Origin of the sequence: Nocardia vulneris, from assembly GCF_001613425.1 — a bacterium.
GTDB lineage: Bacteria > Actinomycetota > Actinomycetes > Mycobacteriales > Mycobacteriaceae > Nocardia > Nocardia vulneris.
The window spans coordinates 115,344-209,755 of record NZ_BDCI01000013.1 but is presented as its reverse complement, the minus strand read 5'-3'; the positions used below and the strand labels follow the sequence as shown (position 1 = coordinate 209,755).

At 66.9% G+C, this 94,412-nt stretch carries 73 protein-coding genes and 2 tRNA genes (1 of these 75 only partly in view); 26 read left to right on the top strand and 49 right to left on the bottom strand.

The genetic code is table 11. The annotated features are described in order from the left end of the window. Nucleotides 1-140 precede the first annotated feature (140 nt). The 4 genes from NVU01S_RS16170 to NVU01S_RS16155 all read right to left on the bottom strand — a co-directional run bounded on the left by NVU01S_RS16170 (nt 141) and on the right by NVU01S_RS16155 (nt 2,831). A tRNA-Glu gene (locus tag NVU01S_RS16170) sits at nt 141-213 on the bottom strand. A 149-nt stretch (nt 214-362) separates the two neighbouring features. Beyond that, a tRNA-Gln gene (locus NVU01S_RS16165) sits at nt 363-434 on the bottom strand. A 125-nt stretch (nt 435-559) separates the two neighbouring features. Continuing rightward, entirely contained in the window at nt 560-2,041 is a 1,482-nt protein-coding gene (gene gltX, locus NVU01S_RS16160; protein ID WP_043679580.1) for a glutamate--tRNA ligase, read from the bottom strand. Between the two features lie 16 nt (nt 2,042-2,057). Next, entirely contained in the window at nt 2,058-2,831 is a 774-nt protein-coding gene (locus NVU01S_RS16155; protein ID WP_043679583.1) for a fumarylacetoacetate hydrolase family protein, read from the bottom strand. A 235-nt stretch (nt 2,832-3,066) separates the two neighbouring features. Here NVU01S_RS16155 and NVU01S_RS16150 point away from each other — a divergent pair, with 235 nt between their 5' ends. Further along, entirely contained in the window at nt 3,067-4,254 is a 1,188-nt protein-coding gene (locus NVU01S_RS16150; RefSeq protein WP_043679587.1) for an MFS transporter, read from the top strand. A gap of 130 nt (nt 4,255-4,384) precedes the next feature. Continuing rightward, entirely contained in the window at nt 4,385-4,993 is a 609-nt protein-coding gene (locus NVU01S_RS16145) for a TetR/AcrR family transcriptional regulator (protein ID WP_043679590.1), read from the top strand. Nucleotides 4,994-5,082: 89 nt separating this feature from the next. On the opposite strand, the gene NVU01S_RS16140 is transcribed toward NVU01S_RS16145, so the two are convergent. The 4 genes from NVU01S_RS16140 to NVU01S_RS16125 form a co-directional block, all read right to left on the bottom strand. Further along, entirely contained in the window at nt 5,083-5,676 is a 594-nt protein-coding gene (locus tag NVU01S_RS16140) for a Uma2 family endonuclease (protein ID WP_043679593.1), read from the bottom strand. 174 nt (nt 5,677-5,850) lie between these two features. Beyond that, nucleotides 5,851-6,858, bottom strand: a complete 1,008-nt coding sequence (locus NVU01S_RS16135) for a 3-isopropylmalate dehydrogenase (protein WP_043679596.1) — start codon at nt 6,856-6,858, stop codon at nt 5,851-5,853. Nucleotides 6,859-6,882: 24 nt separating this feature from the next. Further along, nucleotides 6,883-8,481 carry a phosphoglycerate dehydrogenase gene (gene serA / locus NVU01S_RS16130; RefSeq protein ID WP_043679599.1) on the bottom strand — a complete coding sequence of 533 codons (1,599 nt, stop codon included), beginning with the start codon at nt 8,479-8,481 and terminating at the stop codon, nt 6,883-6,885. Between the two features lie 774 nt (nt 8,482-9,255). Then, nucleotides 9,256-10,143, bottom strand: a complete 888-nt coding sequence (locus NVU01S_RS16125; protein ID WP_043679602.1) for a LysR family transcriptional regulator — start codon at nt 10,141-10,143, stop codon at nt 9,256-9,258. Nucleotides 10,144-10,235: 92 nt separating this feature from the next. On the opposite strand from NVU01S_RS16125, the gene NVU01S_RS16120 reads away from it, so the two are divergent. Together NVU01S_RS16120 and NVU01S_RS16115 are read left to right on the top strand one after the other, a co-directional pair. Beyond that, nucleotides 10,236-11,447: an MFS transporter gene (locus tag NVU01S_RS16120; RefSeq protein ID WP_043679605.1), complete on the top strand. Its 1,212-nt coding sequence runs from the start codon at nt 10,236-10,238 to the stop codon at nt 11,445-11,447. Between the two features lie 47 nt (nt 11,448-11,494). Continuing rightward, on the top strand, nt 11,495-12,298 hold the full coding sequence (locus tag NVU01S_RS16115) for a nucleotidyltransferase domain-containing protein (protein ID WP_175068898.1): 804 nt from the start codon (nt 11,495-11,497) through the stop codon (nt 12,296-12,298). A gap of 4 nt (nt 12,299-12,302) precedes the next feature. Here NVU01S_RS16115 and NVU01S_RS42470 read toward each other — a convergent pair whose 3' ends face one another. From NVU01S_RS42470 to NVU01S_RS16060, 11 genes are all read right to left on the bottom strand, one after another. After that, nucleotides 12,303-12,533: a hypothetical protein gene (locus tag NVU01S_RS42470; RefSeq protein ID WP_209444880.1), complete on the bottom strand. Its 231-nt coding sequence runs from the start codon at nt 12,531-12,533 to the stop codon at nt 12,303-12,305. 98 nt (nt 12,534-12,631) lie between these two features. Continuing rightward, on the bottom strand, nt 12,632-12,835 hold the full coding sequence (locus NVU01S_RS16105; protein ID WP_014987157.1) for a cold-shock protein: 204 nt from the start codon (nt 12,833-12,835) through the stop codon (nt 12,632-12,634). Nucleotides 12,836-12,977: 142 nt separating this feature from the next. Further along, nucleotides 12,978-13,406 (bottom strand): putative immunity protein, encoded by a 429-nt coding sequence (locus NVU01S_RS16100; protein ID WP_042254222.1) that lies wholly within the window; start codon nt 13,404-13,406, stop codon nt 12,978-12,980. Nucleotides 13,407-13,577: 171 nt separating this feature from the next. Further along, nucleotides 13,578-15,419 carry a 3D-(3,5/4)-trihydroxycyclohexane-1,2-dione acylhydrolase (decyclizing) gene (iolD, locus tag NVU01S_RS16095; RefSeq protein WP_043679622.1) on the bottom strand — a complete coding sequence of 614 codons (1,842 nt, stop codon included), beginning with the start codon at nt 15,417-15,419 and terminating at the stop codon, nt 13,578-13,580. Further along, the gene (gene iolB / locus NVU01S_RS16090; protein WP_043679624.1) at nt 15,416-16,303 is read right to left on the bottom strand and encodes a 5-deoxy-glucuronate isomerase; all 888 of its coding nucleotides are present in this window, start codon (nt 16,301-16,303) and stop codon (nt 15,416-15,418) included. The genes iolD and iolB overlap by 4 nt, the downstream gene beginning before the upstream one ends. Then, nucleotides 16,300-17,193 carry a Cgl0159 family (beta/alpha)8-fold protein gene (locus NVU01S_RS16085; protein ID WP_043679628.1) on the bottom strand — a complete coding sequence of 298 codons (894 nt, stop codon included), beginning with the start codon at nt 17,191-17,193 and terminating at the stop codon, nt 16,300-16,302. The genes iolB and NVU01S_RS16085 overlap by 4 nt, the downstream gene beginning before the upstream one ends. A 34-nt stretch (nt 17,194-17,227) precedes the next feature. Continuing rightward, nucleotides 17,228-18,166 carry a 5-dehydro-2-deoxygluconokinase gene (gene iolC, locus NVU01S_RS16080; protein ID WP_043679631.1) on the bottom strand — a complete coding sequence of 313 codons (939 nt, stop codon included), beginning with the start codon at nt 18,164-18,166 and terminating at the stop codon, nt 17,228-17,230. Next, nucleotides 18,163-18,972 carry an ATP-binding cassette domain-containing protein gene (locus NVU01S_RS16075; protein ID WP_043679635.1) on the bottom strand — a complete coding sequence of 270 codons (810 nt, stop codon included), beginning with the start codon at nt 18,970-18,972 and terminating at the stop codon, nt 18,163-18,165. Before NVU01S_RS16075 ends, iolC begins: the two co-directional genes overlap by 4 nt. Continuing rightward, nucleotides 18,969-20,018 (bottom strand): ABC transporter permease, encoded by a 1,050-nt coding sequence (locus tag NVU01S_RS16070; protein WP_043679670.1) that lies wholly within the window; start codon nt 20,016-20,018, stop codon nt 18,969-18,971. Before NVU01S_RS16070 ends, NVU01S_RS16075 begins: the two co-directional genes overlap by 4 nt. 18 nt (nt 20,019-20,036) lie before the next feature. Further along, nucleotides 20,037-21,041, bottom strand: coding sequence for a sugar ABC transporter substrate-binding protein (locus tag NVU01S_RS16065; protein WP_244467495.1), 1,005 nt, complete (start codon nt 21,039-21,041; stop codon nt 20,037-20,039). A gap of 7 nt (nt 21,042-21,048) precedes the next feature. Next, a complete protein-coding gene (locus NVU01S_RS16060) occupies nt 21,049-21,948 on the bottom strand; it encodes a TIM barrel protein (RefSeq protein ID WP_043679640.1) in 900 nt (299 codons plus the stop codon). Nucleotides 21,949-22,211: 263 nt separating this feature from the next. On the opposite strand from NVU01S_RS16060, the gene NVU01S_RS16055 reads away from it, so the two are divergent. The 7 genes from NVU01S_RS16055 (at nt 22,212) to NVU01S_RS16025 (ending at nt 38,317) form a co-directional block, all read left to right on the top strand. Then, nucleotides 22,212-23,216, top strand: coding sequence for a LacI family DNA-binding transcriptional regulator (locus NVU01S_RS16055; protein WP_043679643.1), 1,005 nt, complete (start codon nt 22,212-22,214; stop codon nt 23,214-23,216). Between the two features lie 49 nt (nt 23,217-23,265). Further along, nucleotides 23,266-24,285 (top strand): Gfo/Idh/MocA family protein, encoded by a 1,020-nt coding sequence (locus NVU01S_RS16050; protein ID WP_043679646.1) that lies wholly within the window; start codon nt 23,266-23,268, stop codon nt 24,283-24,285. 494 nt (nt 24,286-24,779) lie between these two features. Continuing rightward, nucleotides 24,780-29,396: a DEAD/DEAH box helicase gene (locus tag NVU01S_RS16045; RefSeq protein ID WP_167829451.1), complete on the top strand. Its 4,617-nt coding sequence runs from the start codon at nt 24,780-24,782 to the stop codon at nt 29,394-29,396. Further along, entirely contained in the window at nt 29,386-31,191 is a 1,806-nt protein-coding gene (locus NVU01S_RS16040; protein WP_043679652.1) for a UvrD-helicase domain-containing protein, read from the top strand. The genes NVU01S_RS16045 and NVU01S_RS16040 overlap by 11 nt, the downstream gene beginning before the upstream one ends. Further along, nucleotides 31,188-34,403, top strand: a complete 3,216-nt coding sequence (locus NVU01S_RS16035; protein ID WP_244467496.1) for a helicase-related protein — start codon at nt 31,188-31,190, stop codon at nt 34,401-34,403. Before NVU01S_RS16040 ends, NVU01S_RS16035 begins: the two co-directional genes overlap by 4 nt. After that, nucleotides 34,400-36,121, top strand: coding sequence for an MrfA Zn-binding domain-containing protein (gene drmB, locus NVU01S_RS16030; RefSeq protein ID WP_043679655.1), 1,722 nt, complete (start codon nt 34,400-34,402; stop codon nt 36,119-36,121). Before NVU01S_RS16035 ends, drmB begins: the two co-directional genes overlap by 4 nt. A 6-nt stretch (nt 36,122-36,127) precedes the next feature. After that, the gene (locus NVU01S_RS16025) at nt 36,128-38,317 is read left to right on the top strand and encodes a UvrD-helicase domain-containing protein (RefSeq protein WP_043679658.1); all 2,190 of its coding nucleotides are present in this window, start codon (nt 36,128-36,130) and stop codon (nt 38,315-38,317) included. 42 nt (nt 38,318-38,359) lie between these two features. Here NVU01S_RS16025 and NVU01S_RS16020 read toward each other — a convergent pair whose 3' ends face one another. From NVU01S_RS16020 to NVU01S_RS16000, 5 genes are all read right to left on the bottom strand, one after another. After that, entirely contained in the window at nt 38,360-39,460 is a 1,101-nt protein-coding gene (locus NVU01S_RS16020; RefSeq protein ID WP_043679678.1) for a DNA cytosine methyltransferase, read from the bottom strand. A gap of 147 nt (nt 39,461-39,607) precedes the next feature. Then, nucleotides 39,608-42,559, bottom strand: a complete 2,952-nt coding sequence (locus NVU01S_RS16015; RefSeq protein WP_043679661.1) for a Z1 domain-containing protein — start codon at nt 42,557-42,559, stop codon at nt 39,608-39,610. Beyond that, nucleotides 42,556-44,112, bottom strand: coding sequence for an ATP-binding protein (locus NVU01S_RS16010; protein WP_244467497.1), 1,557 nt, complete (start codon nt 44,110-44,112; stop codon nt 42,556-42,558). The genes NVU01S_RS16015 and NVU01S_RS16010 overlap by 4 nt, the downstream gene beginning before the upstream one ends. 78 nt (nt 44,113-44,190) lie before the next feature. Then, nucleotides 44,191-45,612, bottom strand: a complete 1,422-nt coding sequence (locus NVU01S_RS16005) for a vWA domain-containing protein (protein ID WP_082032384.1) — start codon at nt 45,610-45,612, stop codon at nt 44,191-44,193. Nucleotides 45,613-46,143: 531 nt separating this feature from the next. After that, entirely contained in the window at nt 46,144-47,025 is an 882-nt protein-coding gene (locus NVU01S_RS16000; protein ID WP_043680540.1) for an AAA family ATPase, read from the bottom strand. 71 nt (nt 47,026-47,096) lie between these two features. Here NVU01S_RS16000 and NVU01S_RS15995 point away from each other — a divergent pair, with 71 nt between their 5' ends. The 3 genes from NVU01S_RS15995 (at nt 47,097) to NVU01S_RS15985 (ending at nt 49,497) form a co-directional block, all read left to right on the top strand. Continuing rightward, nucleotides 47,097-47,516: a PPOX class F420-dependent oxidoreductase gene (locus tag NVU01S_RS15995; RefSeq protein ID WP_043680537.1), complete on the top strand. Its 420-nt coding sequence runs from the start codon at nt 47,097-47,099 to the stop codon at nt 47,514-47,516. 153 nt (nt 47,517-47,669) lie between these two features. After that, a complete protein-coding gene (locus NVU01S_RS15990) occupies nt 47,670-48,890 on the top strand; it encodes a cation:proton antiporter (protein WP_043680534.1) in 1,221 nt (406 codons plus the stop codon). Between the two features lie 310 nt (nt 48,891-49,200). Continuing rightward, nucleotides 49,201-49,497 (top strand): hypothetical protein, encoded by a 297-nt coding sequence (locus NVU01S_RS15985; protein WP_043680531.1) that lies wholly within the window; start codon nt 49,201-49,203, stop codon nt 49,495-49,497. A 60-nt stretch (nt 49,498-49,557) separates the two neighbouring features. Here the strand turns inward: NVU01S_RS15985 and ilvC are convergent, their stop codons facing one another. Genes ilvC through NVU01S_RS15970 form a run of 3 tightly spaced genes read right to left on the bottom strand, consistent with a single transcriptional unit; the run spans nt 49,558 to nt 53,047 of the window. After that, entirely contained in the window at nt 49,558-50,571 is a 1,014-nt protein-coding gene (ilvC, locus tag NVU01S_RS15980; protein WP_014987181.1) for a ketol-acid reductoisomerase, read from the bottom strand. Nucleotides 50,572-50,621: 50 nt separating this feature from the next. Beyond that, complete coding sequence (ilvN, locus tag NVU01S_RS15975) at nt 50,622-51,125, bottom strand: acetolactate synthase small subunit (RefSeq protein ID WP_014987182.1); 504 nt, start codon at nt 51,123-51,125, stop codon at nt 50,622-50,624. Beyond that, nucleotides 51,122-53,047, bottom strand: a complete 1,926-nt coding sequence (locus NVU01S_RS15970) for an acetolactate synthase large subunit (protein ID WP_042254052.1) — start codon at nt 53,045-53,047, stop codon at nt 51,122-51,124. The genes ilvN and NVU01S_RS15970 overlap by 4 nt, the downstream gene beginning before the upstream one ends. Before the next feature lie 450 nt (nt 53,048-53,497). Here NVU01S_RS15970 and NVU01S_RS15965 point away from each other — a divergent pair, with 450 nt between their 5' ends. Further along, entirely contained in the window at nt 53,498-53,965 is a 468-nt protein-coding gene (locus tag NVU01S_RS15965) for a PH domain-containing protein (RefSeq protein ID WP_244467509.1), read from the top strand. A 316-nt stretch (nt 53,966-54,281) separates the two neighbouring features. Next, nucleotides 54,282-56,123: a dihydroxy-acid dehydratase gene (gene ilvD, locus NVU01S_RS15960; RefSeq protein ID WP_043680528.1), complete on the top strand. Its 1,842-nt coding sequence runs from the start codon at nt 54,282-54,284 to the stop codon at nt 56,121-56,123. A 60-nt stretch (nt 56,124-56,183) separates the two neighbouring features. Here ilvD and NVU01S_RS15955 read toward each other — a convergent pair whose 3' ends face one another. After that, nucleotides 56,184-57,044 (bottom strand): DoxX family protein, encoded by an 861-nt coding sequence (locus NVU01S_RS15955; protein ID WP_043680577.1) that lies wholly within the window; start codon nt 57,042-57,044, stop codon nt 56,184-56,186. A 178-nt stretch (nt 57,045-57,222) separates the two neighbouring features. Between NVU01S_RS15955 and NVU01S_RS15950 the strand changes: the two genes are divergently transcribed. Beyond that, nucleotides 57,223-58,326 carry a PQQ-dependent sugar dehydrogenase gene (locus NVU01S_RS15950; protein ID WP_043680525.1) on the top strand — a complete coding sequence of 368 codons (1,104 nt, stop codon included), beginning with the start codon at nt 57,223-57,225 and terminating at the stop codon, nt 58,324-58,326. A gap of 58 nt (nt 58,327-58,384) precedes the next feature. On the opposite strand, the gene gatB is transcribed toward NVU01S_RS15950, so the two are convergent. From gatB to NVU01S_RS15895, 11 genes are all read right to left on the bottom strand, one after another. Beyond that, on the bottom strand, nt 58,385-59,890 hold the full coding sequence (gatB, locus tag NVU01S_RS15945) for an Asp-tRNA(Asn)/Glu-tRNA(Gln) amidotransferase subunit GatB (protein WP_042254046.1): 1,506 nt from the start codon (nt 59,888-59,890) through the stop codon (nt 58,385-58,387). Between the two features lie 133 nt (nt 59,891-60,023). Continuing rightward, nucleotides 60,024-61,406, bottom strand: a complete 1,383-nt coding sequence (locus NVU01S_RS15940; protein WP_043680522.1) for an alpha/beta hydrolase family protein — start codon at nt 61,404-61,406, stop codon at nt 60,024-60,026. Between the two features lie 54 nt (nt 61,407-61,460). Continuing rightward, the gene (locus NVU01S_RS15935; protein WP_156161929.1) at nt 61,461-62,708 is read right to left on the bottom strand and encodes an MAB_1171c family putative transporter; all 1,248 of its coding nucleotides are present in this window, start codon (nt 62,706-62,708) and stop codon (nt 61,461-61,463) included. A 13-nt stretch (nt 62,709-62,721) separates the two neighbouring features. After that, entirely contained in the window at nt 62,722-63,861 is a 1,140-nt protein-coding gene (locus NVU01S_RS15930) for an MAB_1171c family putative transporter (RefSeq protein ID WP_043680515.1), read from the bottom strand. Between the two features lie 48 nt (nt 63,862-63,909). Then, the gene (locus NVU01S_RS15925; RefSeq protein WP_043680511.1) at nt 63,910-64,353 is read right to left on the bottom strand and encodes a hypothetical protein; all 444 of its coding nucleotides are present in this window, start codon (nt 64,351-64,353) and stop codon (nt 63,910-63,912) included. Nucleotides 64,354-64,434: 81 nt separating this feature from the next. Beyond that, complete coding sequence (locus NVU01S_RS15920) at nt 64,435-65,469, bottom strand: ATP-dependent 6-phosphofructokinase (protein WP_042254218.1); 1,035 nt, start codon at nt 65,467-65,469, stop codon at nt 64,435-64,437. A gap of 101 nt (nt 65,470-65,570) precedes the next feature. Beyond that, nucleotides 65,571-67,223, bottom strand: coding sequence for a serine/threonine-protein kinase (locus tag NVU01S_RS15915; RefSeq protein WP_043680574.1), 1,653 nt, complete (start codon nt 67,221-67,223; stop codon nt 65,571-65,573). A 117-nt stretch (nt 67,224-67,340) separates the two neighbouring features. Continuing rightward, the gene (locus tag NVU01S_RS15910) at nt 67,341-68,201 is read right to left on the bottom strand and encodes a serine hydrolase (RefSeq protein WP_043680508.1); all 861 of its coding nucleotides are present in this window, start codon (nt 68,199-68,201) and stop codon (nt 67,341-67,343) included. Nucleotides 68,202-68,220: 19 nt separating this feature from the next. Beyond that, nucleotides 68,221-70,803 carry a serine/threonine-protein kinase gene (locus tag NVU01S_RS45455; RefSeq protein WP_052281300.1) on the bottom strand — a complete coding sequence of 861 codons (2,583 nt, stop codon included), beginning with the start codon at nt 70,801-70,803 and terminating at the stop codon, nt 68,221-68,223. Between the two features lie 136 nt (nt 70,804-70,939). Beyond that, entirely contained in the window at nt 70,940-71,635 is a 696-nt protein-coding gene (locus tag NVU01S_RS15900; protein ID WP_029898430.1) for a response regulator, read from the bottom strand. After that, nucleotides 71,632-72,957, bottom strand: a complete 1,326-nt coding sequence (locus NVU01S_RS15895; RefSeq protein WP_043680505.1) for a sensor histidine kinase — start codon at nt 72,955-72,957, stop codon at nt 71,632-71,634. Before NVU01S_RS15895 ends, NVU01S_RS15900 begins: the two co-directional genes overlap by 4 nt. Before the next feature lie 244 nt (nt 72,958-73,201). Here NVU01S_RS15895 and NVU01S_RS15890 point away from each other — a divergent pair, with 244 nt between their 5' ends. After that, nucleotides 73,202-73,909, top strand: coding sequence for an ABC transporter ATP-binding protein (locus NVU01S_RS15890; RefSeq protein ID WP_052281299.1), 708 nt, complete (start codon nt 73,202-73,204; stop codon nt 73,907-73,909). Beyond that, complete coding sequence (locus NVU01S_RS15885; RefSeq protein WP_043680503.1) at nt 73,906-76,398, top strand: FtsX-like permease family protein; 2,493 nt, start codon at nt 73,906-73,908, stop codon at nt 76,396-76,398. The genes NVU01S_RS15890 and NVU01S_RS15885 overlap by 4 nt, the downstream gene beginning before the upstream one ends. 9 nt (nt 76,399-76,407) lie before the next feature. On the opposite strand, the gene NVU01S_RS15880 is transcribed toward NVU01S_RS15885, so the two are convergent. Then, the gene (locus tag NVU01S_RS15880) at nt 76,408-78,369 is read right to left on the bottom strand and encodes a serine/threonine-protein kinase (protein ID WP_043680499.1); all 1,962 of its coding nucleotides are present in this window, start codon (nt 78,367-78,369) and stop codon (nt 76,408-76,410) included. Between the two features lie 240 nt (nt 78,370-78,609). Between NVU01S_RS15880 and NVU01S_RS15875 the strand changes: the two genes are divergently transcribed. After that, on the top strand, nt 78,610-79,512 hold the full coding sequence (locus NVU01S_RS15875; protein ID WP_082032398.1) for a serine hydrolase: 903 nt from the start codon (nt 78,610-78,612) through the stop codon (nt 79,510-79,512). 9 nt (nt 79,513-79,521) lie between these two features. Here NVU01S_RS15875 and NVU01S_RS15870 read toward each other — a convergent pair whose 3' ends face one another. Beyond that, nucleotides 79,522-80,187, bottom strand: a complete 666-nt coding sequence (locus NVU01S_RS15870; protein WP_042254031.1) for a response regulator — start codon at nt 80,185-80,187, stop codon at nt 79,522-79,524. A 42-nt stretch (nt 80,188-80,229) separates the two neighbouring features. Beyond that, nucleotides 80,230-81,447 carry a sensor histidine kinase gene (locus NVU01S_RS15865; RefSeq protein WP_373864203.1) on the bottom strand — a complete coding sequence of 406 codons (1,218 nt, stop codon included), beginning with the start codon at nt 81,445-81,447 and terminating at the stop codon, nt 80,230-80,232. Nucleotides 81,448-81,614: 167 nt separating this feature from the next. Here NVU01S_RS15865 and NVU01S_RS15860 point away from each other — a divergent pair, with 167 nt between their 5' ends. The 4 genes from NVU01S_RS15860 to NVU01S_RS15845 all read left to right on the top strand — a co-directional run bounded on the left by NVU01S_RS15860 (nt 81,615) and on the right by NVU01S_RS15845 (nt 86,646). Then, nucleotides 81,615-82,349 (top strand): hypothetical protein, encoded by a 735-nt coding sequence (locus tag NVU01S_RS15860; RefSeq protein WP_082032396.1) that lies wholly within the window; start codon nt 81,615-81,617, stop codon nt 82,347-82,349. Between the two features lie 809 nt (nt 82,350-83,158). Beyond that, on the top strand, nt 83,159-84,508 hold the full coding sequence (locus NVU01S_RS15855; RefSeq protein WP_052281302.1) for an alpha/beta-hydrolase family protein: 1,350 nt from the start codon (nt 83,159-83,161) through the stop codon (nt 84,506-84,508). A 647-nt stretch (nt 84,509-85,155) separates the two neighbouring features. After that, the gene (locus NVU01S_RS15850) at nt 85,156-85,599 is read left to right on the top strand and encodes an SRPBCC domain-containing protein (RefSeq protein ID WP_043680494.1); all 444 of its coding nucleotides are present in this window, start codon (nt 85,156-85,158) and stop codon (nt 85,597-85,599) included. Between the two features lie 204 nt (nt 85,600-85,803). After that, the gene (locus NVU01S_RS15845) at nt 85,804-86,646 is read left to right on the top strand and encodes an SDR family NAD(P)-dependent oxidoreductase (protein WP_063048133.1); all 843 of its coding nucleotides are present in this window, start codon (nt 85,804-85,806) and stop codon (nt 86,644-86,646) included. 618 nt (nt 86,647-87,264) lie between these two features. Here NVU01S_RS15845 and gatA read toward each other — a convergent pair. Continuing rightward, a complete protein-coding gene (gatA, locus tag NVU01S_RS15840; protein WP_043673817.1) occupies nt 87,265-88,737 on the bottom strand; it encodes an Asp-tRNA(Asn)/Glu-tRNA(Gln) amidotransferase subunit GatA in 1,473 nt (490 codons plus the stop codon). After that, the gene (gatC, locus tag NVU01S_RS15835; RefSeq protein WP_014987211.1) at nt 88,734-89,033 is read right to left on the bottom strand and encodes an Asp-tRNA(Asn)/Glu-tRNA(Gln) amidotransferase subunit GatC; all 300 of its coding nucleotides are present in this window, start codon (nt 89,031-89,033) and stop codon (nt 88,734-88,736) included. Before gatC ends, gatA begins: the two co-directional genes overlap by 4 nt. A 396-nt stretch (nt 89,034-89,429) precedes the next feature. Between gatC and NVU01S_RS15830 the strand changes: the two genes are divergently transcribed. Then, nucleotides 89,430-90,080, top strand: coding sequence for an ACT domain-containing protein (locus NVU01S_RS15830; protein WP_014987212.1), 651 nt, complete (start codon nt 89,430-89,432; stop codon nt 90,078-90,080). A 73-nt stretch (nt 90,081-90,153) separates the two neighbouring features. Here NVU01S_RS15830 and NVU01S_RS15825 read toward each other — a convergent pair whose 3' ends face one another. From NVU01S_RS15825 to NVU01S_RS15815, 3 genes are read right to left on the bottom strand one after another with little or no spacing between them, the layout of a single operon-like run. Then, the gene (locus NVU01S_RS15825; RefSeq protein WP_052280810.1) at nt 90,154-90,681 is read right to left on the bottom strand and encodes a GNAT family N-acetyltransferase; all 528 of its coding nucleotides are present in this window, start codon (nt 90,679-90,681) and stop codon (nt 90,154-90,156) included. A 53-nt stretch (nt 90,682-90,734) separates the two neighbouring features. Further along, a complete protein-coding gene (locus NVU01S_RS15820) occupies nt 90,735-91,079 on the bottom strand; it encodes a hypothetical protein (RefSeq protein WP_043673820.1) in 345 nt (114 codons plus the stop codon). A 37-nt stretch (nt 91,080-91,116) separates the two neighbouring features. Further along, nucleotides 91,117-92,361, bottom strand: coding sequence for an AAA family ATPase (locus NVU01S_RS15815; RefSeq protein ID WP_043673823.1), 1,245 nt, complete (start codon nt 92,359-92,361; stop codon nt 91,117-91,119). 248 nt (nt 92,362-92,609) lie between these two features. Between NVU01S_RS15815 and NVU01S_RS15810 the strand changes: the two genes are divergently transcribed. Next, the gene (locus NVU01S_RS15810; protein ID WP_043673826.1) at nt 92,610-92,957 is read left to right on the top strand and encodes a hypothetical protein; all 348 of its coding nucleotides are present in this window, start codon (nt 92,610-92,612) and stop codon (nt 92,955-92,957) included. On the opposite strand, the gene NVU01S_RS15805 is transcribed toward NVU01S_RS15810, so the two are convergent. Beyond that, nucleotides 92,944-94,005, bottom strand: coding sequence for an S-adenosylmethionine:tRNA ribosyltransferase-isomerase (locus tag NVU01S_RS15805; protein ID WP_052280811.1), 1,062 nt, complete (start codon nt 94,003-94,005; stop codon nt 92,944-92,946). The two genes, NVU01S_RS15810 and NVU01S_RS15805, sit on opposite strands and share 14 nt — an antisense overlap. After that, on the bottom strand, nt 94,002-94,412 hold the 3' portion of the coding sequence (locus NVU01S_RS15800) for an SDR family NAD(P)-dependent oxidoreductase (protein WP_043673828.1). The gene runs 285 nt beyond the window's last position; 411 of the gene's 696 nt are visible here — the last part of the coding sequence; the start codon falls outside the window, past its right edge — the gene reads right to left on this strand; the stop codon is at nt 94,002-94,004. The genes NVU01S_RS15805 and NVU01S_RS15800 overlap by 4 nt, the downstream gene beginning before the upstream one ends.

Genomic DNA, 94,412 nt, shown 5'->3' with positions numbered 1-94,412 from the left:
GCGAGCAGCGAAGCGTCCTCGCCAGGGGGGTCCGGGGGCGCCAGCCCGCCGGGTGGGGCGTGGGGGCTTCGCCCCCACAAAATACGCGGAAACCAGAAAAGGCCCACGCTCTGTGTGAGCATGAGCCTTCGATCTGGTTGTAGCCCCGACGGGATTCGAACCCGCGCTACCGCCTTGAGAGGGCGGCGTCCTAGGCCGCTAGACGACGGGGCCTTGGACTGCTTCTCGTTGGTACGAGGAGCACCTTTGTGATCTTTCGATCTGGAGGCTCGGTTAGCTTAGCTTCCCGAGGCCTGGCGACCAAATCGCCAGGTGCTGTTCGATTTTCGGTCGCGTACCGTTGTCGACAGCTGCTCTCTCCGCTGGGGTACCAGGACTCGAACCTAGAATGGCTGAACCAGAATCAGCTGTGTTGCCAATTACACCATACCCCAATGACCTGGTAATTCGGCCTCGCAGTCTGGCTGACTGGGAGGCCGTGTTCCGGCCGAGAAGAAGAGTACCAAACGGCTACCCGTTTACTACAAATCGGCTGGTAGAGGCCATGTTTTCGGCTGTTTCAGGGGCGTCGGGCCGTCGCGGACCACTCTTGTGCGGAGCGGAGGCGTTCGAGGCTGACGTCGCGGCCGAGCAGTTCGAGGGACTCGTAGAGCGGCGGGCTGATGTGCGAGCCGGTGACGGCGACGCGGACCGGTGCGAATGCTTTGCGTGGTTTGAGCCCCAGTTCGTCGATCAGGGCGGTTTTCAACGCTGCTTCGATTGCGGGGGTGGTCCACTCAGCCAGTGGCTCCAGCGCAGTAATAGCGGCTTGCAATACCGGGGTGGCTTCGGTGCCGAGATTCTTGGTCCCGGCTGCCGGGTCGATCGCAAATTGTTCGGCGGGCGCCAACAGAAAACGCAACAGTTCCCAAGCGTCGGACAACACAACGATGCGGGTCTGTACGAGTTCGGCCGCGGCGGCGAACAGCTTCTCATCGATTTCGGCGCCGATATGCGAGTGATCGGTCAGATACTCGCGCAGCCGATGGGTGAAATCTCCGGTCTCCAGCAATCGGATGTGCTCGGCGTTGAGCGCGTCCGCCTTCTTCTGATCGAAGCGGGCCGGATTCGAATTCACTTTCGATATGTCGAAGGCGGCAACCATCTCCGTCATGGTGAACACATCGTGGTCGTCGGCGATGCTCCAACCGAGTAATGCCAGGTAATTCAGCAAACCCTCGGGGATGAAGCCGCGGTCGCGGTGCACGAAGAGATTCGACTCGGGGTCGCGCTTGGACAACTTCTTGTTGCCCTGACCCATCACGAACGGCAGGTGACCGAACTCCGGGGTGAAGTCGGCGACACCGATGCGGCGCAGGGCGGCGTAGAGCGCGATCTGGCGCGGGGTCGAGGAGAGCAGGTCTTCGCCGCGCAGCACGTGGGTGATCTTCATCAGCGCGTCGTCGACCGGGTTGACCAGCGTGTACAGCGGCTCGCCGGTGCCGCGGGTGAGGGCGAAGTCCGGTACGACACCGGCTTTGAACGTGGTTTCGCCGCGCACCAGGTCGTGCCAGGTGATGTCTTCGTCGGGCATCCGGAGCCGAATCACCGCGGGGCGCCCGGCATCTCGGTAGGCCTCGAGCTGCTGCGCGGTGAGATCGCGGTCGTAGTTGTCGTACCCGAGTTTCGGGTCGCGTCCGGCGGCGCGGTGGCGGGCTTCGACTTCCTCAGGCGTGGAGAAGGATTCGTAGGCCTCGCCGGCGGCCAGCAACCGCTGGACCACGTCGAGATGCTGGTCCTTGCGCAGGGATTGGCGGTACGGCTCGTAGGGGCCGCCGACCTCCGGGCCCTCGTCCCAGGTGAGGCCGAGCCAGCGCAGCGCGTCCAGCAGCGCGCGATACGATTCCTCGGAATCCCGTGCCGCATCGGTGTCTTCGATCCGGAACACGAACTTTCCACCGTGGTGCCTGGCGTAGGCCCAGTTGAACAGCGCCGTCCGGATCAGGCCGACGTGCGGCGTGCCGGTCGGTGACGGGCAGAAACGGACCCGTACTTCAGTCATGGCTCTCTTTCGATGATCAGCGTTTGGCGGCAACGGGATTGATGAGCGTGCCGATCCCTTCGACGGTCACGGACACTTGCTGTCCGGCCTGCACGGGTCCGACACCTTCGGGTGTTCCGGTGAGGATGACATCGCCGGGCAGCAGCGTCATCACGGTGGTGATCCACTCGATGAGCTTCGGGATGTCGTGCAGCAGCAGGGAAGTACGACTGCGCTGGCGGACCTCGCCGTCGAGTTCGGTGACGATCTCCAGATCCGATGGATCCAGGGCGGTTTCGATCCAGGGGCCGAGCGGGCAGAAGGTGTCGTAGCCCTTGCCCCTGGTCCACTGCCCGTCGTGGCGCTGTTGATCTCGCGCGGTCACGTCGTTGGCGACGGTGTAGCCGAGCACCACGTCCAGCGCGCGGGCGGCGGACACGTCCTTGCACGGCCTGCCGATGACGACGGCGAGTTCGCCCTCGTAATCGACCTGAGAGGAGCTGGGCGGCAGGATGATCGGCACGTTCGGCCCGATGATCGAGGTGTTCGGCTTCATGAAGATCACCGGATCTTCCGGTGCGGGGCCGCCCATTTCGGCCGCGTGCGCGGCGTAGTTCTTGCCGATACAGATCACTTTGCTCGCCAGGATCGGTGCGAGCAGCCGCACGTCGGCCAGCGGCCAGCTCCGGCCGGTGAACGTCGGCGTACCGAACGGATGTTCCGCGATCTCCTTCGCGATGCTGTCGCTTCCTTCTCCTTCGATGCTGACGAACGCGACCCCATCGGGACTGGCAACTCGACCTAGACGCATGTCCGGCAGTCTATCGACCGGCTTCCACCTGCCCGAACGCACCCGACCGAGCGCTCACCCGCGGTCCGCGGTCCCGCTGTGAGCAGTCCGACAGCCGAGCGCGGTTCGCACGCCCGCGGCGCGGTGTGAGAGATCGCTCACCCGCGAAATCCGCTTGCCCCCAAGGTGTAGCGTGGGCGACGAGTTCATTCAGTGGGAATCAAGTCCCAAATAATGAGATTACGAGGTGAGGCCGATGACCACCGTGACGGCGTTGACGGACATCCGACGGTGGTCCATGCTCGGTCTCGGCGTCTTCGCACAGGCGGCCAGCGCCGTGTTCGTGCAGGGCGTGCCGTTTCTGCTGCCCGCGCTGACCGATCATGGGATGCACCTGGCCACCGCCGGGCTGCTGGTGGCGATGCCCACCGTCGGGCTGGTCTGCACCTTGATCGCGTGGGGCTACGTGGTGGACCGGATCGGCGAGCGCAAGGTGCTGGTCGGCGGCCCGCTGCTGATGGCGGCCGCCGGCGTGGCCGCCGCGGGCACCACGAACGACGTCGCCCTGGGCGCGCTGCTGTTCCTCGGCGGCATCGGGGCGGCGAGCACCAACGGCGCCAGCGGCCGGGTCATCGTCGGCTGGTTCCCACCGCAGCGCCGCGGCCTGGCGATGGGCATCCGGCAGGGCGCACAGCCGCTCGGCGTCGCCGTCGGCGCACTGGCCGTGCCGGCGGTCGCGGCGACATACGGTGTGCCCGCGGCGATTCTGGTGCCTGCGACGTTGGCGGGCCTGGCCGCGGTGGGCTGCCTGATCGGCATCATCGATCCCCCGCGCCCCGCGGGGACCGAAACCGACGCGGCGTTGCGTGCCAACCCCTATCGGGGTGACACGACACTGTGGCGTATCCACGCGGTATCGCTGTTGCTGGTGATTCCCCAAGGCACGGTATGGACTTTCGCGCTGCTGTGGCTGCACCGGGACGTCGGCTGGTCACTGGCCGCGGCGGGAGTTCTGGTCACCGGCACCCAAATCCTGGGCGCCGCAGGCCGAATCGGCGCGGGCGCGTGGTCCGACCGGGTCGGTAGCCGGATGGGACCGCTGCGGATCGTCGCGATCGCGGCGGTGCTGTCGATGGCGGCCCTGGCACTGGCGGCCTGGACCCATATGTGGTGGGCGGCAATACCGTTGCTGGTCGCCGCCTCGGTGATCACGGTCACCGACAACGGCCTCGCCTTCACCGCGGTGGCGGAGATCGCGGGCCCGTACTGGAGCGGCCGCGGCCTCGGCCTGCAGAACACCGGCCAGAATCTGGCGATGGCCGCCGTCCCGCCGGTGTTCGGCGCGCTCATCACCGCGAGCGGTTTCGCGGCCGCCTATCTCGCGGCCGCCGCACTGGCAGTGGTCGCGATCCCCCTGGTACCGGCCGACCGTCCCGCTCAATAGTCGTGCCGCACTGACGGATTGGTCCACTTCGTGCCGATTCTCCCACTTCCGCGCGATGTCGGGTTTAGCGACATGGTGTTGCCAAGTGTAGGATGGACACCCTTCCGTCGCCGTCGTGACCAGGAGTGCAATGCCGAGGATCGACGCACCAACCGTCGCCGAACACCGGGCGAACCAAGAGCGGGCGCTACTCGACGCCGCGCGCGTTGTGTTGTTACAGAAAGGGCCCCAGGCGGTTACGCCTGCGGCAGTCGGCGCGGCTGCGGGCCTGGCGCGCAGCAGCGTCTACAAATACTTCCGCTCCGGCGACGAGATCTTGGCCAAGATCGTCTCGGATGCGTTGGCCGAGTGGGGCGAACGCGTCCGGGACACCGTCGAACGGGCCGAGACGCCGGCGGGCCAGCTGGACGCGTACGTCCGAACGACCCTGGCGCTGGCGGCATCCGGCGCGCATCGCATCGCGGTGCTCGGCGGCACCCTGCCCCGGGACGAGGCCGCGCGGCGCGATCTCGCGCACGCGCATCACGATCTGGCGGCACCGTTGCGCGCGGCGCTCGACGAGATGGGCAACCCCGACCCCGACCTGACCGCGGACCTGATCGACGGCGCGCTCGGCCGCGCCATCGAACGGATCGATTCGGGCCGGCTGCACGACGAGATCGCGCCGGAGACAGTCGCGTTCGTCCGTCGCGCCGTCGGCATCAGCCACCGCCCGCCGCGCACCCGCAGTAAGAGCTGAGCGCACCATCGACTATCGCGGCACTGCCGCACAACGCTTTTCGATCATGCACCGGCCTCGCACCAACCGACCAGTATGCACAATCGAGGTCAAACAGCAAGCAGCGCAGCGGGATCGAAGGTGACCCGGAAAGGCTGATCGGCCTCCACCACCGCGTCGAACACCGCGCCCGGCCCGACCACCGGGTCGGCGCCATAGGCGCCGTCGGACAACACCATTCGATGCACCTGCACGTCGGGCTGGTGCTCGACGATCCAGTACTGGGAAATGCCGGCCGCCGCGTACTCGTGCACCTTGCGCACCCGATCGGTGCGCTCTGTTCCGCTGCCCGGGGCGATGACCTCCACCGCGAGCCGAACCTCGGTGCCCGGAATGAGTTTGGGCACTTCGGCGACCACCGCGGCCCGCGCGACTTCTCGGGGCACCACGATGATGTCGGGTTTGCGAACTCCACTGCGCGTGCTGATCTCCCAGCCACTGCCGACGCACAGATGAACGGCCGCGCCCACCGCGCCGGCATCGATGAATCTGCCCAAGCGCTGCGCCACGTGGTTGTGCCTGGCGCCGGAGACCACCTCGACCAGCCAGCCGTCCTCCAACTCGTAACCCTTACCGCCGCCGGGCAATCCACGCAGGTCCGTGGCCGTGTACGGGCCGAGACGGGACCTTCGCTGTCCGCTCACCCGCGCCTCCGTTCGCCAGCCGAGCCGGGTCGCCGGCGAACAACCGGCGCCACCACGGCATGAGTACCACGCTGCACCCGATTCACACCCGACCCCTGGGATGCACCGGCCACGAAGAATAACGGCCCCGCACCGACCGATTCGGTGCAGGGTCGCTGTTCCGGCGATTCGTGCTCAGACGACGGCCGCGATGCGGTCCCCGACCTCGACCGTCGACGCGCTGCCCGACCGCGCGGCGAGGTCCTTCGCGACGGCGGACTCGATGCGCGCCGCGCCTTCGGCGTTGCCGAGATGGTTGAGCAGCAGCGAGACCGACAGGATCGCGGCGGTCGGGTCGGCCTTGGACTGACCCGCGATATCCGGCGCACTGCCGTGCACCGGCTCGAACATGCTCGGGTTGGTGCCCGAGGCATCGATGTTGCCGCTGGCCGCCAGACCGATGCCACCGCTGACGGCGGCCGCGAGGTCGGTGATGATGTCGCCGAACAGATTGTCGGTGACGATCACGTCGAAGCGGCCGGGATCGTTCACCAGGTGGATCGTCGCGGCATCGATGTGCTGGTAAGCCGTTGCGACATCCGGGAATTCGGCGCCGACCTCGTCGACGGTGCGCTGCCAGAGCGATCCGGCGAAGGTGAGCACGTTGGTCTTGTGCACCAGCGTGAGGTGCTTGCGCCGGGCCTGCGCCTTCGCGAAGGCGTAGCGCACCACGCGCTCGATGCCGAACCGGGTGTTGGTGCTGACCTCGGTCGCCACCTCGTGCGGGGTCTCGACGCGAATCGCGCCACCGGTCCCGGTGTACGGGCCCTCGGTGCCCTCGCGGACCACCACGAAATCGATATCGGGGGTGCCCGCGAGCGGGCTGGTCACGCCGGGGAACAGCTTGGACGGCCGCAGGTTCACGTGGTGATCCAGCGCGAACCGGGTACGCAGCAGCAGCCCGCGCTCGAGCACACCGCTGGGCACCGACGGATCGCCGATCGCGCCGAGCAGGATCGCGTCATGCTGCCGCAGTTCCGGCAGCACGGAGTCCGGCAGGATCTCACCGGTCGCGTGATACCGCTTGGCGCCGAGGTCGTACTCGGTCTTCTCGACGCCGGGCACCACCACGTCGAGCACCTTGAGCGCTTCGGCGATGACCTCGGGCCCGATCCCGTCGCCCGGGATGACAGCAAGCTTCATGACAACAACGCTCCGTTCGGTCGATCAGAACAGGTCGACGACGACGACCTTGGCGGCACCGACGGATTCGCCGATCGCGGCCTCGACCTCGGCGGGCACCTCACGGTTGACGCGCAGGATCACCGTCGCGCCTTCCTTGTCCACGTCCTGGCTCAGCTGGGCCGCGAGGATGTCGATGCCGGCCTCGCCGAGCTTGGTGCCGATCTTGCCGAGCGCGCCCGGCTTGTCCTCGTAGTTGAGGACGGCGACGTTGATGCCTTCGGCGCGCATGTCGTAGTTGCGGCCGTTGATGTTGACGATCTTCTGCACCTGCGACGGTTCGGTGAGCGTGCCCGCCACATTGAGGGTGCGGCCGTCGCCGAACACCGCGCGCAGGTCGACCAGGCTGCGGTGGCTCGGGCTCTCCGAGATCGTGTTCACGGTCGCGGTGATACCGCGATCCTTGGCCAGCGCGGGCGCGTTGACGAAGGTGACCTGGTCCTCGACGAGCGCAGAGAAGATGCCGCGCAGCGCCGAAAGCTCCAGCACCGCAACGTCTTGCGCGGCGAGTTCGCCACGCACCTGGACCTCGACGCTCACCGGGAGCTCGTTGGACAGGGCACCGAGCAGCGCGCCCTGCTTGCGCACGATGTCCAGCCACGGCGCGACATCCTCGCCGACGCTGCCGCCGGTGACGTTCACCGCGCCCGGCACGAATTCACCGGCGAGCGCGAGCAGCACGGACTTGGCGACGTCGGTACCCGCCCGGTCCTGCGCCTCGGCCGTCGACGCGCCGAGGTGCGGGGTCACCACGACCTGCGGCAGCTCGAACAGCGGGCTGTCGGTGCACGGCTCGGTCTCGAACACGTCGAGGCCGGCGGCGCGCACGTGGCCGGACTTGATGGCGTCGGCGAGCGCCTGCTCGTCGACCAGACCACCGCGCGCGGCGTTGACGATGATCACGCCCGGCTTGGTCTTGGCGATGGCTTCCTTGCCGATGATGCCCTTGGTCTCGGGCGTCTTGGGCAGGTGCACGGAGATCAGGTCGGCGCGCTCGAGCAGCTCGTCCAGGCTCAGCAGCTCGATGCCGAGCTGGGCGGCGCGGGCCGGCGACACGTAGGGGTCGTACGCGACGATCTTGGTCTCGAATGCCGCAAGGCGGGCGGCGAACAGCTGGCCGATGCGGCCGAGGCCGACCACGCCGACGGTCTTGTCGAAGATCTCGACACCGTTGAACTTGCTGCGCTGCCAGGTGTGTTCACGCAGCGTGGCGTCGGCGGCCGGGATCTGGCGCGCGGCGGCGAGCAGCAGCGTGACGGCGTGCTCGGCGGCGGTGTGGATGTTCGAGGTCGGCGCGTTGACGACCATGACGCCGCGCTCGGTGGCCGCGGGCACATCGACATTGTCGAGGCCGACGCCGGCCCGGGCGACGATCTTCAGGTTCTTGCCGGCCTCCAGGACCTCGGCGTCGACCGTGGTCGCCGAGCGCACGAGTAGCGCGTCGGCTTCAGGCACCGCGGCGAGCAGAGCCGGACGGTCGGGGCCGTCGACCCACCGAACCTCGACTCCGTCACCGAGCGCGTCGACGGTCGACTGGGCAAGCTTGTCGGCGATCAGGACAACAGGACGGCCTGCTTGGCTCACTGTGGAGTACTCCTGGGGAAAGGGGTCGGCAATTACCGCGGATCAGCTTAGTGTGCGCTGTTTCGCCGCTTGCTACCCCACTGGTAGGCGGCCGTCGTCAGTAGGACCGGCGCGGTTGCCCGCAGACGAGGAGGGCCCCGCACCGCTCGGGTGCAGGGCCCTCTCCGGAAACGCGCCCGAATGGCGCGAGACCCGGCCGATCAAACGACCGTTACGTTGATTCAGCGACCGCCGAAGGATCCCGTCCACAGGGTGTTGACGATTCCGTGCAGAGCGGCACCGAAGGTGTCCAGGAAACCGCCGAGGGCAGCGCTACCGGTGTCGATGATAACGGGGATCATTGAAATACCTCTTCGTTGGAAGACAATCCAGTTGTACTGGCTGACACAGGACACATCGGGCCTCGAACAAATGCGGTTACGGAATTCGGCCGTTTAGTGACATAGGTAACATTCACATCACGGAGATCACCAGGTCAGGCGTCCAATCCAACTGAATGCCCTGATCATCAGGGTCTTGACCACCACAGGCGACCGCCGCGACACACGTCCCAGAAAAAATAAGTTCTCTCTGAGAAATCACTGATAGCCGAGTGAGAGGGCGGTCTCGATAAACGCTCCGCTACGGCAGCGTAGGTTGCCGAATTATGCGCGCACGCAACAGAAACAAATGACTCGCCGAGTTACCGGAACAACGCAGACAGGCATGTCCGGCATAGCTGCTCCCGGAGCCGAATAACGCGTCACATAACGTCCGCGACGGCCCGCAGGTTTATCAACTGACGGCGGCGACCGCGCGGGAGAACGCCCGCACCCGCGCGGTCTCGCGATTGCGATGCCACACCAGCCCGAGCCGGGAATGCGCCAACCCGGTCACGGGCACGAAGGCGACCTCGGGCCGGTCGTGGAACACGGCCGTCGGATGGCACAGCAGCATCGCACCGTGCCCCGCGGCCACCGCCTCGATCCCCTCCCACAGCGTGCCGACCTCGGGTCCGGCGGCGACCGGTCGCCCGCCCGGGGTCACGTCCAGCGCCTGTGCCCGCCGCCAGTACTGCGGCGCGGGTCCGCGCACGCCGATCAGCGCGAACTCGGCGAGATCCTCCGCGGACAAGCTGCCCCGGCCGGCCATCGGATGATCCCGGCGCATCGCCAGCATCTGCGGCTGCTCCGAAAAGACCTGTCCCAGGACGAGTTCACTCTCTCCCATGGGCAACAGCACCACCGCGATATCGACCTCGCCGCGCTGCACCGGCCCGAACGGATCGGCCAGTGGAATCTCGATCACCTCGGTGGCACAGGACGGGAAGCGGCTGCCGAACAACGCGACCGCGGCCGCGAGGTTCTCGCTCGTCGAGCCCTGAAAGCCGATGCGCAGCAGCCCTTCCATGCCTCGGGCCGCCGCGCGGACGCCGTCCACCGTCGCCCGCAACGCGTCGTAGGCGGGCTGCAACTCGGCCAGGAAATCCTTGCCGAGCGGGGTGAGCGCGACCTTGCGGCTGGTCCGTTCGATCAGCCGCGCACCGACCCGCTGCTCCAGCGCCCGCAGCAGTTGACTCACCCGGCTCTGCGAAACGTACAAGCGCTCGCCCGCCCGTCCGAAGTGCAGTTCCTCGGCCAACACGAGAAAGGCCTCCAGCTCGCGCACCTCCAAGCCAGTCATGGGCTTCCTCTCCACCGTCGATGAGTCCAGCTCATAGAACGATGAGACCTTCGCCGTTGTTTCCACCCTGTCCGAAGCCGTTGTCTGGAGACATGACACAGGTTCGAGAAGTCACGAGTCCAGCACCGCGGGCGGGTGGTTCGACGCGGCGCGGCTGGCTCGGCGTCGGCGCCGTGACGGGCGCCACGTTCACGGTCGTCACCTCCGAGATGCTGCCGGTCGGCCTGCTCACGCCGATGAGCGACACCCTGCGGGTCAGCGAAGGGGCGGCCGGACTCTCGCTCACCGCGACCGGCTTCGTCGCGGCGGCGGCCTCACCCCTGCTGCCCGCGGCACTGCGGCGGATCGACCGCAAGCTCGTGCTGTGCGGGCTGCTCGCGGTCCTGGTGCTCGGCAATCTCGGCTCGGCCTGGGCGCCCAGCTTCGGCGTCATGATGGGCGCGCGGGTACTGGTCGGCATCGCGATCGGCGGCGTCTGGGCGATCGCGGCGAGCATGGCGGCGCGCCTGGTGCCCGCGCGCTCGGTCGGCACCGCGACCGCACTGGTGTTCAGCGGTGTCGCGGTGGCTTCGGTGATCGGCGTCCCGACCGGCACCTACCTCGGCGCGCTCGCAGGCTGGCGCACGGCGTTCGTCGTCACCGCGGGGCTCGCACTCGCGGTGCTGCTCACGGTGGCGGCGGTGGTGCCGAAACTGTCCGCGACACAGGGCGTTCCACTGCGCGCCGCGCTGCGACTGACCCGACGACCGCAGATGAGCACCGGTCTGCTGGTCATCGCATTCCTGGTGACCGGGCACTTCGCCGCCTACACCTACATCCGGCCACTGCTGGAGAAGGTGACCGGTGTCGGCGCGAGCACCATCGGTACCCTGCTGCTGATCTACGGAATCGCCGGTGTCCTCGGCAATTTCGGCGCGGGCAGCACCGGCGTCCGCAATCCGCGGCGCACCCTGCTGACCATCGGCGTGCCGCTGGCCGCCACCGTGCTGCTGGTGCCGGCACTCGGCGGATCCCTGATCCTGGCGGTGGTGCTCATGGTGGTCTGGGGCCTGTCCTACGGTGGGGTCTCGGTGACCGCGCAGAACTGGGTCTTCGCCGCCGCGCCGGACGCCAACGAGGGCGCGTCCTCGTTGAACGCGGGCGTCTTCAACGGCGCCATCGCGCTCGGCTCGTTGCTCGGCGGCCGGATGGCGGACGCGTTCGGCGTCACGTCGGCGATGTGGCTCGGTGGCGTGCTGGTGCTCATCGCGCTGGCGATCGCCACGGTCAGCCCCACACCGGGCCGGTCCGAGCAGCAGAGATAGCGAAAAACGAGGTGCGGCGTAGATCATCGGCCGCATAGCATCGGCCCATGACCCTGCGCGCCGTTCCCGCCTCGATGGACCCGACCGTGGTCGGGTCCATCGACGACGAGTTGGACCGGGTGGCGCGCGAGTATCGCGTCTCGGTGCGGCTGGCCATCGAAAGCGGCAGTCGTGCTTGGGGTTTTCCGTCACCCGACTCGGACTATGACTGCCGGTTCGTCTACGTGGCGAGCCTGGAGACCTACCTGTCCCCGTGGCGCACCCGCGACGTCATCGAGACACCGCTGGCGGGGCTGCTCGACGTGAACGGCTGGGACCTCGCCAAGGCGCTGCGCCTGCTGGTCGCGGGCAACGCTGTGCTCATCGAATGGCTGATGTCGCCGATCGTGTACCGCGGCGACCCCGCGTTCCGCGACGAACTCCGTGCCTTGGCCGACGAGGTCGCCGACCGCAGCCGGGTGGCCCGGCACTACCTGCATCTGGGTAGCAAGCAGTGGGAGTTGTTCGACCGCAACAGATCACTGAAGAAGGTGTTCTATTCGCTGCGCCCCGCCATGGCGCTGCGGTGGCTGCGTCGGCATCCGGACGCGGCGGTTGCGCCGATGCATCTGCCGACCCTGATGGACCAGTGCGAGCTACCCGCGGATCTGGTCGCAGCGGTGGCGGAGTTGACCGAACTCAAGTCGCGGACCCGCGAAATGGGCAGTGGCACAGTGCCGATGCCGATCGCCTCGTTCATCACGGCCGAATTCGACCTGGCCGCAGACGCTTTCCCGAAGACACGGGAACCGGACCTGGCGCACGCGCGCGCTCGCACGGCGGAGTTCTTCCGCCGCGAAGCCACACGCTAGCGGGTTACGCCTCGGCGAGCGCGGCGGCGCACGCCTGGGCCAGCCGATCGGTGGCGGTCGGCCGGCCCGGGTCCGGGCGCGGTACGCCCAGGTGGGATTCGCGCAGTTCGTCCATAAGGTCCGCCCAGAGTTCGGGGCCGCCCTGTTCGAGTAGTTCGGCGGACTCTACGACGATCTCGGCACGCTGCCGGGTTACCAGGTGAGTTCCGTGGTCCGCTCCCCCGCGGTCACCCACGTCCAGTTCACCCGCGAGTCCTGACCGGCAGGTCCCGGAAACGGTGAAAGGCCCCGCACCGAGCCGGTGTGAGGCCTTTCAAAAGCTGGGGAGCGAGATCAGAGAACGCGAACGTCCTGCGCCTGCGGGCCCTTCTGACCCTGGCCGATTTCGAACTCCACGCGCTGCCCCTCGTCGAGGGACCGGAAACCCGAGCCGCTAACAGCCGAGTAATGCACGAAGACGTCGGGGCCTCCGCCGTCTTGCGCGATGAAGCCGAAGCCCTTCTCGCTGTTGAACCACTTCACAATGCCCTGAGCCATTTCATACTTTCTGTAGACGAGCCAGATTCTGACAATGGAATGTCCTGGTCTCGTAGATCAACGATGCCATGATCCGACGAATTTCTCCACACGTACCCCCACCAACTGTGAGCAATCCAACCCTCACGGTGGGGTGTGGCCCTCACCTCCCATGCTCCGACAGGCCCCGATCCGGGAACACGACGCGAAACAGCCGCGCGGGTACCTGCGATTCCTGCCAGGCGCGTTCGTCGCTGTCCTCCGACGAATCGGCCTGGGCGGCCTTGACGGCATAGTTGGCGGCGTGCACGACATGGCCCGCGGCGTGCGCGGTCGCCGCGGCATGTCCGGCGGATCGGGCCGCGTATTCGCCCGCGCCTTCGAGCCCGTGCGCCGCGTCGTGCGCGGCGAACGCGGCCCGGCGCGCCTCGGGCATGGTCAGCTCGCCGCGCACCCAGGCGCGCGCCGCCTCGATCGCCGCGCGCGGCCGTGCGTCGTCCGGGCGAGCGCGCTCGAACAGCGGCAACACATGTTCGGCGCAGGCGGCGGCCCAGAGCGCCAACGCGGTGTGGTCGCCTCGGTTGAGGGTCATGGTCCCGCTCCGATCGCCTCGGTCCGCACGGCCCTACTCCTCTTCGACGAGCACTCGCCGATCCTTGGTTCACATCCAGTTGCCTTGTGCCGCAATGGCCATCGACGCCGCTGCCCCAGACGCCGATAAGTCATCCTACGACTTTTCCCGGTGTCGCGCAGCACATCCCGGTCAGGAACGGAGGTATCGCACCTGACGCGGCTTGGCCCCGGCGTGCGCCGCGCGGCCGGAAAGATGTTCGGGCACACCGACCTCCCACCAGGCCCCCGCCTCGGTCCAGGACGACGGCTGTGTGCGGACCACCAGCACCGCGGGCTTGGATTCACCGACCGCGGCCGTCCTGGCCTCGGCATAGGCGGCCCGGAATTCGTCCAGGTCGGTCGCGGTATACACGGCACAACCCAGCGCACGAGCGTGCGCGGCGAAATCCACCCGAGGCGGGTCGGCATGGACGCTGCGGCAATCGGCGTAAAAGTTGTTGAATGGCGCGCCGCCCTGCCCTTCCTGTAATCGGGCGATTACCGCGTAGCCGTCGTTGTCGCAGACGACCGCGACGAACGGATGCCCGGCGAAAGCCGCGGAGAAAAGTTCGGAATTCAACATGAGATAGGAACCGTCGCCGAGCAGCGTGGTGACCAAACCGTCGGTATGCGCCATGGCGGCGCCCCACGCACCGGCGAGCTCATAGCCCATACAGGAGAAGCCGTATTCCACGTCCATCGTCGGCGTGGCACCGGTGGCCCGCCAGCCGCCGACCAGCTCGCCCGGCATGCCGCCCGAAGCCGTCATGACGTAGTCGCTCGGGCCGCTCAGCTCGTTGACGACGCTCACCACCTGGGCGTAGCTCGGTGTGCCCGGGGTGGGCGCACGGAGGTTGTCGATATGCGCGTCCCAGGTGCCGCGGTGATGGGCAGCGCGCGACGTCCACTGCGGGTCGACGCGCCATGGCGCCAGCTGCTCGGTCAGGTCGGTGAGGGTGGCGTCGGCGTCGCCGACCACCGCGAGTGCGCCGTGTTTGACCGCGTCGAAGCGCGCCGCGTTGATCGTGACCAGGCGGACGTCCGGCGCGAACACGGTCCACGACGCAGTGGTGAAGTCCTGCAACCTGGTTCCGACCGCGAGCACCAGATCCGCCGCCGCGGCCATGACATTCGCGGAGGCGGAGCCGGTGACCCCGAGCGGACCGGCGTAGAGCGGATGCGCGTGCGGTACCAGCGTGCGGCCCGCCGTCGTCTCCACCACCGGAATGCCGTGGCGTTCGGCGAATTCCAGCGCGGTACGGCCTGCGCCCGAATAGCGCACGCCGCCCCCTAGCACGAGCAACGGTCGCGTCGACGCGCGCAGCGCCGCCGCGGCCTCGGCCAGTGTGCGGCGATCGGCACGGGCACGCACGAGGCGGTGCACCACCGGCGCGAACAGCGCGTCGGGGAAGTCGTAGGTCTCGGCCTGCACATCCTGCGGCAAGGCCAGCGTCACGGGGCCCGCGTCGGCCGCATCGGTGAGCACCCGAACTGCCTGCGGCAGTGTGGAAATCAACTGCTCCGGCCGGGTGATCCGATCGAAGTACCGGCTCACCGCGCGGAACGCGTCGTTGACCGTCGCGGTCGCGTCGCCGAAATGTTCGACCTGCTGGAGCACCGGATCAGGTGCGCGGGTGGTGAAGGTGTCGCCCGGAAGCAGCAGCAGGGGAAGACGATTGGCATGTGCCACACCTGCCGCGGTCACCATGTTCAATGCCCCGGGACCGATCGAGGAGGTCGCGACGCCGACCTGGCGCCGGTGCGTCGCCTTCGCGTAGCCGACCGCGGCCAGCGCCATGCCCTGTTCGGTATTGCCGCGCCAGACCGGGATCTCGTCGCGCCGCTCGTGCAGCGCCGTACCGAGCCCGAGCACGTTCCCGTGTCCGAAGATGCCGAAAACCGCCGGGAACAGCGGGACTTCGCGGCCGTCCAGCGTCTCCGAACGCTGCGCGACGAGCCATGCGACCAGGGCCTGTGCCGCAGTCAGTTTCATCCGATCCGTCCTTCGTGAGTGGTGACGGGGCAGCGCGGATCCCGCGGTTCGTCGTCCCAGCTGCCGCGTACCCAGCTGTGCGCGGGGTCGTCGCAGAAGGCCATCGAGCGCTGCGGCCCCGGACCCGCCAGCACGTTGAGGTAGTACATCGGATAGCCCGGCGCGGCGATGCACGGTCCGTGATAGCCGTGCGGGACCAGGAAGACGTCGCCGTCCCGCACCGCGACGTTCTCGTCCAGCAGGCCGTCGGCGGTATAGGTGCGGTGCATACCGAAACCCGTCCGGGAGGGCGTGATGCCGTCGCGCCCGGCGATGCGGAAGTAGTAGATCTCCTCGTTGACGACCTCGCAGTCGCTCGCCTCGTCGTGCTTGTGCGGCGGATAGGACGACCAGTTGCCGTCGGGGGTGATCAACTCACAGGCGTTCAGCTTCTCGGCGTGCTCCCACACTCCTGGCACCCCGAAGTTGGTCACCTGGCGGGTGGCCCGGCCGGCGCCGCGGACATCGACCGGCACCTGTTCGGCAGGACCGTATTTCGGGGTCAGCCGGTTCGCGCAGCGGGCCATCGGCAGCGCGACCTCGAGCGCGCGCCCGGCGTGCAGCGTGACTTCGGCGTCGCGCGGGACGTAGGCGAAGTCCGTCACCCGGGTGAAAACCGAGTCCCGGCCGGTCAATTCGAAGCTCAGGTCGTCGACACGTACCGTGCACGACCCCGACAGCGGGAGCACGAAGGCCTCGAACTCGCCGGTGCGCACCACCCGGGTCTGGCCGGGAGCCAAGGTGAGCACGCGCAGACCGGTGTAGTGCCAACCGGCATCTTCCGGCGCGAGGACGACCGGATCGTTGCCCGCGCCGAGGGTTCCGGCCGGTCGGTGCAGCTTCATCGCGCCTCCCGCAGCATCTTCGCCGCCTGGTCGACGGCCGCGGCCACGTCACCGTCCGGCGGGTACAGCAGCGTGCGACCGACGACCAGACCGCGGACCACCTCGTGGCCGAGCGCACCATCCCAGAAGGCGAGGTCGGCCGCGGGGTCGCCGGACGGGGCGCCGCCCAGCACCACGACGGGGAGCGTGGTCGCGTCGAGGACCGAAACATCCTGCGGGGCCGGGATCTTCAACCAGGTGTACGCCGAGGTGACGCCGAGCCCGGAGGCTACGGTGATCGCCCTGGACAGCGACGGCGCGTCCTTACTCATCACCAGCGACCCGGACTCGTTGCGGTGATAGGGCAACGGTTCGACCATCGCCATCAACCCGTTCGCGGCCAGTTCCGAGACCGCCTGCGCGCACGCCTGCAGCGTCGGCACCGTACCCGCGTCCGAATCGACCAGGCGGAGCAGCATTTTGCCGCCGTCGAGGCGGAACCGGGCCAGCGAGTCCGCGTCGTAGCCGGTGAACCGGTCGTCGATCTCCCACTCCGCGCCGGCCAGACCGCCGCGGTTCATCGAACCGATCACCACCTTGTCGTCCAGCGCGTCCAGCAGCAACAGTTCCTCGACGATGTCCGGGGAACCGAGCACGCCGTCGACATCCGGATGCGCGAGCGCGATCAGCAACCGCTCCAGCAACGTGCGCCGGTCGGCCATGGCGGTGCGGTCCGATCCGACGCCGAGGGCGCCGCGGGCCGGGTGATCGGCGGCGACCAGGAACAGAGTGTGCTTGTCCGCGAGCAGATTCGCGCGACGCACCCGCTTCGCATAGGCCCGTTCGATCGCCGCCGGGTCCGTCGCGCGGACGCGCAGCAGCTCACGCCAGCGTTCGTCGGTCAAATGCACCGTAGTTCCTCCGATTCCGGGTTCACCCGCTGAGTCAGCGGCATAGCAGTTCCTCGATTTCCGCGTCCGTCGGCATGGCGTCCGCGCACGCCAGGCGCGAGGCCACCAGTGCGCCCGCGGCATTGGCGTAGGTGGCGATGCGGTGCGGATCCCAGTCCGAGAGCAGGCCGTGGATCAGCGCACCGCCGAAACCATCTCCCGCGCCCAGCCCGCACACCACCTCGACCCGGCACGGGGGCACCGTCCAGCGCTCGTATTCGGTCGCCACGAGCACGCCCTCGGCACCCCGCTTGATCACCGCCAGCCGCACGCCGCGCGCGAGCAGCCGGTCCGCTGCCGCATCGGGATCGGCGGTGCCCACGGCGACTTGGACCTCGGTGCGATTGCCGACGACCACGGTGACGTGATCGATCATCCAACCGATCTCCTGCTGTGCGGTCGCGACATCCGGCCAGAACATCGGCCGATAGTCGAGATCGAGCACCGTGTGCCCGCGACGTGCGCGACGCTCCAGCACCGCGCGCTGCGTGCCGCGGCCGGGTTCTGCGCTGACGCCCGTGCCGGTGACCCACAGCAACGGCACCGAATCCACCACCTCCCAGGGCACCTCGTCCACGGTGAGGGTGAGATCCGGTGCGATGGGCGCGCGATAGAACAACAGCGGCGGGTCGGCGGGCGGGTTCAGCTCGCAGAACACCACCGGCGTCAGCAGATCCGGGGCGGTCGACACGTAATCGGCGCGAACCCCGAACTCGCCCAGAGCCTTTCGCACATAGTCACCGAAGCCGTCCGGTCCGACCTTGGTCAGCACCGCGCTGTCCCGGCCGAGCCGGGCGGCGGCCACCGCGACGTTGGTCGCGGTGCCGCCCAGCGATTTCGCGAACGATTCGACCTCGGCCAAGCCGACGCCGCTCTGCTGCGGGTAGAGGTCGACGCCGACCCGGCCGATCGTGAGAACCTCCAGACCGGTCACGACACCACCCGCTGCAATTCGTGTTGCAGCGCGTCCAATTCGGCCCCGCCCGCCATCTGCCGGGTCAGCTCCGAGACATCGATCTCCGACTTCTCGTACGAGCCGAGCATGGCGCCGCGCTTGAGCAGCAGGAAACGATCGCCGACCGGGTACGCGTGATGCGGGTTGTGCGTGATGAGGATGACGCCCAGGCCCCGATCCCGCGCCTGCACCACGTATTTCAGCACCACGCCCGCCTGTTTGACGCCCAGCGCGGCGGTCGGTTCGTCGAGGATCAGCACTTTGGCGCCGTAGTGCACGGCCCGCGCGATCGCGACGCACTGCCGTTGCCCGCCGGACAGGGTGCCGACCGGTTGCTCCATGTCGCGCAGCTCGATGCCCATGTCCGACAGGCCTTTCCGCGCGATCGCCCGCCCTTTCGCGCGGTCCAGCAGCCGGAACGGGCCATAGCCGACGGTGGGTTCCGAGCCGAGCACGAAGTTGCGCCAGACGCTCATCAGCGGGACCACCGCCAGATCCTGGTAGACGGTGGCGATGCCGTGGTCCAATGCCGCACGCGGGGAGGACAATCGGACCGCTTCGCCCTCGATCCGCAGCTCGCCGCGATCGTGCTGGTGCACGCCCGCAAGGATTTTGATCAGCGTCGACTTGCCCGCGCCGTTGTCGCCCAGGATGCAGGTGACCTCACCCGGGTTCACCACGGTCGACACATCTTGCAACGCGACCACGCCGCCGTAGCTCTTGCCGAGGTCGATCGCCTCGATGAGGGGGACGCCCGTCGCATCGCCCCGCGCTGCTGTAGTCATCGGCGTACCCTTTCGGCTCGCTTCTGGAATCTGTTGTTGACCAGCACCGCCGCCAGCAGGAGCACGCCCAGGAACAGCATGAACCAGTCGCTGTCCCAGCGCGCGAACACGATGCCCTGGCGGGCCATGCCGAAGATCAGCGCGCCGATCGCGGCGCCGACGGCCGAACCGAAACCACCGGTCAGCAGGCAGCCGCCGACCACCGCCGCGATGATGTAGTGCAGTTCGAGCCCCACGCCCTGATTCGCCTGCACGCTGGCGAAGCGCAGGATGCTGCACGAACCGACCACCCAGCCGGCGAAGGCCGTGGTCATGAAGAGAATGATCTTCGTCCGGTCGGCGGGCACGCCCACCGCCCGCGCGTTCGGCAGCGCACCGCCGACCGCGAAGATCCAGTTGCCGAACCTGGTGCGCACCAGCACGATCGCGGCGATCGCGGTCAGCACGATCCACCAGATGACCGAGGCCTGGATCCGGGCGTCGCCGATGTTCAACGTCGAGGCGAATACCCACCCGGCCGAGTTGTAGCCCTCGGCACTCCGAATGCCCGACACCTGAACGGTTCCGGTGACCAGGCGGGTCACGCCGAGGTTGAGGCCTTGCAGCGCAAGAAAAGTGCCGAGCGTGACGATGAAACTCGGTAGTCCGGTGCGCATCACGAGCCAGCCGTTGAACGCGCCGACCAGCAAGGCCAGCACCAGCGAGGCCAGTAGCGCGAACCAGACGTTCCATCCGGCATGCACCGCCAGCAGAGCGGTGACCAACGCGGTCGAAGCGGTCATCACACCGGCCGACAGATCGAATTCGCCGCCGATCATCAGCAGCGCCACCGCGACCGCCATGATGCCGAGTGTGGACGAATCGTCCAGCCAGGTCGCGACGCCGAGCGGGCTCAGGAAGCGCTCGGTGATGATCGAGAAGAACACGAACACGAGCAGTGCGCCGAGCGCGGCCCCGATCTCGGGCCGGACGGCGAGCCGTTGCAGCAGCGACGGTCCGGCCTGGGCGGCCGGTGCGGCCTCGGTCTTTTTGGTGGCAGTAGTCATCTCATTCACTCCCTGACCTCACCGCGTGCCCTGTGCCACGAGCGCGGCGACGGCATCGACGTTGTTCTTGTCGACGAAGGCCGGACCCGTCTGTACCGGTGCGCCGCCACCGACGGTGTTCAGGTTCGTCCGGTAGGCCTGCAACAGCACCACCGGCAGGTAGCCCTGCTCGTACTGCTGCTGGTCGACCGCGAACAGCAGTTTGCCGCCGCGAATCGCCTCCACCACATCGGTATTGAGGTCGAAGGTGGCGACCGTGGCCGCCGAGCGGGACTCCTGCACCGCGTCGACGGCGCGGGCGGCGACCTGAGAGTTCAGGGTGAGCACCGCGTCGATCGAATGGTCCGCCTCCAGCGCCCCCTTGATGCGGGACTGCGCGTCGGTCGGATTGTTGATGTCCACTTGGAGTGTCGCCGCATTGCCGAAGGCTTTGCTCGCGCCCTCGCAGCGTTGATTGGCGCCGATATTGCCCGCCTCGTGGATCACGCAGAGCATCTTGGTCTTCTTCGCGTCGGCCAGCCGCTTACCGGCCGACTGCCCGGCCAGCGACTCACTCTGTCCCACATGGCCGATGGCGCCGTACTTGACGCTCTCCGCCTCGCCGGAGTTGATGGTCACCAGCGGAATGCCCGCGGCAACTGCCTTTTCGATCGAAGGCCGCAGTGCGTCAGGGTTGGCCATCGAGACGACCAGCCCGTCCACTCCCTGGGCGACCGCGTTGTCGATGAGCTTGGCCTGCTGGCTCGGATCGCCCGAGGAGTTGTATTCGACCCGGACCCCGAGATCCTTGCCCGCCGCTTCCGCGCCGTTCTTGACCACGTTCCAGAACGCGTCACCCGGGCTGCCGTGCGTGACCACCGCGACCGAGTTCAATGTGCCTGCGGCGACGGGGCTTTGGCTCGGCGCGACCACGTCGGCGCCCGGCCCGCTACACGCGGCGAGGACCGCGGCCACGGCGAGCCACGGTGCCAGGCGGCGCGAGCGTTGCCACCCGCGGTGCAGTCGATGAGACATCGTTGTCATCACTTCCCTACTGGATCGGTGCGGCCGTCGACACGAGGCCCGCGAGGTGGCGCAGGCTCCGTTCGGTATGCCGGCTCGGCAACTCCGCCGAGTCGGTGGGCTGCAGGGCGGTGTCCTGCTCCATCACATACCAGCCGCGGTAGCCCGCGGCCTGCATGCTGTGCACCAGCGCGGCGACATCGACGTCACCGTCGCCGAGTGGCACGTACAGGCCCTGCCGCACGGCTTCGCTGTACTCCATTGCGCCGCCGCGGACTTCGTCCGCTACGGCGATGCGCACGTCCTTCAAGTGAACATGTCCGATCCGGTCGGCATGGCGTTGCGCGAGCCGCACCGGGTCGGTTCCGCCGATCAGCAGGTGGCCGGTATCCAGGCACAGGTCGAGCGCCGAATCGGCAAGGAAGCGTTCGACTTCCGCCTCGGTCTCCACGTGGGTGCCGACGTGCGGATGCAGTACCGTGCGCAGGCCGTGCTCCGCGGCTATATCGCGGATGACGGCGGCGGTTCCGATCAGGGTGCGCCATTCGTCGTCGTCGAGTTGCGGGCGGGCATCGTATCCGCCGAGCCCGGTGGCGGCGGCCAGCACGACCACGTCGGCACCGGTGGCGGCGAACAGGGCGATCGACTCCCGGGCCGCTTCGATCGCCCGCTCCGGCGCCTCGTGCAGCACCAACGCCAGGAATCCGCCCACCGACGAGATGCCGAACGTCCCCAGCAGCGACCGCAGTTCGTCCGGGTCGCGGGGCAGATATCCGGGCGGGCCGAGTTCGGTGGCGGTCAGGCCGAGGGCGGCCATTTCCGCGAGGACGGTGCGCGCGTCGAGCACGTGCCCCCAGCCGGGAACCTCGCAGACTCCCCAGGAGATTGGTGCGGCCGCGATGCGCAGCGGGTAGAGCGGTTCGGTCATCAGGACTTCTCCGACCTTCGATGTCGAGTTGGAGCGCTCCAAACGATTGGAGCGCTCCAACTATGTAACGTGGGTCATAGTGTGTCAAGAGGGTGCCCGTTGGCCAGAATATCGCTACTACCTGGTAATACGTGGCCGATCAGGCGAAACGATCAGAAACCGCATCGCGCAGATAGTCCGATTAGAGCGCTCTATTGATTAGCGCGCTCCAACCTTGTAACGTCCGACACTGCACACATCATCGAACGGGCAACGGAGGCGACATGGCACGGCCGACCATGGAGGATGTCGCCGAGCGCGCCGGCGTCTCCCGGGCGCTCGTGTCGCTGGTCATGCGCAACTCCCCCAAGGTGAGCGAACATCGGCGCCGTGCCGTGCTGGAAGCCGCGAAAGATCTCGGCTACCAACCACACATCATGGCCCGCTCGCTGGCCAGCCGGACCTCGAACATCGTCGGCGTCATGGTCTCCGACCTGCGCAACGCGTTCTTCGCCGATGTCGTCGAGGGAATGGACACCGCTGCACAGGAATCCGGCCTCGAACTCATCCTCAACACCGGCCGGCGCAGCGCCGCCCGGGAACGCACCGCGCTGGAGAGCCTGCTCGCGTTCCGTCCGGGCGGCATCATCTTGCTCTCACCGATCCTGCCCGCCGCCGCCATTCGCGATGCGGCACAACAGGCTCCGCTGGTTCTGGTGTCCCGCAGTTCGGCCATTCCCGATGTCGACACGGTCAACGACGACGGCGAAGTCGGCGCCGCCTTGGCCGTGGATCACCTTGTCTCCCTGGGGCATCGACGGATCGTGCACCTCGACGGCGGCGGCGCGTTCACCGCGGCGCCGCGCCGCAAGGGCTACCGTGCCGCGATGGAACGGCACGGCCTCGAGCCGATGGTGATCCCCAGCGAACACACCGATGCCGCCGGGATCGCCGCGGTCCGAAAACTGCTGAATCTGTTCTCCCGCGACAGCTTTCCGACCGCACTGGTGTGTGGCAACGACTTCAACGCTGTCGGCGCCATGTCCGCGCTCGAGGAGGCCGGGTTACGCGTGCCCGACGATGTTTCCGTCGTCGGCTACGACAACACCTCGCTCGCCGCGCTGCGCCACGTCTCCCTCACCACCATCGATCAGCCGCGCATCCAGATGGGCCGTCTCGCCATCGAAGCGCTCGTCGAACGGCTACGCGACGACCGCACCGAGCCGGTCCGTCGCCGCCTGCAGCCCTCGCTCGTCGTCCGCGCGACGACCGGCGCCCCCAGCAACTGAATTCTCGCTGCCCACAAGGCAGTTCCGCACGTTCTCAGGAGGAGAGCCGATGTCATCCCATCAAGCCGTCACCCTCGGTCTCGCCGGCACCGGCCGGATCGGCACCGCGCACGCCGAAACCCTCAAGAATCTCCCGAATGTCGCCAACGTCGTCGTAGCCGACGCCGACGCCGACCGGGCCCGCGCCACCGCCACCAAGCTCGGTGTCGAATTCGCCCCCGACCTCGACGCCCTGTTCGCCGCCGACCTCGACGGCATCGTCATCGCCACCGCCACCGATTCCCACCCCGAACTCATCCTGCGCGCCGTAGCCGCCGGCATCCCCGTCTTCTGCGAAAAGCCCGTCGCCGCCGACATCGAAGGCACCCTCGCCGTCCTCAACCACCTCGAATCCTCCACCGTCCCAGTCCAAATCGGCTTCCAACGCCGTTTCGACGCCGCCTACCGCGCCGCCCGCGACGCCGTCGCGTCCGGCTCCCTCGGCTGGCTGCACACCCTGCGCGCCACCACCCTCGACCCCACCCCACCCCCCGCCGACTACATCCCCCGCTCCGGCGGCATCTTCCGCGACTGCGGCGTCCACGACTTCGACATCATCCGCTGGGTGACCGGCCGCGAAATCGTCTCCGTCTACGCCACCGGCACCAACCAGGGCGAACCCTTCTTCACCGCCGCCAACGACGTAGACACCGCCGCAGTCGTCCTGCATCTGGACAACGACACCCTCGCCACCGTCTCCCTCACCCGCTACAACGGCGCAGGCTACGACGTCCGCCTAGAAGCCCTCGGCGCCAAAGGAAACGCCATCGTCGGTTTGGACGACCGAGCCCCCCTCACCTCGGTAGAACCCGACTACCTCCCCTCCTCCTTCCCCGCGTATCCAGGATTCATGGAGCGGTTCCGTCGGGCGTACACCGACGAACTGGTCGCGTTCGTAAGTGTTGCCACGGGGAACCTCGAAAACCCTTGCAGTCCAGTGGATGCGCTGGAGGCGTTCTATGTAGCCGAGGCCTGCGAACTGTCTCGACACGAAGGACGGCCGGTGCAGGTATCCGAAGTCCGTCGCTGACAGCCTTCCCCCGACCGGCCGCAGAAGCCTGCGGCCGGTCGTTCTGTCCGCACGGCTAGCGGCTACTGGACGAGCCGTCCCGACAGATCCAACCTACGAGGTCTCGATCTAGGCCAAACCGTGACCTTTCGGCAATACCGAACATCCTGGCATACCTGCTGACATCCGCCAGCTTTCCGCTCCAGCACGAATCTGCACCGAAAGATTCTAGACCGATACTCGAATCCAGTCAGTCATTTGCGCAGTAGACATACAACTGTGGTGTGTACGTGACAATATCGAAGTAGCGCTGAAACACTCGGTTTGCATGACTCGAGCGCGGCCCTGAGGCATGAACGACGTTGCCGCCCAGAACTTGTCGGGACCTCATGGCAGTATCTCCCCCGGCCCGACGTCTCGAGCATGGTGTAACAATGAGAGTCCGCTGGCCGACATCTCGCCAGCAGCACCGGCGCAGGCGACTTAGCAACGATTCGGAATTTTGGGGCGGAGAGATGACGACAGGGTGGGCAGGGGTCGATAGCGAACTGTCAGCACACGTACGGCTGCAAACAGAGCAATGCCTAGCCGCCTATCGAGCCAAACCGAACCTCATCGAGCAGGATGGCGGAATAGAACTCTCTAATGTAACCGGAGGTTACGGCAAGAAACAACTGCATGAGCTTGTACAGAACGCCGCTGATGCCCTGACCGGCGATCATGGCCGTATTGCCCTGGTGCTCGCTTCGAAGCACCTATACTGCGCGAACCAGGGGCGGCCGATGACAATGATCGGGATCGAGACGCTGATGGCCTCTCACCTGTCGAGAAAGCGTGATGAAGAGATCGGCCGCTTCGGCCTCGGCTTCAAGTCCGTTCTGGGGATTTCCGACCGCCCCGAGATCATAAGCCGCACCGGATCGGTCCGGTTCGATCGTGATTTCAGCGAGAAACTTGTCAGGACTATTTCGCCGAACGCCCCCCACACTCCGGTCCTACGAATTGGGGCACCCTTCGATCCGTTCGATTTGATTTCAGCAGATCCGGTGTTGGCGTCGCTGACGGAATGGGCTTCGACGGTCGTACGGCTACCGCTGAAGGAAGACGCAAGCTGGCTCGGCACCAAACTTCTGGAGTTTCCACCGGAGTTCCTTTTGTTTGCCACGCAGGTGGAACAGCTCGATCTCTACGACGCCACCTCGGAGGCTCGACGAACTTGGCGCGCTGACTGGGAGCACGACCAGGCCTTCCTCAGCTCCGAGAACAGCCGCATCGGATGGAAGGTATTTCGTACCACCCATCAGCCTTCAATGCAGGCACGCGGTGAAGCGGGCGCCATCACCGGACGCGAGACCATCGAAGTGAGCTGGGCGGTACCCGACGGCGACCGCGGGAAGCCGGGATCATTTTGGTCGTTCTTCCCTACCAACTCCCAGACAACGTTGTCCGGCATAGTCAACGCACCGTTCAAGACGAACGAGGACAGGCACGACATCCTCGAAGGCGAGTACAACAGAGAGATTCTGGTATCGGTGCTGCCAGATCTGGTCAGCACCAACCTCCATCGGCTGGTGGATCCCACCGACCCGGGCTCAGTGCTCGACATCTTGCCCGCGCGCGGGCGCGAGTCCCGTTCATGGGCGGACCGCGATATCAACGAGCCGATCATGAATGCGGTCGCTCGTGTCCAATGCCTGCCCGACATGAACGGCAGCCTGCTTCGACCGGTCGGGATCAAACTGCCGCCGACGATCACATCGGAATTCAACACATGGAAGCCGCGATGGGCAGCCGTGGAGGGCAGGCCGAGTGATTGGCTGCACGGCTCCGCAGATCGAACCACGGAGCGGCGTGCCAAGGTAGAACGGCTCGCAGCACTCGCTGCAGTGAAGCCGAGGACGATCGGCGAATGGCTTCGTGCCCTTGCCGTTTCCGCAGGTGTCGCGGGTTCACAGGAAGCGATCCAACTCGCAGCTCTGGTGGATGCGCATGCCAGCGAGCACTCGGCCGAGATGCGGCGCGCGGCATTCGTTCTCGCGGCCGACGGTTCCTACCAAACGCCCAACCCAGGGCGGATCTTCGTCTCCGACTTCGACAGCGAACCGACCGCGCAGTTCGTCCATCCCGACGTCACCAAGGACCAAGCGGTTGTCGACGCCCTTCGGATACTCGGCGTAGACCGTATGGATCAACTCGGCCGACTCAAAGCGCACATCACCCGGATGCAGGTTGGTGCGATCACCGGGATGGCGGTTGAGCAATTGTGGAATCTCACTCGCGGACTACCAGGACAGATCGCAGCGAAGACACTTTCTGAAACTTTCAGCGGCGGTGGGATTCCGGTTCGGTCGATGGCTCGACGACTGACGTCATTGCGTGACGTGCTCTTGCCAGGCGTCATTGTTCCAGCCGACGGTAGCCGTGACGCTTCATTGACGATCGATACCGAGTTCCACGCCAAGGATCTGGCGTTGCTTCGGCTGCTCGGCGCGGCAAGCGAGCCTCAGGTCGTGCGACCCGATGATCACGAGCAGTGGTACCACGAATGGGAGGCCGCTGCCCGGGCAAGCTACCGGGCCTGGGCAGCAAGCACGGGTGTCGCGGTGCAACCCGCGAAAGTCCGTATCGCCTTGGGCGATACATACCGTGGGTTGGACATCATGTGTGATCTATCGACCGAGGGACGGCAGCGTCTCAGCGAGTTGATTCTCCGTGGTCGGTCTGCGCCCTGGATCGTGGATTCCACCGGCGGACCCCGAATGCCGTTCACCAATCCGGCCGTCTGGTGGGTAGCCAAGCATGGCGTCCTGAGCACCGCCTTCGGCGCAATGCCGGTGCGAGATTGCTACGCCCGGATCCCAGGACTACCGAACGAACTGCTCCCTGTAGCGAACGTAACCGCCGATCAAGCCAAGAGTCTAGGACTGCGGTCGCAACTCACGGAGCACGATTGGCACCGAATTCTCTTGCGTCCCTGGGCGTTTCTCCAGCAGACACAGCTGAACCTGTTGTACGGCCTCGCAGCGAGTATCGGAGCTCCGGCCCCTGATGAGATCGGCGTCGAGATCGGGACCAAGAAGACCCTGGTCGCGCCGGACCAGGCCTACGTGACGCTCCACGAAGGCGATTTCAAGCTCCTGACCGCAGCAGGTTACCCCGTACTGGTGGCGACGAGCCGCGACCAGATGACCGAACTCATCCGAAGGTGGGGTTTGGAGGACGCTCACGGGTTGGTTCATCGGTCCGTGCTCCCGACCATTTCCGGCGAAGCGACACGACTGGTCGATCGGTTCCCTGGCGTACGTGCGGTTGTGGCGGGCGACCCCGATTTCGACCTGTTCCCTTGCTCGGACCTGTCGGTGGAGGTAACGATGCGCGACGGGCCTGTGGCGATACAAACTGATCGCAGTGTCGTCCGTGATGGCGACAAGGTCGTCTACTTCCTCGACAGCACAACCGACAGCGACCTGCTCGCCATTCTGAATGTTGAACTACGACTGGGCCTTTCGGCGATAGACGAGAAGCGGGTCATCGATATCGGTGAACGTCGCGATAAGAACCAGCTTCGTGATCGAGTCCAGAAGGAGGAAGACCAAGATCGCAAACTGATCATGCTGGCAGGCGTCTCTGCCTTACGGAACGAGGTCCCGGTCGGCGCTGTAGAGCTCATCGAGTCTCGGCAATCCCGCAAAGTCGAAGATGAGGATATCGCCGCACTCGCACGAGCTTCGAAGGGTGCCGGACTACTGGAACGGCTTGCACCGGCGATCGAGGAAAAGGGCATCTCACTACCGCGACTCAAAGGCGGGTACCAAGCGCGTCGCACGGTCCAGGATTTGGGCTTGGCACCCGAATTCGCAGGCAGCACTGTGCCTGCACCACCGCCCAGGTTCGAGGTCATAGGTCCCGTCGCGCTTCCGAAACTGCACGACTTCCAAGAGCTGGTTGTGGACAAGCTCCTGCAGGTCTTACGGCCTGGCGGCAAAAATCGAGGGATCATCTCGCTGCCGACCGGTTCCGGCAAAACCCGGGTTGCGGTCGAAGCTCTGATTCGTCACATCCGCGAGTCCGACTCCGAGCCGTTGATCATCTGGATCGCGCAGTCCGACGAGTTGTGCGAACAAGCAGTCGAAACCTGGTCGTACACCTGGTCTGCTCTCGCTCCACCCGCGGCAAAGCTGACGATCAGCCGACTCTGGGGCTCCAATGACACGACGCCGGCCGAGGACAGTGCCCACTTGGTCGTCGCGACGGACCGAAAGCTGCTGTCGCTCAGCGAGAAGAAGTCGCACGAGTGGTTGACCGACGCCGACGTCGTCCTCGTGGACGAAGCCCACACTTCGATCACCAAGACCTACACTGAGCTGTTCCGATGGCTCAAACGCAGTGCACGCGAACGCGATCGAGTATTGATCGGGCTTTCAGCCAGTCCTTACCGTGGACACAACGAGGAGCAGACGCTCACCCTGATCAATCGTTACGACTCCAACCTGCTCACCGACGGCGTGCTCGGTCCGCATCCGCACCAGGAACTCCAGCGTCGCGGAATCTTGGCGAGAGTTCGCCATCTCGAACTGGACGGCATGACATTGACGCCGGGAAAGTCTCGACAGACATCGGATTCGGACGCGATGCATCTCGCGGACTACCGGATCGATCTCAACGCGGTCGCTACCAACGACCAACGAAACCGACGAATACTAGACTCTCTCGAAAGCATGCCGGCGGACATGACCGCGCTGGTCTTCACCGCATCTGTACAGCATGCAGAGTTGCTCGCCGCCGTGCTGTGCCACAGCGGCGTGCCTGCAGCCGCCCTCGCGGGCCACACACCTGTCAGCGAACGGCGCAGACTGATAGAGCGCTTCAAAGCAAAGGACATCAGAGTCCTGACCAACTACAACGTGTTGTCACAAGGATTCGATGCGCCCCGGGTGGGGGCGGTGTACGTAACCCGCCCCACCTTCAGTCCCAACCGGTATCAGCAGATGATCGGCCGAGGTCTACGTGGCCCGGGCAACGGCGGCTCCGAGGAGGTCTTGATCGTGAACGTGCGCGACAACATCGAAGCTTTCGGTACCGAGCTGGCCTTTCATCACTTCGATCGGTTGTGGTCGAACAATGAACACTGATCTTGGGGCAGTCGAACTCGATACCGTACAACGAGCAATCGCCGAGGCACCGCTCAGCACCCGATATCTCGTCGTAGCGGGCGCTGGACAAGGCAAGACCGAGGTAGTTGCGGCACGAATCGCTCATCTCGTTCAGGAAGAGGATCTTTCGGCTTCCTTGGAGATCTTGGTCCTCAGTTTCTCCCGCGCCGCGGTAGACGCGGTTCTTCGCCGGCTGGATTTGCGCGAGGTCGCGCGGGCCAACGTCAGAACCTTCGACTCCTTCGCCAACCGTTTGCTGGTCGACGCAGGAATCGATCCGTTCGGATCCTACGATGCCCGGATCCGGCAGGCGACGAAGTACCTGACCGAAACCGACGAGCCACCCCATGAACTGGAGTCGTTGCGGCACTTGGTCATCGATGAGATCCAAGATCTGGTCGGTGATCGCGCCGCATTCGTTATCGCCGTCCTGCGGTCACTCGACTCTCAGGTCGGCATCACCGCCCTCGGGGATCCCCTCCAAGGCATTTACGACTTTCAACTCACGGAGAGCAAGAGCAAGTCCGAGTCCACCGAGGTTTTCGATGTTCTGCGAGAACTGGGAGCACAGCAGGTCTCGTTCGAGCGGAACTACCGCGCTCGCGGATACGATCCGAGACGAGTGATCGAACTCGGTGCCCAGCTTCGTAATGAGTCGGACGCAGCTCGAGCCCGCGCCATGATTCGCGAGTTCGACGCTGAACTTCCGCATCTCGGCGAGCCCCAGCACTGGACCGACATCCTGACTGCACCCCAAGGACACACCGCAGTACTCTGCATGTCGAACGGCGAGGTACTGCGCACGTCCCAGCTACTGCGCAGCGCCGGCATACATCACACAGTTCGGCGAGCCGCTCAAGAGTTCGGTCCTGCACGCTGGATCGCACGCGTCTTGGCCGGCGCAGTAGGCACGGATATCGCGCGGGCGGACGTCGAGGCCGCACTCGATGCCCTTCCCTCAGGGGTCGCCCCCGACGACGCCTGGTATCTACTCAAAGAAGCGGAGGGAGTGTCTCGAAACAGCCGCTCTCTCAACATGTTACGTCTACGTTCTTTGATCCGATCGGGTGCGGTACCGCTCACGCTCGTCGAGCAGGACACCGCAGAAATAGTCATATCCACGGTCCACAAGTCCAAAGGACTCGAATTCGACCGTGTATTCCTCATTGATCCCGTCTACCTGAAAACAGGAGACGACTCGTGGCCTACTGTACGCACTCGATACGTCGGGCTAAGTCGAGCCAGAGACAAGATACTCGCGTGTGAGATACCGCCGCCACGAGCGTGGTACGACAAAGACAAGTATCTCGACCGCGTACTCGAGAAGGTGCCGGGAAGGGGAAAGTCACGCCGTACTCGATCGATAGAATTCGGCTATTCGGATGTATGCACCGACAAGCCCTACGGTGACGAGCTGACCGCCCGTGAAGTGCAAAGCAGGCTCAGCAAACGTCCCGATGGCGTTCGCGTGGAGGCGCACCTCGATCGCGCACGTTCCACTCGCGAGTTACCTTCGTACAACTTCGTTTCCGATACCGGCGAGGAGATAGGTCGCACCAGTCAAGCCTTCGACGTCGCGTTCGCCAAAGCGTTCTACTGTGCCTCCCGTTGGCCGACGAAGTTGACCGGATTGTCGGTCATCTCGGTGGAAACTGTCGCCAGTGAACCGCAAGTTACAGAGAACGCCCATCTAGGAGCGTCCGGATTATGGCTCGTTCCGCGCCTCGTCGGTATGGCTCGACCGGATTGGACTGAGAGGGAGGACATGTCGTGATCGAGTCGATGTCCGCAACATTGAACGAAAAGTATCGGTTCCGTCGCGAGATGGTCGAGGAGCTTGCCCGGGATGTCTTCGGACCTGCTCCAGACGACACAGCGAACATCGGAGAGATCCTCGAAGAGGCTCCTCTCGATCGCTACGTGGTCGGCGTCCTGTGGCCCGCCGACGATGAACTGCAGGAGGTGCCCGAACCTGACGGAGTTGAGCCGGCAGACAAAGATCCGTTCGATGACACCCCTGTCGTTCAGGCGAGGATGCGATACCCGTCCTCGATGGGACTGACCTTCTCCGTACGTACTTCGGTATCGTCGGCAATCGCCATCAGCGCCCGAGCGGCTCACTACGTTGCTCTCGATGTGCCGGACGGCGCGACGGCTGGAGCGCGATCCGCACGCACAGGCAAGTGGGAACGGGTCCCCCTCGAACTGATTACCGTCACGCAGAAGCTGAGTCCGGCCGGAACTTACTCGGAGGAGATCGAGCCCGGACTCGAGCTGCATCGCTACGTTCGGCCGGAACGAGACGGCGTTGTCACGGTAACTGTCACGCTCCGGAACAAGCAGCCGACCCCCAAGGGCGAACTGCGGGATTCGAAAGCCTGGTTCCAGGTCGGTCTGACGATCACAACGCCCGAACCCGCGATTACCGACCGGACCCAACATCGAAATATCGGACACGACGACGACCTCGACAGCGCGGCACTGCTCTATCGCGCCATGCACACTTTTGCTGTTGGTCACGGCTGCGCGGCATACTGGGAGCGGTCGACCACAGTCGACAATATGACCGCCACGGTGTCGACAACCTTCCTCCCTACACACGAGATTCCGCGTGCTCGCCCGGGTGGACTCGATGACGCGATCGATCTTCGAATGGAAACCCTCGCGACGGCGAGTGATGAAGTGATAAGCGCGAATTTGTGGGCACTGACCTCTGCCTACCGAGTCTGGATCAACGAACTCGAAGCAAAAGTGGCGGGCGGCGATGCGGGCATCGCCGCCGAACTTCTCCCTACCGCTGCTCGACATATCGACGATGCCCGCAAAGCCGCCGCACGCATCGAGCGGGGGATCGCGCTGCTAGAGCACGACCCGGATTCGATGTTGGCATTCCGTCTGGCGAACCGCGCCATGCAGCTGCAGCGTGCCCGGCAAGAATGGATACGTGCCGGGGCCACAGGTCAACTCGGGTCGGGCGAGGATCAACGGTGGTATCCCTTTCAGATCGCTTACATCTTGCTCAACCTGCCCGCTTTGAGCGACCGACGACACCCGGATCGCGATATCGCAGACCTGTTGTGGTTTCCAACTGGTGGCGGTAAGACTGAGGCCTACCTGGGTTTGATCGCCTTCTCCATCATGTACCGCCGATTGAAGAATCGAGAGGCAGTCGGTGTAGCCGTGATCATGCGATATACCCTGCGGCTGCTGACGATTCAACAGTTCGAGCGCGCCTCGATGCTGATATGCGCGCTCGAGACGGTACGGCGGTCGGACGTGACGAGACTCGGCGATCGCTGCCTGTCGATCGGCTTGTGGGTTGGCTCGGGCGGTACGCCCAATACACTCGATGAAGCTCAGCGCGCTATACGCGAACTCCGCGACAACCGCGAGATAGCCGAGAAGAACCCCCGACAGCTCACCCAATGTCCTTGGTGTGGTGAACCTCTCGAAGCAACGAACTACGCAGTGGTGCGCAAACCTGAGCGCCATCTGCGCATTGCTTGTGAGAACCCCAGTTGTGAGTTCGCCGATGGGCTCCCTGTTCACGTGGTCGACGAGGACATCTACAACGCACGTCCGGAACTGGTTCTCGGCACAGTCGACAAGTTCGCCATGATGGCGTGGAAAGCCGATGTCGGTAAGCTGTTCGCTCGCGACGACGACAAGAGTGCGCCGCCTGACCTGATCATTCAAGACGAGTTGCACCTGATCTCCGGTCCACTCGGCTCTATGGTCGGGCTCTACGAAACGGCTATCGACGCAGCTTGTTCCGTTCGATCACTAGCAGACGGCAGCACCTACGGGCGGCCCAAAGTGATTGCATCGACGGCCACGATCCGACGGGCGCAGAAACAGATCGAAGCGGTGTTCGCGCGTTCTGCGGCCCAGTTCCCACCGCCTGGTATCGACCCGGACAGGTCCTTTTTCGCGGAGCCCGCACCGGCCGAGGTGCTCGGGACGCGCGAGTACGTCGGAATCATGGCACCGGGCGCCAGCCACGCAACCTTGCTGGTCCGGGTCTACACGGCTCTGCTACAGGCCGCCGCGGACATCGTCGGCGACGACCAGACACGAGATCCATACTGGACACTCTTAGGCTACTTCAACAGCCTGCGTGTCCTCGGAAGTGCGAACCTTCAGGTCGAAGGAGATGTGCGAGAACGGCTCGACTTGGTTGCCAATCGCAAGCACACCAAAGCGCGAGGATTGAGTCCACTCAACGAATTGACCAGCCGTGTGGCGTCATCGGAGATTCCCGAGCGACTCAAGCAGATCGAGAAGACGCTGAAGGATGGTTCACCGAACGATGTAGTCTTGGCTACCAACATGATTTCGGTCGGTGTCGACATCGACCGGCTCGGACTGATGGCAGTGATGGGTCAGCCGCAGTCGAACGCCGAGTACATTCAAGCAACCAGCCGAGTAGGACGTCGACACCCGGGCCTCGTTGTCGCCATCTTCAACAGCGCGCGATCTCGTGATCGGTCACACTACGAGAATTTCATCCCCTATCACCAGGCGCTCTACCGCGCGGTGGAAGCAACCAGCGCAACGCCTTTCGCGGCACGCGCGCGAGACCGTGGCCTTCACGGTGTTTTGGTCTCGCTGGCTCGTCTACTGGTTCCTCAACTCACTGCAGACAACGCGGCCTCTCTCGCCGAGGACTACTGGGATGAGCTGCAAGAGGTTGCGCGGATCGTAAGGCGACGAGTAGCGGGGGTAGACCCGGAGGAATCCGAAGCCACCGGAAAAGAGATCGACCAACTTTTAGGTGTCTGGGCGGACGAAGGTGCCGCCAAGCCGAACATGAGGTACGGCAACTCCAACACTGACGCCGCCCTGTTGGTAGAGCCGAGCACAGCACTGGTCGATGAGGCCATCGACTACTCGCAGAAACATGCCCCATGGCCGACTTTGCAGAGCATGCGTGATGTTGACGCCGAAAGTGGATTGTACCCATATGCACTGAGGAGGAACTCATGAAATCTGGCCCCAGAGCCCGGCGCAGTCAACTCCTGAGTACATATGGCATCGGTGGGCTTTTCCCTTCCGAGACAACTAGTTTCATGATCGTCGGCCTGGACGAGTGGAAGGTGGAAAGGGCGACCGAAGTAAGCGAGCCTCGACTCGCGCGCTCGCTACGGGTACGTGAGCTGAAATCACCGCCTGCCGGGACGACCCGTGATATTCCGGTGATTCGGTTCCCTGCGACCCAGATCTGTCCGACCTGCCGGCGCATCGGTTCGATGAAGGAACTAGCCCGCGATTGGAATATTGCTAAGTGCGCCCATTGCCGCGAGAAATCGGACCTGACTCCGTTCCGTTTGATCGCTGCCTGTCGGCGGGGACATATCGGCGAATTTCCGTACTACCGATGGCTGCACAAAGGCCAATCCGCGGCCGGAACGACGCACGAGATGAAGGTCAAGGCGTTGGGCAGAACCTCATCGCTGGCCGACCTCGTACTCGAATGCGGCTGTGGGGTTATCCCGCGATCGTTGGACGGTGCGACGGGCCCGAAGGCCCTCGCGGAGTTCGGCAAGTGCACCGGCGCTCGTCCCTGGCTCGGTCCCGACTACTCTCAAGAGTGCGCCGAGATCCCGAAGGTTCTGCAGCGTGGCGCGTCCAACGTGTGGTTCCCAGCGGTGCGATCGGCAATCTCCATCCCGCCGTACTCCGAAGCACTGTCGAAGTTCGTCGATAAACACTGGACCGCACTGCATGACCCTGCTGCGCTCAATGAGAAGCTGCTGGAAAATTTCGCTGCGGCATCAGGCAGGTTCACGGTGGAGGACATCGTCGGGGAGATCGAGCGGCGCCGCGGCGAGTCCGACGATGCCGATCTCGATGAGGAGATGCTACGCCGCCAGGAGTTCCAAGCACTGTTGGAAGGTCGCCGAGACGGTGAGGCCGGATCGGATTTCGTCTGTAAGAAAATGGAGTTGGACGACGGACTGCCGCCACTCGTCACTGCGGTACGAAAGGTGACTCGACTCCGCGAGGTCCGTGCACTCTTCGGGTTCTCCAGGCTCGAAGGCGTCGGTGCCACCGACACCGACACATTGTGCGAACTGTCCCATACACAACGGCAATGGCTGCCTGCGATAGAAGTCATCGGCGAAGGAATCTTCGCATCTTTCGATCGAGTGATGCTCGACGAGTGGGCGGGTCAGTCCTTCGCTTCAACGCGGCGAGCACTCCTGCAGCGAGCCGCAAACGCCCGGGCTCGTGGCTATGGACGACCCGAAGCACCCATGGTCGACATCGTGCGGGTGGCGCTGCACACGTTAGCCCATGTGTTCATCGACCAGCTTTCGCTCGACGCGGGCTATCCAGCCGCATCCTTGCGCGAACGACTGTTCGTGGACACGGACTTCGCTGGAATCCTGATCTACACCGCTAGTTCGGACTCAGCGGGAAGTCTCGGTGGCGTAGCCTCTCAGGCCGAGCCCGCGAGATTTGCCCATGCATTGCGCGAAGGCTTGACCAGGCTGTCGTGGTGTTCTGCTGACCCTGTCTGTATCGAAGCAAAAGGTTCTGGCGTCGATGCACTCAACCTGGCAGCCTGCCACGCCTGCGTTCTCGTTCCGGAAACCTCTTGCGAACTGAGCAATACATTTCTCGACCGTGCGCTGCTCTTCGGAACACATGAGAACGACCAGGGTGCCGAAGGACTGTTCAGCGGCCACTACGGCTGGTAGCAGACGATGAAGACACAGGTCCTGATTCACGATCTGTTCCACAAATCGTTTGCCGCGTTGGACGGCAGTATCCGGAACAAGGTGATGCCGTTCATCCTCAAGATTCAGCAGGAACCCAACGCTACCGGTCTGGACCTCAAACAACCGAAAGGCGCGTCCAACAAGTACGTTCGGACTGCCCGAGTCAATGACCAGTACCGAGCCGTCCTCCTCGCTGCGGGCGAGGGCGCAAGCACCCCGGCCCTGTATCTGATTGCGATCAAGAATCACGACGAGGCCTACGAATACGCGGAGAAGCTCACTTTGCAGGTCAACGCCAAGACAGGCGCTGCCGAGCTTTTCGATGCCGTTGCTCTTGACGAAGCGGTCGATCACGCACGACAGCATCGCGTGGTCGACGGGTCGTTGGTGCCGTTGTTCCCTTCTGCCGTAAGACAATCGGATATCGAACGCTTCGGCGTGACACCGGAAATCGCAGCGCAGCTCAAATCTGTCACCGATGAGGACGCGCTCGAACGGATCATCACCGCTTTGCCTGCATCGCAGGGGAACGCTGTTTTGGACCTCGCCTACGGCAAAAGTCCTGATGACGTATGGCACGACCTCGTCGTCGAAGATCCGGGCACCGTCGATATCGAGGATATTGCTGGAGCCCTGCAGCGACCTCTCTCCCAGCTCAGCTTCACCACAATAGACGTCGCGACAGACGACGAACTACGCATTATGTTGGAGGGCGACTTCGCCAAGTGGCGCGTTTGGCTGCACCCGCTCCAGCGCAGACTGGCCACCCATGTCGGATGGAACGGGCCATACCGAGTGACCGGAGGCGCGGGAACCGGCAAAACCGTCACAGCGATGCATCGAGCACGTTTCCTGGGCAATCGGCTCCGAACATCAAGGCACAAGGTACTTTTCACAACGTTTACGAAGAACCTGGCGCACTCGATCGAGAGCCAGTTGAAACTGCTGGCTGGTCCACCTGTCCTGGAGAACATCGACGTCGTCAACATCGACGCGTTGGCCCGGCGCGTTGTGGCCTCCACCGACATCGGGCGTATCGCAGTCAACGGTGCAAACTTCTTGGCAGACAACGACTCACAGATCCGTGAGCTCTGGTCCCGCGCGGCCCTGGTCTCCACTGACCCTTGGGATCCTGCATTCCTCGCCGAGGAGTGGTCAGAGGTCGTGTTGGGGCACGCGATCACCACCGAAGCAGGCTACATACATGTGCCGCGGAGTGGGCGCGCCGAGCGGCTGAGCCGCGTCGACCGGTCGGACGTGTGGCAGGCCATCGAGCAGTTCGAGCGCCTTATGCAGTCGAGTGGTCTGATGACGTTTACGCAACTCTCGGCGCGCGCCGCTGCCATGGTCACCGCCGATCCCGATCTGCGCGAACGCTTTGCGTATCGGCACGCCGTCATCGACGAAGCCCAGGACTTGCACCCCGCCCACTGGAAATTGCTACGCGCGTTGATACCGACGGATACCGATGATTTGTTCATCGTCGGAGACGCTCATCAACGGATCTATCGAAAGCGGACACCTCTTTCTCACCTTGGGATCGAGACGAAGGGACGTTCCCGGCGACTGACTATCAACTACCGGACATCGAAGGAGATTCTCGGCTGGTGCATGCGGGTAGTCGATGACGAGGTTGACGACCTGGACCTGGCAACCGACACGCTTGCCGGCGCGCGGTCGGTCTTCAGCGGTCCAGAACTCGACGTTCAGGGTTTCACCTCGGGAGCTGACGAACTTCGGGCTCTCACCGCACGCATCGCAGACTGGCACGCAGGAGGCTACGCGCTGTCCGAAGTCGCCGTGTGCGCTCTCGAGCACAAACAGGTGAACGACGTACTGGATGCCCTGGCCGCAGCAGGCATTCCGGCTGCCGAGGTCACCGACCGAACCGACGAGGCAGATCTTGGAGCCGCCGTCCGGGTGTTGACGATGCACCGAGCCAAAGGTTTGGAGTTTCGCGCTGTCGCGCTGCCACATCTCGGAGACGATTGTCTTCCGCCCTACTATGTGCGCAATCTGAAGGGCTACGCACGCGGCCAAGCCGAGCACCGGCTCCGCTGCCTGCTCTATGTTGCGGGCTCTCGGGCTCGGGAGCGGCTGTCCTTGTCTTGGTCAGGAAAACCATCACCTCTATTGCCGATCCTTCGGACCGCTAGCGTGGATGGTGCACGCTGAATACCCGGCCAACAATCAAGTGGCGACAGGGCGTACATCACCCTAAGGCGTGGCGTCATCGGTCGCGAGCAACTTTCGGCGCAGGCCGCCCCTTGTCTTCAACCAACTGCTGGCAACAGCATCGTCAACAGCTTGCTCGTTCGGCGCTCGATCGAACAGCGCCCAGCTCAGGACATGAAGTGCCAGCCGTGGCGGGATGGCGTTGCCGATCTGCTGCGCGATGTCCTTGCCGGCCCACGGATAATCAGGTGGGAATGTTTGCAATCGGCCGGAGTCGACCGTGTCGAGGTTCCTGAGGTACTGCCCATCAGAGGTGACCATCTTGTTCCGTGATACTTTTCCGGTCACAGTGTAGGCAGGCTGGTCGTGGCGGCGCTGACCGCGAGCCTTCGGATTGCCGCCGGAACCGTAATTCGAAACAATCACAAATTCTCTATCCGGTTGCAGCACCGGCCCCATCGTCAGCCAATTGGGGAGATGGGCGTCCGGCGCGGGCCGCGAGGGATCGCGATGGAACTGTCGGTGAGTCGGCCGTGGGAGTCGCGGCTGACGGTCGAGATGAGCGACGAGAATCGCGCGACGTCGAGTTTGCGGGACACCGAACTGCTCGGCCCGAAGTATCCCAGTATCTACCTTGTAGCCTTTTGACTCGAGTACAGATCCCATCCGCTCCCACACCGGCAATACAGCCGGAACCTGTTCCAGTACAATGACTTTGTACGGCTTGCTGTGGACTTCAAGCGCGTCGAGCGCCCAGCGCAGCGGCTCCAGAACGAGACCGGTGCGTTCGTCTCTCAGCTTCTTCAGCTCCACCTTGACCGTTCGGTCGCCCGCTCCCATTCGATCGACAAAGTTGAGCACCTCGTCCAAAGCCTCGCGACCGACTCCCGAGCCGGCAACCGAGAACGTTTGACAAGGCGGACCACCAGCCAAAATCGTTGCCTTAGAGAATAATTCGGGGCCCAAATCACGAACATCTTCAGACTTGGTCCGCAGCCCTGCAGCTTCCCTCGTCTCACACGCGTTGACATCCCACTCGATGCCGACAACGGAGGTACCCAGCCAGTGAGCTGCTACGTCCATGCCGCCCGGCCCTGCGAAGAGGTCGACCATCTCGGCGACCCGCGCGGCGTTTGACGACATGCACAAGATCATAGACGCCGATCTGGATCGCATGGTCGCTACCCCACCGCTCGGCCCGGAGATTCTCCGGTCGGCAACCCCACGGATTACGGAGCCGACCGAGATCAGAAACTCCGATCGGTGCCGCCAGTAGTCCCAAACAGCCAACTAATCAATAGATTCGATGATCGCAGCGTCCTTCGAGGTATCGATAGTGGTGAATCTGACAACACGATCGTCACCATGCCGCGCATCCGCCGGGGCAACGAAGGTGAACGCCATAACCACATGCCCCGGATCGAATGGTGCGACTGCGCACGCTTCGGCATGGTGTTTGGGCTCGATGACCGGGTAGAGCACCACGACACCACGTCGCGTTCCGACCAGGTGCTCGGTGTGCAGATCGTTGGAATCGCTCAGTGCCCCAGCGATTCTGTAAGCGACGGCGCGGTGCTTCGGGTCACTGATCACACCGAAGAGAGGGTCCCGGCGTCGGTCGCGTCCGAACCATGAGAAGCGGCGCCCGGTAGAGCCTAGTCCAATTCGATTGCTTCCCCGAAGAAGCTGCGGTGCCAGGACCACCCAATCATCGACCAGGCGGTTGCGCCCGGCGGTAATCTGGCGCAGGTACTCGAGATGGGGGGCAAACTGATTTGCGGCACGCCACTTCAAGCCGCCGGCCAGGTCGAGAAACTCGGTTGCATCGAGTCTGCCTATTAGAGCAGGAAACCCGTGCTTCTTGCCGTCCGCGAAGTTGTAGGCCAAGGGGACAGCGTCGATGGACAGCGACTCGATCACCGGCAACCAGAGTTGTGTGTTCTGCCGCAGGTCAGGCACCGCAGTCGGATACGCGGTGGGTTCCTCCCACTGTCCTGCACTCTGGATCTCGACCAGCCTGGAGTTGTACATCTTGTTCGGACTCGTGGGCTTTAGCCATGGAAGATGCTGTGCGACAAGCGGTGGCACCTGCGCAGGCGTCACCTGAGGTTCCCCGTCAATGAGCACTGCGTACTGTTCCAACTCGCTGCGGAAGCTTTCCTCATCCAGACAGACAGCTTCGAATGCCTGATAAAGGTCGATTCCCTTGTTGTTCGCACCGGCTTCTTCTCTGCCGATATACAACCGAACCAGATCCCGGTAGCCCTCGCGGAATCCGAACCATCGCCCCATCTGCATCAAGGCCGAGACGTTGGTGGCTTTGCGTCGAAAATAAGAGACCGTAAGACCTTCGATGGTGAACCCGCGGGACAGCTTCTGACCGCCGATGAGGATCTTCCAGATAGAACGCTTGTCGAAGTCCGCCTCGCCGGTCTCGATATCCTTGTCACCGTTGACGACGATGATGGGCTTATCGTCACCGCCGATACGAACAGCAGCGGGACCAACGTAGGGCATCAACTCGTCGTAGGTGCCGGGAACAGCAAGCCCTTCGCTACGTGCGGCTGACACCGGTGCCACATCATCATCGAACAACGTGCGCAGTCGTTCATGGCCCGCAGATCCTAGATACCCTGCGTCCCACCACAATTTGGTGACACGGCCGAGAAGCTCTCGATGGACATCGATCCAACTGGATTCGTGGATCAGCATCGTGTGATGCATGAAGTAGCGGTCCCCGAGTCCGCCTTTGTCCTCACGATACAGCTTCATAGCGGCCGTCAGTACGAACATGTCGATCGCCTGCTGCAAGCACGCGGTATCGTCATCGGATTCGATGAAGACATCACGTACGTGCGCCATCTCGTTCGAGTTGGACACTGTGCGTTCAGCTTCCGCTATCTCCGAGTCGAGATCATGGAAGTCGCTCGCGCCCATGTAACCGTCCGGACGTGGCAGTGAGACGATGAAGTCCTTCGGGAAAATATCTGCGGTATCACTCGGATCTATGAAAACGTTCGCGTAGGGCGTTGCCGTGTAGCCGACGTACTGCGCACGCGGCAGCATCGTGAGCAAGTCCGAGACCTTCTGATTGATAGCCGTACGATCGGCGTCGGACTTGGGCCGCGAGGTATTGACGGAGGCCTCGTCCGACTCGTCATCGATGATCAGTACGGGGATCTCGGTCAATGGTGTCTTTATCTTGTTCAAATCTTTGACCAGCTTGGCAAGCACAGACTTGTTCTTCTTGACCACCATGAGGCGAGCCGATGATCGGTGCAGGTTCCTGGTGTCGTAGAGCGGTAACGCAGGCTCCTGCTTCTCGAACTCGAGCGCGATGATGCCTTGCAGCAGGCTCTTGTAATCATCGTTACGGGTCGTCATACGGACTATATCGAAGGCCGCCAAGGATGAAGGGAGACTGCCGAATTCGACAAATCTCCGCTTGATCCACGCAGGATCATCGGCATAGTCGGACTCGAACTCGTTGGCGCCGCGCAAGATGTTCTCTCGACCGACGAGTTCCATGTCCAGCCTCCGCTGCGTCTGACCGCGGAGAAGGTTGAGGGTGCCGCCGAGCACAATGACCAAGCGGTAGCCGGCATCGATTGCCTTGGCGATCACGCCGGTGAAGTTCGCAGTTTTCCCCGACTGGACGTACCCGACGACGAGACCCTTCGACTGGTATGCCTCAGACCGCGTGGGATCCGCCAGCCGCTCGACGACACGGTCAGTGGCCAGGTCCAGACCCGCGATCGCTTCCTCGGACCAACCTTTTCGCCGCAACACACCTTCGTACGAGGGCCAATACCACGGCCTCCCTTGCTGCGACTGCGGCGTGTACCACGGTATGAACTTATCGCTGATTACAACAGGAGGCGCCGCGATCGCTACCGGTATCAACGCTTCGAGCAGCTTGTGAGTCCCACGCTCGACTCCGAGGAGGCGATAGATATCTGCTCGCCGTTCGTCTGTCCTCGACGGCGCGGTCGACCACTGCGGTTGCTGGACAAAATCCCACTGCGTCAACAGTTTTCGCCACATACCCACCAGTCGGTCACCGGGTGACGCGATGAACAGCGATTGGCGAAAATCGTCTTCATTCGCCAACAACGATGCCTCAGGACCCATGTCTTCGGCCTGATACTCCATGGCGCGAACGAGCTTCTTCGGTCTGCTTGCGCCCATGTCCGCGACAACAGCGCCGTGCAGCGCGAGTCGCAGCGCTTCGAGGTCGGTCATTCGGAATCTCCAGCGTCGTCGTCGATTTGGTCCATTTCTGCTCGCGCGGCTGCGACCAGAACCGACTGCCATAGCTGAAGATTGTCTTTGACCCGTGATCCACTGAACTCCTTCTCGAACACCTCATGAAGCAGGAAGAACAGCAACGACTTCAGCATCGGTGCATCGTTGAGGGTTCCGCGCCGCCCGCCGAGGATGGCTGTTCGATAGCGGCGGTTGAGCGCGATCATCCGCCGATCGCGATCTACCTCGAAGAAGACATCGCCGGCCAATTTGCGCCATTGAATGGTGATCGGCTGCTCGCCTGGTATCAGCGGCAGTTCTTCTTCGATTGCTTCACGAACTGCCGGTGCGAATCCAACGCCGGGCGGTATCACTGGCCGCCGGTGAGTGCCCGAGCGTTTTCGAGCTTCCCGATAGACCGTCTGAGCATCGAGCACGAACTCGGCGAAGAGACGGCCATCTGAGTCACGAGCGTCCTCGACAGCCGACACGAACTCCGGGGACGCCTCGACACCCTCCTTCTTCACACTCAGCCGCAGCACATCGCGGCTGTCCGTGGGCAGGTCGATATCGACTCGCCCGAGCGAGAGGTGTTGCTCAGGCTGCCGAAAGTTGTTCCACCCGCCGGCCTGGACCAGCCTGCCGTGGCGATAGAAATAGAAACCCTGGCGGTCCAGGACAGAGCCAACCGACTTGTACTCGTCCAGCGAAGACTTCGCAGGCCAGACATGGGCGCGCAACTCCAGCGGGCCGATGGATGGAATCTCGGCCACAAAAGTCCGGGGATAGCCGGGGTGTCCGCTCACGGGATAGCCGAAGGGATCGAGCGGCACAACGCCGAAATTCATGTAAACGTCGCCTGTCCGGATGTCCTCGACAGCGATGGTTATGTTGAAGTCTGCTCGGAGCAGGAACCGATGCAGTTGCAGGCCGAGATGCAACCCCAGCTTGTTGATCGTGCGATGGAGGTAGCGGTCGGTTTGTCCACCACCGCCGTGCTGTGGAAAGTTCTTGACTCCGTCCCAACGAACCACCGTACCGTGCCACATGATCGGGCAACCGTTATAGCGGTCGATCAGTGACTGGGCGTAACGGGGCTCGACGATGTCGCATTGGAACCCGTCACGAGCACGGTCCATCTCCCACCGTCGACCGGCTGGGCGGGTTTTGCGCGTTCTGCTCGTCACGGTTACCGCAGACGCCTGGCTCAGCGAGGCGGACTTCAGGCCGGTCCCGAACATGCCGAGCGCGTTGGCAGCGTAATTGCGGCGGCCACCCACCGTCATCGCGACGTCGAGTTCTTCGTCGGCCATCCCGTGGCCGTCATCGATGACAAGCAGGCTGACAAGGTTGTCACCGTCTCGCAAGAAGTGCACGACGACGTCGTTCGCGCCCGCATCTATCGAGTTGTCGATCAGATCGGCAATCGCGGCCTCGAAGCCATATCCCTGACTGGTCAGTGCGTCCATATACCGCGAGTCCGGCGGCAAGTACTTGGTCCCTGCCGTCGGGACGTCGAATTGCCACTCTGCCGTCATCGCCAACCCCACGATCACTCCACCACCACAGTTCGAGTACAGAACTTTAGTGGAAGATCCGCCAACGTATGCCCATCGTTACGAACATGCTCAAGTCGGCAACAAACGTCCTATGACCTCGGCTAACTGCTTTACATTCCGGCACTCGTGCATCGTCACGCGCTCCGCGTACACCTCGGCGGCGGAGTCGCCCGTGGACCAGGAGCGGGAGGGTTCTGGGTTCAGCCAGTAGACATACTTGGCTCGGTCGCGCATGAGTTGTAGGGCTTCGAGGTTGGGGTTGGTGCGGTTGGTGCGGGCGTCGCCGAGGATGAGCAGCGAGGTGCGGGGGCCCAGGGATTCGAGGTACTGGTCCACGAAGCCCTGCAACGCCTCGCCGTAGTTGGAGCTGCCGTAGCGAGATACGTTGGCTTCGCGGATGATTCGGGCGGCCAGGTGGGGGGTGGGTGGGTCGCCGGGGGTGAAGTGGGGGGTGATTTCGTCGCAGGTGTCGATGAAGCCGAAGCTGCGGACCTTGGTGAATTGGTCTTGCAGGGCTTGGACGAGGTGGAGGGTGAACTCGGAGAAGCCGGTGACGGAGCCGGAGAGGTCGGCGAGGACTACGAGGTCGGGGCGGCCGTGTTTGCGGGCGCGCAGGACGGGGTCGATGGGGACGCCGCCGGTGGCCATGGAGCGGCGCAGGGTGCGGCGCATGTCGATGTGGCCGCGGACGGATTTGCGGCGGCGGGCGGCGAGGCGGGTGGCTAGTTTGCGGGCCAAAGGGTTTACCAAGCGGCGCATTTCGGCGAGGTCCTGTTCGCGGGCGCCGAGGAAATCGATCTGGTCGGAGCTGGTGTCGACGCCGCGGCGGGCAATGTATTCGGTGCCGCGCAGTTGGGCGGAGCGCAGGCGGGCCTCGGATTGGACGGCGGTGCGGAATCGGTTGAGGCGGCGGTTGGCTTCGATGGTGTGGACGGTGCTGTCCAGGGGTGACGAGCCGCCCATGCCGGCGACGATGCGGTCCACGAGCTCTTCGGGGCGAAGGGATTTCATGGTCAGGTAGGAGGACCAGCCTGCGCCGGACGCGGTGGTGACGGGCGTGGTGGATTGTCCGGAGCCCGCTCCCCCGTAGGCGCCGAGTTCGGTGAGCGCCTGGCGGGCGAGTTCGGCGGCGGCTTCGGGATCGTCGTCGACCAGCGCGGCCACCAGGCGATCCCGCAGCGCAGCAATGGATTCCGGGGTGGCGGGTGTCGAGGCCTGCGGCTGCTCGGTGGTCAGGAAGTAGAGGTCGAAGAGCTGGTCGAAGACGGCGCGCTGGCCGTTGCGGCGCAGCAGGCATGCCGCCATCCCGGACCGCAGCCGATTACGGTCGGACAGGCCGAGCGCGACCATTGCCGCTGCGGCGTCGAGGGTTTCGCTGGGGCCGGCGGTGATGCCGTGATCCCGCAGCAGGCCCACGAACTCGACCAGACGGTCCGTCATCGTCTCGGGAGGTTGCGGTGCGGTGTCGCCTCGCCGCGCGGAAGAGGTCATGCCGCCATCCTGCGGACGGGCTCGCTCCTGCGGGCTGCGTCGGCACCACGGAGGGCGGTTGCACCGCCCCCACATCTACGGCAACAAAGCCCACCCGTACACCCGATAGTGCACAAATTCGATCCACGAGCGGCCAGGCGCACGCCTCGACCGGTAGTCGCTGCAGCACTACGGCCCGCCTGACGCATTGTCGCTGCGGCATCGAGGGTTTCGCCGGGGCCCGCGGTGATGGTGTGATCCCGCAGCAGCCCCACGAACTCGACCAGACGGTCCGTCATCGTCTCGGGAGGTCGCGCAGCAGGACGCCCTCGCCGCGTGGAGGAGGTCATGCCGCCGGCCTTTCCCGGGCAGGCACTCCACTGCGGGGCCCGTCGATGCAGCGGGAAGCGTTGGCGCCGAAGGCGGTCGGGCCGACCGAGGCGGCACGGTCAGCCCGGCGCATTGCCGCGGCGAGGTAGCCGCTTTCGCTGCGAGCAGCCGGTGAATGTGTGCGGAGCCAGCGAGGCGGGTGAAGAACGAGCACACGGACAGTCATCTCGACGCACCTTCGTCCGACTCCCCCAACCCCAACTTCTCGCTCGCAATCCGGTGGTCCGCTTGATATTTCAGCAGCACACCGAGCGTCGAGCGAATCACGTTGCCGGTGACGGCGCGCGCGCCCAGCGCGACGAGAGTCCGTGCCCAGTCGACGGTTTCGGCGACGGACGGCGGCTTGCGCAACGACAGTTCGCGCAGTGCGCCGACGACCCGCACCACGGGTTCGCCGAGGGCTTCGTCGAGTTCCGGCACCTTCATCCGGACGATGGCTCGCTCCAATTCGGCTGTGGGGTAGTCGATGTGGAGGTACAGGCAGCGGCGTTTCAGGGCGTCGGAGAGGTCGCGGTTGGCGTTGGAGGTGACGAGGACGAACGGCGCGCGGACCGCGGTGATGGTGCCGAGTTCGGGGATGCTGACCTGATAGTCGCCGAGGACCTCGAGCAGTAGGCCTTCGAGTTCCACATCGGCTTTGTCGAGTTCGTCGATGAGCAGCACGGTGGGGTCCGGGTTGCGGATGGCGGCGAGCAGCGGGCGGGCGAGCAGGAACTCGTCGGTGAAGACGTGGTCGCGGGTGCTGTCCCAGTCTTCGCGTTCGGAGGTGATGCGCAGCAGCTGTTTGGCGTGGTTCCACTCGTAGAGGGCACGGGCCTCGTCGATGCCTTCGTAGCATTGCAGCCGGATGAGGTCGGCGGTCGCCGCGGCGGCGACGGCCTTGGCGAGCTCGGTTTTGCCGACGCCGGCCGGCCCCTCGATCAGGAGGGGCTTGCCGAGGTGCCCGGCGAGGAAGACCGCGGTGGCGATATCGAGGGACGGAAGGTACCCGGCCTCGGTGAGCCGCTGCGTGACCGCGTCGACGGAGTCGAAGAACTTACTCATCGGTAGCCAGTCTAGAACGCCCCGCTACCAGGGCTTGAACTGAACCGCACTCGAGGTTCTACGGTCGAGCCATGATCTTCACCGACGCCGAACGCGCCTATCTCGCCGGTCAGCAGCTGGCCCGCCTCGCCACCGTCTCCGCCAAGGGCGCACCGCAGCTCACCGCCTTGGGGTTCCGGCTCAACGCGGACGACACCATCGATATCGGCGGGCCGAATCATGTTGCGACGCAAAGGTACAAGAACATTCTCGGGAACCCGCGGGTCAGCCTGCTGATCGACGACATGACGCCGGACGAGCCGGGCGCCGTCAAACCCGGCTGGGGTCGCGGCATCGAGATCCGCGGCGTGGTGGAAACGCTGACGGTGGACGTGCCGCCGGTCGCGCCGGACTGGTTCTCGAACGACATCATCCGCATCCACCCCCGCCGGATCAAGAGCTGGCACCTCGACCCCGCCAATCCGGACGGAGAGTCACGCAACGTCAGCTGAGGCGCACGACGCCCGTCCTGTGCCGTTGATCATGAATTCCCGAGTTGGACCGCAGGGAACCGCCCCGCCCCGAGTAAGCTCGTCGTTTGCTGTCAACGGGCAGGCGACTGTGCAGCGGTCGGCACCCGCTCATGGGCCGGAATCGGGAGACTCATGTTCATTGCGATCGCCGCGACGATGACGGTCATCCTGATCTGGTCGTGCCTGTCCCGGACGATGGCGCGCTGGAAGGTGACCGCACCGCTGGCAATGGTGGTGGTCGGCGCGGTGGTCAGCTGGAGCAGCGACCACTGGCTGACCGCGGCGATCAACACCGACACGGCGCAGCGGATCGTCGAATTCATCTTGGCGCTGTTTCTTTTCACCGATGCGACCGAGGTGCGCGACGGCCTGTCCGGGCGGCGGCACACCGGGATCTTCCGACTGCTCTTCCTCGCCTTCCCGCTGAGCCTCGGTGCCGCGTATCTGCTCGGATTCGTGCTGCTGCCGGGTGTTTCGTGGACCGTACTGCTGTTGATCGCGTGCATCGTGATCCCGATCGACCTGGTGCCCGCGCAGGCGATCGTGCGGGATCTGCGGGTGCCGGAACGGGTTCGGCACGCGCTCAACGTGGAGAGCGGATTCAACGACGGGCTCGTCGCGCCGATCTTCCTGTTCGCGCTGGCCGCGGCGGAGGCCAGCGCGGACTCCGACCAGGCGCTGAACGCCCTCGGTCACGCGGTGCCCGCGGTGGTGAAATCGATCCTCATCGGACTGTCCATCGGGGCGCTGGCCGGATATTGCATGACCTTCGCCGCCCGCAAACGCTGGACGGACGCGCGCGCCGTGCGCATCGGGACGATCGCGATCCCCGTGCTCACCTACAGCGTCGCGGTCTGGCTCGACGGCAACGGATTCGTGGCCGCCTTCCTGGCGGGCATCGCCTACAGCACGACCCGGCACGAACTGCCCGGCGAGCCACTGCAATCGACCGAGGACGTCGCCGAATTCTCCGGCCTGGCAATGTGGTTCATCGTCGGCAATGTGGCGGCGGCGACGCTGTCCTGGCTGAGCTGGCAGGTCATCGTCTACGGGCTGCTCGCGTTGACGCTGGTGCGCTCGGTGCCGGTCGCGCTCTCGTTGCTCGGTTCGCCGTTCACCAGGCGGGAGCGGCTCATGATCGGCCTGCTCGGGCCGCGCGGTGTGGCGTCGATCGTGTTCGCGCTGCTGGCCTTCAACGGCTTGCGCAACGATGACGACGCGTTCCTCGTGATCGGCGTGACCCTGGTGGTGGTCGTCGGCAGCGTGATCCTGCACGGCATCGGAGCGCCGCTGATCGCGGAACGTCTCGGTAAGCGCCGGCGCGACAAGGGAATAGCCGACGCGCATAATTGACCCGGCCCCGCACTGCCCGAGTTCGCTTGGGCCCCGGCCGATCCGTGTATGGGGGTTAACCCCTAATACCAATGACTGAAATTCTCCGGAATGGGGACAACACCCGTGACGTCGCGCACCGGATGCGCGAGAGTGAGACCGTGCAGTCGGTGCTGCGCCGGGTATGCCGGGGGCGCCTCGCGAAGTAGCGGCGACACAGTTGATCCCGACCTGTTCGCGGCGCGCATGTCAGCGACCGCTGTGTGACGTGGGCAGACCGCAGCCGGGGGATGGTGAACGCACAGTTCGCCGCAGAGTGAAAGGATCCACGTTGTTCTCCACCATCAAGTCCACGCCGTCGCGGCGTCTGCTGGCCCGGGCCGCCGTCGCCGGTGCGATCGTCGCTGTTCCGTTGACCGCCATGGCCATTCCGGCCTCGGCGGACGCGAACATCGCCGGGCCGGGCGTCACCGAGGTCCGGCACCGGCCGCACCACAACCACAACTGCGATTTCGGCCCGTTCGAGAACTGGCGCTGCAACAACGGCCCGTTCGACCGCGGCAGGCACGACGACCCGTTCTGGCAGTTCCGCCAGAACCGCCCGCACGGCCTGTTCGGCAGCAGCTAGTCCCCGGAAACGACGGTGGCCCGGCACCATTCGGGTGCCGGGCCACGCGCAGTCGGAAGCCTACGCGGTTTCGGTGATCGGCCGGTCGACCCAGCTCATCAGGCCGCGCAGCTTGGCGCCGGTGACCTCGATCGGGTGCTCGGCGTTCTGCTTGCGCAGACCCTCGAGCTCCTTGTTGCCACCCTCGACGTTGGCGACGAGGCGCTTGACGAAGGTGCCGTCCTGGATGTCCTTGAGGATGTCCTGCATCCGCTTCTTGGTGTCGGCGTCGATGACCCGCGGGCCCGACAGGTAGCCACCGAACTCGGCGGTGTCGGAGACCGAGTAGTTCATCCGGGCGATGCCGCCCTCGTACATCAGGTCGACGATGAGCTTGAGCTCGTGCAGCACCTCGAAGTACGCCATCTCCGGCGCGTAACCGGCCTCGACCATGACCTCGAAACCGGTCTTGACCAGTTCCTCGGTGCCGCCGCAGAGCACGGCCTGCTCGCCGAACAGGTCGGTCTCGGTCTCTTCCTTGAAGGTGGTCTTGATGACGCCGGCGCGCGCGCCGCCGATCGCCTTCGCGTAGGACAGGGCCAGCGCCTGACCCTCACCCTTCGGATCCTGGTCGACCGCGATCAGCGCGGGCACGCCCTTGCCGTCGACGAACTGACGACGCACCAGGTGGCCCGGGCCCTTCGGCGCGACCATCGCGACGGTGATGAACTCCGGCGCCTTGATCAAACCGAAGTGGATGTTGAGGCCGTGGCCGAAGAACAGCGCGTCGCCGTCCTTCAGGTTGGGCTCGATGTCGTTGGTGAAGATCGACGCCTGGGCGGTGTCGGGGGCCAGCACCATGATCACGTCGGCCCACGCCGAAACCTCGGCCGGCGTACCGACGGTCAGGCCCGCCTCCTCGGCCTTGGGCCGCGACTTCGAACCCTCCGCGAGGCCGACGCGGACCTCGACACCGGAGTCGCGCAGGCTCAGCGAGTGCGCGTGGCCCTGGCTGCCGTAGCCGATGACAGCGACCTTGCGGCCCTGGATGATCGACAGGTCGGCGTCGTCGTCGTAGAACATCTCGACTGCCACTGGTTGGTTCCCTTCTGGATTTTTCTGTATAGGTCTGAGATTTGTGAGCGCTAGCGCGTCGCCGTGATCGACTTCGGCCCACGGCCGACGGCGACCACACCGGACTGCACGATCTCCCGGATGCCGTACGGCTCCAGCATGCGCAGCAGCGCGTCGAGCTTGGACCGGGTGCCGGTCGCCTCGACGGTGAGCGCGTCCGGGGAGACGTCGATCACTTTCGCCCGGAAGAGCGTAACCGCCTCGATCACCTGGGTCCGCACGCTGGCATCCGCGCGCACCTTCACCAGGATCAGCTCGCGGGCCACCGAGGTGTCGGAGTCCTGCTCGACGATCTTGATGACGTTCACCAGCTTGTTGAGCTGCTTGGTGACCTGCTCGAGCGGCAGGTCCTCGACGGTGACGACGATGGTCATCCGGGAGATCTCCGGCAGCTCGGTGCCGCCGACCGCCAGCGACTCGATATTGAACCCGCGGCGCGAGAACAGTGCCGCAACCCGAGCCAGCACGCCCGGCTTGTCCTCGACCAGCACACTCAAAGTGTGTGTCGTGCTCACTGCTCACTCCCCTTGTTCTTTTCGTGCGACATCGCCTCGTGGATGACGGCGGGCTCGGCGGCCTGCTCGTCCTCGTCGAACAGCGGGCGGATGCCGCGGGCGGCCATGATCTCGTCGTTGCTGGTGCCCGCGGCGACCATCGGCCACACCTGGGCGTCCTTGCCGACGATGAAGTCGATCACCACGGGGCGGTCGTTGATGGCCTGCGCCTCGCGGATCGCGGCCTCCACGTCCTCCTCGCGCTCGACCCGGATGCCGTGGCAGCCAAGGGCTTCGGCGAGCTTGACGAAGTCGGGGATGCGCAGGGTGTGCGTGCCGAGATCGGTGTTGGAGTAGCGCTCCTCGTAGAACAGCGTCTGCCACTGCCGGACCATGCCGAGGTTGCCGTTGTTGATCAGCGCGACCTTGATCGGCACGCCCTCGACGGCGCAGGTGGCCAGCTCCTGGTTGGTCATCTGGAAACAGCCGTCACCGTCGACCGCCCACACCTCTTTCTCGGGCGCGCCCATCTTGGCGCCCATGGCGGCGGGCACGGCGTAGCCCATGGTGCCCAGACCGCCGGAATTCAGCCAGGTGCGCGGCTTTTCGTACTTGATGAACTGCGCGGCCCACATCTGGTGCTGGCCGACGCCGGCACAGTAGACGGCATCGGGCCCGGCCAGGCGGCCCAGGGCCTCGATGACAAATTCGGGCGAGAGCGAACCGTCGCTGGGCGTGGTCCAGCCGAGCGGGTAGCTCTTGCGCACGCCGTCCAGGTACTTCCACCAGTCGGCCAGATCGAGCAGCGGTGTCGTGGCGGTCGGCTCGGCCTTCAGTGTCTCGATCAGCTCGATGATCACCTCGCGGCAGTCGCCCACGATCGGGACGTCGGCGTGCCGGTTCTTGCCGATCTCGGCCGGGTCGATATCGGCGTGGATCACCCGGGCGTCCGGCGCGAACGAGTCGAGCTGACCGGTGACCCGGTCGTCGAAGCGCGCGCCGAGGGTGATCAGCAGATCCGAGCGTTGCAGTGCCGCAACGGCTCCCACCGTGCCGTGCATGCCGGGCATGCCCATGTTGAGCTGGTGGCTGTCCGGGAACGCGCCGCGCGCCATCAGCGTGGTGACCACGGGGATGCCGGTCAGCTCGGCCAGTTCCAGCAGTTCCGGCGAGGCGTCGGCCTTGATCACGCCGCCGCCGACGTAGAGCACCGGCGACTTGGCTTCCAAGATCATCCGCGCGGCCTCGCGCACCTGCTTGCCGTGCGGCTTGGTCACCGGACGGTAGCCGGGCAGCCGCATCTCCGGGGGCCAGCTGAAGGTCGTCTGCATCTGCAGCACGTCCTTCGGGATGTCGACCAGCACCGCGCCCGGCCGGCCGCTGGCGGCCAGGTAGAACGCCTCGGCGATGATGCGCGGGATGTCCACGCCCTCGGTGATGAGGAAGTTGTGCTTGGTGATCGGCATGGTGATGCCGGAGATGTCGGCCTCTTGGAAGGCGTCCGTGCCGATCAGTCCGCGACCGACCTGCCCGGTGATCGCGACGATCGGCACCGAGTCCATCTGCGCGTCGGCGATCGGGGTGACCAGGTTGGTGGCGCCCGGACCGGAGGTGGCCATGCAGACCCCGACCTTGCCGGTGGCCTGCGCGTAGCCGGTCGCGGCGTGACCCGCGCCCTGCTCGTGCCGGACCAGCACGTGGCGCACCTTGGTCGAGTCGAACAGCGGGTCGTAGACCGGGAGAATCGCGCCGCCGGGAATGCCGAATACCGTGTCGACGCCGAGCTCTTCGAGCGAACGGACGACCGACTGCGCGCCGGTGACCCGCTCGGGCGGGACCTGGCGGCGGTTGGCCTGCGTCGTCGAGCTGCCGGCGCCCGGCTGATGGGCCGCAGGCGCCGGCCTGCGGGCCGAGGGCCCGGGCCGTGCGGTAGGTGCACTCACCGTCTTGTTCCTAACTGCTTGTCGTTCTGACCCCGGATTTGTGTCTGACATGCGGTGTCTTGCGACTCGCCCTGTCGGACAATTCGTCCGAACACAAAAAAGCCCCCGACAGCGCATGGCTGTTCGAGGGTGGCGCGTCGCAACGCGAGCTGACGTATTCGACTCAGGTAGTCAGGCTCAACGCTGGACGCGCCGGCCGATTACGAGCAACTCGTTTCGGTTCACGCGCATGACGGTATGTGTGCGTTGGCCGAAGAGTCAAACAGCTCCCATTATGTGGGATAGTGCGGCTGCTTGGGTCCTTCACCAGGATGCGAGGATGGTGGTGTGTCATCACCGCATCAGTCCGTGCCACCGGCTAAATCGTCCCACACCGCCACCGAGGGATCGGATACGGGTAGCGCCTCGACCGCCACTGTGATCCGCATCCCACGCCTGGCCTTCCTAGGCGTGTTCATCCTTCTGATGTGCATGTTCTTCATGTTCGTCGGCTGGCCCGCCGGGCTGTGGCCGCTGCTGCTGATCCCCGTCGCGGTGGCCGTCTGGGTGCAGCGGACCCAGACCACGGTGTCCGACGCCGGACTCGATCTGCGGACCGTATTCGGCTCGCGGCACCTGGACTGGTCTCAGCTGAAGGGGGTGCGTATCCCGAAGCGTGGATACGTGCGCGCCGATCTGGTGGACGGTACCGAGGTGAAATTACCCGCGGTGAGTTATGACCGGGTGCGGGATCTGGCGGCGGCCTCGCACGGGTGGATTCCCGATCCGTATGTGGTGCCCAAGGAAGAGCCGGCCGATAATTCGGCGGACGCGGAATCGGCCGACGAGTCCGGTGATGACACCGCGAGCGCCGAAAGCACGAACACCGCTGCCGAGGGCAAAGCCGAGAACACCCCCGGGGACAAGAACGCGCAATAAGGCGCGGGCCGGAACAAACGGCCGGCGCTACGATGTTGTCGGCTATGCGATGCGGTCACCGCGTCGGGCGGATCCGTCCCGGCGCGCACCCCGCGAGCCCGACGGGCCGGCACCTCCGGCGACACCGTCAGCGCCGGCGACCACCACTCGCGGCGACCCACGACACCGCCCCACCTGGCACGGGCCGGGCCGACGGCCACGAGCCGCGCCCGACCGGCAGTAAGCCCACCTCCACGCGGGAGTACCGTGGAACGGCCGCGGAGCCAGCTCCGCGTTCGTCGCACCGCAGCCCCCGCGACCAGACCGAGGACCCTCTATGCCACCGCTTCGTTCACGCACCACCACCGTCGGCCGCAATGCCGCAGGCGCCCGCGCGCTCTGGCGCGCCACCGGCATGACCGACACCGATTTCGGCAAGCCGATCATCGCCATCGCGAACTCCTACACCCAGTTCGTGCCCGGCCATGTGCACCTGAAGAACGTCGGCGAGATCGTTGCCGAGGCGGTACGGGCCGCCGGCGGTGTGCCCCGCGAATTCCACACCATCGCCGTCGACGACGGCATCGCGATGGGCCACGGCGGCATGCTCTACTCGCTGCCCTCGCGCGAAATCATCGCCGACTCCGTGGAATACATGGCGAACGCGCACACCGCCGACGCGCTGGTGTGCATCTCCAACTGCGACAAGATCACCCCCGGCATGCTGAATGCCGCTATGCGGCTGAACATTCCGGCGGTGTTCGTCTCCGGCGGACCGATGGAGGCGGGCAAGGCCGTCGTGGTCGGCGGCGTCGCGCAGGCCCCGACCGACCTGATCACCGCGATCTCCGCGAGCGCGAATCAGGCTGTGTCCGAAGAAGGTTTGTCCGAGGTCGAACGGTCCGCCTGTCCGACCTGCGGGTCGTGCTCGGGCATGTTCACCGCGAACTCGATGAACTGCCTCACCGAGGCGCTGGGACTCGCGTTGCCGGGCAACGGTTCCACGCTGGCCACCCACGAAGCGCGCCGGGCGCTGTTCGAGCGGGCGGGCACCGTGATCGTCGATATCGCCAACCGCTGGTACCGCGAGGACGACGCGTCGGTGCTGCCGCGGAACGTGGCCGATGCCAAGGCTTTCCGCAACGCGATGGCGCTCGACGTGGCGATGGGCGGCTCCACCAACACGGTGCTGCACACGCTGGCCGCCGCGCAGGAGGGCGAGATCGACTTCGATCTGCACACCATCGAGGAGACCAGCCGCCGGGTGCCGACGCTGTCCAAGGTGTCGCCCAACTCCGACTACCACATGGAGGACGTGCACCGGGCCGGCGGCATTCCCGCCATCCTGGGCGAGCTGCGCCGTGCCGGGCTGCTCGAAACCGAGGTGCGCACGGTGCATTCACGCAGCTTCGACGAGTGGCTCGACACCTGGGATATCCGCTCCGGCAAGGCTTCCGACGAGGCGGTCGAGCTGTTCCATGCCGCGCCGGGCGGTGTGCGCACGACCGAACCGTTCTCCACCGCGAATCGCTGGTCCTCGCTCGACACCGATGCCGCGGGCGGGTGCATCCGCGATATCGAGCACGCGTACACGAAGGAGGGCGGCCTGGTCGTGTTGCGCGGCAACGTCGCTCCCGACGGCGCCGTGCTCAAGACCGCGGGCATCGATGAGGAGCTGTTCGCCTTCCAGGGGCCCGCGCTCGTCGTGGAATCCCAGGAGGAGGCGGTCTCGGTGATCCTCAACAAGACGATCAAGCCCGGTGACGTGCTCGTCGTCCGCTACGAAGGTCCCGCGGGCGGGCCCGGCATGCAGGAGATGTTGCACCCCACCGCGTTCCTCAAGGGCGCGGGTCTGGGCAAGCAGTGCGCGCTGATCACCGACGGTCGTTTCTCCGGCGGCACCTCGGGCTTGTCCATCGGCCACATCTCCCCCGAGGCGGCCAGCGGCGGCACCATCGGCCTGATCGAGAACGGCGACCAGATCCGCATCGACGTCAGCACCCGGTCGCTCGAGGTGCTGGTGGACGACGCCGTGCTGGCCGAGCGCCGCGCCAAAATGGAAGCCGCCGAACGCCCCTGGCAGCCGGTGAACCGCGACCGTCCGGTCACCACCGCGCTGCGCGCCTACGCCGCGCTCGCCACCTCGGCCGACAAGGGCGCAGTCCGCTACGTGCCGTAAACCCTGCGAACAGCGATGGCGCCCTCCGCGGAGGGCGCCATCGTCGTTTTCGCGGCCGGATCAGTCGAAGGGACCGATTCCGGTCAGGGGATTGCCGCCGTGCAGGTACCAGTAGGCGAGTACGGCTGCGGCGATGGCCAGCACGAGCACCGCGAAGGAACCGGCGAACGGGCGGGTGGCCCAGCCGCGGTTGCGATCGAGCGCCCAGCGGCCCGGACCGGTGAGAACGAGCACGGCGGTGATGCCGACGAGGATGCTCTCCATTTCGACGCCGGTCTGCACGCCTGCCTTGTACTGGAAGCCGGGGATCATCCCCTGCTTCCAGGCCCACGCGTCGAGGATCACGGCGAGCAGGGCACCCGCGGCGAACGGGGTGGCCAGGCCGAGCACGAGCAGCACACCGCCGCCGAGCTCGCCGACCGTGACCAGGATGGCCGACAGGGTGGGGTGATCCCAGCCGCCGTTGGCCATCATGTCGCGGGTGCCGTCCAACCCGGGGCCGTGGAACCAGCCGGTCAGCTTCTGCAGGCCGTGATAGATGAACGTGCCGCCGACCACCAGGCGCAGCAGGAACAAGCCGAAATCCAGGGTGCCGCGCTGGGTTTCGCGGTTGCGGCGACGCAACCGGGCGGTGTCGCCCGGCGGGTTCGCGGCGGGCGGGATGCTCGCGTAGGCATAGGTGGGGGCGTCGGCCGAAAGGCCGTCCGCGCCGACGGTCGGCACGTCGGGTCCGGGGTCGAGGCCGAGTTCGTCGTCCGTGCGCGGCACGTCCTTGGTCAGCTTCGGGAACTGCTCGGTCGGCGAATCGAAGGGGCTGCTGACGCCCCGACCGGTGGACGACACCGCCGACTGCTCGGCCGTGGACGGCGTCGCACCCTGGGCCGCCGAGGATTCGGAAGTGTCTTTCGACTTGTCGGTCACGGCCAATACCTTAAGCCGCGCTCCCCCGGAACAGGCCCCGAACACGGCGCGCGAGACGCTGTGTCACGGGCAACAGCGCCGCGCCCGATTCCGGGCCGGCCCGCCCCGGGACGAAATACCCGGGCACAAAGGTGGGGCGAAGGGGCGCGGGCGAGAAGATTTCCGTAACGTCTGAGCTATGAGGTTGGTTGGCATTGGTCGCGTCGCGGTGACCGTGGCGGTGGGGTCCGCGCTGGTGACCGGATGCGCGCGGTTCGATGATTCGGCGTCGAGCCCGTTCACCCCCGAGCCGACGCTGCACGGCGCGAACATCGACCCGAAGAAGCCGTCGCAGCCGCCCACCTCGACCACCCGCCCCAGCGGGCCGTGCATCGACCCGGATCCGGCCGTGGTGGCCACCTGCCTGGACACCACCGGCGGTTTGGTCGCGCTCGGCGACGGCGCACTGGTCGCCGAGCGCCGCACCGGACGCATCCTCAAGGTCGCCCCCGAGACGCCGACCACCGAATTCGCCCGCGTAGACGTGGACGGCTCGAGCGACGGCGGCCTGAGCGATATCGTGCTCTCCCCCACCTTCCACGAGGACGGGCTGATCTACGCCTACATCACCACGGCGAGCGACAACCGGGTGGTGCGGATCGCCGAGGGCGGCGGACCGCCCAAGGACATCCTGACCGGAATCCCCAAGGGGCCGAGCGGAAATCACGGTGCCATCGAATTCGCCACGCCCGGTCAGATGCTGGTGCTCACCGGCGACGCGGGCAATCCCGGCGCGGCGAGTTCGCCGTCCTCGCTGGCGGGCAAGCTGCTGCGGGTCAACTCGCCCGCACCGGGCGCGAACGCCGAGGTCGCCCTCTCGGGCATCGGGATCGCGGGCGATATCTGCCGGGACAGCAAGGACAGCGTCTGGATCACCGATCGCACCGCCGTCGAGGACCGGCTGCAACGACTCGGCGGCGACGGCAGCGTCACCACCGCGTGGACCTGGCCCGACCGTCCCGGTGTCGCGGGCTGCGCCGCCGCCACCGATGGCGTGGCGATCTCACTGACCAAGGGCAAGGCGCTGGCCATCGCGGCCGCCGACCCGAACACCCACGCCGTCACCGCCGCCCCCACCATGCTCGCGCAGGACAAGTACGGGCAGCTCGGTGGCGCGGCGGTCGGTCCCGACGGCACCATCTGGGTGGGCACGGTGAACAAGACCGACGGCCAACCGGGGCCGAATGACGATCGGGTGGTACGCATTCCACCGCCGCAGGCGGGTGGCGGCGGCCCGGACTAGCCGCAGACACAGATCAGGGGCCGACTCCGCGGAGTCGGCCCTTGATCTGTTCCAGCACTCAGCTGCAAGCGGCGATGACGAGTTCGCGCACCCGCGCGGCGTCGGCCTGACCACGGGTGGCCTTCATGACATCGCCGACGATCTTGCCCGCGGCCTGCACCTTGCCGGAGCGGATCTTCTCGGCGATATCGGGGTTCGCGGCGAGCGCCTTCTCGACCTCGGCCTGCAGCGCGCTGTCGTCGCTGACCATGCCCAAGCCTTTGGCCTCGACGATCTGCGCCGGATCACCCTCACCCGCCAGCACGAAGTCGACGACCTGCTTGGCGACCTTGTTGTTCACCGTCTTCGCCTCGACCAGGTTGATCACCGCGGCGACCTGGGCCGGGGTGATCGGCAGGTCCTCCAGCGAAACCTCGCGCTCCTTGGCCTTTTCGGTCAGATAGGCGACCCACCAGGAGCGGGCTTCGTTGGCCGGGGCGCCCGCGTCGACGGTGGCGATGATCAGATCGAGCGCGCCCGCGTTCACCAGATCGCGCATCACCTCGTCGGACAGGCCCCAGTCGGCCTGGATCCGGGCCCGGCGCAACCACGGGTACTCCGGAATGGTGCCCCGCAGCTGTTCCACCCAATCCGCCGCGGGCGCAACAGGTTCCAGATCCGGTTCAGGGAAGTAGCGGTAGTCCTCGGCGGTCTCCTTGACCCGGCCCGGCGAGGTGGTGCCGTCGGTCTCGTGGAAATGCCTGGTCTCCTGCACGATGCTGCCGCCGCCGGCCAGCACCGCGGCCTGCCTGCGCATCTCGAAGCGCACCGCGACCTCGACACTCTTGAGCGAGTTGACGTTCTTGGTCTCGGTGCGGGTGCCGAATTCCGTTGCGCCGATATCCATCAGCGAGACGTTGGCGTCGCAGCGCAGCGAGCCCTGCTCCATCTTGACGTCGGACACGTCGAGCGATTTGAGCACCTCACGCAGCGCGGTCACATAGGCACGCGCCACCTCCGGCGCCCGCTCCCCCGCACCGGTGATCGGCTTGGTGACGATCTCGATCAGCGGCACACCCGCGCGGTTGTAGTCGAGCAGCGAGTGGCTGGCGCCATGGATACGGCCCGTGGCACCGCCGACGTGGGTCGACTTGCCGGTGTCCTCCTCCATGTGCGCGCGCTCGATCTCCACCCGGAACGTGCTGCCGTCGTCGAGCACCACGTCGAGGTGACCGTTCGTGGCGATCGGCTCGTCGTACTGGCTGATCTGGTAGTTCTTCGGCTGATCGGGGTAGAAGTAGTTCTTGCGCGCGAACCGGCCCCACGGCGTGATCGAACAGTTCAGCGCGAGCCCGATGCGGATGGCCGACTCGACGGCCTTCTCGTTCACCACCGGCAGCGAGCCGGGCAGACCGAGGCACACCGGGCACACCTGGGTGTTCGGCTCGGCGCCGAATTCGGTCGGGCAACCGCAGAACATCTTGGTCGCGGTGGACAGCTCGACGTGAACCTCCATGCCAAGCACCGGCTCGAACCGGGCGATGACATCCGAATAGTCCATCAAGTCGACTGTGGGTGCACTCATGCCTGCGCCTCGCTGACGCTCAGCTCCGGCATGACCGCACCGGTGGCTGTGCCCATTTTTCGCTCGCTGCGCTCACTCATGCCCCACAGTCTATGTAAGCCCTTCGACCAGATCGCACGGGCTCACACCCCGCCTACTTCGGCGGGATGCGCTGGGTCAACCAGGCTGTGACGTAGGTGAGAACCTCGGGTGCGACGCTGGTCTCGATGTCGACGTATTCCTTGGGATTGCCGGTCTGGGTGGGTTGCATCAGGTGGTTCAGACCGGGGAACACGTGGACCGTCGCGTCCGGGTCGCCGGCGAGGTTCGCGCGCATCGGCCCTTCGCTCTGTGCGGGCGGCACCTGCAGATCCTTGCCGCCGTAGAACGCGAGCACCGGCATGCGCAGCGCCTGCAGCGCCGGGGCCGGGTCGTAGGCGATCAACGCCGCGAAGTACGTGGTCATGCTCGCGTCGATCTGCTCGTCGGTCGCCCGCTGGTCGGGCGGGGATTCGGCGTTCTGCTTGCGCGCCAACGCCTTCGCGCCCGCGATGTCACCGGCCTGCAGCAGCGCCGAGATCTCGGTGGTCTGCCGCACCGACTTGTCCAGCTCGTCGGCGGGGGTGCCGTTCGCGGCGCCGATCAGCTTGGTCTGCTCGATCAGCACGTCCGCGCCGCTCACGGCGGGTCCGGCCATCGCGATGACGAAGGCGACGCCGCTGTCCGGGCGGGCGGCGACCAGCGGGGCGAGGTAGCCGCCCTCGCTGTGCCCGAACAGGCCGACCCGCGCCGGGTCGATGTCCGGACGGCCGCGCAGGAAGCCGACGCCGGCCGCGGCATCACCGGCGAGATCGGTGTAGTTCGCATCGTCCAGCTTGCCGCTCGTGCCGCCGACACCACGGTCATCGGTGCGCAGCACCGCGTAACCCGCCTTGGTCAGGCTGTCCGCGATCACCAGGAAAGGCTTGTGCCCGAACAGTTCTTCGTCGCGGTTCTGCGGGCCGCTGCCGGTGATCATGAGGACGGCCGGGAACTTGCCGTCACCTTCCGGCTTGGTCAGCGTGCCCGCGATGGTGATATCGCCGTTGCGGTAGGTGACGTCCTCGGACTTGTACGGGAACGGCGGCTGCGGTGTCTGCGGCCGGGCCAGCGGGGCGATCTTGCCGCGCTGCAACGACAGCTTGAAAGTCTGTCCGCCCTGGACGAAGTCGCCGTTGATCCGGTCGGCGGCTTTGTCGTAGATGCCTTGGAACTTCGGCTCGCCGGGCACGTCCGCGATCGCCCAGGACACCCCGTTGCGATCGGAGCGCACATCCTTCAACTCGACCGCCGACATACTCTGCTTCGGGATGTCGATGGTGGCCGTGCCCTTGTCGGTGAACGTCACCCCGACCTCGACCGGCTGCCCGGGTATCTCGATCGCCCCGTGCCAGTCGCCCGTGGTCGGTTCCGGTGGATTCGAATCCGACCGCGAACACCCCGCGACCAACACGGCAATGACGAACAGAGCCAACGCGACAACTCGCCCGGTGCGCATGAGATCAACAGTACAGAGCGAAATCGGAAGGTCCGCCGGAACGTTTTGGGGATATCAGAAATGGCGAGTGCCCGCAGTGCTGACGACTGATTTCCGCGCACCGGACGCCATACCGTCCACCGCAGCGCGCGCGGCAGGCCAGACCTGTGCCAGGGCCAGTGCCTGACGGAGTTCGGTGTCGAAATCCTGAGCGGCGAGCAGAGCCTGCGGCACCGGACCGGTATTCAGCGGTGCGAAACCCACCTGTCGCGAACGGACCGCCACTGCGAGCCGGAGTGCGTAGTCGCTCATCGCACAGTCCGTCGGCGGCCCCTGCGCAGCGGCATCGACGACTGGTAGATAGGGCGAAAGATGCAGCAGCGCATCACGTATCTCGACCATCGTGCGAAGCAGCCGAGCGGTGGAATCGGAGCCGTCGGCCGGGTCCGGATCCAGCACGATTTCCGGCACAGCCGCCGTGACGTCTCGCCACAGCGGCCGCAGCCGACGACAGATGCGCCCGTCACGATCCCATTCGGCGTACGCGAGCAGGGATTCGATCATCCGGGTCCCCGCGAGTGTCGAGGTGAGCACGGCGGTACAGACGAAGATGATCTCTACACGAGCGATATGCGGATACGGCACATCCCAGCCGAGCGCTATCTCGCCCGCGCCGAGCACCAGATCGGCACCGAACGGCACCAGCGCGACAAGGATGAGAAGGCAGAGGGTTTTCGTCGACGGCCGCGTCTGCGCACTGCTGAGTTCGCGTCGGCACAGGCGAAACATCAACAGGGCAGTGCCCAACTGGGGAACGCCGAACGCCGCCCAGACCGCGACGCCGCCCCAATTGAGCTGCTGATCGGCGAGCCGGCCGACGGCACCGGCAGACGGCCCGGCCGTCAGGAATACCGCTGTCGCCGCGGCCGCCACCGCGCAGTAGATCCGTTGCCTGCGCCAGGTCAGCTCCGAATCCGCATCGGATTCCCACAGCCGGCCCAGACCGTAGAGGTACATTCCGAGCAGGACGACGCAGCCCAACGCCAACTGCGTCATGACCTCGGAGATATCCGGCGTCGGCGCGAAGCGATAGAGCAGCAGGCCCGCCAGACTGCACAGCGGCAAGCAATTGACCAATCGATCGACCGTGGTGGCCCGCGCGAACAACAGTCGCGCCGCGGCAACGAGCCCGACATAGCCGATCGCCGACCACAGTACGAAACCTGGAATCGGCGGCGCCAAATGGATCCCCTCCTGCTCTTCCCGCGCAGCAGAATAGCCGCAGGCCACCGCCGAGTCGACTGGACCAACGCGCCGGGACACGCGATCACGCTTCTCAGCCGACTGTCCTGCGGACGCGGGGAAGGGCAGGGGGCGACGGCGGCCATACGCGGGCGAGGTCCAGTAGGTGGCGGAGTTCGGTGTCGAAGTCTTGGGCGGTCGGGAAGGGTTGCGGGGCAGGGTTGCAGGTGGGTGGGGCGAGGCCGGTCCGGCGGGCGTGTGCGGCCTGCTGGAGCCGGCTCGCGTAGTCGCGTAGCTGCTGATCAGGTGTGTTTCGCCGGGGTGGTGCGGGGTCTGCGGGGAGGTAGGGGCCGAGATGCAGGAGTGCGTCGCGGATCTCGACGGTCATGCGCACCAAGCGCGCGGTGGAGTCGCCGCGGTGTTGGCCACTCGCGGCAGGGTCCATGACGATCTCGGGGACCGCGGCGGTGACCGCGCGCCAGAGCGGCCGCAACCGGCGGCAGAGGCGGCCGTCGCGATCCCAGCCCACCAGCCCGGGCAGCCGGCCGAGGACCGGGACCACGAACAGGGTCGCGACGACGAGCGCGGTATCGAACGTGAACAGGAACTCCACCCGCGCGATATGCGGATACGCCACATCCCACCCGAATGCCAACCGCAACCACGGGAGCTGTTGCTCGACCCAGAACGGCAGGCACGCGACGACGATCGAACAGCAGACCACCTGCACGAAGGTGTCGAGCGTGCCGCGGCGCAGTTCCCGGACGGACAACCGGACCAGCACCACCGAGGCCGCCGCCTGCGGCAGGGCGAACGCCGTCCAGACGACGACACCGCCCCAATTGATCGTCTGATCGCTCAGCCGGCCCGCGCCCGCCGCCGCCGGACCGGCGAACACGATCACCACGGTCGACAGCACCGCGACGCCGTTGTAAACGCGCTGGCGCCAACGCGTCTCGGCCGGATCCGCCTCGGTCTCCCACAACCGGCTCAGTCCGTAGAGATACATGCCGGTCATGACGATGCAGCCCAGCGCGAGCTGATTCGGCAGACTGGCGATATCGGGCGTCGGCGTGCATCGGTACAGCAGCAGACCGGCCAGCGTCCACCCGATCAACCAGTTGATCAGCCGGTCGCTCATCGTCTCCGTGGCGAAGACCAGCCTGGCCGCGCCGACCGCCGCGACATAACCGATCACCCACCATGCGACGGACCCGGGCACCGCCGACCCCACCGACCGAACTCCTGACCTGCGCCGCGGAACCGCGTCAGCGAACGACCGTCACTCGCCGCGCGCGTAGCGGACGGAGTCGGCGAGTGCGGCCAGATCGAGGCCGAGAGCGGGGTTCTCGTCTCGGAGTGCACAAAATTCGAGCATCGCGTCGTCGACGGTGGCGCGGCGGGCCGAGGCGATGAGAGCGCGGCGCACGTAGGCGCCGAGCGGAAGATCGGCGGCGTGGGCGCGGCGACCGAAGGTGGCCAGCGCGGCGGCGGGCAGGTCGTAGGTGTCCACGAGCGCGACGGCGGCCGCATCGATCTCGGGCGTCAGATCGCGGCCCTCGGCTTCGAGGAACTCGACGACGGTGTCGTCGGAGCTGCGTCGGTCGGCCAGCGCGATCAGCTCCGCCCGCAGGTAGGTGGTCAGCGGGAGACCGGCGGCGTCGGCGCGGCGGCGCAGGACGGTCCGGGCGGCGTCGGGCAGGTCGTGCACAGCGAGGTCGGCCATGCCAGCCAGGGTAACTCGGTTATCGCCGGTCAGGCGGCGATCCGCTGTGTCCCGGGGACCCAGCGGATCGGCCGGGCCGGATCAGCCGAAGAACGCCTCGGCTTCCTGGTAGCGCTCGGACGGCACCCGCTTGAGCTGTTTGGTGGCCTCGGACAGCGGGACGAGTTCGATGGCGCTGCCGTGCAGGGCGACCATCTGACCGAACTGACCGGCGTGCACCGCCTCCGCGGCGTGCAGGCCGAAGCGGGTGGCCAGGACGCGATCGTAGGGCGTGGGGCTGCCGCCGCGCTGCACGTGACCGAGCACGGTGGTCCGGACCTCCTTGCCGATGCGACGTTCGATCTCCGCGCCGAGCTGCTGGGCGACACCGGTGAACCGTTCGTGCCCGAACTCATCGATCCCGCCCGCGCGCAGCGCGAAGCCGGAATCCTCGGCGGGATGCGAACCTTCGGCGACGACGCAGATGAAATGCTTGTCGCCGCGCTGGAAACGACGCTTGATCATGGTGCACACCTGGTCCACGTCGAACGGCACCTCGGGCACCAGCGTCAGGTGTGCGCCGGCCGCCATGCCCGCGTTCACCGCGATCCAGCCCGCGTGCCGGCCCATCACCTCGACCAGCATCACGCGCTGGTGCGATTCCGCGGTGGTGTGCAGCCGGTCGATCGCCTCGCTGGCGATGCTCAGCGCGGTGTCGTGACCGAAAGTCACGTCGGTGCAGTCGATGTCGTTGTCGATGGTCTTGGGCACGCCGACCACCGGCACGCCTTCGTCGGACAGCCAGCTGGCCGCGGTGAGCGTGCCCTCGCCGCCGATCGGGATCAACGCGTCGATGCCGTTGTCGTCCAGGGTGCGCTTGATCCGGCCGAGTCCGGCGCGCAGGACGTCGGGATTGGTGCGAGCGGTGCCGAGGATGGTGCCGCCCTTGGCGAGTAACCGGTCGGTGCGATCGTCGTTGTGGATCTGAATCTTGCGATCCTCCAATAGACCACGCCAACCGTCCTCGAAGCCGACGATCGCGTCGCCGTAGCGGCCGTTCGCGGTGCGAACGACAGCACGGATGACCGCGTTCAGTCCAGGGCAGTCGCCGCCTCCGGTCAAAACTCCGATGCGCATGGCCGCTATCTTGCCCGGCTCGGCCACGCGCGGCAGGTCGACCCCCATAAACCCTGCGTAACAGCGTGCGCGGATTCGGCCTGACGGCGGCTGCGCGCTATTCAGTAGATGTAGACGATCGCGTTCGCCCCGCCGATACAGGTGACCAGACCGTCGCGCGTGACGCACTCCATCGTGTAGTCCTGCTGGGTGGCGGGACTGAACGCGGCGACCGGACGGGTGCCGTCGGTGTCCGGGCCGGTGCCGTACGCCTTGCGTACCTCCTCCGCGAATTCGCAGGTGGTGGCCGAGGTGCCGATGGCGGAGTAGGTGAAGCGACCCATGGGTGGATACTTCGTCGCACACCCTTTGGCGTTGGCGGGCACCGGCGCGAGGGTCGGGGTGACCGGGTCCGGCGTGAGCTTTTCCCGCAGCAACCAGCCGCCGACGCCGATCAACGCGAGCGCGACGATCACGAAGGCGGCGATCAATCTCGGCTTGCCCGAACGCGATCGACGCGCGGCCTGGACCGGGGTATCCGGCTCACCGGTCGAATCGGCTTGTCGCTGTTCGGTATTCGGCTCGGCATCGGCGCGGTAGACCCGGCTGCTGCCGACGGCACGCCGAACCACCGCATCCTCGCGCGGTTCGCCACGTCCGGAGTCGGTCCGCTGCGGCTCCCGTGGCGGGTCGGTATGGCTGAGCGGATCGGCGCGATGTGCGTGCGGTGGGCCGACGAAGCTCCGTCCCGGATCAGGCCGCCTCGGTCCGGTGTCCACCGGCACGCGCCCGCCCGGCGGACGCGCGATCGCGTCTGTCGGCAGGGCACTCGGATTCGGGTCGTCCGGGGCGACCGCCGGGAACACCACGGTCGGCGGCGCTTTGGGCGACACCAGGTTCATCCGGTCGGTCGGCAGCTGCGAGATCGCGACCACCGCGCGGCCGGTGAGCGCCGATTTCGCGGCCGAAGCCAAACCGCCCGCGGTCGAGTAGCGGTCGGTGGGTTTCTTCGCCATGCCACGCACGACCACCTCGTCCAGCGCGGCGGGTACGCCCGCGCGGACCAGGCTCGGTCGCGGCGGCGGCGCCGAAAGATGGGACCGGATCAGCACACTCATCGCGTCGGCCTGGAAAGGCTGTGTGCCGGTGAGGCATTCGTACAGGACGCAGGCCAGCGAGTAGACATCGGCGGTCCCGGTGACCGGACCGTTCTCGAAACGCTCCGGCGCGATGTAGCTGTACGAACCGATCGCGGCCGCGCCGGTGCCGGTCATGTCGGGGTCCTGCGCGGACCGGGCGATGCCGAAGTCGGCGAGGTAGGCGAACTCCGAGGCGGTGACCAGAATGTTGGCGGGCTTGACGTCGCGGTGCACCAGCCCTTCGGCGTGCGCGGCATCCAGCGCCGACGCGATCTGCTCGAGGATGCCGATCGCGCGGGCCGGCGACAGCGGCCCCTCACCGCGCAGGACCGAACGCAGGTCGTGCCCGCGCACCAGGCGCATGTCGATGTAGAGCACGCCGTCGATCTCGCCCCAGTCGTGGATCGGGATGACGTGCGGTTCGGCCAGCCGCGCGGCCGCCTGCGATTCGCGCCGGAACCGCTGCTGGAAAACGGGATCCTTCGCGAGGTCGGTGGGCAGCAGTTTGACCGCGACCACCCGGTCCTTCACCGTGTCGTAGGCCTCGTACACCTCGCCCATGCCGCCGCGGCCCAGCAAGGAACGCAACTGGTACGGACCGAAAACCGTGCCGATCCGCGTCCGCGGTCCGTCCACCCCGTTACCTCCACTCACGCGCGCGACCCGGCGCACCACAACCGTAGGCCCTGCCGGGCCCACATCCGATACGTCGGGATTCTCGGGTGTCGCCGTTACCCGGTCAAGTGCGCCGGATCAGGCGGGACACGTGCCGCCGGACAGCTCGTCGATGTGCTGGGAAATGAGCGTGGCCAGCTTGTCCAGGATCGTCATACCGTCGGAGAACGCACCCGAATCCGCCTGCGCGGCGAACGCGACGGCGATCTGCCCGGACGGCGCCGAGATCACCCCGAACTGCCGGACCAGATACGCGCCCTTCGGGTCCGGGCCCCAGCCGCCCTTGAACTCCGCGCCGGAGAAGGCGCCGAGGCCCCAGCGCTGGCTCGGCTGCACCTGCTCCATCAGGTCGATGACGTTCGCGGTCGCCGGCAGGCAGGGCAGCCGGGAGGCGAAGCGGACCTGTTCGGTGAGCGACCAATCCGCCTGACCGAACGCCGAATGCTCGGGCCTGGACCGGGTGGCGGGCACGGTGGTCTTGCTGTCCCCGCCCTCCCGCAACACCGACTGCACGGCCTGCGCCGCGTCCTGACCGCTGCCGAGCGACTGCCAGAGCGTGTCGGCGGCGGCGTTGTCGGAGGCCGTGATCGCCGCGGAGGCGGCGTAATTGGAACTGCTGGAATCGCGGCGCAGTGCGGCGATCGTCAACGGCACCTTCATGGTCGACCAGGCGGGCCCGGTGCTCCAGTCGCCGAAGCTGACCACCTGGTCGCCGCCCACGGGCATCATCGCCATGCCCAGATGCCCGCGGACCCCGGCCTGCAACTCGGCGACCCCGGCCGCCAGCGTGCCGGGCACGGTGATCGACAGGCCCTTTTGATCCGCGTGCGAGGCGGCCTCGGTGATGCTGGTCTGCTCAGCGGCCGACTGCTCGGCACCGGTGCCGCAGCCGGACACCACGAGCATGGCTAATACCGCGCCGCCCAACGCTTTTCGCATTCGAGCCGCACGGAATCGATCAATATACATACACCACCGCGTTTTCACCGCCGCTGCACGTGACCAACTGGCCCTCGCTGCGGCAACTCATCGTGTAGGCCCGGCCGGTGACCGGGCTGGTCGCCACGACTGTGCGCGGCGCATCGCGCGAACCGCCTTGCGCGGTATTCATTTCGGCGTAGGCCCGCCGGACTTCCTCGGCGAACTGGCAACTCGTCACGGCGGAGCCGGTGGCCGACTGGGTGAACGCGCCCTGCACCGGTGTGCCCTGGTTGCACGGCTTCGCACCGGCGGGCAGCGTGACCGCGCCCGGTTTGGTCGGTGTGGTCGTCACCGGCGGCGTGGACGAGGTCGCCGGCGCCGGGGCCGGGGCACTCGTCGACGGCCCGGGGGCGACCGCCTGCTGATCTGATGTCGTCTTCGGTTGCCCGGTGCCCGAGCCGAACACCTGCCAGCCCACCACACCGCCGACCGAGATCACCACGATGGTGGCCACTGCGATCAGGATGGGCAGCACGATGGAGCGGCCCTTCGCGGGCGGGGCGTACTGGTCGTCGTCATACTCGTCGTAGTCGTCGGCGTAGCCCGGATCGCCGTAATCCCGCTGACTCGCGTAATTGCTCTGCGGCGGATAGTCGGCGCGCGCATGACTGCCCGGCTCGGAATACGCTGCGGGACCACCGTATTCGTCCGGACTCGCATACGGGTCCGCGGCGGAGTAGGCAGCAGGGGCCGAATAAGCCTGGGTCGGCGCATGGTCGGCCGGGTAGTCTTCCGCCTGGCCCGGCGCGGGATAGCCGGGCGCGTCCGGGAACTTCCGCGTCGCGTAGGACGGGGCGTCCGAATACGCCTGTCCGCCCACGAACGGTTCGTCGGCGGAGTACGCCTGCGCACCCGGATGCGCCGAATACGCCTGTGGGCCGGGCTGATCGGGATACCCGCGCGGATCCGACTGTTCCGAATATTCTTGCCCACCACCCTGTGCGGCAGCGCCCAGCGGACCGTAATCCGCGTCGTATCGGGAACCCGAATGCCCTTGCGCCCCACCCTGGCCCGGATAATCCGGCCCATCGGATTGCGCCGAATACGCCTGGTGCTCGGCATACCCCGCCGAGCCGGACCGCTCCGAATAGCCCTGCGCGGCAGAGTCGTCAGTAAACCCCGCTCCGCCGGGCGGTCCCGAATAGCCCTGCGCGGCAGGGTCCTCGGCGAAGCCCGGCCTACCGGACCGTTCCGGGTAGGCCTGCGCGGCGGAGTCGTCGGCGAAGCCCGGCCCACCGGACCGTTCTGCATAATCCTGCGCGGCAGCATCTTCGGCGAACCTCGAGGCACCGGGTTGCGCCGGGTAGTCCGGATTGCCGGAGTGTGTCGGGAAACTGGGCGGGCCGGATTCTTCCGGGTGTCCCGTCGCGTTCGACTGCGCCGGATATCCCTGCGCGCGGGAAGGGTCCGGGTAACCACGCTGCGCTGAGGATCCCTGGGGACCGGGCTGCTCCGGGTAGCGAGGAGTATCGGGGCGATCCGGGTATTCCGGCGGGCCCGGCTGTGCGGCGAACCCTTGCGGGGCCGAATAGCCTTGCGCTGCGCCCTGGTCGGTGTACAGGTGGGCGTCCGGGAACGGGCGCATCGGCGGGAGCGCCTGGTCCGGCGTCCAGCGCGGGGGCGGGCCGAGCGGCGCCACCGGCTCCTGCTCCGACAGCGTGGTGAACTGGATTTCGGTCGGCCGCACCACCGTCGGCGCGCTCGGCAGGATCACCGCCGAGATCTCCCCGGTCGACTCCGGCGGCACCGCGCCGCGATTCTGCGCGGGCGCGCGGACGACGAGCATCGGCCCGGTCGGCGGCGCGGTGGTGAGCGCGGCGCGCGCGGCCGCGGCCATCTCGGACGCGCTCGGCCAGCGATCGGCCGGATCCTTGGCCATGCCGCGGCTGATCACCGCGTCGAATCCGGCCGGAATGCCGGCCTGCTGCGCGCTCGCGCGCGGCGGCGAATCGGCGAGGTGCGAGCGGATGAGCACGTTCATGCTGGCGGCGGGGAACGGGCTGGCGCCGGTCAGGCATTCGTGCAGCACGCAGGCCAGCGAATAGATGTCGGCGCGGCCGGTGATCTCGGCGACGTCGAACCGTTCGGGCGCCATGTAGATGTAGGAGCCGACCGCCATGCCGACGACCGTGACGGCGCTGTCACCCTGGGTATGTGCGATGCCGAAATCGGCGAGGTAGGCGTGATCGGCCTCGGTGACCAAGATGTTCGCGGGTTTCACGTCGCGATGCACCAGGCCGCCCGCGTGCGCGGCGTCCAGCGCCGACGCGATCTGCTCGATGATGCCCACCGCGCGCACCGGGGTCAGCGGTCCCTCGCTGCGCAACAGCGTGCGCAGGTCGACGCCCGATATCAGCTGCATGTCGATGAACAGCACACCGTCGATCACGCCCCAGTCGTGGATCGGAATGATGTGCGGTTCGGCCACCCGCGCGGCCGCCTGCGATTCGCGCCGGAAGCGCACCTGGTACACGGGGTCGCCGGCGAGTTCCTCGTGCAGCAGCTTGACCGCCACCGTCCGGTTCTTCACCGTGTCATAGGCCTCGTAGACCTCGCCCATGCCCCCCTTGCCCAGCAGTGATCGCAATTCGTACGGCCCGAACCGTGTGCCGGTTCTCGGTCCAGGTGACTCCACCCCGTCAATCCTCCACATCCCGGGCCAGGAGTGCACGTTTATGATCTCGTGACCTTGCCCGTCAAAGAGTGGATTCTCCGGGTGTCACCACCCCGTGGTCAAACGCAAAGACGATCGCCGCGGCCCGATCGCGCAGCTCCAGCTTGCCGAATATGTGCCCGACATGGCTTTTCACCGTCACTTCCGAGATGCCGAGTTCGCGGGCGATTTCGGCGTTCACCCGGCCGCGGCCGATCAGCTCGAGCACCTCGTACTCGCGCGCGGTCAGCTCGGCGAGCCGGGCGCCGGACCGCGTCGGGCTCGGCCGGATCCGGCGATAGGTCGAGAGCACCCGCTCGGTGACCGACGGGTCGAGCCAGGCGCCGCCGCCCGCGACGGTCCGCACCGCGCGGATCAGATCCTCGGCCGGCGAATCCTTGAGGATGAAGCCCGCCGCGCCCGCGCGTAGCGCACCGGAGAGCAGCTGATCGTCGTCGAAGGTGGTCAGCACCAGCACCGGCGGTGCGCCGTCGCGGGCGCGCAGGATGCGGGTGGCGTCGATGCCGCCGACCCGTTTCATGCGCAGGTCCATCAGCACCACGTCGGGCCGTTCGGCGGCGACGGCGGCGAGCACCTCGTCGCCGTCGGCGCATTCGCTGACCACGAACCCGTCGCGCCTGCGCAGGATCCGGCGCAAGCCGCCGCGGACCAGTTCCTGGTCGTCGACCACCAGAACGGTCACCGCGTCCTCGGCGCCCGCGGGCGATGCCGCTGTCACATACCCTCCTGGGTCCGGCGGGAGTTCGGCTCCCACACCGTGCAGAACATGCCGCCGCGGGTGGGCGCGAGCGGGATGGCGGCCCGCACCGACCAACCCTGCGCGCACGGACCCGCGATCAGCTCGCCACCGAGCAGTTCGGCCCGCTGCCGCATCCCGGACAGACCCATGCCGGTGCCGAGCTGGGCGGGTAAGCCGACCGGCAAGCTGTTGTCGACGGTCAGCGCGACCGCCGTGCCGTCGACCGTCACCCGCACGGTCGCCGTACTGCTCGGCGCGTGCTTGACGACATTGGCCAGCGATTCCTGGCCGATCCGATAGAGCGCGAGACCGACCGCGGGCGAGACCACGCGCAGATCGTCGGTGCACCGGTACTTCGCGTCCAGACCCGCGCGTGCGAAATCGCCGACCAGCGCCTCGATGTCCTGCACGGTCGGCTCGGGCACCAGCTTCGACGGTCGCGCATCGAGCAGCCCGACGGTGCGCCGGATATCGGCCATGGCCTGACGACCGAGTTGCTCGGCTTCGGTGAGCGCCTCCACCGCCTCGTCGACATCGCGGTCGGTGCGCAGCGCGTGCCGGGCCGCGGTGATGTGCAGCAGGGTGATGCTCAGCGAGTGCGCGATCACGTCGTGCACCTCGCGGGCGATCCGGCGGCGTTCTTCGTCGGCCGCCTGGGCCGCGCGAATGTCCTGATAGCCGCGCTCCTGATAGAGCGAGCGGCGTTGGTATTGCAGCATCAGCCCGGCCATCCAGCCGAACGCGACGGCGACCACGTAGGTCGGCAAGCCCTGTGCCATATCCCGATACAGGTCGAACACGACCAGTTCGAGCATCATCGCGAGGGTGATCGGGACGCTGACCCATTTCGGCGCGATCGCCGCCACCTCACCCGCCGCGGCCACCAGTACGAACGGCGCGAGGTCGGGTGAGACCGGCTGGAGCAGGAACAGCGCCTCGGCGATCATGGCGAGCAGGCCGAGCGTCAGCGGCCGCGGCATCACCCCGAGGAAGGCGTACATCGGGCCGAACGCGGCGGTCAGCAGCACCGCGATGATCGGCAGGACGGTCGGGAAGTAGCTGTGCCGCTGGATTGCCGCCGCGACGGCGACGACGAACAGCGACAGATCCACGGCCACGATGACCGAGGGCGGGTAGTCGAACGGCAGTTCCTCGACCCGGCGTTGAAACGAGGTGACGGGTTCTCGAACGAATTCGGCGATCCGCGCCCTGGACTGCCGCCAGCCCAGCGCCACCCGGCGCCGCGCGCGGGTCGCCCGCCCCGGCTCACCGGCCGGCGCGGCGACGCCGATCACACCCATGCGGTAAGGCTAACCGCCCGATACCGGGCGATACATCGTTCCCCGAGCGGTCCGTTTCTCCTACCGTGGTCGGAGATCGATTCGGGTCCCTGGCACGAAGACAGGCCCACGTGCGCTCCGTAGCGTGAAATGCGTCGTCGCACGGAAGGCGAGGCTCATGTCCTGGGAAGATCAGAAGCCATGGCTCGCTAGCACGACGAGAGACGAACAATTGGTGACCGATAGACCACAGCGGGGGGCAGCGATGCCGAAGGCGGCCATGCTCGAATTGTCCGGCGTCACCAAGGAATACCGGGTGGGCGGGCAATCGGTCCGGGCACTGGACGGAATCGACCTGCGGATCGAGACCGGCGAATTCACCTCGATCATCGGGCCCTCCGGTTCCGGTAAGAGCACGCTGCTACACCTGCTCGGCGCGCTGGACATCCCGGACACCGGCTCGATCCGGTTCCAGGGCAACGAGATAGGCGCGCTGGACGACGAGCGGCAGTCCGAGTTCCGCCGCCACCGCGTCGGTTTCGTCTTCCAGTTCTTCAACCTGCTGCCCACGATGTCCGCCTGGGAGAACGTCGCGATACCGAAGCTGCTGGACGGCACCGGCTTACGCAAGGCCAAGCCGCGGGCGCTGGAGTTGCTCGACCGGGTCGGGCTGCGCGATCGAGCCGAACATCGTCCGGCCGAGCTGTCCGGTGGCCAGATGCAGCGGGTCGCGGTGGCCCGGGCGCTGATCATGGATCCGCCGCTGATCCTGGCCGACGAGCCCACCGGCAACCTCGATTCCAAGACCGGCGCCGCGATCCTCGAATTACTCGGCGAGCTGGCCGGTTCCGGCAACTCGGTGGTCATGGTGACCCACGACATGGGCGCGGTGGCGTACTGCGATCGGGTGGTCACCCTGCGCGACGGCCGGATCGGCTCGAACGAACCCGCAGAACGATCGGCCATCGCGTGATCGGCGCCGCCTGGGATCGCCTGCGGCTGTTCAATATCGGTGAACTCCTCGCCCACCGCGGGCGCACCATGATGTCGCTGGTGGTGATGGGAGTCTCGGCGGGTCTGCTGGTCGCGGTGCTGAGCATCTCCGGTTCGGTCACCGGATCGGTGCAGCGGCTCACGGAAAGCCTCGGCGGGCGGGCGGCGCTCGAGGTCACCGGTGTCACCGACGCGGGCTTCGATCAGCAACTGCTGCCACGGATCGCGAACACGCCCGGCGTGGACAAGGCGGTGCCGATGCTGCGGGCGCAGATCGGCGCGGGCGCGGACCGCGCGCTGCTGATCGGCGCCGATCAGAACATCAGCGCATTGGGCAGCGAGTTGGCCGGGCCGCTGGCCGCGCAGACGGGCAAACTGCTCTCGGTACCCAACGGCGTTCTGGTCGGTGCGGCGATGGGGCACCGCGAGGGCGAAAAGTTCACGCTGGGTTCGGCCACCGTCACCGTCGCGGGCGTGCTCGATCAGCAGACCTCGAAGCGGCTCAACGGTGGTCATCTGGTCGCCGCGCCGCTCGGGCTCGCGCAGCAGCTGACCGAGCGGCAGGGTCGGCTCGACTCGATCCAGATCATCCCCGCGCCGGGCGCCTCGGTGGCCACGCTGCGCACCGAACTCACCGCGGCGGTCGACGGTCGCGCGGTGGTCGCCGAACCGAGCCTGCGCACCGCGCAGGCGGGCGGCGCGATCCAGCTCGTGCGCTACTCGACCACGATGGCTTCGGCTGCGGCGCTGATCGTTTCGGCGTTCCTCATCTACAACGCGATGAGCATGGCGATCGCGCAGCGCAGGCCGATGCTCTCGCTGCTGCGCGCCCTCGGCGGCAAGCGCGGGCCGATGGTGCGGGATCTGCTGGCCGAGGCCGCGCTGCTCGGGCTGTGCGGCGGCGCGGTCGGCGCGGTCATCGGTATCTTCATGGGCCGCATCGCGATCGGACAACTTCCCGCCGCGGTGATGTCGTCGGTGGAGGCGCGCACCGAGTACCTCGTGCCGGGTTACGCCGTGCCGTTCGCGATCGCGGCGTGCGTCCTCGCCAGCGTGCTCGCGGCGGGCATTGCCGCGCGGCAGGTGTACAAGGTGGAGCCGATCGAAGCGCTGGTTCCGGTGGGTGTCGGCCGGGCCGATACCGCGAGCGCCGCGTTGCGTTGGGCCGCAGTGGTACTCGGGCTCGCGCTGGTGGCCTGCTCGGTGGGGGTCGCCGAAATCGACCTGGGCCGTTACTCGCTCGGCGCCGTCTCGACCGCGATCATCGCGGCCGTCGTGCTCTGCTTCGCCGCGATCGGCCCGATCGTCCGGTGCGCCGCGGCGACCGCGCGCATGTTCGGCGCGGCCGGCGCCCTCGGCGCGACCACGTTGGAGCGCGCACCGCGGCGGGTCTGGGCCACCGTGATGACCGTCCTGATCGGCGTGGCCGCCACGGTATCGATGGGTGGCGCGACGACCAACATGGTCGACTCCGCCACCACCACGTTCCAGGATCTGGCGAAGAACGACGTCTACGTCAGTCCCGCGTCCATGGCCCAGTTCCCCACCGGCCCTTTGCTGCCCGCCGGGTTGACGGATCGGATCGCCGCGGTCCCGGGCGTCCGGTCGGTGAGCCCGGCGCAGATGGCCTTCGCCACCCTCGGCGCCGGACGGGTGATGCTGCAAGGCTTTCCGCCCGACGCGCGCGAGACCCGGATGCACATGCTGGACGCGACCGCGGCCGCCCGCCTGTCCGCCGGGGACGGGGTCGCGATCTCCCGGGACATCGCCCGGGATCTCGGCGTGGGCGTCGGGTCCCAGCTGACGCTGCCGACCCCGACCGGCGCGCACACGGTGACCGTGCTGCAAGTGATTCCGTACTTCTCGGCGATCGCGGGCGTGGTCATGATGGACCTCGACCTGCTGCGCCGGTGGTACGAGCGACCCGGCGAGACGATCGTGACCGCGAACATCGCGCCCGGCGCGGATCGCGCGGCCGTGCTGGCCGCGATCCGGCAGGTGGTCCCGCCGCAGATCCACGTGGACACCGGGCCGAATACCGTTGTCGCCGCGGCATCCAGCATCCGGCAGGGCTCGGCGATGAGCAACGCGATCCTGTGGATCGTGGTGCTCGTGGCCACGGTGGCACTGTTGAACACCTTGATGCTGTCCGTGCTCGAGCGCCGCAGAGAGTTGGGCGTCCTGCGGGCGATGGGCACGAATCGCGGCTTCCTGATGCGCTCGGTGCTCGCTGAGGCCGCCGGGATCGGATTGGTCGGCGCCGCACTCGGTCTCGTCGTCGGCCTGGCCGTGCAGTACCTGGCCACCGTCGCCATCGCGCACGCACTGACCATCGACGTCACCTACCAGCCGCGCCCGATCCTGCTGGCCTACGGCGCGGCCGCGCTCGTACTGGCCCTGCTCGGCTCGATTCCGCCCGCCCTGCGCGCGGCCCGGCTGCCGATCGTGGCCGCGCTGGCGGTCGACTGAATTCTGCTGCTACAGCGGCAGACTGGTGAACCAGGCCTTGAACTTCTGCTGGGTCAGACCGAAGCCGGAATCCGGCAGGCTGTCGGTGATCGATACCTGCGCGAAGAACAGATAATTGGCCCGGGCCGGATCGTTCTCGAAGCTCACCACCAGGTACCCGTCCGGCAGACCGCTGTCCTTCTTCTGCCACCGGTAGGTCGTGTACTGCTTGCCGTTGGCGGACTCGCTCGCCTTGGTGTTCGACGGCAGCGCGCGGGCCGCGGCTTGCGCGTCCTCGGCGCTCTTGAACGCGATCGCGGTGAAGTCGGGCTGGTCGATCGGCACGCCCCAGCAGTTCCAGGCCGTCTCCCAGTTCGCGAAGTCGGGCACGCCGTCCTCGCTGGACACCTTCTTGCCCGCTTTGCCGGTGCCGAGGAAGCAGGTCTTGTCCTGGTAGCCCTTGCCGCTGCCCACCCCGTATTTGGTGTCGACACCCTGCGGCAGGATCTTCGGGAACGCCTTGGCCAAGGCGTCGGCGTCAGTCGAGGCGGCGGCAGCGGGCGGCCGGCCCGGATCGCTCGGCGACGACGAATCCGACGAGGTCACCTGGGCGATCACCACCCCGGCGACGACCAGCACGACGATGACGATCAGCGCGATCACCACGATGAGGGCCGTGTTCGAGCGGCGTTGCGGCGGCATCGGATAGCCGGTGGCGGGTGCGTAAGCCATCGGCGGCGGGAACGACTGCCCGGCACCGGAATTCGGCGGACCGTACCCGCCGCCGCCCGGAAAGGACTGTCCGGCACCGGGAGTGGGCGGTGCGTCCGGATAGCCGCCGGAGTATTGCTGGGCAGCACCGGACGCGGCGTCCTGGTATCCGCCGGACGGGTACGGCGTACCGGCGCTGGGCGGCGCGTCCACATAGCCGGTGGCGGAGAACTGCTGTCCCGCAGGGGAACTCGGTCCGTACTGCTTCCACTCGACCGAGCCGGCCGCGGCGGCCTGCGGCACATAGGTCGGCGCCGCCTGGTACGCGCCTTGACTCGGTGCCGCCTGATACGTGCCCTGGTTCGGCGGCGCCGCCTGATACGCACCCTGGCTCTGCGGCGGCTGGGCGATTACGGTCGGCGCCGGGGTGTACGGCAGCGGCGGAACCTGGCCGCTGAGCGCTTGCCTTGCGGCCGCGGCGAAATCGGCGCAGGAGGCGAAGCGGTGATCGGGTCGCTTCGCCATCGCCACCGCGATCACCGGGTCCAGCGCCGGGGACAGGCCGGCCCGGCGGGCCGCGGCCGACGGCGGCGGCAGTTGCAGATGGCCACGGATGATGTCGGCGGGCGCGGGCGCGTCGAACGGCGCGATCCCGGTCAGCAGCCAATACAGCGCGCAGGCCAGGGAGTATTGGTCGGAGCGGTGATCGAGGTGCGCGCCGGTCATCTGTTCCGGCGAGGCGTAGGCCAGCGTCGCGGTGAACATCCCGGTCTGTGTCAAGTGGGTGGAATCCTCACGCAGCCGGGCGATGCCGAAGTCGGTGAGGAACACCCGCTCGCGGTTTCCGCCGCCGGACCGGGCCAGCATGATGTTCGCGGGCTTCACGTCGCGGTGCAGCACGCCCATGCCGTGCGCGTAATCCAGTGCGTCGGCGACACCTTCGATGATCTGCACCGCCCGCTCCGGCGGCAGGTTCTGCGGGTTGACCGTGGCGGCATCGACGCCGTCGACGTACTGCATGGAGATCCACAGCTGATCGTCCTCGGTGCCGCGGTCGTACACCTGGACGATGTTCGGATGATCGAGCTGCGCGGCCAGGTCGGCCTCGCGCTCGAACCGGGCGCGCACCTCGACGTCGGTGAACAGCTCGCGGTTGAGGAGTTTCAGCGCGGTCTGCCGGGGCAGCCTGGGATGTCGGGCCAGATAGACCGATCCCATACCGCCTTGCCCGAGCATTTTCTCGATGGTGAACCCGGCGAACACCTCCCCGCTGGTCAGCAATACGGTCCCTTCCGATTTTCACCGCGGCGTGCGGATGCCGCGTCCCTGCGCTCCCTCAGATCCTGGAGCATAGCGGGTAACGCCGTGGCCACGCGGTTTCGAATTCTTCGCGACGATCGGCAAAACTATGGTGGGGCGTTCATGATGGCCTCACGCCCGGTCATCGACCGGGGCCGACCGATGAGCTAAATTTTGCACCGCCGACGAACAGCGATCACGCAAGGGTGGTGGGGAGGACGCGTGGTGAAGTCGACGGGAACAGGTTTCGGGTATCGCGTCGCCTTGCGCGCGACCGCTCTGCTCACGCTGCTCGTGGTGACCTCGTGCGCGCTGCTGCCCGGTGAGCGCGACCACGACGAGCGGCCCGCCGTCGTCGTCGACACCGCCGGGTCGTTCCGGCCCGGCCTCTCGGTGTCCATCCCCGATTCGCTGGCGGCCGATTTCACCCAGCTGCAACCGAACCTGGGCGGCCAGGTCGGCTTGGCGATCATGCCGGTCGGCGGCGGCCGGATGACCATCTTCGGCGACTGGGTCAGCGGCATCGCCTGGTCGACCATCAAGGTGCCGCTGGCCATCGCGGCGCTGCGGCACGACCCGGACGAAAGCGTTTTCGAGAACGCCGAAGCCGCGATCACGGTCTCCGACAACGGCGCCGCCGAAGCACTGTGGGAATCGCTCGGCGACGGACTGGAGGCCGCGCAGGCGGTACAGGACGTGATCGACGAGGCGGGCGACTCCACCACCGGCCTGGCCGGGCCGCGAACCAGGTTGGACTACACCGCTTTCGGGCAGACCGAGTGGACGCTGGCCAACCAGGTGCGGTTCGCGTCCCGGCTGCCGTGCCTGCCCGAGACGTTCCAGGTGCCCGAGCTCATGGCCGAGATCACGCCCGACCAGTCCTGGGGGCTCGGCAATCTCGAAGGCGCCGCGTTCAAGGGCGGCTGGGGGCCCGACGACGACACCGGCATCTACACGGTCCGCCAGTTCGGCGTGGTGCCGACGCAGAACGGGATGGTGGCCGTCGCCCTTGCGGCGCAAGCGGATTCGGGGACCTACGAGGATTCCACCGCCATCCTGAGCAGGCTGGCGGTGCTGCTCGGCAGGCACCTGGCCGAACTGCGCGGCGGCACCTGCGCGCATTGAGCGCGCCGGTCAGCCCGGAACGACCAGACCGGATTCGTAGGCGAGCACCACGGCCTGCGCCCGATCGCGCAGGTTCAGCTTCGAGAAGACCTTGGAGACATGGGTTTTCACGGTCTGCTCGGCGACGAACAAGGATTCCGCGATCTCGGTGTTGGACATGCCCTTCGCGATCAGCTCCAGCACCTCCCGCTCGCGCGGGGTCAGCGTGGCCAGCGCGGGCGCGGGCTTGGCGCGCGCGGCCGAGCGGCGGCTGGTGACATCGGCGATGAGCCTGCGGGTGACCGTCGGCGCGAGCAGCGCTTGACCGTCGGCGACCACCCGGACGGCGCGCACGAGTTCCTCCGCGGGCGCGTCCTTGAGCAGGAAGCCGCTCGCGCCGATGCTCAGCGCCTCGTACACGTAGTCGTCGATATCGAAGGTGGTGAGCATCAGCACCCGCACCGGCGGATCGAACCCGGCGGCGAGGATCGCGCGGGCCGCGTCGAGCCCGTTCATCTCCGGCATCCGGACGTCCATCAGCACCACGTCCGGGCGCAACCGCTTGGCCTCGGCCACCGCGATCTTGCCGTCCGGGGCATCGCCCACCACGCTGATGTCGGTCTGGGCGGCGAGCAGGGCGCCGAAGCCCTGCCGCACCATCGCCTGGTCGTCGGCGATCAACACGGTTATTGCCACCGCACCACCCTATGCGGACCCGGCCCCGACCAGCGAGACGGCTCAGTTACCGGCTTGACCGAGCAGCGTCGGATCCAGCGACGCGGCCGGATGCAGCGGCAGCCGGGCGTGCACCTCGAAACCGCCGTCCGCGCTCGGCCCCGCGGTGACCTCGCCGCCGACCGCCAGGGCACGGGCCTGCATGCCCGCGATGCCGTGCCCGCCGTTGCCGATGGGCTTGCCGGGCGACGCGCTGGGCCCGTTGTGCACCACGAGTTCCAGCACCGGACCGTCGACCCGTAGCCGCACCTGGATCGCCGCCTCCGGCGCGTGCCGCGAAGCATTCGACAGCGACTCCTGCGCGATCCGGTACAGCGCGAGACCCGGCGCATCGGGGACGGACTCGAGCGTTCCGTCGATCGTCCACGCGATGCGCACGCCCGCGCGCAGCGCACCCTCGAACAAGCCCGGCACGTCGGCGGCCTTGGGTTGCGGCGTGTGCTCCGGGGCCTGGCCGTCGCTGCGCAGCACGCCGAGCATGCCGCGGATCTCGTTGAGCGCCTCGCGCGCGGTCGCGCCGATGGACTCGAATTCGGCTCGGGCAGCAGGGGTTACCCCCTCCACCCGGTAGGGCGCGGTCTGTGCCTGCACCACCACCAGGGACATGTGGTGGGCGACCACATCGTGCAGATCGCGAGCGATGCGCGCCTTCTCCTCGAGGATGGCGCGGCGGGCGCGCTCGACCTCGTTCTCTTCTTCCTGGCGCACCAACTGCTTGCGCGAAGCCACCAGCCAGCGGACCAGCAGCCCGAACAGCACCACCGCGCCCAGCGCGATCGGCCAGCCCCACACCGAGCTGCCCAGTTCGCCGCTCTGATTCGACATCGTCGTGCCGAGCAGCAGCGAGGTCGCGACCCACGCGACACCGATGATCGGCGGCGTCGCCCGCACCGCCACCGCGAGCAGCAGGAGGAACAAACTCAGGATGTGCACGACCTGCATCGGCAGCTCGTTGTTCGGCTGGTTCGGAATCGCCAGCGCGATGATCATTCCGGAGCCCGCCGAGATCGCCCAGCCCAGTGGCGGGTTGAGCCGCACGAGCAGCACGGGGAACGCTGCGAGCGCCGCGATGAACGGCTGCACCGGAGGCGCGACGCTGTGCGTGAGATGCAGCGTCGGCCACGCCACCGCGTAGAAGATGAGGGCGACGAGGACGGTCAGCGTGTCGAACCACATCTGCCCCGACATCCGCCTCATCCGGGCACGACTCTTCTGCATCATGTCTACGACAGTAGAAACCGGGTCGTGCTGACACGTCATACCGGCGGGTGATTTCGCACCCCGTACCACGGTGCGAGACATTCGCCCTGCTCACCCACGGGCCGCACGCCGGAAACCGGTCCTCGGCGTGAGGTCGGCGAGGGGCGCGCGTTCCTAGCGTCTAGCCCATGAGCACACCGACCCCCGCAGGGCCCGCAACGGCGCGGCCCGCGCAGGCCGCAAGCCGCACCGCCCGGCGGTCCGCCGCCCTCGCCGCCGCCGCGCTGACCACCATGGCGGCCACCGTGTTCCTCGCACCCGCCCCGCATGCCGCGGCGGCCTCGTCGGGGCCCGTCGAGAGTGCATCGGCACGAATCGCGGTCGCGGAGTTGACCTCCGGTGGTCCCGGTTCGCTCACCGCCATCCCGGACGACTTCGCCGCCCGCTTCGGCTACCGGCCCCGCACGCTCGACGGACTGGTGGTGAACCCGCAGGGCGACTGCTCGTCGCCGGTGACGCTGCCCGCCGAATTCGATACCGCCTGCAAAGCCCACGACCTCGGCTACGACCTGCTGCGCTACGCCGAGGAGCACGGCGAACCGCTCGGCCCGTGGGCGCGCCAGGCGCTCGACGCCACCCTGGATCGGCACATGCACGAGGCGTGCGGCACCCGAGCCGACACGTTCTCCCGGGCGCGCTGCGAAACCATGGCGACGATCGCCGCCACCTTCGTCGACCTCAACTCGCGCCGCCAGGACTACGGCGCCCCCGTCACCGAGTCCCTCCTCGGCGCCGCCGACCCCGGCTCCACCACCAGCTGGCAGCTGCTCGGCATCCTCGGCATCGGCATCACCGGCCTCGCCGCTGCCCTCACCCTCCGCCCCCGCACCAATTCGACTGCCGCACAGGGGGTCCAAGGATGACAAGCACACTCCCCCCGCGCACCGACAACGGTGGATCGACCTCCCCGCGTCCGAGAAGGCAAGGCGCACACCGCACCCGCCCCATTTTACCGACCTCCGCAGTACGCGAACCCGTCACCACAACAACGACAGACGCCACCACCACGCCGACATCCGCAGTGCAATTCAGGGTGCGCGAGGATGACGCCGCGGCTTACGCGCCCGTGCGCGAAATGCGCAGCGGGAACGGTGGAACCGACACCGCGCCCATCCGCGCTAAGCACGGTGCGGGCCGCGAACACGCGCCCACGGCGGCCGTGCACCGCCCGCCGGGCCACCACGAGCGCAACGCGGCCACCGCCGCATCCACATCCGCAGTGCATCGCACGGTGCGCGAGGATTGCGCCACGAGAACCGCGCCGGTGTCTGCAGTGCCCAGCACAGTGCTCGAGACCGACGCCGAGTCCATCCCCGCGAAGCACGGCGTGGACCGCGCACACGCGACGGCTGCCGTGACACCGAACTCCGCGCTGCACCGCGGGATCGTAGGGACCGACGTAGCGGCCACCTCTGCGATGCACGGCGCGAGCCGCGAACATGCCACCGCGATCGTGGGATCGACTTCGGGGACGCGCGGCGCGGTTCGTGCGGGTGGCACGGCGGAGTCCGGGGTGAATGCGCAGGCCACAGTAGCGGCGTCACCGCGGGCGGCTGGTGAGCGTGATGTTGCTGTGTTGCAGGCAGTTTCGCCCGGGGGATGGGGTGGCGATTCCGCGGGTGAGCGGATCGGATGGGGGCGCAATCGTTTGTGGCGGCATGTGATTCGTGCCGTGCCGGGTGCGGTCGGGCGGCTGGCGAGTCCGCGTATCGGGACGACGCTCGGGGTCGGGGTCGGGATGCTGGTGTCACTCGGCCCCGGACTGTTGCCGCGCACCGCCGGGGCGCAGGCGATTCTTACTGCGTTGCTGGTGGCGATCGGCTTGGGGGTCGCGGGGATTGTTCGATTCGTGGTGCGGCGCTGGGGGTTCGATGTCAATCGGCGGTGGCCCGGGGTGCGAGCGCCGTTGCTTGCGGGTATGGCACTGCTCGTGACGGCGGCGGGGGCGCAGGCGTGGCACTGGCAGAACCAGCTGCGGAGTGCGATGGACGCCGCGCCGATCGGGGCTGGGTATTGGGTGCGGTGGTTGCTCGAAACCGTGCTGATCGTCGGTGTGGTCGCCGGAGGTTCGTGGGGAGTGGGCCGGGCCCTGCGCAAACTCGTTTGGGTGCGCAGTGTTTCGCTGGCGGCGGTGGTCGGGGCGGTGCTGTATTTCGTCGCGGCGCCGACGGTGGTCGGGTGGCGGCAGTCGGCGTATGCGAGCGCCAACGCGATGGTGGATCCGACGCTGGTGCAGCCGGTTTCGAACACCAGGTCGGGCAGTGCCGGGTCGGCGGTGAGCTGGTCCTCGCTCGGGGCGGAGGGACGCAAGTTCGTCAGTGGATCGCCTGCCGGACCGATTCGGGTCTACGTCGGGGTGGAGTCCGCCCCGAGCCTGGAATCGCGTGTCGCGCTGGCGGTTCGCGAACTGGAACGCTCGGGTGCGTTCGAGCGGTCCCATCTCGTGCTGATGGTGCCGACGGGTTCCGGCTGGATCGACAAGAACGCCGTGCGCGGTTTCGAGGAGCGCTTCGGCAGCGATGTCGCGCTGGTCGGCCTGCAGTACTCGTTCGCGCCGAGCTGGGTCACCTTCGTGTTCGGCCGCGATCAGGCGGTCACCGCCACCCGCGCGTTGTTCACCGCGGTCGAGGATCGCATCCGCACCCTGGACCACAAACCCCGGCTCTACCTCTACGGTCAGAGCCTCGGCGCGTTCGGCGGCAGTTCGGTTTTCGCCGACGACGCCGACCAGGATCGCCGGACCTGCGCCGCCCTCTGGGCCGGACCGCCGGCCGGACAGGTGCATCGAGCGGGCGCGACCGTGCTCGCCAACAGCTCGGACCCGGTGGTGCACTGGTCCCCCGCCTTGCTCTGGCGCGCACCCGACCTCACCGGCACCCGCCTGGACGCCCCACTGCCGCACTGGCTTCCGGCCGTCAGCTTCATCCAGACCACCGCCGACCTCCTCGCCGCCCTCGACGCCCCCGCCGGACACGGCCACCGCTACGGCCCCGACCAGGGCACCGCGATGGGCACCTGCTGAGATCTTGTACGCACCCAATAGGCCCGACCGTGCGACCCCCATGACCTCAGCACGACCACCGGTCAGGTGCGGCGGACCAGCTCAGCGGCTGAACGGTCGCGCCTCCTTGAAATTGATGAGCAGGAAGCTCTAGACAGCAGCGAGTCGACCGGCCATTGCCCCGCCCGGCGAGCATCCCGACGATCGGCCGCCCACGACCGGCTCGCCGACCACAGCTCACTCGGTAAGCCCAGGCATCCTGGCAGCCCAAGCCTCACTCGACACACCACGGCGCACTTTGCCCCCCACGGCCGTGTTCGGCGCAACACGCTCGGCCGCTACACGGACCGCCCCTACGCTCGACCACTGCGCGTCCAGCCGCCACACGCTCGGCCGCCACACGCTCGGCCATTGCGCGCTCGGCCACTGCGCGCTCGACCGCCGCGGGCTCCGCCACGGCACGCCGACCACCACACGCCCGACCACCACACGCCGACCACCACACGCCGACCGCCACACGCCCGACCAACACACGCCCGGCCATCGCACGCTCAACCGCCACACGCTCGGCCGACCTCGGCGCGCGGAGTGGCTTCCCAGGTCCGGGATTTGCAGGGGCGGGCGAACCGGGGCACGGAGCCGCGGTAGAACGTGTTCTAATCGTCGGCATGGCCTTTGTCATCGACGCTTCCGTGGACATCGACGCGCCCGCCGAGCGGGTCTGGCAGGTGATCACCGACTTTCCGCACTACGGCGAGTGGAACCCCTTCGTCAGCGAATGCCGTAGCTCACTGGTGCCGGGTGAACCGATCGATATGGTCGTGCGCCTGGGCGGGCGGCCGCGCCGCCAGCGCGAATGGATCCGCTCGCACACGCCGGGGCACGAGCTGAGCTATTCGATGAAGCCGACCCCGTTCGGCGCCCTGCACAGTCTGCGGTCGCACACCCTGACTCCGCTCGGCGATCGTCGCACGCGCTACGAGTCCCACTTCGAGCTCAACGGCTGGCTGCATCCCCTGGTGGTCACCCTGCTCGGCAAGCACCTGAAGGCCGGCTTCGCCGGAATGACCGCGGGCATCCAGCAGCGAGCCGAAGCGCTGCGCACCCCCTAACTTTCCTCCCGCACCCTTTCTGACCTCCCGCACCCCGACTCGCCGGGTGACACACCGGCGAGAAAATCAGAAAGGGTGCGGCAAGAACGTCGGGGCGCGAACTGCACGCGGAACGAGACGATACGGTTCGTCTTGACATCGGGGATTGTGGCTGGCACTATCGTTTCAACGAGACGGAGCGTCTCGCGACGAAAGGATCGACACATGACCCGAACCTGGTTCATCACCGGCGCCAACCGCGGACTCGGCCGGGCATTCACGGTGGCCGCGCTCGCCGAGGGTGACCGGGTCGTCGCGACCGCTCGCGACCCGCGCACCATGGCCGACCTGGCCGAGGAGCGACTTACGGTGCTGCCGTTGGATGTTCGCGATCGCGCGAACGTGATCGCCACGGTGGACAAGGCTTTCGCGCTGATGGGCACGATCGACGTGATCGTGAACAACGCGGGTTACGGCCTGGTCGGCGCGCTCGAGGAACTCACCGAAGCGCAGATCCGCGACCAGATGGACACCAACTTTTATGGCGCGCTCTGGGTTTCGCAGGCCGCGGTGCCGCATCTGCGCGCTCAGGGCGCCGGGCACATCGTGCAGATCTCGACGGTCGGCGCGGTGGGCAGCCTCCCGCTGTTCGGCATGTACAACGCGAGCAAATGGGCGCTCGAAGGTTTCAGCGCTTCGCTCGCCGACGAACTGCGGCCCTTCGGCATCTCGGTTACCCTGGCGCAGATGGGCGGTTTCGACACCGACTGGGCGAAGTCGAGCATGCAGTTCGGCAGCGGACTACCGGCCTACGAGGACCTGCGCGCCGGCATCCTCGGCATGCCGGACTATCCGGACCCGAGTGCCCCGCCGCCGGTCACCGACAACCCCGAATGGCAGGAGCCCGCACCGGAAGTCGGCGCGGCAGCGTTGATCGCTCTGGTGAACATGCCGAATCCGCCGGTACGCAAGGTCATCGGCCCGGGCGCGCACCAGATGGTCACCATGGCCCTGGACCAGCGCCGCCAGGATTACCTGACCGACCCCGAATTCACCTGGCCCGCTTAGCCGCTCCGCGAGTTCGTGCCCGCCTCGGACACCACCGAATCGGGCACGTCTCGGGTTCGCCACGAGGTACCCATTGCACGAACTCGGGTCGGACGCGGATCTCTGCTGACGTGGCACGCCAACAGGAGCCCCCGCGAGTGACCGATCGAGCACGCCTCAAGCCCGGGACGAGCCACCCACTGCACGAATTCAGGTCGGACCCGGATCTCTGCTGACGTGCCACGCCAGCAGGAACCCCCGACGAGTAACCGATCGGGCACGCCTCAGGCCCAAGGCGAACCACCCACTGTATGAATTCGGTTCGGACGCGGATCCCTGCTGACGTGGCACGCCAGCAGGAACCCCGGCGAGTGACCGATCGGGCACGCCTCAAGCCCGGGACGAACCACCCACTGCACGAATTCAGGTCGGACCCAGATCCCTACTGACGTGCCACGCCAACAGGAACCCCCGCGAGCGACCGATCGAGCATGCCTCAAGCCCGGGACGAACCACCCACTGCACGAACTCGGGTCGGAAGCTGATTCCCGCTGACGTGGCACATCAGCAAATATCCCCGGTGAATGACCGGAAGATGTTGCCCGGACGGCGAACTCCTCGCTGTCCGGGCAACACCGCTCAGGCGATCGGTCCGCGCGCACCTTCGTATGCCGCGCCGACCCGGTAGAGCCGGTCGTCGGCGAGGGCAGGCGCCATGATCTGGAGGCCGACCGGCATGCCGTCGTCCTTGCTCAACCCGGACGGCACCGACATGGCGGGGTGCCCGGCCAGGTTGGTGGGCAGGGTGCACAGGTCGGACAGGTACATGGCCAGCGGGTCGTCGACCTTCTCGCCCAGCTTCCACGGGGTGAACGGGCTGGTCGGCGAGACGAGCACATCGACCTGCTCGTAGGCCTTGTCGAAGTCGCGCGCGATCAACGTGCGCACCTTCAGCGCCTGGCCGTAGTACTCGTCGTAGTACCCGGACGACAGCGCGTAGGTGCCGATCATGATGCGGCGCTTGACTTCCGGGCCGAAACCGGCGGCCCGGGTCGCGGCCATCACCTGTTCGGCGCTGTGCTGCCCGTCGTCGGCGACGCGCAAGCCGTAGCGCATCGCGTCGAACCGGGCGAGGTTCGAGGACACCTCGCTGGGCATGACGAGATAGTAGGCGGACAGGGCGTATTCGAAGTGCGGGCAGGACACCTCGATCACCTCGGCGCCGAGCTCCTTGAGCACCGCCACTGCGGCATCGAAGGATTCGAGCACGCCCGGCTGGTAGCTGTCGGAGTGCAGTTCCTTCACCACACCGACTTTCACGCCGCTCAGATCACCCTTGGCGCCTTCGCGCGCCGCGGCGACCACCGGGGGCACCGGGACGTTGCGCGAGGTGGAGTCGCGCGGGTCGTGCCCGGCGATCACCTCGTGCAGCAGCGCGGTGTCCAGCACGGTCCGGCCGCAGGGCCCGCCCTGGTCCAGCGAGGACGCGCAGGCGACCAGGCCGTAGCGGGAGACGGTGCCGTAGGTCGGCTTGGTGCCGACGGTCGCCGTCACCGCGGCGGGCTGGCGGATGGAACCGCCGGTGTCGGTGCCGATGGCCAGCGGCGCCTGGTACGCGGCGAGCGCGGCGGCCGAGCCACCGCCCGAACCACCGGGAATCCTGGTGGTATCCCAGGGATTACGGGTCGGGCCGTAGGCCGAGTTCTCGGTGGACGAACCCATCGCGAACTCGTCCATGTTGGTCTTGCCGAGAATCGGGATGCCCGCCGCGCGCAACCGCGTGGTCAGCGTCGCGTCGTAGGGCGCGACCCAGCCCTCGAGGATCTTCGACCCGCAGGTGGTCGGCATGTCGGTGGTGGTGAAAACGTCCTTGAGCGCCAACGGAACTCCGGCCAGCGGCGACGCGGGCGCGGTGCCCGCGGCGAGCGCGGCGTCCACCGCGGCGGCCGACTCGAGCGCCTGCTCCCCCGCCACGTGCAGGAACGCGTGGTACTCGCCGTCGACCTCGGCGATCCGGTCCAGGTGCGCCTGGGTGACCGCGACGGAGGACACCTCGCCACCGTGGATCTTGCCGGCCAGCTCGGCCGCCGACAGCGCAGTCAGCTCGCTCATTCGGCTTCTCCCAGGATCTGCGGAACCATGAACCGCTGCTCTTCGGCGGCCGGGGCACCGGACAGCGCCTGCTCGGGCGTCAGGCAGGGCACGACCTCGTCGGGACGGGTCACATTGGTCGTCGGATTCGGCGACGCGGTGGCCGGGACGTCGGCGGCGGCGACCTCGGAAATGGTCCGCACGTGGCTCAGGATCGAATCCAGCTGCCCGGCGAACTGATCCAGTTCGGCATCGGACAGCGCGAGCCGGGACAGCCGGGCGAGGTGTGCGACCTCGTCACGGGAGATGGCGGGCACCGCGGGACCCCTTTCGGCTTCGGTATCAACAATTTCGTTCGCGCGTATCGCATTCGTGGCGGGGCGCGAACGTCGTTTCGTATCGTCTACACGGGTAGCGTACGGACTACGAGCCTAGCCACCGCACACGCCACCCACACCCGCACCCCGGCGACCGGTCCTCCGTGTCACCGCCGCGCAGTAGGCTGATCGGGCCGCCGAGGGTAACTGAAACTGGTGAAGCGGCGGGACGACACGGTTTCTCGAACTAGCTCGACACGCCGTATTGTCACGAAATCGCCGCGTGGCGTACATCACTGGCCGCACTTCGGGTCGATAACCCGGCCCCAGGGGTGTAAGTATTGCGTGACCCGGGTATCCGTTCAGAGCCTCGGCCGCCCAAGGAAAGGAAAGCACGTGTCGTACCTGCTCCGCGTGCAACTTCCGGATCGACCGGGAAGCCTCGGTGCGCTCGCGCTCGCCCTCGGCTCTGTCGGCGCCGACATCCTCTCGCTGGACGTGGTGGAGCGCGGCGCCGGGTTCGCCGTCGACGACCTCGTCGTCGAGGTGCCCCAGGGCGCGCTGCCCGACACGTTGATCACCGCCGCCGAATCGATCGGCGACGTCCGGGTCGATTCCATCCGCCCGTACTCGGGCGTGCTGGACACCCACCGCGAACTCGAACTGATCGACCAGGTGGCCAGCGCCAAGGACGACCGGTTGCAGGTGCTCGTCGACGGCGTGCCCCGGGTGCTGCGGGTCGGCTGGAGCACCATCATCGACATGGGGCCGCAGGGCGCCTACCGGGTGGTCGGCAGCCCGAGTGCGCCTGAGACACAAGCGGGTTCGGCGCCGTGGATGCCGTTGGAGAAGCCCGCCATCCTCGATCCGGAATCCGAATGGGTGCCCGAGATCTGGCGGGACATGGACACCAAGCTCGCCGCCGCGCCGCTCGGCAACACCGGCAAGGTGCTGCTGCTCGGGCGCCCCGGCGGCCCAGACTTCCGCCCTTCGGAGGTCGCCCGCCTCGGCTATCTCGCGGGCATCGTGGCCACCGTGCTCGGCTAGGTGCCGGCCCCGACATCCGGCCGAATGCCACCGTGGCGGCACCGGACTTCGGGACAGGGCTTGACCCCGGGATCTACGGCGCGAGCGCCAAGCGCAGCACCGTCAGGAGTTCGCCTGCGGGCGTGTGCCAGTCGCGGTCGGGGGTGGGAACGAAGCCGTAGCGATCGTAGATGCGGCGCGCGTCGACCATCGCGGGCATGGTCGTGAGCACCACTGCCGCAAAGCCTTCCGCCTTCGCGATGTCGATCACGGTGCGCACCAACGCGGTTCCCGCGCCGAGGCCGCGCGCGGTCTTGGCCACGGCCAGCATCCGGAACTCGAGTTCGCCGGGCCGCGCGATCTCGGCGTAGGGCGTGCCGGGGCGAGCGACGGTGAGCGAGCCGACGATCCGGTCGGCGTGCACGGCCACCAGTAGTTCCGCGGACGCGCCGCGATGCGCGGTATCGGCCAGCTCGGCCGCGTACGGGGTGCCCGCGCGGACGAATCCCTCGCCGACGTACACCTCGACGGTCAGCTCGCCGACCGCCGCGTACTCGTCCGGTCGCGCGGGGCGAATCGCCAACCGCGTGTCCTTGGCATCGATGGCAGCGTTCGGATCCATACCTGGCATCGTGCCATCCGACGTAACCCGGTCTACGTCACACCTGCCCGCGCTCAGGAGCCCAAGCTCGGCCGCGCGCCGGGATGTGCGATCGACCAGTTCTGCGGATTGCGCGGCGAATAGACCACGTCGATGAGATCACCGATCGACGGCCAGGCGTTGACGTCCCAGGCGAAGCGCCCGTAGACGACCGTGCCAGACACCGACGGCCCGGTCAGATTGCCGGTGATGGTCACGTACTGCTCGCCCTGGGCGTCCGGGCGCGGGCTCACACCGGTGACATAGAGCGTGCCCGCCTCCGCCGGCGTGGCCCGGAAGCCGCCGCGGCCGCGCAGATAGAGCACGACCATCCCCGCCACCGCGAGGACCATGATCAGCAGCATTCCGAATTCGAGCATGTGCCCATGCTATTGCCTCGCCCACGCCGGTCCGGCGCTACACCGCGGCGAGTTCGCTGGTGCCGTGATCGGTGCGCCGGACCTGCCACACCACGCTGCGCGTGCGCGCCGAACGTCCGTTGCCGCGATCGATCAGGGCCCGGTTGGTGGTGGTGTAGACGAGTTGAGCGCCGCGCGAATTGGTTTCGGGGTTCTGGAAGAGCTGGATCAGGCGATCGGTTTCCTCCGCGGGCAGCTGCGCGCCGATATCGTCGACGGCCAGCACCCGGCCCGAATCGAGGGCGTCCAGCATGGTCGGCAAAATGCGCAGCAGCGAGACCGTCGCGGTGGATTCGTCGGCGAGGTCGAACGGGTTGTCGATGCCGTCGTGCACCAGGCCGAGGCCGACGCCGCGCCGGGCCACCATCCGGGCGTACAGCGCGTCCCTGGCGGATTTCATGTTGGTGAGCTCGCGTTCGAGCAGCACCGGCGTGACGCCGCCCTCGCGCAGCAGCCGGTCGGCGAAGTCCGCCGAGGTGGCGCACAGCTCGATCTGTTTGCCGATCGCGGCGATATCGGCATCCAGGTCGCGCAGGTAGTCGGCGTACATCGGATCGTGCTCGGCGATCAGCAGATCGGTGATCCCGAGTTCGGCGGTGCGCAGCAGCATCAGCAGCCGCGCGGCGTTCTCCGGCGAGCGCGACAGGTGCCCGCCGAGGCGGTGCGCGACGGCGGCGGTGTCGGCCGGGCCGAGCTGGACCTCGAGCATGGACTCGAACCAGCGATAGGCGGGCACCAGCGCGTCCGCGTACATCTGCCCGGCCAGGCTGAGCAGCAAGGCATTCGGGCGCACCAGCGGCACCAGCGCCGCGATGCCGTAGCGCGCCGCCTCGAACATCGGCCCGATCTTGATCTGTTCGCCGTTGCGCTCGAACACGATTCGCTTGCGCGAACGCGGCTGGGTGTAGAGCCACTCGGCCGTCACGTCGGCGTTGTCCAGGCGGAAGCCGTAGGTGTAGGGCACGCCCTCGGCGACGAAGCTCGCCACGAATTCCGAAGGGCGGTCCGCGAATCCGAGATGCGGCGTGCGCACCGGGCCGGCGTAGGGATCCCACCCGGTGACCGAATGCAGCACCGCGTCGCGCATCTGCGCGAGCGCGTCGATCAGGTTGGTCTTGCCCGCGGCCGCGGTGCCGTGGATCGCGGTGACCGGTACCGCCACCGGCCCACTCCCCTTGGTGAGCCGCAACTCCTGCTCCTCGGCCAGCGATCTGTGATTGGTCACCTGAAAACTGCGCAGCATCCCGCCATCCTGTCGTCCGGCGGCCGACACCGCGACAGCAGGGCCGCGGCAGCCGCGGACGCGCATCCCACAAAGTCATAGCTATTGCGCATATATGCAGCTCGGCGGCCTGTGCATCCCTCGACCGACCACGCGACCTGCCCTGATCGCCCGACAAACCCCCTGGTGCCGGGTTAGCATGCTGGACGCTGCGGCACCCCGCGGCCGATACGCAGAAAACGCTCGAAACCGATGGGTAGTGATCAGGTATGACGGTTCGTCGCCTTGTTGTCCGAAGCTCCGTCGCCGCCGCGCTCGCCCTCGGGTCGATCGCGGTCGTCGCGCCGCACGCGGCCGCCGACACGTGTAGCGACGGCACCGCGCGCATCTTCTTCGCCAATGCCGAGCCCGCGTGCGTGACCGGCACGACCAGCTACCGCACCCAGACGATCGCGAAGGTGTGCTCGATGCCGGGAGCCGACGTGGTCGCCGAGGCCACCTTCCCGAAGCTGCGGGGGAAGGCGGTCACCCAGCGACTCGAACTGACCAACGGCACGTGTGGACGTTTCGATATCACGACCCAGGAAAGCGCCACCGTCTCCGTCACCCAGAACTAGCCGGGGCCCGGTCGTCCGCGCCGCCCAGCAGCAGGGCGCTGTCGCCGAACTCGTGCCACAGGTATCCCGTCTCCAGTGCCGCCGCGTAGGCCGCGTGGACCGTGGCCTCCCCCGCCACCGCGACCAGCAGGTCCAGGTGGGAAGCGCCCGGCGCGTGCCAGCCGGTGATCAGCCCGTCCACGACGCGGGCGGGCCGCCCCGCGCCCAGGACCAGCTCGGTCCAGCCGTGCACCGGATGCACGACACCCGCGGCGTCACCGGCGGTTTCGAGCGCCCGGGTCACCGTGGTGCCGACCGCGATGACGCGCCCGCCCGCCGCCTTCGTGTCGTTCACCCGGCGCGCGGTCGAGGCCGGGACGGTGAGCCGCTCCGGACTGGGCGGCTCCCCCGCCTCCGGTGACGAGACGCCGGTGTGCAGGGTGATCGGCGCGAGACCGACACCGGCCGCGACCAGGTCCAGCACCAGTCGCTCGGTGAACGGCCTTGCCGCGCTGGGCATCTCCGCGCTGCCCGGCACCCGGCCGAACACCGTTTCGTAGTAGGACGGCGACCATCGCTGCGGCACATACGAATAGGTGATCGGGTAGCCGTACACCGCGAACAGCTGTCGCGGGTCGGCGGTGAGGTCGGCCACCCAGAGCCGGCGACCGCCCGCCAACCACGGCGACCGCAGCGTGGCGCGCACGCCGTCCGGCAGCCTGATCACCGCGCCCGCCGAAAGCTCTTCCGCCGGAAAGGGCGTGCGGGCGGTGGTGCGCACCTCGACCACCCAGCCGCCGTCGTCCAGCCAGCTCGCGAAGTGCAGCGCCATCGGCCGATCGTCGAGCCTGCCGTCCACCGCGGCGGCCAGCGCCGCCGAATTGTTCACCACCACAAGGTCACCGGGCCGCAGCTGCCGTGGCAATTCGCGGAACCGAGCGTGCGTGAGTCCCGCCCCGGCGACGAGCAGCCGCACTTCGTCCCGGGCCAGGCCGCGCGCCTCCGGCGGGGCAACCGCGTTCCGTTCGGGCGGAAGAACGAAACGCGGCCGGTCGACGAGGAGGGTCATGACCGGTGCCCTACCGCGAAATCGGCGGCGGCGTAGCGCCCGTTCTTGGGTTTCTCGTCGAGCAGTCGCAGCAGCGCCGGGACCACGGTCTCGGGTTCGGGACGGTCGGAGATGTCGTCACCAGGGAAGGCCGCCTGGTGCATCGCAGTCCGCATATCGCCCGGATCGAACGCGTAGATCGACAATTGCGGGTGCTCGGCGCCCAGAATCGCGGTGAGCTGGTCGAGCGCCGCCTTCGACGAACCGTAGCCGCCCCATTCCGGATACGGTTCGAGCGCGGCGTCCGAACTGAGGTTCACCACGCTGCCGTCCGCCGCCAGCAGCGGCAGCGCGAACTGCACCACGGCGAGCGGCGCGACGACATTGGTCCGGTACACCAGCTCTAGTTCGTCGAGCGGATAGTCGGC

Bases quoted from the DNA above. Each gene is read 5' to 3' on its own strand.
- gltX (WP_043679580.1), bottom strand. From the start codon at position 2,041: ATGACTGAAGTACGGGTCCGTTTCTGCCCGTCACCGACCGGCACGCCG.
- NVU01S_RS16155 (WP_043679583.1), bottom strand. From the start codon at position 2,831: ATGCGTCTAGGTCGAGTTGCCAGTCCCGATGGGGTCGCGTTCGTCAGC.
- NVU01S_RS16150 (WP_043679587.1), top strand. From the start codon at position 3,067: ATGACCACCGTGACGGCGTTGACGGACATCCGACGGTGGTCCATGCTC.
- NVU01S_RS16145 (WP_043679590.1), top strand. From the start codon at position 4,385: ATGCCGAGGATCGACGCACCAACCGTCGCCGAACACCGGGCGAACCAA.
- NVU01S_RS16135 (WP_043679596.1), bottom strand. From the start codon at position 6,858: ATGAAGCTTGCTGTCATCCCGGGCGACGGGATCGGGCCCGAGGTCATC.
- NVU01S_RS16125 (WP_043679602.1), bottom strand. From the start codon at position 10,143: ATGACTGGCTTGGAGGTGCGCGAGCTGGAGGCCTTTCTCGTGTTGGCC.
- NVU01S_RS16120 (WP_043679605.1), top strand. From the start codon at position 10,236: ATGACACAGGTTCGAGAAGTCACGAGTCCAGCACCGCGGGCGGGTGGT.
- NVU01S_RS16115 (WP_175068898.1), top strand. From the start codon at position 11,495: ATGACCCTGCGCGCCGTTCCCGCCTCGATGGACCCGACCGTGGTCGGG.
- NVU01S_RS16105 (WP_014987157.1), bottom strand. From the start codon at position 12,835: ATGGCTCAGGGCATTGTGAAGTGGTTCAACAGCGAGAAGGGCTTCGGC.
- NVU01S_RS16100 (WP_042254222.1), bottom strand. From the start codon at position 13,406: ATGACCCTCAACCGAGGCGACCACACCGCGTTGGCGCTCTGGGCCGCC.
- iolD (WP_043679622.1), bottom strand. From the start codon at position 15,419: ATGAAACTGACTGCGGCACAGGCCCTGGTCGCATGGCTCGTCGCGCAG.
- iolB (WP_043679624.1), bottom strand. From the start codon at position 16,303: ATGAAGCTGCACCGACCGGCCGGAACCCTCGGCGCGGGCAACGATCCG.
- NVU01S_RS16075 (WP_043679635.1), bottom strand. From the start codon at position 18,972: ATGACTACAGCAGCGCGGGGCGATGCGACGGGCGTCCCCCTCATCGAG.
- NVU01S_RS16070 (WP_043679670.1), bottom strand. From the start codon at position 20,018: ATGACTACTGCCACCAAAAAGACCGAGGCCGCACCGGCCGCCCAGGCC.
- NVU01S_RS16065 (WP_244467495.1), bottom strand. From the start codon at position 21,041: ATGACAACGATGTCTCATCGACTGCACCGCGGGTGGCAACGCTCGCGC.
- NVU01S_RS16060 (WP_043679640.1), bottom strand. From the start codon at position 21,948: ATGACCGAACCGCTCTACCCGCTGCGCATCGCGGCCGCACCAATCTCC.
- NVU01S_RS16055 (WP_043679643.1), top strand. From the start codon at position 22,212: ATGGCACGGCCGACCATGGAGGATGTCGCCGAGCGCGCCGGCGTCTCC.
- NVU01S_RS16050 (WP_043679646.1), top strand. From the start codon at position 23,266: ATGTCATCCCATCAAGCCGTCACCCTCGGTCTCGCCGGCACCGGCCGG.
- NVU01S_RS16045 (WP_167829451.1), top strand. From the start codon at position 24,780: ATGACGACAGGGTGGGCAGGGGTCGATAGCGAACTGTCAGCACACGTA.
- NVU01S_RS16040 (WP_043679652.1), top strand. From the start codon at position 29,386: ATGAACACTGATCTTGGGGCAGTCGAACTCGATACCGTACAACGAGCA.
- drmB (WP_043679655.1), top strand. From the start codon at position 34,400: ATGAAATCTGGCCCCAGAGCCCGGCGCAGTCAACTCCTGAGTACATAT.
- NVU01S_RS16025 (WP_043679658.1), top strand. From the start codon at position 36,128: ATGAAGACACAGGTCCTGATTCACGATCTGTTCCACAAATCGTTTGCC.
- NVU01S_RS16020 (WP_043679678.1), bottom strand. From the start codon at position 39,460: ATGTCGTCAAACGCCGCGCGGGTCGCCGAGATGGTCGACCTCTTCGCA.
- NVU01S_RS16015 (WP_043679661.1), bottom strand. From the start codon at position 42,559: ATGACCGACCTCGAAGCGCTGCGACTCGCGCTGCACGGCGCTGTTGTC.
- NVU01S_RS16005 (WP_082032384.1), bottom strand. From the start codon at position 45,612: ATGACCTCTTCCGCGCGGCGAGGCGACACCGCACCGCAACCTCCCGAG.
- NVU01S_RS16000 (WP_043680540.1), bottom strand. From the start codon at position 47,025: ATGAGTAAGTTCTTCGACTCCGTCGACGCGGTCACGCAGCGGCTCACC.
- NVU01S_RS15995 (WP_043680537.1), top strand. From the start codon at position 47,097: ATGATCTTCACCGACGCCGAACGCGCCTATCTCGCCGGTCAGCAGCTG.
- NVU01S_RS15990 (WP_043680534.1), top strand. From the start codon at position 47,670: ATGTTCATTGCGATCGCCGCGACGATGACGGTCATCCTGATCTGGTCG.
- ilvD (WP_043680528.1), top strand. From the start codon at position 54,282: ATGCCACCGCTTCGTTCACGCACCACCACCGTCGGCCGCAATGCCGCA.
- NVU01S_RS15950 (WP_043680525.1), top strand. From the start codon at position 57,223: ATGAGGTTGGTTGGCATTGGTCGCGTCGCGGTGACCGTGGCGGTGGGG.
- gatB (WP_042254046.1), bottom strand. From the start codon at position 59,890: ATGAGTGCACCCACAGTCGACTTGATGGACTATTCGGATGTCATCGCC.
- NVU01S_RS15940 (WP_043680522.1), bottom strand. From the start codon at position 61,406: ATGCGCACCGGGCGAGTTGTCGCGTTGGCTCTGTTCGTCATTGCCGTG.
- NVU01S_RS15925 (WP_043680511.1), bottom strand. From the start codon at position 64,353: ATGGCCGACCTCGCTGTGCACGACCTGCCCGACGCCGCCCGGACCGTC.
- NVU01S_RS15920 (WP_042254218.1), bottom strand. From the start codon at position 65,469: ATGCGCATCGGAGTTTTGACCGGAGGCGGCGACTGCCCTGGACTGAAC.
- NVU01S_RS15910 (WP_043680508.1), bottom strand. From the start codon at position 68,201: ATGCGAAAAGCGTTGGGCGGCGCGGTATTAGCCATGCTCGTGGTGTCC.
- NVU01S_RS45455 (WP_052281300.1), bottom strand. From the start codon at position 70,803: ATGGGCGAGGTCTACGAGGCCTATGACACGGTGAAGAACCGGACGGTG.
- NVU01S_RS15895 (WP_043680505.1), bottom strand. From the start codon at position 72,957: ATGGGTGTGATCGGCGTCGCCGCGCCGGCCGGTGAGCCGGGGCGGGCG.
- NVU01S_RS15890 (WP_052281299.1), top strand. From the start codon at position 73,202: ATGCCGAAGGCGGCCATGCTCGAATTGTCCGGCGTCACCAAGGAATAC.
- NVU01S_RS15865 (WP_373864203.1), bottom strand. From the start codon at position 81,447: ATGATGCAGAAGAGTCGTGCCCGGATGAGGCGGATGTCGGGGCAGATG.
- NVU01S_RS15860 (WP_082032396.1), top strand. From the start codon at position 81,615: ATGAGCACACCGACCCCCGCAGGGCCCGCAACGGCGCGGCCCGCGCAG.
- NVU01S_RS15850 (WP_043680494.1), top strand. From the start codon at position 85,156: ATGGCCTTTGTCATCGACGCTTCCGTGGACATCGACGCGCCCGCCGAG.
- NVU01S_RS15845 (WP_063048133.1), top strand. From the start codon at position 85,804: ATGACCCGAACCTGGTTCATCACCGGCGCCAACCGCGGACTCGGCCGG.
- gatA (WP_043673817.1), bottom strand. From the start codon at position 88,737: ATGAGCGAGCTGACTGCGCTGTCGGCGGCCGAGCTGGCCGGCAAGATC.
- NVU01S_RS15825 (WP_052280810.1), bottom strand. From the start codon at position 90,681: ATGGATCCGAACGCTGCCATCGATGCCAAGGACACGCGGTTGGCGATT.
- NVU01S_RS15820 (WP_043673820.1), bottom strand. From the start codon at position 91,079: ATGCTCGAATTCGGAATGCTGCTGATCATGGTCCTCGCGGTGGCGGGG.
- NVU01S_RS15815 (WP_043673823.1), bottom strand. From the start codon at position 92,361: ATGCTGCGCAGTTTTCAGGTGACCAATCACAGATCGCTGGCCGAGGAG.
- NVU01S_RS15810 (WP_043673826.1), top strand. From the start codon at position 92,610: ATGACGGTTCGTCGCCTTGTTGTCCGAAGCTCCGTCGCCGCCGCGCTC.
- NVU01S_RS15805 (WP_052280811.1), bottom strand. From the start codon at position 94,005: ATGACCCTCCTCGTCGACCGGCCGCGTTTCGTTCTTCCGCCCGAACGG.